The organism is Ruminococcus sp. 5_1_39BFAA (genome assembly GCF_964240875.1).
Classification (GTDB): Bacteria; Bacillota; Clostridia; order Lachnospirales; family Lachnospiraceae; genus Blautia_A.
Map to the genome: position 1 here is coordinate 57,672 of NZ_CAXSVO010000006.1, position 115,343 is coordinate 173,014.

Sequence of the window (115,343 nt, forward strand, 5' to 3'; positions counted from 1 at the left end):
GTCATGATCGCCAGGGTGTCATCCCTCCACCATGGCGCCCCAAGTCCGGAAAAGGCAGGTACGATATACGTCTTATCATTTTTGTCTGCAGCCTTTGCCAGCTCTTCCGTCTCTCCGGCGGACTGAATCAGCCCCAACTGATCTTTCAGCCAGGAAATAACGGCTCCGGTATAGTTGATATTTCCTTCCAGCACATAGGATGCCTTTCCCTGAATCCTCCATGCCAGGGAAGTGGAAAGTCCATGGCTGCTGAAGAATGGGCTTTCTCCCGTATTCATCATCACAGAGGAGCCTGTTCCGTAGGTTGCTTTGATCCCTCCTGCCGTGCGGCAGTTATGACCGTACAGTGCGCCGTGGGAATCTCCCAGGTTGCCGCAGATCGGGATTTCCCTGTCCAGATATCCTTCCAGATCAGTATGTCCGAAAACGGAATCCGAATCGCAGATTTCCGGCAGTGCCTCCATGGGAATGTCGAATATGCTGCAAACCTCGGGATCCCATTTCAGCTCTTTAATATTCATAAGCTGTGTTCTGCTGGCGTTTGAGTAGTCTGTTTTAAAGGATTTTTCTTTTGTCAGCTTATAAACCAGCCAACTGTCAATTGTCCCCAATGCCAGAGTTCCTTTCTCTGCTTCCCCGCGGGCACCCGGTATGTTTTCCAGCATCCATGCCATTTTTCCCGCAGGATAATAGGGTGAAAGCTTAAGGCCTGTTGTTCGATATATCTTTTCGCCGATGCCTGTTTCCCGGGCAATCCGGTCGCATATTTCCTTCGCACGGTTACACTGCCATACGATCGCATTTCCTATGGGTTTTCCCGTTTCCCTGCTCCATCCCACAGTCGTCTCTCTCTGATTGTCGATTCCGATGCAGGCAATCTGGTTTTTATCGATCCCAGCCTTCTCCACTGCCTGTCTGGAAACCTGGAGCACATTTCTGTATATTTCTTCCGGGTCATGGGAAACCCAGTTCTGGTCACTGATGATCTGTCTGTGAGGTGCATCGCATCTGGCAATGATCTTACCTGTCCTGTTAAACAGCACTGCCTTTGTTCCCTGTGTACTCTGGTCTATTCCCAGAATATAGAATGCTTCCATTTTTTCATCCTTCCGATCCGGTTTTTGTCCGCATACCTTTTTGTTCTATTTTTGTTCTATTTCGAAACTCTTTTTGTTGTTTAATGAGATTCTAACGCACATTTTCAAAAATGTCAATAGTTTTTTATCCAAAAAGAACATTTTAATGTTCGTATTCAAACATTTTGTGTTGTATGAAATATTTTATTATTGCAACAGAACATATTATTTGCTATAGTTATATAAAATATAACGATTCCTTCATGACTGTCCGGTCTGGCTTCGGAATCGTTGCGATAAAGTCACTGTAAGGCAGGGAAACCATATGAAAAAAGAACGCCATGCAAAAATAATCGAAATTATGCAGAGGCAAAATGTAATAACCATCAAAGAGCTCTCGGAGCTTTTGAATTGTACTGAGATGACTGTCAGAAGAAATCTTGATGAGCTTCAGGAAATGAATTTTGTAAAACGTGAACGGGGCTATGCTGTACTGCTTCAGTCTGCCAAGGATACCGATTATTATATTGAGATTGGGGAGCATCAGCAGGAAAAACATGCAATCGCCACTGTAGCCATGCAGTATATTCATCCATTGCAGAATATCTGTATGGATTCCGGCACCACGATCCAGCAGCTTATTATGATGCTGCCAAAGAATATGTCACTGTCTGTCATAACCCCCAGCCTGATGGCCGCCCTTACGCTTTCCAATCACACGGACATCCAGATACTGATCCCCGGTGGGCTTATGCACCACTCAAACCGCTCCATTTTGATTTCTGACCCGGAATGGATTTCACAGTATCAGGCGGACATTGCTTTTTTGTCATGCCGTTCCTTCCGCGTACCCGGAGGAGCGTTTGAGCATTCCCAGACACTGACTACTACGAAGCGTGCGTTGGCATCCATTGCGAAAAAGAAGATTCTGCTTTTGGATTATTCCAAATGGAATGTAAATTCGCTCTGCAATTCTTTGAAGCTGTCTGATCTGGATATTATCATTACAGATAATAAAGCTCCCCTGGAGCTGGTCACTAAGGCGGCGCAGTGCGGGATCGAGATATTGCTTGTAAATCCGGCGGATAATTCTGTGCAAGAGCATTTTAATGAACAACAGATATAAAAAAGGTGCGTATCAGTCACTGGGATGTGATTGGTACGCACGCTTTTTGTGCTATGTCTCTATAAACTGGCTTTTTCTTTTTTCAGGATTTTTTCAATCTCCTCTACAGGCTTTTCCACTTTCTGTGCAATCTGCTCAGGAGTCAGACCTGCATCAGAATAAGCTGTTATACGACCTCTCAGGAGCCCTGCCGCCATTCCTGCATTATAAATCCTGTCTGATTCTAATTCCAATACCTTTCCCCGCATAATTCCATTTACTCCTTTCTTTGTCTTTTCCCCATCACGGAATATGTAGTCTGCAATTCGCGCGATGAGTTCCTTTAAATCTTTCAGTTCTTTTGCCTGATTTCTGTTTCCCATAGAAATTTCCAGCCGTTTTCTGATATCCGCATATTCGGCAAGAAGGCTGTCCAGTCTAAACTCATCGTTTCGATGCAGTGAGCCTCCTTTTCATAGCGCATAATATAGAACGGAAGCAAAAACAGCAGCTTCTTCTGGAAGATCGTATCTTTCGTATATTCCTGCACCTTTATCACCGGAACCTTGTAGATGAAATGCTTACCTTCCGGAAGATGTATCTCCACCTCTTCCATATCCTTTGTGTTTTTCGTATGGCGGAGATATAAGATACAGGACCTCGGAAACTCCATGACATATTTCCCGCCCGCTTTTCTCACATTTCCAAGCGCAATGGAAAAATCGTATTCTATCATCCGGATTATGATAGTAGAATCCGGCGTACTTTGGCACTCGATATGGTACCACTTATCTCTGATACGCAAAGCGGAATCCGTGGTGCGCCGTCCATCCTCGGTCTGGTGAGCATCCTTAAGCTGGATCACTTCATCTTCCTCCGTATAATTGGTTTCAAATACTTCGTTTATAAGCGGTATGATCAACCGCGGAAGCTTTTCCAGCAATGTGAGAAAGACATCATCAAATATTGTATTGTTGCTGCCCATTTATTCTCTCCTTTTATTATAATTTTATTTTCTTTCTGTTGCAATAGACATCAGTCTCTTTTACGGATTCATAAGCAGCACCTCCTGTATTTTGATGATTAAAAAATGGAAATTTTCCGGCGAAATGCCGTAAAGAATAATTAGAATGTATAAAAAGTATAGCCCATTTTTCATATATAATCCAGAAAAATCTTTCGACAAAAACCGACAGTTCTACAAGAGCACTGCATTCTTACGGCAAAAGCCCTGACTCCGAAGAATCAGGGCTTTTGAGCGGTCATGCCTTTTATTAATTCTGCCAGCCAGAATGAGGTTTTGATTTTGACCCCTTCCTCTTCCGGCTTTTCTGCGAAGCAGAATTCTGGGTACATGCTTCCCCACCAGGCAAGCGCCGGAGTTCCGGCATGCGGTTCCGACAGACGTTCCGCTGGTAATGCCGCTGCCAGAAGAGCTGTCAACATTGCGGCTACCAGCGCTATATAGAAACGATGCTTTTTGCTTTTCAGATAATTCATGGCAATACCTCCTGATATATCAGGATTATTGCCCTCTGCCTGTCTCTTATACATGATCAGGCAAAATTTCGCAGACCAATTAGCGTTAAGCCGTTATTTTCTCCCCGATATTCACCTGGATTTCATCGTTTACAAACACAATCTCCGGAAGATCAGGCAGGATACCGCTCTGGTAGCGGGCATGGTATAGCTCGCGCAGGGTTGTTCCGTCCTTTTCCTGGGGCGGGGTGCGGTTTTCTAAAAGTCCCTGAAGGTACTCACCAATGGATGTCCCGCCTGCGCCCTGCCAGTTTAAGGCTTTCTTCGCGTCGCTGGTGCGGAACACGTAAACATTTTCTCCCACGTAAGGCTCCTCTTCCAGATAATCCAGGACAGTTTCCCAGAGGTTATTTTTCAGGACTCCATCGCCCAGGATCAACACCTGCAAATGCCCCATATCCAGATACTTTTCCTGGGTGCGGTTGTACTCGGCCTCGATATCTGCGAAGCTTTGACCACTGATAGTCAAAGCGGTGTTTCCTTCCTCCTCGCCGGATTTATCCTGTCCAGTGGCTTTCGGCAGATCAGGCATACCGTAGGTGAGCTGGAACAGGCTGGCAGCCTTGCTCCCCTCCGCAGCCGCTTCGCCATTTTGGGCTGCCGCGTCTGCAGCTCCGGCGTTCGTTGTTAAGTCTACCCCCAAAGCCAGGGGATACATCCTTTTTTCCGGCTCCACGGCACCGCAGCCCCCGAGGATCAGCGAAAAGCACAGTACCATGGATACCGTCCCGGCCACAGCCGCTGTTTTTTTCTTCCACTTACCTCTCCCCAGCATGAAAAGCACCACCTGTAGAAGCAACAATCCCGGAACAAAAATATATCCAAGATAGGGTAAAAAATAATCCTCAATTCCCATCCCGCCAATTTCCAGAATAGACAGAGCATAAACTGCTGCCGCCATCCACAGCCTTCCTGTTCCAAGATGTGCCTTTCTTATGATCTGATGCCCATAGTGCAGCAGACTTCCTATGGAAAACAGCAAGCTGTATAAAAGAAATCCCATCCAGATCACATCGAATCTCGCCAGCACATTTCCCGGCAGATCCGCCCCCGCCATTAGGGGTAAGATGGGAAACTCCTCTGTTTTCAGCCTCTCCCACCCAAACACTGCCGGTAGAATCAACTGCACGGCGATCAAAATACCGCCCAGGGTCAGCACGGCAAAGGCAGCAGAACGCCCTGCACTGCCCTGTTTTTCCACATGCTCCATCACAAAGGGAAGCAATCCCAACCCGGCAAATCCGCACAGGATTCCATAGGTGCTCTCCAGAAAATTTCTCCCTGTAAGCCGCGACCCCTCCAGCATCTCTTCCAGATATGTCCACTCTCCTTGCTTCACGCACAGTATCATCATCACCACAATGCCAAGGAGGACAATTCCCCCCGACACCTCCGCAATCCTGCCCCGCCTCTGCATTCCCCGATGCGTTCCCATGCTGCACACCAGGATAGCAAAAAAGGAAATCCACCTACCCGATACGCCCGTCACCAGGCTTTTCGGTACGATCTCCTCAAGAAGAGAGAGCAGATAAGCCGCTGTCAATATTACATAAACCACAAAAAATGCTCCCATGAGCCGTCCCCAAAAGCCCCCTGCTGCTTTTTTCAGATCCTCGCAATACCGGGCAAGACGGATCAGAAAAATCACATAAAACATCAGAAGCACCAATGCTGCCGCCGTTCCCGCAATTCCTCCAAGCCCCAGGATCCGTCCTCTCCCGAACAGGCACAAAAGAAAGGGCGCCAGAAATGCCATCACCACCTGCCTGTAAAGCTGCCTGTGGGAAATCCTGTTATTTTCCGCAAACTCCATCACTTTTCCCTCCTTTTCAGCCGCACGCTCTCATCCTGCTTTGCATACAGCGGTCTCTGCCACCTCTTTCGGAAGGGAATTCTCAAGATTCTGTCTCCCACACCCTTTCTCGGCCTGTTTTCCACAAAAGGTACCAGATACGGCACTCCAAAGCTCAGCAATCCCGCCAAATGGGAGACGGTAAGGTAAATCCCCAGAATGATCCCATAAATCCCCAGATATCCGCCCAAAAACAAAAAGAAATATTTCAAAAGGCGAAAGGCTGATGCAAATTCCTCGTTTGGAATCGCCATGGAACCAAGCGCAGTCAGTGCCACGATCATCACCACGATAGGGCTTACCAGATTCGCCTCCACCGCCGCTGAACCGACGATCAGTCCACCCACGATCCCGATGGCATTTCCCAGGGCACCGGGAATCCGCACGCCCGCTTCCCTGATCAACTCAAACGCCAGTTCCAGAAACAAAAGCTCCGCCACGCTGGAAAAAGGCACGCCCTCTCTTGCCTGAGCAAAGGAAAGGATAAGATTGGTTGGAAGGATCTGGGTATGAAACCGGATCACTGCCAGATAAAGTCCCGGAAGCAGTGTTGCCGCGGCCAGTGCCAGATAGCGCAGCGCCCGCAAAAAGGATGCCATCTCAAACCGATTATACCAGTCCTCACTGCTTTCCATAAAGCTGCTGAACGCTCCCGGCAGCACCAGCGCTTCCGGGGAGTTATCGCACATCAGAACGATCTTGCCGTTTAAAAGCTCCTGCGCCGCACGGTCAGGCCGCTCTGTTGTCTGGTATTGGGGAAACGGGGAATACCAGGTGTCCTCCGTCAACTGTTCCAGCATTCCGCTGTCCAGGATCCCATCAATCTCAAAGGCATCCAGCCTTTCCTTTACATCCTCCAGAAATTCCTCCCTCACCAGATCCTCCATGTAAAGCAAATGTACCAGGGTGTGGGAACGTGTTCCGATGTATCGCTCCTCCACCTTCATTCTGGTGTCCCGCAGCCTTTTTCTCACGAGAGCCGAATTGGTTTTTACAGAATCGGAAAAACCTTCCTTGGAGCCTCGCAGCACCTTTTCCGTCTCCACCTCGGAGACACCCATATTGGGATAGCCCTCGCTGGATATTTTCAATGCCTGATCAAAGCCGTCCATAAAAAAGACCGCATTTCCCGCCAGCAGTGCGGAAAATACTTCTTCCATGGTGGACAGCTTTTTCACATCCGCAATACCCAGACTGTTATGCCGGATAAATTCCTCCATCCGCTCCGGAGGAATTTCCCAGAAATGGTTGATCATTTTTCCAAGGGCAGAGTCCTCCAGCATCATATTGGAGGTTGCCACTTCAATATATACCATGAGGCAGTCCACCTTGCGCTCACTGCCCAGTCTCATGGGACGTATCTGGATGTCCGCACAGTTTGTAAGTCTTTCACGGACATACTCCTCATTTCTTCTGAGGATTGCCGATACCTTTATCTCTTCCTGGACCGCCTGATTTTTTTCCAAATTCCACACCTTCCTTTCCCATAAAAAAAGAGAGACGCTCTCACATCTCTCTTAGAATACCCAATTCCTATATAATTATGTAAAGCAGCGCCCGCAGCTATTTTTTGCTTCCGCCTTTTACGCTTGTCTCACTGTTGCTGTCTGTATGAATAGACCGGATAATTCCCATTCTCTGATTTTCAACATGTTCATAGGCAATCTCCTGAGCCTTTTTCACATCCCGCTCGCGAATCGCCTTTGTCATCTCCTCATGCTCCCGCACCAAAAGGTTTCTGGTTTCCTCTTCTTTCAGATATTCCACACGGTAGCGATAAATCTGCTCCCGCAGGTTATTCAAAACCTGGATCAGCCTCCTGTTGCCTGAAGCCTGGTAAATGATCTCATGAAACGCAACATCTGCCTCTGCCATCTTGACAAGATTTCCCTCTGCCGTAGTGCGCTCAAACTCCTTCGCAGCCACCCACAGCTTGCTCATGGAATCCTCTGTCATATTCTCACATGCCTTCTCAATCGCCATGTTTTCCAGTGCGATCCGCACCTCCAGAACATCATTCAGATCCTTTTCCGTAATATTTGCCACCTGTGCACCCCGGCGCGGAATCATCACCACCAGACCCTCCAACTCCAGCTTGCGCATAGCCTCCCGGATCGGCGTCCTGCTCACTCCCAGCCGCTCCGCAAGAGCAATCTCCATCAACCTTTCCCCAGGCTTCAGCTCACCCTTCAGGATCGCCTGCCGGAGGGTATTAAATACCACGTCTCTCAACGGCAGATATTCATCCATATGTACTGAAAAATCACTTGTCATTGGTAGTTCCTCCATTTCGGTTATATACTTCCGTGGCAAACACAGTTTTCGCAAGCTTGCTTTCCCGAAGGGCCGCTGCCGCTGCCGCTATCTTTTCCTCGTCATCAAAGATTCCGAATACCGTAGGCCCGCTTCCGCTCATCATTGCCTTAAGAGCGCCTTTTGCCTCCATCAAGTCCCTGATTTCCTGAATAACCGGATATTTCCCGATGATTCCCGGCTCAAACACATTCTCCATTTTGGAAGCCATTGCATACAAATCTCCCCGGCTAATGTCCTCTATCATCCCGTCAATATCCGGATGGCGGGAAATTCCAGCCAGGTTCAGGTTTTCATATGCAAGCCTGGTGGATACATTCACTCCCGGTTTGCCCACAAGCACATAGCAATGGGGAAGCTGTGGAAGTCTGGTGAGTTTTTCTCCGATTCCCTCTGCCAGCGCCGTTCCGCGCATGATACAGTAAGGTACGTCCGCCCCAACCTTCACGGCATGCTTCATCAGCTCCTCTTCAGAAAGTCCCAGGTTAAAAAGCCGGTTCACGCCCACAAAAGCAGCCGCGGCATCGGAGCTTCCACCCGCCATGCCCGCTGCCACCGGAATGAATTTTTCCAGATTCATGGAAATCCCTTCCTGAATATGAAACTCATCCATCAAAAGTTTCACAGCCTGATAAACCAGGTTCTTTTCATCTGTGGGAATATAGGGCAGATTCGTGGTGAGGGTAATCCCCGGTGTATCGCTTTTTTGGATTTCCAGCACATCATACATCTGGATGGTCTGCATGATCATCCGCACCTCGTGGTAACCATCCTCTCTTTTCCGCAAAACATCCAATCCCAGATTTATTTTCGCCAGTGCACGTAAACGCATAAGTTCCTCCGCTGTATTCCGACAGCCTCCAAAGCCCTTCTTTCTCTGCTCTGTACGGCTGTGCCTTTTGTACTTTGTATACAATTTTTATATGCTTGTATTTTAAAGGATTTTTGTACAAATTTCAATACAAAAATAAGAACAGCTTCTGCCAAATGATGGGGGCTGAAATAATTTCTTAAAGAGTCACAAAAGCCCTTGCAAAAAAATCGTCTTTCCTGCAAGGGCTTCTGACTTCCGTGTTTTTATTGGACACGGATTATTTCATTTTTAAGCACCACAGTCGGAACACCTGCTCCACTGTGTTTGCCATATTATTCTGTGCGTTCTCGGGCTTCATGGCCTCTTTAAGCGTAACCACACCTCTGAGAATGGGGAAAAAGGCATCGATGCCGCTTTCATTGCAGGCCCGGGCATTTTCCGTTACGCTTCCGGAGAATGCAAACACCGGAAGCCCATATTTCTTTGCCAAACCTGCCACACCCACAGGTGCCTTGCCCATGGCTGTTTGTCCATCCAGGCGTCCCTCGCCTGTAACCACCACGTCCGCATCCTTCATATCCTCCTCCAGCTTCAGCTCATCCAGAACGATGCTGATACCAGATTCCAGGACCGCATGGGTAAAAGAAAGAAAGGCAAATCCCAATCCGCCTGCTGCCCCGGTTCCAGGGAAGCACGCATTTGCTTTTGGGTATTTCTCATGGGTCAGCTTTGCATAATGAGACAGCCATTCGTCCATATCCCGGATCATGTCAGGCGTTGCGCCCTTCTGCGGTCCATATACCGCGCTGCATCCGTTATCTCCACAGAGCACATTTGTCACGTCACATGCAATACGGAACTGGCACTGTGAAAGCTCAGGGATTACCTGATCGTCCGTGATTCGGATCAGATCCTTCAACCCCACAGCACCCTGAGAAACCTGCTGCCCATCCTTGTCCAGAAAACCAAAGCCCAATGCCTGCAGCATTCCCACGCCGCCGTCATTGGTGGCGCTGCCGCCGAGACCTACAAGGAATCTCCGGCAGCCCCGGGAAACAGCGTCCCGAATCATTTCTCCTACGCCGTATGTAGTTGTGTACAGTGGATTTCTCTCCTCGTCGGAAACCATGGTGATCCCCGCAGCGGCAGACATTTCCATCACAGCAGTTCCGGATTCCCTGATAATCCCATATTCGCAGACAACCGGCTTTCCCAGTGGGCCTGTAACCGTCATCCGCTGCATTTCCCCGTTCATTCCGCAGACAAGCGCCTCCACTGTTCCCTCGCCGCCGTCCGCCAGCGGGCGCACAACCACTTCTGCCTGTGCATCTGCCCGCCGGATCCCCTCTGCTACGGCATTTCCCGCCTCTATTGATGTCATGCTCCCCTTAAAGGAGTCCACCGCAACCACAACTTTCATAGTCTCCCCTTCCTGCCCGTGTTTTTGGGCATATTAGTATGCCTTATGCATTTAGCACTTTGTAAAGTACATGGAAATACCCTGTCCGCCGCCGATACACATGCTGATCATAGCGTCTTTCTTATCTGTGCGCATTAACTCATACAGAACCTTTACCGTCAGAACCGTTCCGGTTGCTCCGATGGGATGTCCGATGGAGATACCGCCGCCGTAGATATTTACCTTCTCCGGGTCCAGGCCAAGATCTCTTCTAACTGCATATGCCTGACTTGCAAAAGCCTCGTTGATCTCAAACATATCAATATCCTGCAGGTTCAATCCAAGCTTCTTTGCAAGCTTTTCGCTGGAGAATTTCGGGGAGTATCCCATCAGCTCTGCATCGTATCCAGCCACTGCAAAGCCCTCGATCTTCAGCTTTGGAACAACACCCAGCTCCTCAGCCTTTTCTCTTGCCATAACCACTACGGCTGCCGCACCGTCGTTTAAGCTGGAGGAGTTACCTGCTGTAACAGTGCCTCCCTTTACAAAGCAGGGACGAAGTTTCGCAAGCTTTTCAATTGTCTGTCCATCTCTCGGTCCCTCATCAGTATCAAAAATTGTAACATTTCCTTTTCTGTCTTTCAACTCTACCGGAAGGATTTCATCCTTAAATTTCCCGGATTTGATGGCAGCGCACGCTTTCTGATGGCTCTCCAGTGCAAACTGGTCCTGCTCCTCACGGGTTACGTTGAATTTATTTGCAACATTTTCAGCCGTTACACCGTTGTGATTGCCGTCCAGCGGCCAGGTCAGAATGTCGATCACGCCGTCCTCAAAGGTCTTGTGGCCCATTCTCGCTCCCCAGCGTGCATCCTTTACATAGTAAGGAAGCTGGGAAATATTCTCTGCACCGCCTGCAACAACAACATCCGCCTGACCTGTCTGGATCTCCATAACTGCGTCTGCGATGGACTGCAGAGAGGAACCGCACTGTCTGTTTACGGAATAAGCCGTTGTCTCCTTTGGCATACCAGCCTTTAAGCTGATGGCTCTTGCCACGAAGCCGTTTTCTGCAACCTCTCCAACCTGTCCGATGATAACCTCATCCACAACAGCAGGATCGATCCCTGCACGGTTTACTGCTTCTTTTACTACCATTGCACCCATATCAATTGCGGAAACATCCTTTAAGCTTCCGCCAAAGCTTCCAACAGGAAGTCTTACACCGCTTACGATCACTACATCTCTCATGATTCTTTTCTCCTATACTTGTATCTGTTTTCTGTGATAGTTTTAAAATTCTCTATGTTACGTTTCCCCAGGGTATTCTCCTGATCCCCAACTTACTGGATCTTATTTCCATTCTCATCATATTTATAAAAGCCCTGACCGCTCTTCTTTCCCAGATGTCCTGCTTTTACCATAGTTTCCAGAAGCGGGCATGGTCTGTATTTGCTGTCATGGAAGCCATTGTAAAGACCCGTCATGGTTGCCAGCATCACGTCGATACCAACAAAATCTGTCAGCTCGCATGGTCCCATAGGATGATTGCAGCCAAGCTTCATGGCATTGTCAACATCCTCCGGCTTGCAGCCTTCCATTACCATAAATGCACCCTCGTTCTGCATGGGAACCAGAATACGGTTTACCAAAAATCCCGGATACTCCGGAGCGTCTACGGTTGTTTTGCCGATCTTTGCAGCAAATTCTTTTACAACTGCGTATGTGGCATCAGAGGTCACCAGTCCGCGAACCAGCTCCAGAAGCTTCATAACAGGTGCCGGATAGAAGAAATGTGCGCCCATTACCTTGTCCGGTCTGTTTGTTACAGAAGCAATCTCAGAGATGCTTAAGCCTGATGTGTTTGAAACAAGGATGGTTTCCGGGTCTGCTGCCGCGTCAAGCTTTTTGAAGGTATCTTTCTTGATCTCAATCTTCTCCGGTACGGCTTCCACTACCAGGAAAGCGCCCTTCACATCGTCAAAATTTCCGCTGTAGGTAAGACGTCCCAGAATCTCTGCTTTCTTCTCCTCAGTCATGGAGCCTTTTGCAACCTTTTTATTGAAAAGCTTCTCAATATTTGCCTTTGCCTTTTCAATTGCGGACTCAAATGTATCAATGTTTACCACTTCATATCCTGCCTGCGCACAAGCCTGTGCGATTCCGCTTCCCATTAATCCTGCGCCGATAACTGCTACCTTATTGTGTTCCATTTTCATATACCTCTTTTCTTATATTAAAAGTATGCGCCAGCAACCATATTCCTCTTGCGCGCAGTGCGCATCCCTGCAGCGTTCCTTTCGAAAAACCTACCTCTCAGGTTTTTCTTTCAATTCCAAACCGAATGGTCCGTCCTGGATGAAAAGCCTCTCATCCATAGTCTTAAGCTCAGGGCTTACGATCGGTTTAAAATCCATCATATCCAAAACCTGTGTCTGCAGGTCGATTCCAGGTGCGATCTCAATCAGCTCCACACCTTCTTTTACCAGGCGGAATACGGCACGTTCCGTAATGATCATAACCTCCTGGCCTTTTTCTCTCGCCATGGGACCGTTAAAGGAAAGCTGTGCCACATTTTTTACCATCTTGCGGATCTTGCCCTCCTGAAGAATGGTAAGCCTGCCGTCCTTAAACTCATATTTTGCTCCGCTGGCTGTAAAAGTTCCCAAAAATACTACTTTTTTCGCATTCTGGGTAATATCGATAAAGCCTCCGGCTCCTGTACATCTTGGCCCCATCTTTGTGGAGTTGACGCTTCCATCCTCCCCCAGTTCTCCAAGGCCCATATAAGTGATGTCAACACCGGCGCCATTGTAATAATCCATCTGTTCGTGATGTCCGATCATGGCGTACAGGTTCTGGCCGATGCCGAAATCAATGCCTCCTGCCTGAACTCCGCCGTAAATACCGGACTCCACAGTGATCATAATATCGTCTGAAACGCCCTCCTCGTTGCATACCTTGCCTACCATATCATTGGGGATTCCGGTTCCAAGGTTTACAACAGCCCCGTGGTACAGCTCCTGGGTACCGCGGCGGGCAATGAATTTTCTCTCGTTAAATGGTGCAGGCGGGATGTTTCCCTGTGGAACTCTCACCTGTCCGCAGTAGGATGGGTCAAAATACCAGGAAGAGGTCTGCCTGTGGTCCTCCATCGGGTTCTCGCAAACCACAATGTCATCAATAAAGACACCCGGTACGGTAACATCCTTGGGATTAATGGTGCCTGTCTGAACCACCTGCTTTACCTGTGCGATGACTCTTCCGCCGTAGCGCTTTGCTGCCAGTACGGCAGGCAGAACTTCCAGCTTCATTGCTTCCTCTGTGGTGGTCAGATTTCCCATCTCGTCGCATACAGTTCCGCGGATGACACATACGTCAATGGGAACCTGTTTGTAAAACATATATTCCTGATCATCGTATTTGATAATGTCCACAATATCCGGAAGAGGTTTTGTTCGGTCGTTCATCTTTCCACCTTCCACACGGGGATCGATGAAGGTTCCAAGTCCAACCTTGGACATTTTTCCCGGAAGTCCGCATGCCATGCTGCGGTAAAGCTGTGCGATCTGGCCCTGGGGCAGGCAGTACGCCTCCACCTGGCTGTTTGCGATCATTTCCATCCAGCGGGGCTGCAGTCCCCAGTGAGAGCCGATGATCCTGGTCACCATACCCTCATGTGCAAGATGCTGGATCCCGTCTTTTCTGTCACTCTGCCCGCAGGAATGGAGCAGGGTAAGATCCTTTGGATGTCCTGTCTCAAGGAAGCTTTTTTCCAGCTCCTTTAAGATGGACTCGCTGGCACTGACAAGTGTCATGGCAATGGTGCAGATGGTGCTTCCGTCTTTTACACGGGATGCCGCCTCTTTTGCACTTACGAAATTCGCTTTTAACATAATTTATTTTCTCTCCTCAAACAGCGTTTTGATATACTTTTTATCCGTTTTTAAGCCCGGTGTCTTTGGAACCGCATCCACAAAAAGGATCCGTTCCGGTATCTTAAATTTTGCCAGCCGGCTCTTTAAGCTTTCCTTCAGTTCCTCCTCCGTCATGCGGATACCTTCCTCCAAAACAACCACTGCCGCCGCAGCCTCCCCGTACTTTTCACTGGGAATTCCCACAACTGCCGCATCCTTGATTCCCTTCCGGGAAACAAGCTCATCCTCCACGTCCGTACACCAGATTTTCTCGCCGCCTCTGTTGATCATGTCTTTTTTACGGTCTACGATAAACACGTAGGAATCCTCATTGATATATCCCATGTCTCCAGTGTTCAGCCAGCCGTCCTCTGTGATCAGGGGTGTTTTCAGATTGTAGTAATATTCACAGATATTAGCGCCCCTTACAAAGACCACCCCAACCTCTCCGTTCGGCAGCTCCTGCCCGTTGTCATCCAGAATTTTGATCTGAAGCCCGGGAATGGGCTTTCCTTCGGAGCCGGGATAAATACTTGTGGCCGCATCATAGGGGAAAACCGTTCCCGGCGATGAGGTTTCCGTCATGCCGTAAACATTACGGAATTCCATCTGCGGCATCCAGTTATGAAGCTTCTTCATGGTCTCTACCGGCATATAGCTGCTTCCGCAGGCTAGAGTACGGATCGTAGGAAGCTCCGGAAACTCCTTCTGGAAATCAAGCAAAAGCCCAAATACGGTGGGTGAACCGTGCATGAAGGTGATCCCATGCTTTACGACACCCTCCAGTATCCTTTTTGCATCGTATCTTTTATACAGATAAACCGTACCGCCGATATAGACGAACAATCCGAGCAGCGCCACCAGTCCGGTAATATGGTAGATCGGTACCGGGATAATGGTTTTGTCCTCATGTCCCAGCTCCAATAGCCGCTGATAGATCATAACCGCATGGTTAATATTGTAATTTTTCAGGATCACGCCTTTGCTTGCAGAGGTAGTGCCGGAAGTAAACATGAGGATCATCTCATCATTTAATTCACCAACACCAGGCTCATTTACAACATCCCCGGGACAATTTTTCCAGTCTTCTCCTTCAAACAGCCAGGCAAATCCGTACTGCTCCTGTTCACCCCCTGTAAGAAGTACAAAGCGATCCTGGTTTTCACAGGAAGCTGCCCAGGCATAATCCTCACTTGCAAGAATTCCGGAAAGATCTGCCTTTTGGATCAAAGACCGCACCTCCGGCTCCCTGTATTTGGTAGGAAACGGGGCAGCTACGGCGCCAAGTTTGCAAAGCGCGTAAAAAGCTGTGGCAAATTCTATTCCGTTATTCAGGAGCAATCCCACACGGTCGCCCTTTTTTACCTGCTTTACATATTTCAGATAGGCAGCCAGCTCATTTACCTGCCGGAGAAACTGTGGAAAGGTATAAGTTCTGTCCCAGTTGTCGCAGATCCCCGTTTTATCCGGATATTTCGCTGCTGTGTCCTGGAGCATCTCGTAAAAGCTCTTTCGCATTTTGGGAAACGAATAAACGGTTCTGTCTCCCACCGTGAGCTCGCCCATATCTTTCTGAAACCAAATATTCCACACATCTTTTCCATCTAACATGTTTACACCTTCTCAGTTACATATTCTTTTCTGCTTCAATGGACTCGTCTGCAAGTCTGTGGTAGATTTCATCTATCTTTGCCTCTGTAAGCCTGCCTTGATTTGCCTCAAAATCCTTTTTGATCCATCCGAACATCTGCTTTCTTTGGAGAACCGGAATCTCCCCGGCATTTCCCTTTTCCCAGATAATCTCACTGTTTTCCGGGAAAACCACCAGCGATTTCACCGGAATGCCTGTCTCTCCCAGCTTTGCGGTAAGCTTTTTCTCAAAATAGCGGCTCTCATCCATAGGATTTTTCAGCAGATACTGATGCTCCTTCGGTGCTTCGCCACGTTTTCTCTTTTCCGTATATATCTGTTTGAAATCCCCGGTCTGCTTTGCAAAAATCTTTCCGGCCTGGTTTTTCACGTTCAGGACATAAATTCCGCTGGAAAGCGTAAGGATCACATAAGCCTGGGGAACCTTTTCGTTTTTCGCCTGAGCAAGCTGGTAAAAGATCCTGTGCTTTCCGAACTCAGACCTGAAATAATAGCTTTCGGATAATCTGCTGATGTTTTTCTTTCTCATGGAATATTCTATAAAACTAGAATATATTTCTATATGAATGCTTCTTCTGAAGCGGCTCCAGTAATAAATCGTCTTTACCAGCCAATACGTGCCTGCTACAAGAGCAAACCCTATGATAACTTCACTCCAAACTGACATAACTCGCGTTCCTCCTGTAGCTGTTCACGCTGTCATTTTTTTACTATCGTATCAGTCAAGCTCCGGTCCGTTGTCTTTTTCGAAGGTATAACGTCCGCTGGAACCAATCAGTCTCATGTATGCTTTGATGAAATCTTTCATTGCATTCTGGGCTGCGATACACAGGTCCATATAATCGATGTTGGGGTTTTCCTCCAGCGCTTTTGCTGTTGCAAGTCTTGCGTGCTTGAACAGGTCTGTGCAAACATTGATCTTATTGATTCCGCAGGCAACCACTTTTTTGATATTCTCCTCACCTGCACCGCTTCCGCCGTGAAGTACCAACGGCATATCCAGTCTTGCCTTCAGCTCTTTCAGACGTTCAAAATCAAGCTTCGGAACAAAGCCTTCCGGATAGCTTCCATGGGCAGTTCCAATGGCAACTGCAAGGCAGTCGCAGCCAGTCCGGTCCACAAATTCCTTTGCCTGCTCCACGTTTGTATATAAATCCAGCTTGCTGTTATCAGCCTGGCTTGCCAGTCCCACATGTCCGAGCTCTGCTTCACAGGAAAGTCCTTTTCCATGTGCCAGGCTTGCGATCATCTGAGTCCTTCTCACATTCTCCTCAAACTCGCAGCTTGAAGAATCGATCATAACACTGGAAAAACCATACTCTATTGCTTTTGTGATATCCTCGTAGGTTGCGCCATGATCCAGGTTGAATGCAACCGGAACATTTACTTTTTCCGCCATGTTTTTGATCATGGGCGCCAGGATATCTCCGTGTCCATGGGCTTTCATCTGTCTCGGAGAAATGTTGATGATAACTGCGGAATGCTCCTCCGCTGCTGACTGGATGATTGCCTTTGCCTGCTCCATATTCACACAGTTGATAGCCATCACTGCGTAATTATTTTTATGTGCATGAAGAAGCATTTCCTTCATTGAAACGTACATATTTTTTCCTCCTCTGTTTTTAAAAGGGCCGCTGCAGGAGTTTTTTCTGCAGCAGCCCCTGTAGTCCAATAATTATCCCAGGAGTGGGTTGTCCATATCGTCGTCTACATAGTCTTCCGGAAGCGGTTTCTTCACGATTGCATACAGAACACCTGTGATGCAGCCGCCCAGCAGCCACAGACCGATAAACAGCAGCGGATTGGAGGTCATGGCAACGGAGAACAGACCACCGTGTACAGCCGGGGATTCAAGTCCAAGTGCCATACATAAACCACCTGTTACAGCACCGCCGATACAGATACATGCTGTCAGTCTTACTGGGTCTTTTAACTGGAATGGAATTACACCTTCCTGAACGTAGCAGCAGGACAGAATAACAAGGGATTTTGCCTGCTCTCTCTCACTGTCAGTGAATTTCTTTTTGCCGCCAAGGAATGTTGCGATTGCAATACCCAGCGGAGAAGTCATACCTGCACACATTTTAGCAGAAGTCGGGATAAAGAATCCGTCTGCATTCAGACCGTTTACGAACAGAGCTGCGGTCTTATTGATCGGACCACCGTTATCGAATGCGATCATAGCACCGATCACTGCACCAAGAAGGAATCTGGAACCGCTGTTCAGTGCGGTCAGCCATCCGGTGATAATACCCATCAAAGCTGCGATCGGAACACCGATGATATACCACATTACAAGACCAACAACCAGTGTTGTGATCACAGGGATGAACATGATGGGCATGATACCCTGTAAAGCCTTGGGTACCTTGATCTTTTTCATCTGAAGAACAAACCAGCCTGCAAGCAATGCACCTACAAGACCGCCGACGAAACCGGTTTTCATGGTTCCAGCCAGAACACCCATCGCATAACCTGGTGCAATACCCGGTTTATCAGCAATCGCATATGCGATAAATGCTGCAAGACACGGAACTGCAAAGTTAAACAAGTTGTTACCGATCGTGAAAATAACCTGTGCGAGAGTTTCCATATTGGCTGCATCAGCACCAATATTGTAGCCTCCCATCATTTTTGCAATAGCAGTGATAACACCGCCGCCTACGATTACAGGAATCATGTAAGAGATACCTGTCATGATTGCGTCTTTAACAATAACGCCTGTACTTTTTTGTTTTTTTCTCTTAATCTCAGCCATTATCCTAATGCCTCCACAAGTTCTTCTATTACTGCATCTGCGTCTTTAATAGGTTCATTTACCTTAAAGCTCATAGTAGGAACATCTTCGAACCGTTCCATTCCTTTAATTTTCACATCGCTTGCGATGATGGCACCATCCGCTCTTTTCAGATCCTCTTTGGTGATCTCGTCCTCCACGCCTGTGGCTCCCTGTGTCTCCACCTTGATCTCGATGCCTTTTTTCTTTGCTGCTTTCTTTAAATTGGCGGCTGCCATATATGTATGGGCAATGCCTACCGGGCAACTGCATACTGCTACTAAGAACATTACTCTTCCTCCTTCCTGTTATTAAATATATCGATGATCTGACCCACGTCAGTTGCATCCTTAAGACCTTCCCTGAAATCATCATCCATCAGGTTTGCTGCTACCTGGGAAAGCATCTTCAGATGTATATTGTCTGAAGAATTGGGTGCTGCCAGCATAATTACGTAATCAACCGGCTGGTCATCCAGTGACCCCCATTCTACTGGTTTTTTCAGCTTCACCAGAGTAAATGCCGCATCCTTCACACAATCTGATTTACAGTGGGGAATAGCAACGCCGTTTCCCATTCCTGTGGCAAACTCTTCTTCCCGCTGATAGAGTCCGTCAATGTATTTCTGCAGGTCTGTTACTTTTCCTGCGTCGTACATCATCTTGCCTACGCCCTTCAGCACTTCGTCTTTGTTGGCAGCCTCGAAGCCAAAGCTTACCAGCTTCTCGTCAATCATGTCCGCAATATTCATACGCTTTGTTCCTTTCTTTCGCTTAATATGTATTTCTTTATTTCAAATTTTCTATCTCAGAATACTTTCTCGCTTTCAAAATCTGCTCGATTGCCTTCATGTCCTTTGTCATATCCAGGATATCTTCGAAGATTCCCCGGAAATTATTTTCAGATTTTGACTCCAGCGCCAGCAGGAAAACAATCTGTACCTTCTCATTTCCCCAGGTTATGGGCTTTTGCAGGGTGAGCAGCCCGATACACTGTTTGCGGATGTGTCCTTCAAAAGCATGCGGGATAGCTACCAGCTTTCCTACTGCTGTTTCCGAAAGCTTTTCCCTTTCAAATACAGAAGGTACATAATTTTCATCCACATAATTTTCCCGGAGCATCCTGCCTCCCAGCAGCTCAATGACCTCTTCCTTTGATTTCAGGTCACAATTCAGGATGGTCGTTTCCTCATGAAGGAAACCTTTCACATTGCTGTATGCCTTTTTCTCTGTATCCGTATTGTTTTTTCTGTTAAGGTGACGCTCAATCCTGCGTACATCCTCATCAGACAACACCGGGGAAACATGAACGATGTCCAATGTGTCGCTGTACAGAGGAACCGTGGAAACCACAATATCCTGATCCTCCGGCTTCAGTTCATCGACCTTGTTTCCGGAAATAGTCCTTTCAATGACAATATCCGGAAAGAGCCGCTTCAGCTTTACGGAAATAAACTGCGAAGTACCGATTCCTGTCATGCACACGATCGTAACTCTGGGCTGCTTCTTCTGTTTCTCCTTCTGCCTTTCAATGGAAGCACCAATGTGAAAGGTAATGTAACCAATCTCATCCTCTGTTGCCTCAATCTCGTACCGTGTGCTGAATCTTGAGATCAGATAGGAAGCGATTTCATATTCATAGAACATTTCCTTTTTCACGGAATCCAGAATGGGATTTTGCAGATACATTTTGCTCTGTATTCTGTGAACCATGCATTCCAGATGGTCAAACAGTGCAACGGCTAAGTCCTCATCCGCTTCCAACTGCAAATGGTATTTCACATCAATATCCCGGATAAGCTCCATCATGAAATCAAACATCTCAGGTTCTCTTGCCCGTGCCTGTTTCTGCTCTTTGACCTTGACCATAGGTACCTGAAATCTTAATCCCTGCAGGCAGGCAACTAAATAGGAAAGCTCTGCATCCGGTATTTCCAGCTCAATCTTTTCGGAAATCCGCTCTCTCAGGAAATGGCTCACAAACCATTCGCGCCTTTCCTGTTCCGACACAGTCTCCATATCTGTGAAGCATTCGTTCTCCACCCGCGCCACCAATACTGCAAGCTGTATCAAAAATTCATTAAAGGAAACATCCGTCAATACAAAATGAAATCGGTTCTCGGTTTCCTCGATCACTTCCTTCAAATCATTGATATCCACCATCTCCAGTTGTGACTGGAGTTTTTCCAACGACAGCTTTCCCACTGTACCTGTGGATCTTTTCAGCGCGTGGGTTAAAGCGCGCCTGATCTGTGTTTCCGTCCCTTCCGTTTTAATTCCGTATTTCACTTTTTTAATAAAAGTGATCCCGAATTTTTCCCAAAAGCGTTCCAGCTCATTGAGATCATTTACAACGGTTCCCTTGCTGACGTACAATCTGTTTGCGATGGCTTCCATGGAAGTGTATTCATTATATAGAAGCAATTCCGCCGCGATATAATACTTCCTGATGTCCTGGGAAATGTAAGCATCCTTGTCTTCATATAAGGCAAGCTTTAAATACTTTTCTCCCTCTTCATCGCAATTCAGCCACAAGCCAACTCCCTGTTTCGTCTGAATCACACAGGAATGTTTCTCCAGCACCTGGTTGATCTTCTTGATGTCCGCCTTGATTGTCCTGGGACTTACTTTAAGTTCCGCAGCAATTTGGGATGTGGTGTATTTCTTATCATTTTTTAAGAGCATATTTAGAATTTTCTTTTCTCTTGTTAAAAACATTTGACCACCTTTCCTTGCTGTTTGAGCCAATTATATCTGCTCATACCTGCCTTTTTCAAATCAGTTAATTTCACCTTAACGGAATTACTTGGTGCAATTTAGTAAAATATATCATAGTATCCCAATTCTTAACATCCGGTTTTGTGCAATTTTACATGTATATTTCGCCAAAATTGCATCATTTTCCCATTTTCCAGAATGAATTTGCCATTTTAGACCGATTTTTTGCACTTTTTAGGATTTGGTTGCACTAACTTGGTGCAATTTTACGATTATTCATTTCGAAAAAAAGCCCCTATAATAAGTGCCAGAAAACAAACAGTTGCCGCTTACCATAATCACAGCAGGCGGTAAATCAAATAATCCATATTCTATAAGGAGGTATTTTGTAATGATTAATTTTGATTATCAATCTCCCACTAAAGTTATCTTTGGAAAAGGTGCTGAAATGAAGGCTGGAGAAGAGGTAAAGGCCTGGGGCGGTCATAAGGTTATGATTCCTTACGGCGGAGATTATCTGAAAAAGAACGGACTTCTGGACAGAGTACATCAGAGTCTGACAGAAGCAGGCATTGAATATGTAGATCTGGAAGGCGTTGTTCCAAATCCTCATCTCGGACTTGTAAAAGAAGGTATTCGTATTTGTAAAGAGGAAGGTGTTGATTTCCTTCTTCCAATCGGAGGCGGCAGCGCTATTGATACCGCAAAGGGTATCGCCTATGGTCTGGTAAATGATTTTGAATTGGAAGATCTTCTTCTCGGAAAGGTTACTACTGATAAGATTGCTCCTCTTGGCTGTATTTCTACCATTGCAGCTACCGGCTCTGAGACAAGCAACTCCATGGTCATTACCATTGAGGACGGCTGGCTGAAACGCTCCTATAACCATGACTGCGCACGTCCTAAATTTGCCATCATGAATCCGGAGCTTACCTATACCCTTCCGGTTTACCAGACTGCCAGCGGCGCTTCTGATATTATGATGCACACAATGGAGCGTTATTTCACCAATACCAAGGATGTGGACCTTATTGACCGTATGGCAGAGGGCCTTCTGGTTGCGGTCCGCGAGGCTGCAAAGGTTGCAGTTAAGACTCCGGATGATTATGAAGCGCGCGCTACTCTGATGTGGGCTGGAAGCCTTTCCCACAACGGTCTGACAGGTACTGGACGTGTTGCTGACTTTGCCTCCCACAAGATTGAGCATGAGCTTGGCGGTATGTTCGACGTAGCTCACGGCGCCGGTCTCTGCGCGATCTGGGGAAGCTGGGCAAGATATGTATACAAGACAAACCCTGCAAGATTTGCACAGTTTGCAGTTCGTGTATTCGATGTTCCGGAAAACTTCCAGGATGTGGAGGCTACTGCACTCCGCGGTATCGAAGCATGGGAAGACTGGTGCAGTGTGATCGGAATGCCTACCAACCTCCGTGAGCTTGGTGTTGAGCCTACTGACGAACAGATTGACGAGATGGCTGAGAAATGTGTCGCTACTGGCGGCGGACATGTTGGTTTCTTCCAGACATTATATAAAGACGATGTAGTACAGATTTACAAAAACGCCAGATAACAAAATTGCCAATTACTCACTTTTGAATCCCTCTTTTGAATCAAAAAACCTCCGCGGCTCCTACACAGGCCCGGAGGTTTTTTGATGGTCAAAATTTCGCGGTTATTTTTGATTTTTGGCTGAATTTAAAGGTTTTCCTTAAAGAATGCCTCCAGCTCAACAGCAGCAATATCCTCATCCTCGCCTTCAATGGAAAGGGTGACTTCCTCTCCGTTCTTTACGCCCATTCCCATCACTCCGAAGATTTTTTTCGCGTCAGCCGTCTTTGCTCCCTTGGTGATCTTTACTGTGGATTTGTAGCCTCCGCATTTTTTTACCAGGATTCCTGCAGGTCTTGCATGAAGTCCTTCCGGGTCTGTTACAACATAACTAAATTCTTTCATATTTTGTGTTCCTCCTTGTGTACGCTTATTATTTACAAAAAGTATATAACAATATGAACATTTCTTCAATCTTCCCGGAATTATTCATTTTCACCTGCTGGCGCAAAGATTTGGAAAAAAATTGTTCTATCCTTTTCTTAACTTTCCACTTTTTTCACAAGCAGAAGCGGCTGTCCCGGCACAACCTCCTCATCCTGCAACTCATTCAGCGCACAGACCTCCTCCACAGTCGTATAAAAGCGTTTCGCAATATCCCACATGGTATCCCTGGGCTTTACCATATATACGGTAATCCCCGGCATAGCCTGGATCTTCTTCATATCCAGAGGCTGCTCATCCACTTTGCTGATGATCATTTCCCTATGACACTTCAATACCAGTGCATTCAGGCTCACCGCAGCCTTCACCTCGATCTGGTTACTGTCCACCATGGTGGTAGAAAGCTGCTCCAGATCCGTCTGGAGGAAAAAGGTACTCTCAGGGGTAATGCCTCTCGCCTCCACTACATGGGTAAAGGGTACCATGGCCTCCATGGAATAAAACGGCATATCATCATTTCCAATAATATACAAAACCTTCATATGGACAATTCCGTCCACCTGGATCCCATTGTCCACGATCTGGGTTTTATCAACCTTTACACGCCCCTGGCTGTGACAGATCTGCAGGATTTTTCCCTGTGTCTCCTTTACCTCAATCCGGTCCGAAACACGACATTTAGAAAAATTCCGCACCAGAAGGCTTTCCAGTGCTTCCTCTTTTCCCTGAGGAATACACTCCTTAAGCGGTGTGTAAACATCCAGGATCAGATCATGCTCTTCCTCCCTGTAAAGCTTCATATCCAGCTCCAATACCACATCCGCCACCAGCATACGCTCTTCCCCATCTGCATCCGGCTTCACCTCAATGCCCTGGTGCATAATGGAAGCCTCAATATTGGGGATCATTTCCTCCGTACAACCTGTGCACTCCACCTCTCCGTTAAAGGGCAGAGAATACTCCAGCCACTGAAGCGGATTGCCCTCATCATCCCCCACATACAGCGCAAACACAAACAGCTCGCCCTTTGCCTTCACCACATTATCCTCCGGGCGCAAATCAAGTCCCCTTACTTCAATCGTATACCATAGCAGTTCGGAAATATTCGGCTTGTTAGACGCCAGCGTGATCTCATCCTTTACCCGGAGCGTATCTTTTTTATGTACCATCAGGCTCATAAGCCGGACTTTCTTCTTTTGAACGGAAATGTTCTCCTCATTGATTTCCACTGGAAGGGGAATTACCGCCATCTCATCCACTACGGCAAAAAAAGTGACAATGGCCTTTATGCTTAATTTCCGGGAGTGGATGATGTGAACGCTCAGATCCTCGATCTCCCACTTTAAGCACATTTTGTCCCCGCTTACGATGCCTTCCAGGTTCAAAGTCTCATCAAAAGGCAGTTTTGCAGATAAACTGTAGACTTTTCCTTCCTCTTCCCCCACATAAAGCAGATCTACATTCAGACTTCCCTTAATAAAGGCCTTGCCTTCGCTTAAGTGTACCTCATCCATGGAGACATCGCCCTTGTTCTGGATCATCCTTCCAATGTCCGGTTTTGCATCCGGCACATTATAATCCACATCAAAGGTCACCTGGCTGGTAGCCCGGCTTTTTACACGAAGCATCTGAACACTTTCTTTTCTTAATTCCACGGCTGCATTCTCCTTTTCTGAAATTCCTATTCAAATTGCACGGTTTCTTTTCTGTATGCGGTTTTTATGACAATATACGGATAAGACGGCTCACCTCCGGCTTCGCCCAGATCCGTGGGGCCTATCAGCTTTGTCCTGAAAAACACAGCATTGGACGTCAGCCCCAGTTCCTCCACCTGAATGCTGTAGCCTCCGCTCATTTGCCGCCCATAGCCCTTTATCAGATAAAGCTCTTCCCCGCTTTGGTAGGTAAGCTGGAATTCCTTTGCCTTCTTTTCCCCGATGAGGGCGTAAAGCTCCCTTGGAATATCGTCCTGTTTCACCAGCTCGTATTCCAACGGCTGCCTCGGTTCCTCCTCAATCCGGATGATCTGGCATCCGCAGAGGAAAATTACCGCCAGAGCAGCCATACAGAACAGGGATATTGCCTTTTTCATCGTGCACCCCTATCCGCTGTTACCGTTCGCATAAACAGTAACCATCCGTTACTTAGTATTTATTCTATGTGACAGGAAAAAGATTTATTGCAACTATTTATAAAATTCCGTATAATGTTTTTAACAGACATTTTCTCTGGCTGTCAGCCGTGAATTTGTCGGAAGACGAGAGGATATATGTATGATTCGGTTTTTATTATGTGTGATCGTCGTGGTGGGCTTCTTAATTCTGTCCATCCCCATTCTTCTTATAGAATGGATCATTGGAAAGTTCTCCCCCATGGCAAAAGAAATCAGTTCCCTGCGGATCGTCCAGGCAGTATTCCGCGCAGTCGTGTGGGTGTCCGGCGTAAAAGTAACGGTGATCGGTGAAGAAAACGTCCCCAAGGACACACCTGTGCTGTATATTGGCAACCATCGGAGCTTTTTTGACATTCCCCTGACCTATCCACGCTGCCCCATCCGCACCGGCTATGTGTCAAAAAAGGAGCTGGAAAAGGTTCCGCTGCTTTCCACCTGGATGAAACGGCTCCATTGCCTGTTTCTTGACCGGAAGGATATCAAGCAGGGCTTAAAGACCATTCTGGAGGCTATTGAAAAAGTAAAATCCGGCATTTCCATCTGCATTTTCCCGGAGGGAACGCGGAATGAAAACCCGGATGAAACGGAGCTGCTGCCCTTCCACGAAGGCAGCTTCAAGATCGCATCCAGGGCAAAATGCCCCATTATTCCCATGGCCATCAGTAATTCTGCAAACATCTGGGAAGCACATTTTCCGAAGGTGAAGGCCTGCCATGTGGTGATCGAATACGGCAAGCCCATTTATGTGGATGAATTGGATAAAGAAGATAAGAAGCATGTGGGGGCTTATACACAGAATGTGATTCGGGAAATGCTTGTAAAAAATCAGAGCTTGATTTAAGCCCAAAGCTAACAAAAGAATGTTTTTAGTCCGCCGGATTGGATTTATCCGGCGGACTTTGTACTTTTTCGTATGTATCTGTATCGGCTGTTTATCAGTCAATCTTTAAGAGCAACTCCAGCACCCGTCTTGCGCAGCGCTCCAAATCAGCTCTGTCCAATTCACCAAGCTCCATGGCCTTTTTGACCCTTTCCGGGAAGCCTGTCGCCATTTTCACATCGTTTCCTGCCTTGATTTCCTTATAGTGCTCCCCTCTGGTCCACCAGTCGCTTGTGACCATGCCGCGGAAATTCCATTCCCCACGGAGAACGTCCTCCAAAAGCTCACGATTTTCGGAAGCACGGTGACCGTTTATCACATTGTAGGATGACATGATCGCCCATGGGTCTGCCTCTTTTACAATAATCTCAAATGCCTTCAGGTAGATCTCGCGAAGAGCGCGCTCGGAGACTCTGGAATCGCTGTGCTTTCTGTTTGTCTCTTTGTTATTTGCAGCGAAATGCTTCACCGTTGCGCCAATGTGCTGGGACTGGATGCCGCGCACCATAGCAGCTCCCATTTTTCCTGAGATCAGCGGGTCCTCGGAATAATACTCAAAGTTTCTTCCGCACAGCGGATTTCTGTGGATATTCACAGCAGGAGTCAGCCATACGGCAATGTTATTCTCCTTAACTTCCTCTGCGCCTGCCTGTCCCACCAGCTCTACAAGCTCTGTATTCCAGGTACATGCCAGCAATGTTGCACAGGGCCATGCTGTAGTGCATACGCCGCATTCCGGCGCGATACGAAGCCCTGCAGGACCGTCCGCAGTCATTGCATTGGGAACTCCGTAATCCGGCAGGTTTCCAAAGCCATAAGTATTTGCCACTCCCGTATTCGGCTGCCCGCCCAAAAGATGGAGCAGTTCCTCATCGCTCAACTGGCTCATAAACTCATCCAGAGTGATTTTTCCCTCTGCCACCTGGATAAAAGGTTTTACACCTTCCTTGTACGAATTCATGCAAAGCTTCCGCCCCCGCATAGGTACTTCCGGCTCCAGCGCCTCCTCCGTACCAGGAATCATTTTCTCAAGCACACAGGCATTCGGGTCGTTTCCCTCACACTGCGGCAGCTCCTCAAAGCTTCCATCGGAAAGCATACGTTTTTTCAGACTGGATGGAACCAACTTTGCACTTAACTGGCGGGTTACGGTATCTTTCTCAACATTCAATGCAAAATCAGCCTTTTCCACGTCACGAATGGAGGTTCCTATGTAAAATTCATAGACTCCCTTTTCCAGAATGTAAGCGGATTTTGTAATTTTTCCAAGGTCATCATAGGAAGCCATATCTGTTTTTGCAAAGGAAAGCGTCAGCATCTGGCTTTCACCTGCTTCCAGAAGCCTTGTCTTTGCAAAAGCAGCAAGCTCACGGGCCGGCTTTTTCAGGATACCCTGCGGCGCGCTGTAGTAAAGCTGGATTACCTCTTTTCCCGGAACGTCTCCTGTATTGGTTACTTCAACCCGGGCTTTGATCTGCCCATTTTCTTCCCAGACTTTTTTGATATTCACATCAAAATCCGTGTATGACAGACCATAGCCAAAAGGATAGACTACCTTGTCTGCTGCCCCTGGAATGGTTTCAAAATAACGGTAGCCCACATAAATATCATCCGTATAATCCACATAATGAACGGATTCATGGAAATTTTCCGCAGACGGATAATCCTCCACCTTTGCTGCAAAGGTATCTGCAAGCTTTCCTGACGGATTCACTTTTCCGCAGAGGATTTCTGCTGCAGCGAGGCCGCCTTCCATACCACCCTGCCATGCTACAAGGACTGAGGAAATCCTGTCATCATTTTTGATCCAGCAAGTGTCCACCATTCCACCGATATTTAAAACAACTGCAATCTTTTCAAATTTTTCTTCAACCCGGGCAATCATTTTCTTCTCTTCTGCAGTCAGGTAGAAATCACCGTCCGGAAAAATTTTTCCGGCAACCCGGGGCATGCTCACTTCGTTTTCCCAGGGATTGTATTCCCCGTTATATTCTATGCTGGAGCGGTCCCAGCCCTCCCCGGAAAAGCGGCTGATCACAACAATCGCCGTATCGGTAAAGGCATGTGCTCCCTCTATGATTTCCTGTGGCAGCTCAGGCTCCTCCGTCATGCCTGGTACAGCGCCGTTTTTGTACTGAAGGCTTACATTTTCCCGGTAAAAATCTGCCGTAGGCTCATATATGTCTACATGTTCTCCCTGCATCTTCAGGCCATCGTACAGGTTATGTACATAGGAAACAGTCACATCGCCGCTTCCTCCGCCGCCTTTTACATAATCAAAGCTTCCTTTTCCGAAAAGGGCGATTTTCGCACCTTTTTTCAGCGGCAGTAAATGATCATTATTTTTCAGTAAAACCATACCCTCTCCGGCAGCTTCTTTGGAAAGGGCGATGTGTTCTTTGCTGGCAGTTACGTAGCCGTCCTCCTTTAAGGGACGATTCGGCTGATATAAAACTCTTGTCCACTTATTCATAAATTTCCTCCTTATTGCCCATGTTTTTGGGCATTGTGGTATGCCTTGGCATTTCCTCCTTATTGCCCGTGTTTTTGGGCATCCTGGTATGCCTTCGGCATTTCCTCCTTATTGCCCATGTTTTTGGGCATCCTGGTATGCTTATCTGTATCATTATTGTACGCAGATACGCTTTGTTCCGCTAGATATAATATTGCTATATTTATAGGTTAATCTTGATATTTTTTGAAAAATAAAGTATATTTCTACTATAATTTATTGTTTATCTTGATATATTTGGAGGCTGCGAATGAAAATATCCCATGAAACGATTTTTGATGATGATCTCATCCAGCTTTATTTTTGTTATGTGAACACATCGGACGAGCTGCTCCCTGCACACTGGCACGAGCATCTTGAAATACTTTTTATTGCGAAAGGAATCATGACCGCTTACATTAATGATTCCTCCTATAGTCTGCAGCCAGGCGATATTTTGCTGGTGAATCCCCGGGATATTCATTACACCCACTCCCATCACGACGGTGAATACTGTCTCCTTCAGATCCCTCCGGCACATCTGGAACGTTTGAGTCAGGAGTGGGAAGGCCTGCGTTTTACCGAATACCTTCCCCATTCCTCACAGAAGGAAAGCCTGAGCCACCGGCTGGCGGAGATTTTCCGGGAAATGTACCGGCTTCATGAGGAAGCAGCAAGGGGCAGCCACCTTCTGTTTCTGGCTCAGCTCTATCGCCTTTTATATCTTTTATATACGGAAAATTCAATGACTGTAAGCCCGCAGTTCTTAAGCCGGAACAGACGTGACCTGGAACGGATTGAAAAAGTCATGAACTATGCAAAAGCCCATTACCGCGAGAACATTTCCATTTCGGCCGCCGCAGAATTGCTTTCCGTCACCCCGGAACACTTCTGCAGACTTTTTAAAAAATATACCGGTCATACCTTTTTTACCTATGTAAATCAGATCCGGCTGATGCACTTTTACCAGGATCTGGTGAACTCTGAAGAAAGCATTACCTTTCTCATGGACAAGCATGGAATTACAAATTACAAAGTATTTTTAAAGACCTTTAAGGAAGCCTATGGTACAACGCCTCAGCGTCTGCGGAAGGACAGACGTTTGTCTTAAGGGCTGCCTCCCCTACACCATCACCCCCACGATCCACACGGCAGCCGCCACTCCCGCTGCCGTGGCAAGCAGCGCCCCCGCCAGAGTATACCTTGTTTTTTCCACCTTTACTGACCCGAAATAAACGCTCATACAATAAAACACACTTTCCGTGGAACTAAGCACGATCGCCGCCATAAGACCCGTTGCGGATTCCGTCCCGAATTCCTTAAAAATATCGATCAAAAGCCCTGTTGCTGCGCTGGAGGAAAACATACGCACCACTGTCAGCGGCACCAGCTCCGGCGGCAGTCCCACGGCCCCTGTCACTTTCCCCAGCACCTCTCCCAAAAAATCCAGAAAACCCGACTCCCGCAGAACGCCAACCGCTGTCATCAGGCCGATTAGTGTCGGGCAGATTCCCGCCACCGTTTTCAGCCCATCCTTGGCTCCGTCCAGAAAATCCCCGTAAATATCCCGCTTCTCCAGCAGCCCATACCCAATCACATAAAACAACAGAAAAGGTATCATAAGATCCGACAAATATGAGATTACCTTCATGAAACCTCCTGTCCCAAACCTTATGATACCTTATGTGTGATTTTATTTAATTATAACGTGCATCCCCGTAATTCTTACTTCTTTTTCACCGGGATCCAGATCTCGCAGTAGTAGTTTTCATCCCGGGTTCCGTTCTGGTATTTGCTGGCATCGTCGTACATCTCAATGCAGTAGCCTGCCGCAAATTCATAGCCGTTCAGTGCCGGAAGCCACTCGGAAAAAATCTTTGTGTTCACATCCTGAAGTGCCTCGGGCATGGCGCCTCTGCACGGGAATACCGCCCAGGTAAATGCGGGAATCTTCTTTGTGACAAAGCCTTCCGGGATGTCAGGGATGGGATTATAAATGTCCGCAATGAGATATTCAAAGGTATCTCCTCCCATCTTTTCATCAATGTTTACGCCAAACATTCCGCACACATACTGCCCTTTTCCCGTCTCGTAGTGCTCCCTCCAGAAGTTGGGAACCGTTTCCTTTGCGCTCTCATAGCGAAAGGTTTTTTCCACTCCAAGTACAGTAAACTCCTCTTTCTTTACGATCCTGTAATCCATAATATAACCGCCTTCCATTGATATTTTAAGCTTCAGCGGCGCAAAGGTTTTCAGCATTCCTTCCCCCTTTTGCGCCATGGACGGTGTAACACCATGGAATCTGGTAAAGGCTTTTGCAAAGCTGTCCGGTGAATCATAGCCATACTTCAGCGCAACATCGATCACCCTTTTCCCCGACGTGGCGAGCTCATTTCCAGCCAGAGAAAGTCTCCTGTATCGGATATACTCTGCTATGGTGACCCCACACAGAAGGCTGAATCCCCTCTGAAAATAAAAAGGTGAAATGCACACCTCTTTTGCAATATCCTCCGTTGAGATCTCCTCTGTGATATGGTCTTCTATATATCTGGTCGCCCTGCTGATCACTTTTGCCCATTCCATTTGTCTCACCTCCTGCTGTAATCACAGTATATCAATAGAGTCTGACGAAATCCCGACATTCCCTGCCTGAAAATGTCCGGTCATCTGCCTGATCGGCAGCGTCACATCTGGACGGACTCCCGGCACGTAGGCACCATACAGCTAAACCGGAATGCAGCTCCCTGAACCTTTTTTCCATCTCTGATAAAAGAGGCATAGACTAGTCCACCTCATGTGGTGGATATTGCTTTCCACAGGAAAGGATAACCGCTCACGCAGAACATATTTGATATAAAGCGACAGACTTTTCTGCAGTTTTTCATCCGGATATTTTTGTAAATAATGCGCCATCAGCACGCCCATTCCCACGCGCTCCCTGCCTCCGTTATGGTCATTCCGGTGGGAATAATACTGTCGGTTCGTCTCATTATCATAGTTCAGATACGCCCCATAAAGATGCCCGGGGCTTTTTTTAATCCTTCAGGTATTCCATTTCAGTTTTTAATTTCACGTTTTGATTTTTTCCTGCAGCATGTATTTTTTCATTACTTACTCCGTGTTGTTTTGGCAAGCCTCAACCTATTTTCTTTGCAATGACAAGCAGCGCTTTTTCCTAAATATACGCATTCATTTTCCTTGCTATTTGATGTTCTGCCCATATCTGTTTTAGGAAACCTAAATCGTTCTTAAAATAAATAAGATTATCCACGCTCCCGCGAGGGGAGCGACTCCTACCAGCATTTGATGTTTCCTGTGTCTTTTCAATTTCAATCCACGCTCCCGCGAGGGGAGCGACAGTTTGCCGGTTATATAGTCGTTAATCATTTTGTATTTCAATCCACGCTCCCGCGAGGGGAGCGACCGCATCAGCTTGCGCCACTGCTTCCTTTTGCGTATTTCAATCCACGCTCCCGCGAGGGGAGCGACCATGGCAAAATGCTGTTTTTGCCTGTTTGCATACGATTTCAATCCACGCTCCCGCGAGGGGAGCGACGATCCAGCTCCCAGGTATCCGGGACCGAGTTTTTATTTCAATCCACGCTCCCGCGAGGGGAGCGACCGTGGCTCCCAGCGCATCCCAAATCAACCTTCCGATTTCAATCCACGCTCCCGCGAGGGGAGCGACTATGGCGGCCCGGAGCGCAGTAACCTATAATAATATTTCAATCCACGCTCCCGCGAGGGGAGCGACCGAAAATGAGGTAGATACTTTGGAGGAGTATAAAATTTCAATCCACGCTCCCGCGAGGGGAGCGACTTTATGCTCTCATAGGTTTCGGAGCTGACTGACATTTCAATCCACGCTCCCGCGAGGGGAGCGACCGGATATCTTCACGGCAATAAAAGCTTTTGCAAGATTTCAATCCACGCTCCCGCGAGGGGAGCGACATGGATAATCCCCTCTCGAAGCTGTCAATCAGGGCATTTCAATCCACGCTCCCGCGAGGGGAGCGACGGTAGGGATATACACTGATTTAAATCCATTTGCATTTCAATCCACGCTCCCGCGAGGGGAGCGACTTTGTCTCCAGTGTGCAGTAAGTGCTTGATACAATTTCAATCCACGCTCCCGCGAGGGGAGCGACGTAACGGTGCCGTTTGAGGAATTGTTATAGACCATTTCAATCCACGCTCCCGCGAGGGGAGCGACTAGTACCGTTCCATTTGCTGGGTCATAGGCCCCTATTTCAATCCACGCTCCCGCGAGGGGAGCGACGATCTGGCCGAAGTCAATTCCGCCATTCCCGATCAATTTCAATCCACGCTCCCGCGAGGGGAGCGACCTTCCGCCACATCATTTTGGACTCCGCCCATTGAAATTTCAATCCACGCTCCCGCGAGGGGAGCGACCGCAAAATCATACAATTAGTATTTAACAATCCCATACCATTTTGATGATTTTGACAAATATCTTTGATAACTACTCTGTAATGTCAAAGATTTCAATAACTATTTACATCTTTTTTCGCAAATTTCAGGTGCGAATGCCCCGGTGAATTCTTGTGTGCTTGCTGTTCGCACCGAGCAATTATAGTATCAACACATCATCCACTGCTTTTCCTCGTTCAACACCTATGCTTTCCACTTTTGTTTTATACTTATTTCCTAAGTAATAAAACCTTAAACTGTCCGTTTCTTTGTCGATAAGATCTGATAACGCTGACTTCAACAATATACACTGTGCATTATCAAGAATACACTCAAACACTGAGTTTTGCACACGCCTTCCATAATTCACACATTGCTTGGCCACTTTTCTTAGACGTGCTTTTCCCGCTGCCGTCTCCGTATTTACATCATATGTAATTAATACCAACATTGGCATCTCCCTCACTTCCACAAAAATGGCGGATACTCATCCAAGTCTCCTCGCAGATATCTTGCCAGCAGCATTGCCTGAACGTAAGGAACCATCCCCCACTCAACTTTTTCTTTCAGGAACGGGTGCGTAAGGGTTTCCTTTTTCTTGTTTTGCCATTCGACTAATACCGTCTTTCTGGTTTCATCATCCATCAAAACCGCACCGTTTTCTTTCTTCTTAAAACCTTTTTTAGAAACCATTTTCTTATTTATCAAAGATAAGACAAACCGGTCAGCCAACACAGGCCGCAATTCCTCAATCAAATCTAACGATAAGGATACCCGCCCCGGACGCTCAGTGTGAAGACATCCTATATAAGGATCCAATCCTACGGTTTCCAATGCAGAAGTAATTGTATTTGTCAGTAACGTATATACAAATGAGAGTAACGCATTTACATTATCTAACGGCGGACGTTTGCTTCTCCCGTGGAATGCAAAATCCTTCTTTTGCTGGAGAATCAACTCATCAAAAACTCCAAAATATATTTGGGCTGCTTCTCCTTCAAAACCTCGCAGTTGCTCCTTCGATTGGCAGGTACGCACATAATTCAAAGAATTTTTCAAATTCTCTGAGGATGCTTTCAGCTTCTCGATATCCACCTGAAGACTGTGGTCTCTTGTTGCTCTTTCTAAGACCCACCTGGCATTATAAATCTTACCAATAATACAATTTTTTGCAACGGCCAGGCTCTCTTCCTCAACCAGGAAACTCTTATACTGCTGTTGTCTCAGTATCACATTTCCCTTAACCTTTCCAATCACTCTTGCCAAAAATTTTCCTTGTGGTGATAAGTAGCATAAGGAAATATTGCGATCTGCACATGCTCCCATCAGCGCCGGGCTTGTCCCCCGATAACCAAACGAGACAATCCCTTCCAGATTATGCAATGGAAGCCTCCCTATTTCACAGCCCTTATCTGATATAACTACGTTTTCTCCATCAAGTGATAAATAACTGTCCTCCGATGTTACATATAATGTATTCAACAATTTTTTCACTATATATCCTCCAAAGCCTGGTTTATATAACATTTCACAGAAGACATTTTCCCTATTTTCGGCATACAGATTTCCTTTAATGAACAGGCATTACAATGCTTACCGTACTTTACCCGCGGCGTATATCTTCTCTCATAATACTGGTGCATTTCCTTCACCATGTCTTCCACCTGATGCTTTAATTCTTCCGTAATTTTAACAGTTTCGCGTCTCCTTGTTTCACCATAAAAAAGTGCTCCTTCTGAAATAGTAGCAGAAAACATTTCCTCCAAACACATAGACTGTGCAACCAACTGCAAAATATCTTCCTCTGACTCTTTTGGTTTTCCTTTTTTATATTCTATTGGATAAATTTCATAAAACCCTCTGTGCCCATGTAGTTTCACACCCTCATCCTTTTTATGAAATTCTACTACATCACATTCTCCGCTAATTCCAAGCATTCGCGAAGAAACCGGAAGTGCTCTCGTAATCAACACATCTTTTCTTTTTTCTGTTAAATCCGGATCGTGCGCTTTCTTGTGCATTAATTCCCCTACAACTGTATGTACATTTTCTGCCCACTGCTGCTCGATATGGATCAATGCCCATTGACGCCTGCAAAACTTAAAATGCTGAATCCCTGAAATCATCAGATATTCTTCTTCTCTGTATTCCATTATATTTTCCTTATCATTTCCACCGTATCCGGTATCATTTCCTTATGGATATTTACCATGTAATCCTGATATTTTCTTGGATATACAACTTCTTCTTTCCTATTTATTTCTATAGCATCAAATAATTTATAGGCAGGACAATCTCCCAATTCTTTACTATGTTTAAATACAATCAGCTCCCGCACAGCCATTTTTCCTCGTGCAGCTGAATGGTCATTCTCAAACATATTAATGATCGCTTCCCATAAAAGTTCCAGATCATCCTCAGAAAACCCAGTGACTCTTCTCGCCAGATTTGCCGAAATATATCCTTCTGCCCGATACAATGCGTAAGGAACAATGTTCTTTCGCCCCATTTCTGTACTCTTACTTTCTGCATCTTTTTCTGTAGTAATTGCTACTCTGGTTATTGTTACTTCCTGACTGACAATTGGGTCTAAACTCCTGGCAAATCCCAACTGTACAGGTCCTCTAACTTGTCCGCAATTTAAAGAAGCTTTTACAAATGTGGTCATAACTGCACCAAATGTCCGAATATCATAAAAGTTCTGGCACATAAAATCCCTGATCTTCGTATCTGCCTCAGGGTCTTTCTTTTTAAGCTCCTTTACCGTCTTATCGTTTACACCAAGATATTCATATGCTTTATTGTCGCTTCTGTTGAGCGGAACATCTTCTTTAATATAAATGTCATAACCTGCCTCGCCTTCTTTTACAGTCTCTACATAATTTCTGATCTTACGCTTCAAACAAACGTCTGTAACCAGACCATATCCGGTCTCAGGATCAATCCTTGGCATGTTGCCTGCATCGGGATCTCCATTTGGATTTCCATTCTCAACATCAAATAAAACCACAAATTCATATCGATTTTTAATTACTTCACTCATTTACGCTTCCTCCTTTTTTTCGTACCTTTTTTGAGTCTGATGATAATATCCTAAAATAAAAAGCCCTTGTTCTTCCAATGTGAGCGTTTTGGGAAACTCTGTGATTTTTCCTATCAACTCCGTCAACAATTTTTCAAAATATATTTTTTTACCCTCTTTCTGCCTCTCAATCTTTCTAATATGACTGTTTTTTAACTTCATTAAAATAGGAAATACAGAAGCCGGATTCGCGCAGGCTGAATTAAAATATTTGTCTTTTATAGTTGCATTAATCCCTGGGTTAGCCTCCTCCTGTACACTTTCAAGCACTGCAAAAATCCTTCCCAATATATATGCTGTATCGTTTGTCTCCTGATTTAATCCCACAAATTCTTCCTCCTTCTCTAATTGGTGATTCTGAACCAAATACCCCTTTATGATCGCAGCCCTTCCCCATGTGATCCTTCCCTGTTCCGCGCGTATTCGCATCATAACATTACTGTACAAATTTTCCGGATATTTCGTATTTGCCAAAATCGCCTTCAAAACTGCTCCCGGAAGATTCGGTACAGGTTTTTTATCCCTCGATTTCTGATTGACAGTCTCATACAACATCCCGCCAACCCCTAAATACTCTCGTACTTCCCAGGAGGGTTTTACCACCTTCATTCTAGTATAGTGCATCTGAATATTTTTCAAAACATTTCCAAAACTATTTTCATAAAAAAACCGAACCGACAATCTTGCAGCATTCGGAGCCAGACCTAATATGTAGAATTTCTGATCCTCATCCAATTCTTCTCCGTTAATCTTAATAGCTCTCTGCATTTTTAAATTCTGAAATACATTTTTTACTGTTTCCTGATTGTCCTTCTGTGGTTCGATCGACATTTCAAAAACGTCCTGGTAAATTTCTTCTCCATCTTCTGCCCAGAACACAATCGTGGTATCACCAAATTGAAAGACATAATCTTTTTGTGTTAAGAGATAATTTAACGCAGTAGTATAAGCAAAAGCAGCATATTTTCCTACGGGTGCATTATAACTTTGTTCTTTTCCATAAGATTCGAAAGCCGACGCATTAAAAGATACCAGCGCCGCTCCGCTGGATTGCGCTCCCTGTACTCCTCTGATCACTGGGTGAATTCTTGCAATCTCGTCATTTTTTCCTGTCACAAGGCAAATTCCATTTTTTTCTTCCTCTCCTTGTTCCAGGTATTTTTTCCAAGCCTTAACAATCTCTTTATCATCTTGGGCAAAGCTTCCATTTATTATGAAAATCAAATTACTTCCGTCCGTAATTTCTTCCCATATTTCCTGCAATTTTTCATTTTCTTTGGCTTTATCGGGATTCCATGTCTGAAAAAAGGCTTTCACAGCCCTTGCTGCCTCACTATCTGAAGATGCCAGAATTTTTAAGTGCTTTTCCCTGGCCGCTTCAAAGCACTCCTTAATTCTTTTCCCCGTTCCCTTTCCGTCAACGCCAAGAATATATTTTGAATTATCACATAGAAAGTTTGCTGAGACTCCCGAGGAGCGGGCCACCATCTGAGGAACCATTATATAGCTTGACTCCCATACTTTCTTTTTCCCTCTCTCTTTCTCCTGTTTTAAGAAAATAACCCCTTTTAGTCTGCCATCTACCTCTAAGTTTAATGCAAAGGAGACTTTCGCCTTACACCAACCTTGTTTTGCAACCTTTCCATTTTTCAACAGTGTCTCATAATATTCTGTTAAAGCCTGTAAAATCATCGAACCACCTCACAATTCTGTAAGTCGATGATTCCCTTTTTCATGATTGCCCTGAAAAACATCGGCTGAATATTTTGAGGATCTGAATAATCCATGTCAAATAACATATAGCCTAAATCTTTCTCTTCTTCGTTCTCATACGCTGTAAGTATCTGATCATCCTCACACAAACAAAATTTTACCGGGAATTCTCTGCATCCAAAATAAGGTGTATGAAAACACTCTCCCCGCTTGATCCTCCGCATGATAATATCCTTAAATTTCCCCGGATTGTCGCTTTCGTTTGCCTTGTCCGTCATCTCAAAATGTGCTTCGACCACATACTCTACATCCCTAAGCAATAAAGATGCTCTTTGCACGATTTCTGCCTTACTGCTTATGTAAAGTCTTTTCTGGTTTCCATTATACACTGGCAGCACATTATTGGCAGAGACCTTGCTCTTGACTTCGTTTCTTCGGACACTGGTAAACTGTATTGGCTTATTTACATAAATCCGATCTATCACCCACCTCATTCCGGGGTGCCAGTAAATAGCCTCCAGTATTCCTCTTGCAGCAGAAGGTGTCATAACATCATAGGAACATCTTTCCACCTTCATCTCCGGTCTGGAAAACAGCGCGTAATCGCCCCAGATCTTCACCTTCACTCCTTTTGACATCGTTTCACCACCTTATCCTATAAAATAGTTCCTTTTATATAGCATGACGCTATATAATCACGAGGTTGAAAATAGAAATCCGTGTTATAGTCAGATATACTTTCATCTATCCACGAATGATATACCTTCCAGATTCCTTCCACTATATCGTCATCTGAATAGCAGTCCTCTATCAATCTTTCATAGACTTCCCCAATCGTCCAATAGTCCGGCACCCGGTATCTGCATTCTCCCTCATTGTCAAATGATCCATCTTTTATCTGACATTCTTCAATGAATTCTGCCGCAACCTTTTCTATTGGCTCGCAATGAAAAACATCTGCATATTCATAGATTCTTTCCACAGAACCCTTTCCCAGACAATCAACGATTTCCTGTCTGCTTCTTTTCTTTTTTCTTCCTATAAATTCAATTAAGCTGCAGGTATAAAATAATCTGCTGTTATTTTTTGTTCCCATATACTACCTCGCTTTCTTTAAATGACAACGTATTTAAAGCGGAAATCGTATGAAAACTAATTTGATGGGTTGGATGATTAAATTTCGCCAGTTCCCAGAAAGCCGCTCTTGATATCTTTTTATCAATGAAGTTCTGCACGTAGTTGAATATTGCATCATCTGCCATAGGGCCTTCTACAATATCAAATGTATGTGGCGTTCCTAATCTGCACGCCACAATAAAATCAAGCCATTCTTCTGTCATATTGTCGAATCTCAAATATCTCAATTTGCTATCTGGAGTATACTCGTATTTATTGATATACCCTTTTTTTTCGTACCTGATTGCCCATCGTTCCGCCTGATTTCTATATGCCGTACAATAGAATCCGAAATAAAAATCCTTATTAAACATAGCCTTCCGTACCTCCGGATACTCAACGATATCCCTGCTTCCATGATATAAAATCATATTCTCTCCTTTTATTTAATATTTTATATTTCATTTGTTGTTATTATTTATAATTATAATACAGCATATATCATTGTCAATAATTCTTTTACTTTTTTTTATATTATGATATATTAATATTGTCTTTTGGAAGTTCCAATTGTGGATTGAAATATTTGCTGTTATTATTTTGTCCTTTGGGAAAAGGGAAGTACGCATTGTACCTCCCCTTTTCCGTTAAAAAATCACAGCCCTTCCATATTCCACATTCAAATCCAGCCCCATTTCCTCTGTATACTTTTCCGGGATTTTCAGCACAAAATAGTCCTTCAAATCCTCCGATAGCTCTCCTAGCATTCCTGCCGAAAACATTTTTTGAAAATCCTCTTCATAAACATTTACACAAAATGGACCTATTTTTCTTATTAATTCTTTTGTGAATCCTTTTGTCTTTAACTGTTCTAAAATCTTTTGTGCCTCTTCCTCTTTTGGTATCACAATTGTTTTCGTGTTTTCCTCAATCAGACGAAACTCCTTCCCAACTCTGGCAAATTGAAAATTTCTTTTTTTAAATTTTTCCAAAATTTCTTTTTTATCCAGACTTTCTCCCCGAAGATGATACAACATCTCAAAATACAATCTGATCGTATCCAGATTCTCCAGGTTTTTGTTATCCTCAAGCAAGCTCTCTGTAATGTCCGTTTGCAGCCGCTGTCCCGGCACATATTCCTTTTGATCCAATTTAAAAATATATGTGAAGCACTCAGAATACGGTCTTTTCCCTTCCCGATTGCATCTTCCTGCTGCCTGAATAACGGAGTCCGCTCCTGCCAATTGTCTGTATACCGTCTGAAAATCCAGGTCAACTCCCGCCTCAACAAGGCTTGTTGATATGACCACACATCGTTCCTGCTTTTGCAGCCGTTCCCGGATTTTGTTCAACACTGTCTTTCTATGAGCAGGATACATAGACGTTGATAAATGATAAACACCTTCACCTTCTATACTCTGATAAATTTTCTGCGCACGCTTTTTCGTATTCAATATGCAAAGTGCCTGATCTTCTGTCCCCAATCTCTCAATCAGATTTTCTTCTGATATCTTATTCAGATTAATTATCGATACCCGTTTGAAAAAAGAAAATTGTTCCTCCATCCTGGGGCATAATTCCGTAATCTTTATTTCCTGCGACAATAAGTTTTTCAAAGCAGGCTGTGTTGCCGTACATAAAACAATGCTGCTGCGATAATGACGTAACAACTGTTCCATGGCACTGATACACGGTTTCAGATAATCATTTGGAAGCATCTGTGCCTCATCAAAAACAATCACGCTATTTGCTATATTGTGCAATTTTCTGCATTTCGATGATTTGTTGGAAAACAGGGATTCAAAAAACTGCACATTGGTAGTAACAATAACCGGCTTGTCCCAATTTTCTGCTGCGAGTTGCATGGGCTTTAACTCTTCGCTTGACCCATAATCTATATTACAATGATTTTCCAGTACATTATCTTTTCCCAATATATCGGCAAATATCTTTGCATTTTGCTCTATTATACTTGTATATGGAATCACATAAATGACACGCTCCATATCATGTTCTTTCGCATGCCTTAACGCAAAAGCCAACGATGCAATGGTTTTCCCGCCTCCCGTGGGAACTGTCAGCCTGAACAGTCCTCTTTCAGCCTTTCCCATTTCTATACAATGCTTCAGAATTTCTGTTCTTCTTCCATTGATCGTGCCTAAATCCTGATTGTTAAGCCATCCGGATATGTGCGCTGTAAGCTTTTCGTATAAAATGCCTATACCTTCTCCGCCATTTCTGATACTTTTTCCTTTCATAAATAACTCTGTATCCAAATAGTCCGCATCAACAAGGCAGGAATATAACATCCTTATCAGCATACTTAAAAAGAAGTCCTGATTTTCTTCCTTTACCGGCCGAAATGGAGGATTTTTTAGTACAGGTATTTCAATTTCTTTCTCATAATCCTGATAGTTTTCCAGATTCTTTTTCATCCTTGCTGCCATTGTACCGCTTGTATCACTGGAGCCTCCCGTATCAGGCAGACCTGTGTGATGCCCCGCAATACAGTAACTTAAAAATTGATACATTCCCTTTTTATCCCAGCATAATCTCGCACCTGCAGTAGCATGATCAACCTGTTCTTCACTACCGCGTATCCTTTTCTGGAATTTTAAGGAATATTTTCCCAGATCATGTAAAAGGCCGCAGCAATATCCCCACTCGTATGCCCCAAAACCATCTGCAAACTTCCCACAAAGTACGGCTGAATTCTTTAAATGATCCTTCAGCGGCTGTTCCTCACCTTCGTCATTTATATGTGCTAAATATTCCATATCTATTTCCTCTGATTTAAAATATCATTATTATATATCATACCATACCGCCCCAACCATGGCGAGATACAAATATTGCAATTTCCTCTCAAAAATTTAGCTCTTGATTTTTTAAATATACCGGATTATATTGTTATTGAACTCAAAGATCATGATTAATGAAAACGGGGGATATTATATGGTTGGAAGAGAAGATTACATCAAAGCCTACAAAGCAGGAAAAAAAGAATACCAGGCTTGCCTGATGAAGGGAAAATCACCTACTCTTAAGGTCCTGGATGAAATTCTTCCCTCACGCGGAAATTATTCGGAGGTTCCCCTTGGGCTTGTCCAGATTCCTATAGACCAGATCGTAGGAACTAAGACCGGCGGCAGGAGCAATGCTTTTGCGGCCAACTTTATGCCGATTTTAAGAGAAGATACGGAATTTGCCATGAAATGGGCAAGCCTTTGCCACAGCCATGAGGTTGAAGGTATCCGGGATCCGATCAAAGCTTATGAATATATGAACCAGTTTTATGTGGAAGAAGGAAACAAACGTGTCAGTGTACTGAAATACTTTGAAGCTGTTTCCATCCCCGGAAACGTAACCCGGATTCTTCCTCCAAAAACAGAGGAAAAGGAAAATAAAATCTACTATGAATTTGTAGATTTTTATGAGCTTTCCGGTGTGAATTACATCTGGTTTTCCAAACTTGGAAGCTTTGCCAGGCTGCAAGCCGCTGTGGGAAAAGGTCCAAGCGAGAAATGGACAGAGGAAGACAAGTTAGATTTCAGTTCTGTCTATAATCGTTTTTCTGTGGAATTTGAAGCACGGGGCGGTAAAAAACTCAAAATAACTCCTGGAGATGCTTTTCTGGCTTTTGTGGACATTTATGGTTTTGATTCCCTTGTGAAAAAGACTACCAATGAATTAAAAGAATTGATCGTAAAGAGCTGGGAGGAATTCTGCCTGTGCGAAGAAGAGGAAGAAATTGATCTGAAGCTGGATCCTACGCAGGAAAAAGCGCCGCTTCTCAACCGGCTTCTTCCTTTAAGCTCTCCGAGACTTAAGATTGCATTCATATATGAAAAAACTACTACTTCCTCAGCATGGACCTATGCCCACGAGCTTGGTCGTCTCCATCTGGACCAGGCATTTTCGGACGAGGTGACTACGGTTTATTATGAAAATGTGAACCAGGAAAATGTAGAAGCTACCATAGAGAGCGCTATTGAAGGCGGATGCAACATTATTTTTACGACTACACCGGCATTTGTACAGGCCAGCGTAAAGGCGGCAATTGCCCACCCGAATGTAAAGATCCTCAATTGCTCCCTGAATACCTCTCACAGATATATACGTACTTACTACTCCCGTATGCACGAAGCCAAATTCCTTATGGGCGCTATCGCAGGAGCTATGACGGAAAATGACCGTCTTGGGTACCTGGCTGACTATCCCATTCGTGGTTCCATTGCCGATATCAATGCCTTTGCCCTGGGCGCCAAGATCATCAACCCAAGGGCCACCGTTTATCTGGAATGGACTTCAAAGAAAGACGTGGACTATATGGAGAACTTCCATAAGAATCAAGTGTCCATCATCTCCGGCAAAGATATGGTAATTCCGGAGGAGGCATCCAGATATTTCGGATTGTACGATATCAGCCACAATTATCCAAGAAGTCTTGCCATGCCGCTGTGGCACTGGGGCATATTTTATGAACGTCTGATCCGTACCATCATGGACGGGACATGGAAATACGATGACAACACGGCTGCAAAGAAGGCTATCAATTACTGGTGGGGAATGTCTGCAGGCGTTATTGATGTCATTTGTTCCCAAAACCTTCCAATCGGAACAAAACGTCTGATAGAACTATTAAAGAGTACTATACTTTCCGGCGAATTTAACCCGTTTTCCGGCATTCTATATTCACAGAACAAGGTTGTTCAGGACGATCCAAACCGCAGCCTGACACCGGAAGAAATCGTGACTATGGACTGGCTTGCAGAAAATGTCATCGGAGATATCCCTCAAATGGAAGAACTCCAGGACAAAGCAAAGCCCGTTACCTCACAGCAGGGTGTAAATAATACTCCGGTTTTATAATTGGTCGGCTGAAGCATACAGGGCAGTGATCTCGCGCCTTATTTGCGCGGAATCATTGCCCATAGGAAGGATTTTGAATAAATGAAGATACTTGCAATTGCTGACGAGGAATCCAAATATCTCTGGGATTTCTTTGAGAAGAGCAAATTGGAGGGAATTGACCTGGTTATTTCATGTGGGGATTTAGATCCCCATTATCTGTCATTTCTGGCCACTTTTTGTAATGTTCCCGTGCTTTATGTACATGGAAACCACGATGCCAAGTACCAGCATACTCCCCCGGAAGGGTGCATTGATATCGAAGATAAAATATACGTCCATGAAGGCATACGCATTCTGGGACTGGGCGGCTCCATGCTTTATTCCGGCGGTCCTCACCAGTACACGGAACGTGATATGCGCCTGAGAGTAGGGAAGCTTTGGTTTCAGCTTCTCCGCCATAAAGGGTTTGATATTCTGGTGACTCATGCCCCGGCATATCAGCTCAATGATGCCCGTGACCTGCCTCACCAGGGCTTTAAAGTCTTTTTAAAGCTGATGGAAAAATACAAACCAAGATTTTTTCTTCATGGTCATGTTCATATGTCATACAACCGAAACCAGAAACGCTATGACAAATATATGGATACCCACGTGATCAATTCCTATGAACGCTGTATTTTTGACTACGAGGATGAAAATCTCCAGGAGCATCTGACCTAGCGATTTTACTGTTTAAGCAAGGAGTTGCAATGCGATAGATTTCTCTCAATGCAAACAGCCGCTCTCAACAGAGAGCGACTGTATTTCTTAACAGACCGCGATTTCATCGACCCATTATTCTTATGTATTATTCCTTCAAAAGCCCGAAATACCGATCATGTGCCTCCTGGTACTCACGGTTAAACGCTTCATCCCTGCCGGAATGCAGCATGGAGACATATTCGTGTATCTGATGCCTCATTTCAGGCTGCACTCTCGCAACGGTTGCCACGCCCACGTTAGAGCAAATATCCGAAATACGTTCTATCTCGGAAAGCAGATTCAAAAACTCCGTACCTGCATACACACCGCACACACCTTCCCGAAGCCGCTCTAAATGATTGTCATTCAAAACTCCTACCATATCATCTACCACCTCTTCCAGAGGTTCTATATGGCGGGCGGAAGACAAATCCCTCTTTTCAAAAGCATCGTGCGTATAATCCAGGATCGTACCGATCAGATCATGTAGCACATCCAACTCTGCCAAAGCAGTCTCTGAAAAAGCAGCCTCATTTTTATACATGGCTTCCGCAATCTCTTTGATGTTCATCGCATGATCGCCCAGCCGCTCAAATTCCGTAATTCCTGAATAATAATGGTTCATGATCTCCACATGCTCCGGCGCAGTGATCTTGGTGGAAATCTGAATCAGATAATTGCTGACCCGGTCCGCCATCATGTCAATATAATTTTCATCTTCTGCAATCTGTGCCGCTGTTTTTTCATCATATTTTGTAATGATCTCAAATGCACGGTCGATATTCGTGCGTGCCATCCTGTACATCACCAGAAGCACATCGTAACAGCGGGCAAATGCAAGGGCCGGTGTTCCGGCAAATACAGGATTCAGAGCGTCCAGCATCTCATCAACCTTGCCGACAGAAACCGCCTCATCCTTCACGATTCTATGGCTAAGCCGCTCATAAGACTTTAATGCCGGGAACAACAGGATCGCACATGCCAAATTGAAAATCGTGTTCGTATTGGCAATACCGCCGGAATGAATAGTGCTGTTCCATATAGCATCCAGCAGTCCAAGCTTATGGATCACCGTAACTACTGTCAAAACAACCACCGACTCGCTCAGGTTAAACAGTATGTTGACAACCCCTACCCTTTTTGCATCCGGCTTCGCTCCGATATTACAGACTATCGCCGTTGTCACACAGTCGCCCAGATAAATACCCACCAAAACCGCATAAATGGAACCAAAGGTAAGCTGTCCCGAAGTGGAAAACGCCTGTAAAATACCGATGGTTGCAGAAGAGCTCTGCAAAACAAAAGCCACTCCAGCTCCAACCACATAACCAATCAAAGGATTCTGTCCCAGATTTGAAAACAGCTTTTCAATGATACCGCTTTCTGTCAGACCGCTTACTGCGTCTGTCATGTTCAAAAGTCCGGAAAACAAAATACCAAAGCCGATCACGATCCTTCCTGCTTTTTCAGAGCCTCTGAATTTCTTGCCCATGATCAGAATAATACCAACGATCATTGCAAGCGGCGCCAGCGTAGATGGCTTCAAAAACTGCAAAAAAGAAGCACCTGACGAATTCAGATCCAAAAGCCTGATAATCTGCCCGGTAACTGTTGTACCAACGTTTGCTCCGATAATAATTCCCAATGACTGACTAAGGGGTATGATTCCCGCCCCCACAAGTCCGGACGTAATGACGATCGTTGCGGTTGAGGACTGAATGAGTGCAGTCATTAACAAGCCCATAAAAAAGCCTTAACAGGGGTACTGGTAAGCTTTTCCATTGCCTTCTTCAATGTGCCTGAAGAACTTTCCTTTAATCCATCGCCCATCATGCGCATTCCAAAAAGGAACATAGACAGGCCGCCCAAAATAGAAATCACATTAAAAATATTCATATCTGCTCGATTCTACCATTTATCAGTTGTATTTTTTATTTCGCTCGTTCCTCGCTCCATAAAAACGGCGGGTATCGCTGCTATTTTTCATTATCAATCTGCTTAACGTAGACTTAACATAGATTTTACCATATTTTAATACGAGATACCAGATTTTTTTATAAATTGATAATTAAAAAGAGGAGTCTGCACTCCTCTTTCACGCCTTTTCCCTATGCCTGATCATACTTCATATTACATTCATCCTCACAAATTCCGGTGATTTTTCCGTCCGCAATCTGATATGCTTCTCCCCATACAGTTTCCACTCCGTCCTGTATCAGCAGATAGCTCCCATCCGGCAGAACAAGAAAATGCCTTCCATAGCTGTCGCCGTAGGTGATATCCTCATACAGCCGCTTTCCGTCCAGTTCATAGTCCTTCACCATCTGGTAATGTGGAAGAATCATGGTTTTTGTCAGACCAAGCCCTGTCAGAAAGCGGACATAGGCAGGATCTGCAGCTTCCCCGGGAAGCTCCGGCTGAGCATATACCACATCTGCACTGTTCATGGTCCCCGCACTGATACCTATAACAATTCCCTTAAAATCCCTGATATTTTCCCGCAGACCAATCTCACGGAAAAACCTGTTCTGTGTAGGGACATGCCCGCCTCCCAGGAATATCGCGTCATACGAATGCAATGCAGCCTTCGATACATTCCCGGTTCTTGCATCCCACAGATCAAATGCTGCCACGGTAAGCCCTGCTTTTTTTACGGCTTCCTCAAAATCGGCTGTCATATTGTCATTTCTATCGTATTCTTCCGGTGCCGCTGTGATCATAAGGCAGCGCGCATCCTTTTTCCAGTATTTTCTGAGGTTTTCCACAAAGCTGTTCTTTTCATCCAGCCCGTTCACCTCACGGCTTCCGTCCAGCGCTCCTGCCGGACTGCTTGTCAAAAATGCAATCATATCTTTTCTCCCCTCTGTACCTTTAATCCCGCTCCATCTTAAGTACTTCTCCGCTGTAGGCATCAATTGTGTATTCAAACTCGTCTCTGTCCTGGTAAAACTCTACTTCGTAAACTACCTCATGGTTGCCTTTTTCAAATTTGATTTTCGAGAAGCTTACCTTTGCAGCATCAAGGCCCGCATCCGAGAGCGCAATTTCTTTGGCTTTTTCCAGACCGATCAGCGTATCCTTACTTGCCGCTGACTCCTTATTAGAATCTGCTGCTTCCTTTAAACTGTCTTTCAGGCTCTCTTCTGCTACTGCATCCCCGATATCTCTGCCATCCATTTCCCATTCCAGAATCGTTCCGTCATCTTCTCTGATCATGTACTCGTATTCAATCCCATCCACAGTAAAGGATACCTCATAAACCGATTCCCCATTTTCCCGTTCCGCCTTTGTACGCAGGCGCTCTGCTTTGTCGGCAGTAACTCCGGCATCCGCGAAAGCAATTTCTTCTGCTCCCTCTGCATCCACTGCAGCGCCTCCTGCATTCTGAACAACTGCCTTTTCCTCTGCTGCCAGCGCCGTATTCGCACCAAATACGATCATCACACCCAGGATACCTGCTGCCAGCACATTTTTCCCATTAAATAAATTTGTTTTTCTCATTTTATTTTTCCTCCTGTTTTTTATACCCATACCGATTCCATCATCCTCCACCGATAATTGGATAAAATTCTCAGCTAATAGAAGTCTCATATTTTTCTTGCCTCAACCATCTTGCCTTCTTTTTAATCCATTATAACACATTCTTATCCTATTAAGTCAATTTAATCCGAAGGACATAATCATAGAGCAGAAATACCGCAATAAAAAAGGCGTCCAGTTCCTCTGGACACCCCATTGCCAGGATCGCCGGGCCTACAGTCGCCGCTGGCTGGTGGCTGCCGTACTGACCGCGGTAAGCTTTAGCTGATCCAGCAGATACTCCAGCTCTTTATCCAGCGCCCCAAGCACCTCCTGGATTTCCTCCCTCGTGATATTATCATAGTGAATACCGGCTTCCACCACCACAGGGTCACAGACGGACCGGCTGACTGTCTCGGCCCATTTTTTACATACGATTCCATCTTTGTGAGATGGAAAAGAGACTTCTGCCACTACTTTTCCTGACTCAGCCACAGTGACTGCTCCAATATGCCCCTTTTCGCCGCCTTCGATCAAAATATTGATGCCTGCCCCGGTATCGTATACGTCAATCGTAATCCCATGCCCCAGCACAGAGATTGTTTTGCTACATTCCTTCCCACTCATAACAATCCTCATTCAGATCAAACTGCCGCAGTATCCTCTGCACCGTATGCCTGGTACAGTCCTCAATCGTCTTTGGATGATTGTAGTAAGTCATCATGGGCGGCATGATGATTCCTCCGATTTGGCTCATTTCATAAAGATTCCTTAAATGTATGGTGCTGAGGGGTGATTCTCTCGCCACCAGTACCAGCTTCCGGTGTTCTTTGAGCATGACGTCAGCCGCGCGCAGCAAAAGATTTTCACTGTACCCGGATACGATTCCCGCAACTGTCTTCATGGAGCAAGGAACAATAATCATCCCTTCCATCCGAAAGCTTCCTGACGCCGGTCTCGCCCCAATCTTGTCATTTTCATAATACACATCCGCCAGGTGCTTTACCTCATCTAATGACAGCTCTGTCTCCTGACACAATGTCAGTTCCGCTCCTCTGGTAATGATCAAATGGGTCTCCACGGATTCCTGCTTTTGTAATTGCCGCAGCAATTCCACTGCTATCGGCGCACCGGACGCACCGCTCATGCCGATCAACAAACGTTTTTTCATATTCATCATCCCTCAAAATCCGGCAGCCAATGCTTCGGATCCACCTCCATAAATTTTGCCCGTTCAAAACGAGCTTTCTGGTCAAATGGAACGGTACAGTCGAAGATTACCTTGCAGGCAACGCCTGTTCCTCTGATATGGCTGGAATATTTAGGGTTATTGGATGGATCAAGAGGGTGACACTGCACGCCAGGAATCGGGATCATGTCGATATCTGCCTGGAAGCGGGTAGTCATTGCCCACATGACATCCTTTATATCAAAGCAGTCCACATCCTCATCTACGAGAAATACGTGCTTCAGCTCAGCAAACGCACTGAATGCCAGAAGCGCCGCCTGTCTCTGCCGTCCCTCATCGGAAGGTACGGATTTCTTAAACTGCATGACCGCAATATATTTTCCTCCGCCGCTGGATGCACAGTATACGTTCTGAAGCTTGCCCGGCATGGCCTTTTCCACCATAGAGAGGATACTTGCCTCTGTAGGAATGCCAGCCATGGATACATGCTCCTCGCTTGGCCCGATACAGGTCTGCATGATGGGGTTTCTGCGTGTTGTCACCGCTTTTACCTTGATGATCGGAAGCTCCGGATTTGCCGGGCCGCAGTATCCCGGAAATTCCGGCATAGCTTTTCCTGTATCGGTATTCTGGTCTTCCCGCACACGGACATTTGGAAGTATCTCGCCTTCAATAACGTACTCCGCATTCGCGATTGCCTTTTCCTTGATAGTCAGGCACTGTACCATTTCTACCGGGGCCTTGCGGATAGCTCCGGCAGCCTGCAGCTCATCGTAGCCAAGAGGCGTTGTGGGCGGTTCAAAACAAGATGCAATCTCAATGGCCGGATCCACGCCAATGCTGATGGAGATCGGCAGGGGCTTTCCTGCTGCTTCCGCAAGCTCGCGGAAATAGCCAATATGCCTTGCTCCGGGCTGCAGGAAAATGGAAATTTCATCCTTAGACTGCAGGCACATTCTGTGGATCGTTACATCGGAGTCCCCTGTTTCGGGATTTGACGCATAGCACATTCCCAGAGTGATATACGGGCCTGCGTCCTCCAGAGTATTGGTAGGTGCAGGAACAAGCTTGCGCACATCAAAGCCTTCCTCTGTCGCATAATGGACGATCTCCTGGCATTTTGCCTGTTCATTGGGGATCACCACAGGTTTAACCGGATTTGTAACACTGTCCTTTAACAAAAATCCCAGCTTCTTCGGATCACAGTCCAGAAGATACCCTACTCTTTTCCTGCTCGCCAGAAGACCCGTGACAACTCTTGCGCCTTCGTGACCTTTGATATTATTGAAGATCATCGCCGGGCCTTCTTTGGTGGGACGCTCAACGGTCCCACCTGCGCCTACATGGCGGTACACTCCCGACAATTCTCCTTTCGGATCTACTTCTACATCTGTCTGCACCAACTGTCCCGGAATACTTTCCAGCAATTCCAGTGCAGAACGCAAATCATATACTTTTGACATGCTAATACCTCCCGTATTTGTAACCAGTCATCTGCCTTTGTAAGATCCGGCGATTCGCCGCTCCTTCCCGGCTCTTATTGCAAAAGATCCAAAAGATTGCCAAATCCCGTCAGATCATAGTCCTCCAGGCCACATTCCTTCGCATCTCCAAACAACGCCAGTGCCGTCATTCCAGCCGCTTTTGCCGCCTCAATTCCAGCCCTTGCATCCTCCACCACAGCGCAATCTTCCGGCTTTTCCCCAAGCTTCTCAGCAGCCACCAGAAAGACCTCCGGAGACGGTTTTGAATGGGTAATATCTGTTCCGTCAGCAACCGCGTCGAAAAAGCCATCCAATCCGATCCGTTCCAGTATGAATTTTGTATTTTTACTGGATGAACCGATCGCCAACCTATATCCCCGTTTTCTCAGCTCCTGCAAAGTGTCCCGCACCTCTTCGCTTAGATCTGCAGGACTCATATTCTTCAGCAGGTCTCTGTAGAGATCGTTCTTCTTCTCTGCAAAAAGTTTTTTCTCCTCCTGCGTGTATTCTTTCTTTGCTTTTTCCAGAATGATCTCCAGACTTGCCATACGGCTGACACCCCGGAGCCGGTTGTTGATCTTCTCATCAAAATAAATATCCAGACTGTCCGCCAATGTCTTCCATGCCTGATAATGGAACCGGTCTGTAAAACAGATCACTCCGTCCAGGTCAAAAATCACTGCTTTTTTCTGCAATCTCATAACTTGCTCCTCCTAAAATCTTGTATCTATCAGACCGCAGAACGGGTCCACCGGGCTGACGCCCGTAAAACCGCTCTGTCCCATAAGCTTTTCCAGTACCACTTCAATCACTGTCTCCGTTGCCGTATATGCATTGATATAGGTCTTCACCCGCGGTACATCCTGAAGATTATATGGATTAGAGAAAGAAACAAAAACACTTGGCTCCTCATTCACATATCTTGGCATATCCAGCGCATGTTTCATACACCATTGGATACGCACGGTCGTCTGGTTGCTGGCTTGTTCATAATTGGCGAGATACAGCGTCAGTCTCTTTCCAGAAAGCCCCGCGGTTCCGTGAAGGTCATCTTCAAACGGCTGATATAGTTCCACATCAAAGCCTCTGTCTTCCAGGTATTTCTTTGCAACGGCTGTCATACTTCCCCCGGGAATCTCGTCCTTTCCCAATGTGATCAGACGGATACTGTCATACTTTTCCTTTGAGACAGGCAGCACCTCCGGCTGGAGCTGTTTTACCAGCGTCACCGATTTTTCCGCGCACTCCCTGTGCCATGCGGCAGCATGGATCACATCCGGCTGGATGGGCGCTTCCCCTATCCTGCAAGCCTTCACTTTCAGCGCCAGAACTCTGGTCACCGCCTCATCCAAACGCTCCTGTGTCAAAAGGCCGTCCCGCAGCCCGTCCATCAAATACCTGTAATCCTCATGAAAATCCGTGTTAAAAACAAGCATGTCACAGCCTGCCATAATGGAAAGCGGAATTGCTTTTCTTCTCTCCATTGCCATGCAGTATCCGCCCATGATCGTGGCATCTGTGGTAATAAGCCCGTTAAATCCAAACTTTTTACGAAGCACTCCGGTCAGCAGTTCTTTGCTCATAGATGCCGGAAGGCATTCTTCCAGTGTAAGCTGCGGATTGATCTCCTGCGCCACATAAGGCTGCACAATATGTCCCACCATGATGCTCAAAAGATCATGGTCGATCATATTTTGATAAATTTCCCCGTAAGACTCATACCATTCCTTTGCCGGAAGGCTGTTATAAGTGGGATGAAGGTGCTGGTCCCTGTAATCCACGCCATCACCCGGATAATGCTTTGCGCAGGCAGCAACCCCATGCTCCTGCACAGTCTTCACAAAAATCTGCGTATTCCTTTTTACCCGCTCCTTGTCGCTGCCGTATGTCCTGACATTGGTAATAGGATTCAGGTAATTCAGATCCAGGTCGCTGACAGGAGAAAACGTCCAGTTGACCCCAACACTCTGCCCTTCTGCAGCACATACTCTGGCAAACTTCTCTACCATTTCGTCATCCTCTGCAGCAGCCACAAGCATTGGCCATCCGAACAGCGTGCCGTCACTGATGGCTCCCGCGCCGCCCTCTTCCAGATTGGCGGCTTTTAAAAGCGGCACCCGAGCGACTTCATCCAACGGACGGTACCATGCGCGGATATCCCCGGAAGGAGCCGGGCGGAATAAAATTCCGCCGACTCTGCTTTCTTTTACAAGTTCTTTTAACTCTTCTGGTGAATAATCACCGCCCATAACACAGAATAGCTGTCCCACCTTCTGCTCGGTTGTCAGACTGTCCCTTGTATCCCTCACCCACCGGATCTGCTCCTCATTGAGATAAAAAGGCTGTTTTTTTAAATCAATCACTGTTTTTTCCTCCTGCGGTCAGTTCCTGCAGATTTTTTCGATCCACTCTATTACTTCGCCCGGATAATCCGCTTCACAATGCGGCTGATCCCAAACCATCTGATAATCTACCTTTTTTCCTGCAGCGGCAATCTTCAATGCCAGCGTCATGCTTACGGATAAGGAAGTATCCGCATCACTGGCGCCTACCCGGATACGGTAAAACTCCGGTGCATCACTCTTCTCTTCTGTTGCAATATAATTTAACGGATTGATCAGATAGACCTTTCTCGCTAGCTCCTCATCGCCTCTTACGGCTTCATAGGAAGCATGATATCTCTCATATTCCTCCGGGAACCGTTCCTTCAGCGCCTCGATCGCATCTGTGATCCGGCTGTTAAAATGCAGTGCCGGAATAGTCTTTGTACCGAATACTTTATTCTCACCGCTGTCCCCTTTCAGAATGTCAAAGGAGGTACATGGTTTCATTCTTCTGCGGTGGTTCAGCACATAAGTATCCAGGTCTGAAATCTCAGCCTTTTTGCCGTCCCAGGACAGCCAGGATGCTTTATCTTTTCCCGGAACCTCCATCATCGGCGGTACAAACGGATGATAAGGCGCTCCTTTTGGCGGTCTGGAAACCATATCTCCCAGTGTCGGCGGCTCCATCGGCTTCTGATCCATCTTCTGAAGTGCAACTCCCGGACCGGCATGTCCCCGCATCAGCTCCGCATCGTCCGGACCATCAGGTCCCGGCCCCGGTGCAGGAGCAGGTACTTCATATGTGTAATTCCCTTTCAGATAATCCTCCACCGAATAGGTTTCCGGCAGCTCACCATTTCCTAGTTTTGTCAGAAAAATGGTCGCGGACTCATTCAGTTTTTTCATAAGATATTCATATCCGCTTCCGCTCCTTCCGTCCTCACCGATGTTTAAATCGCTTCCGTCTTCAGGATTTTTCAGCTTCAGGCTGTTGAAATATGCAATGTAATCCTTTTTTAACAGCTCTGACAGAGCCTCCTCAAATGGTGTCATGACACCTGCCGGCCCGGCCGGAGAGGCCTCATTTTCATGATCCGCGCAAAACATCCACTCATAGGCGAGGTCCGCATGCTCCAGATCCACGATAGGGCAGTAGATCTGGGACGCATAAACCGCATCGCTCTCGTCCATGAAAGCGCCGTTTTCTTCCAGATATGAGTCAAAATTCTTATTATTTCCTGTCACTGCCAGCAGGGTTGACATAGCGCCGCCCGCAGACCAGCCAACGGAAATCAGACGGCTAAAATCCCCCGGCAGATACTTTGCATTGTGCCGGAGAAAACGGATGCCGGTCTTTAGATCCACCAGATTAATGGGCGATCTGCCGCAGAACTCTCCTTTTTCATTTTTGGACTCGTGTCCGCGGTTTCCGCAGGATACATAAACATAGCCTTTTTCCAGGTACGGATGCGCATAACAGCGCGGTCCATCCAGCCATACGTGAGGCATCTGCATATATCCGGCAGAATTATTTTCAAAAATGACCGGAACAGTCTTTGCCGTATAGCCGTTCTTTTCACCATTCGGATCAATCTCTCCGTTTTCTTTCATATACGGCGCCGGCACAAAGATACTCAAACGCTGGAATTTGGGCGTTGTTGCCTTATCCGTATAGAGAATGTCCTCCAGGCACCAACACTGGTATTTTTCGTCGAAAAACCATGCGTCCCTGCAGTCACACAGTTCCAATGTCTTATTTGTGATCACAATATTTTCCATTTTTTTCTCCCTGAAATACTATGAAACCCCTGTCATACAGATTTGTCAGTTCATAAATATCTTTTTACAAAATCCCAGACCAGATTCAGGTTTTCCTCTGTTCCATACTGTTTATCCTCATGATCCGCTGTGGGAAGTGTGGTAAATTCCACTCTGTCTTCTCCCACCTTCTCACGGATCGCCTCTACCAGAATAACGGACTGGCGGTAAGGAACCAACTTATCTACACATCCGTGCTGAACCAGCATGGGCGCCATTTTATCACTGATATATGTGATAGGATTTGCCTGTGCAAGATAGGATGGGTCCAGAGACTGAAGCGGTCCGCCCATATAGCTGCTTTCCGCAGAGGAGGGCTGGTCGTGGTCCACAAAGCTGATCCCGTTTTCTCTTGCCATATCATCCATAACGGCAAAATCGATGGGTCCGAACTGGTCAACTGCTACATTTACATAACAATCCCGTGCAAATGTTTTTCCTTCCTCCCCCGGAAACTCTCCGTTTGGGATATTCATGCCAAGCATCGCGCTTAAATTTCCTCCCGCAGAACCGCCGATCGCTCCAATATGGGCAGGATCCAACTGATATTCCGGTCCATGTTCCTTGATAAACCGAATGGCCTCCCGGCAATCCAGCACTGCCGCCGGGAATTTCGCTTCGCCGCTGAGACGGTATTCAATAGAACCAATGGCTATTCCTTTTTTCAGGAGCTTCAGATAGGTATCCATGTGGTCATCCCGCTTGTCCCCCAGTCCGAATCCGCCCCCATGGATATGAAACAGCACCGGGAACGGGCCTTCTCCTTCTTCGGGCAGATAGATATCCAGCGTCTGGTTCGGCGACTCCGAAGCATAAGGAATATCCAGATACTTTCTTTTTACCCAACTGATGTCCGCCATAGGAGGCTTAAAGTCAACCGGAGGCCCTCCTGCCCCTGGTCCGCCCTTGCCTTCGGAACCTTCCGGAGCAGGACCGCCGAACTGTAAAGAGCCTTTTAATTCGCTATAATCATCAATTACCTTTTTTTCCATATCAAACACCTCGTTCTAAAATTCCTGTCATCTCATTTTCGGTTTCTTGGTTTCACCCAGCGCTGCACGGATCTCCGGCAGATACTTCTCAACATCCATCAGAAGAACACCAATCAGGAGAACCACGCTGATAATAACACCGAGCCATCCATAGTCAAAGCGGATCGCAGAAACAACCTTATCTGACTGGGTCATAGCGGTGGGGTCATAGGCAACTGCAGCCAGGATCCATGCGGTGCAGGCGGAACCGAAACCGATACCGATCTTGGAACCGATAGACTGTGAGGAAGCCATCAGACCCTCAGAACGTACTCCATATTTCCACTCGCCATAATCAGCCGCATCGGCACAGAACGCATAAAGTCCTGCAAACATCGGTCCGATACCGACAGAACGAAGAATGGTTCCTGCCAGAAGCATTGTTGTATTGGATCCTGCCAGACCAATGATTCCGAAGCCAAGGATCATCAGGATCGCGCCGCCTGCCATAAACATTCTCTTGGAAAACTTGTTTGAAAAATATGGCATAAAGAACAGGATCACAATACCAGGCGCCTGGCCAAAGCTCATTAATACGGTCATAAACATCGGGTTTCCTAAAACAACGTTGCAGTAGTAGATCTGTGCGGCAATCGCATTTGCGTTCGCAAACAGAGTCAACGCTCCAAGGATCAATGCGATCCAGAAGTATTTGTTCTTTAAAACAGCCGGAAGCTGCTCTTTCATAGGAATGGAGCTCTGCGGCTTTCCTTTCCCATCATCCATACCAACGGTTTCTTCAATAGTAAGTCCTGGGATCAGGATCAAAACACCTGCTATAACTCCGAGGATTACGCCAGTCACTGTCCAGCCAAATTTAATCTGCAGACCGGTGATCATAGATCCAACTACCAGACCTGCCAGGTTGTTGCAGATAGAAGATACGGTAGAGGTTGTGTTACGGTCCTTAAAGTCACGGGTCATACGTGCCAGCAAAGCAGTATGGGCAATACCAAAAATAGTGTAGACAATACAGTTCAGGAAAATGTATGTAACGTAAGCATACACAAGCTTCATTGCCTCGCTCCAGCCCTGGGGTACGCTCAGGATCAAAATAATACCGATGCACATCAGGGGCGCACAGATGATCAGCCAGGGACGCGCTTTACCCAGCTTTGTGTTTGTTTTATCCACGATTCCGCCCATGGCAAAGTCTGTAACTCCATCCAGTAATCGGCAGATAACGAACATTGTGCCGATCGCTGCCGCCGCAATGCCTGCAGTATCCGTGTAATAGCTCAGCAGGAAGGATGCCAGCAGTGTGCTCATGACATTTCCGCCGCCTGCGCCGCAGCCGTAGCAAATCTTTTTCCACATGGGAATTCTCTGGTTCTCTTTTTGGTTCATTTTTGTAACCTCCCTTTTGTATTTTGTGTGCTTCGTCCGCACATTCTGCACATTGTTATTCTGCGGTCTTCAGAAATTCAAAGATTGCCGCCAGATTTTCTTCCGTATAAAATGCCGCATCCTCGTGACCTGCGCCTTCCAGGATTCCAAAATTCACATTCTCTGCTCCGAGAACCTCCCCTAATCTTTCCGCAAAATTCTCTGACTGCGTATAGGGTACACTGGCATCCGCATTGCCAACCTGGATCCAGGCTTTCAGGGTAAAGTCCTCCGGCAGTTTATCTTTATAGGTTTCCCAGTATGTCTGATAGGTTGTCTCTTCATCCTCACCGATGGCCTGTCCAAGAAACTTGCTTTCAAAGGAGCTGTCCTCCGAATAGGTGGTGTCCTCTGTTCCGAGGGCTGCATATTCGTCATCCATTGTATAAAATTCTACCGGACCATAGAAATCTACCAGTGCCTTTACCGCTGACGATTCCTCCCTGTTCTCTTCCACATCTCCGTTCAGCTCTTCCGCATCAGGTGTCAATGCAGTCATCAGAGCCAGATATGCTCCCGCCGATTCTCCCCAGATGGTGATATTATCCGTATCAAATCCGTATTCCTCTGCATTGGCACGAACAAAACGCACGGCAGCCTTTACATCTGACAGCGCAGCCGGAAATACTGCCTCTGCGGATTTCCGGTAATCTACGCTGACTACCGCGTATCCGTTTTCAACACCCGTCTCGATCACCGGCTGAATGAGTTCCATTCTCTGATCCCCAAACATGAAGCCTCCGCCATGTACCAGCACGATTACAGGATGTGCACCATCGCCCTCAGGCAGATAAATGTCGCAGATCTGTGATTCCGAATTTGACGCGTATGCTGCTGTGGCATCCGCATTGCTTTCAGCAGCCGCCCCATTCATTTTCATCATTCCGTCTCTGGCCGGAAGACCTCCCTCAGGCAGACTGCCGTCCGGTAAGCCGCCGCCCGGTAAGCTACCGCCCGGTAAGTCACCGTCTGGCTTCCCGTCGTCTCCTTGTCCGTTTTCCGGTGCAGAGCTGTCTTCGTTATAGTTCACGGGAGTACAGGTATCGCCATCTAAAGTCCACTTACAGGACTTGTCGCTCTCGAAAAACGCAGCCTGCGGCGGGTCGTTTTCAAACGGTCCGGTGGTGATCACTCCGTCTTCACAGGTATAGGTGCCTTCATATACCTGCTGCCCCATAAACGCGTTATCCTCTGTGAGAGTGTACGTATCATCCTCCCGCAGCTCCAGCGTCCATGGTACTGTAAACTGTCCGCCCATGGCAGATTCCTCAAATGTATAAGTTCCTGCCACACTCTCATCGGCAAAAACAGTACATTCGGTGCCAAAAAGCAATCCCGCTGCCAATGTACAGATCAATGCCCTTTTCATTATCATCCTTCCTTTCCTGATACTTTTTATCTGTAGCTTCACTTTAGCATTCTCAATATGAAATAGTAAGTCCGGTCGGCACTTCTGTTATTCCATATTTTTGTTGACTTTGGACAGGATTCCTTCTATAATTTTATTATTCGTAACGGCTCTGGACTGCCAAAGCCGTTCCTATTCACAGTTACTTCCACTGGGTAATTTGGTTTGATACGCAGAAATGTTCTGTTACATAAAAAAAGAAATGCGATAAGATATTGTAAAAAGGAGGAGCGTGATGGATTTTAACCGCCTGCAGGAATTTGTCATGATCGTAGATAATAAGAGCATCGCTAAAGCGGCAAAAGAGCTGCATATTTCTCCGGCAACCTTAAGCGCCCGTTTCCGTACTTTTGAACAAGCCCTGGGGATCACTCTGTTTGAACCTGGCGGTTCGAAGATGAGCTTAACAAGAGCCGGCTCTCTTTTTTATAAGGATGCGGTCAAGATCGTTCGGGAATACCAGATTTAAAAAAAGGAACTGGCTTCCGCCAACGACAAAGCTTTTTCCAGTTTACGCATTGCCATTTCCGGCTCCGGACTGCCGTTCTTTCTCGGACCCTTTCTGGATATCATCAATGCCAGATATCCCCAGAGCCAGTTGGATCTCATAGATGATACGTTCTATTCAATTACGGAGGGCCTGTTATCCGGACATGTGGATTTTTATTTTGCCTCTGTTTTGAATCAGTTTAAGCCTGCAGGAATTTCCAGGTTCCTCGTCTCCCACACACAGCCCCATGTGCTTTTGCCTTCCGCCCACAGACTTGCTTCCGGTATTTCCGTATCCATGAAGGATCTGGATAATGAACGTTTTATTTTATATCCCAGGACAAAGGAACACTGCATCCGTGATTTTCAGCTTGCAAACCTTCAGGCTGCTGAGATCCGTTATTCGCAATATGAGCATAACACATCGACCCCGTTTTATGAATTGCTTGTACCTATCCAAAAAGGGATCATCCTGTCACCTACTCCCTTTTTGAATGTCCCTCCCAATTCTGTGGCGCTCCCGGTAAGCGACATAAAATATGAGGCACCCTCTTGTCTGTTCTATTATCCCGGTAATGCCAAACCAGAAATTAAGCTGTTTGTATCCGCCTTCACCAACTTTATCAAAGAGGAGACCCGCCATGAACACACAAAAACTTTATGAATTTCTGATCCTGGCCAAAACGCTCAGCTACAGCAAGGCAGCAGCAGCCCTTTACATTTCCCAGTCCGCCCTTTCCAAGCATATCAAGGAAATGGAATCGGAATTGAACACAAAGCTGTTTTTCCGGACAACTCATGGCGTTACTTTGACCGATGCGGGATTTCTGCTTTCCAAGAAGGCCGCAGGACTGATCGACAAATGCAACGAGGCCGCCAACCTGGTCCATCTCACAGATATCCCTCTTACGGGCAGGATTCATATAGCCTGCGTACTGGAACTGTCCTACGCGGCTCATATCCGTATTTTTATCAGCCGGTTTATGGAGAAATACCCGGATATCCATATCGATGTAGCCGTTTTGTCAGAAGGCACATCTGAAGACATGATGAATAACCTGGAATACGATTTTCTTTTTACTCCATGCGAGTTTCTCCACCTGCCCCAGGGAATCCAGGCACATTTGATCCAGAGCCATGGAGTTTATGCGGCTTTATACCCCGGTCATCCTCTGCTCTCCAAATCCACACTCCAACTGCGGGAGCTGGAAGGCGAAACCATCGTTGTCCCCTTTTCCCATCAGCTTTTCGGCCCATATGCCCAAAACTGGCTGCTTGTGCAAAAATACACGCACAACCAGGTAAACTGTATAAAAGCCCCCAATCTCCCAACTGCATTATATGAAGTGCAGCTTGGCCGCGGCATTGCCCTGGTACCCAGATATATCAAAAGCTTTGTGTCAAATAATATCTTTTTTACCGGCATCTCCACGGATGCCTGCCATTTTAATGAGTATCTCTATTATAAAGAATCCAAAGAAAACAAGGCCGTACAATTATTTTTTGAAGAATTCCGCAAGTCCTTTCTTCAATCCCTTTGATCGCCCCGCAGATACCGCGCAAAACACCACCGCCACCGCTGTGCTCACCCCTGTAGCCAGGATCGCCGGGCCTACGATCACTGCGGGCTGGGGGCTGCCGTACTGGGCGCGGTAGCTGGTATCAAGATAGGACTAAAAATTTTTTTCCGTCGTATTACAGCATATAGAATCATAACAGCAATCCATATATAAGGCGCTACATCTGGAACTGCAAATGTTAATATTCCGCACACTATTCCTAAAATCATACTCGTTTTATGAACACATTTTCTTTATGGACTGAAAAATAAGTTCCTTTTTAACATCATATTGCAAGTCACAGAATTTTAGGTTGATGAATAATAATATGTACTTTCTTTCCTTTTATTTTTTCCTCATAGTTTTTCTTGAAAACCATAGGATTTTCTATAATCTTTTCCTTGTCATATAAAAAGAAATAAATATTTTCTGCACCGTAATGTACCATATCTGCTTCTATTTCTTCAGTTAATTTCTTTAGTTTCATATTTTTTCTGGTGCATTTTATTTCAATCACGTGTTCAGAATCCAGAAAAATATCTGTTCTAACCGTGCCATATCCCGTATCCTCATTAACCTCGGCCCTTGCCATAGGATAAAACAGTTTTATACAAGCATACAACAGATGCTGCACATCATATTCATTTTTTATTTTCAAAGCATCCAGTTGTTCCTGCTGAATTCCTCCACTCTTATGTGGTTTACGCTCTGTTAAATTTTCCAGAAACAGATAAAAATTGTTTAGAATTTCAAGAAGCTGTCCGTCTTTTCCATCATCGCGCAATATATCTTCAATATATGAAATTACTCTATACTTCGCGGTCTCCATATTTTCTTTAGTCTCTTTATCAGAATATACATTTTGAGGATAATACGCAATTCTTTCCAATCCAAGAAGTTCCTGCGGCCCTATCCCAAGCCCTTTCATGTATTCCCGCAAAGACGCTACCGCACTTTGAAACATCTGACGATCCCTGGCATTCCGAATACACTCTACAGCCTCTCCCATACTTCTTATATTATTAAGCATACTATTTACTGCCACCTCCCCACCGCAGATAAAATAAAAACAGCGGATCTAAAATATATAAAACGCCTTCCTTCCAGTCAAGAACCTTAAAAATATCTTCTCTTCCGTGTAACAGTTCCTGCAATTTGGTCAGACTTTCTTTGATCGCCTGCGGGGTTGGTTTTTTACAATCATCTGAAATCATACCGTATATTCGGTTTTTCACATCCTCAAACTCCAATTTCATAATTGGCGGATTTTCCGCAATCGATTTTACAATCAATTCATAAAGATCACAGGGATATCCACCTTTTACCTGAAAGGTATTTCTGCTTTTCCCCCGTGTATTTGGTCCTTTCTTCATCAACGATACAACATCCCCATATTCAAAATTTGCTGTTGTATAACGATATGCCGTCTCCAAAATCTCCTTACCGATCCGTAACTGCTGTTTGCCCGACATTTCCAGTATTGTACAAATATTGAGGCAAATATACTGCATTAACTGCGGCGATGACAAACTTTCTACTGCAATCTGTTCTGCAATCGCATCTTCAATTTCAATGTCCAATTTGGAGAATCCCAGCTTTGCAATTTCCTTTAAGTCTGCCACGTCCCATGGTTCCATGTTAATAAGGCTTAACCTACCGGACAAATCTGCATTCTGACGTATGGCTTCATCTGCCCGGTGTGGAAGCGATACAACAATCGCCTTAAATCCTCTGCGTATTGCATCCTTTAACTGCTGCGCAACCTGCATCCGTTTCCCTTCCGGGGCATAGTGAAAATCATCTATCACTAACACAAGATTTTCCTTTTTATAATATTCAATAATTTTATCTTTCGTCAAAGAAAACGTTTCTTTCTTCGTATACCTATCACTGGTTTCTGCGATTCTCTTTTCTGATGCAAACTGACCCTCATAAGCAAGTCCAGCCTTTGCTGCAACCAACTTCCAAAAGTCCGTATCTTCCTCAAAATCAGCCCCTGAAATTTCCACTATATTTTCAAAACCAATTACCTTCTCGCAAAGGATTGTTTTCCCCATTTTAGAAGGTCCAACTAACGAAGTTAAAAACCCCGAAACTTTAATTGCCTGCATCAAGCGAAATTCATATGATAAATCAGAGACTGCTGATTTCCGCGATATATAAGTATATTCCGGGAATGCTCCCGGGCGAAATACATCTTCTGCACGCAGCTTCATATGCTCTTCCTCCTATCTCATTTTATACATTGTAACACATTTTAAATAAAATTAAACCGTTTTTATTCATTTTAATTAGATTTATTACTTTTTAACAATGATAAAAACGGCGAGACTCACGCCCACCGTTTTTTTCCATTCATCACCTTACAAAACACCACCGCCACCACAGTGCTCACCCCCGTAGCCAGGATCGCCGGGCCTACGATCGCCGCGGGCTGGGGGCTGCCGTACTGGGCGCGGTAGGCGATCATATTCACAGGGATCAACTGCAGGGACGATACATTGATGATCAGAAAGGTACACATTGCCCGGCTCGCCGTCTTGCCGTCCCCTGCCTCCCGGTTGATGCGATCCAACTCCTGAAACGCTGTCAGGCCCGATGATGTGCTCGCCCAGGAAAGGCCCAGGAAATTGGACAAAAAATTGAGGGAGATATAGTGCTTTGCCTTTGTCTCTCCCTCAAGCTCCGGGAAGAGGAACTTCAGCACAGGCTGAAATCCCCGCGCCAGTTTCTCCACCAGTCCCGCTCTCTCTGCAATTTTCATCACTCCGGTCCACAGCGCTGTGATCCCTACCATGGAAAAACAAAGAGTCACCGCTTCCCTGGCGGAGTTCACCACTCCTTCTGTCACACCGTCTAAATTCCCTGTCAGAGTGCCGTAGAGCACCCCCAATAAGATCATTCCTCCCCACAGATAATTCATCATACCGGATCCCTCCGCACAAACACTCTTTTTACAGATTATGCGCATTCTTCCGCACTATTCCTGCCATAGCACCTCGCACGGGAGTGTCCCCGGCATTCTTCCCTTCCTGTAAGGCAGACTTTTCCTGTTCCACTCATTCCGAATCTACGTTTCTTACATACTCCCTTGGACTCATTCCTGTAATCCTTTTAAAAACTTTGGAAAAATATAGGGAATCCTCATACCCCAGAAATTCTGCCACATCCTTGATCTTCATATGATTTTCCCTTAAAAGCCGCTTTCCCTCCTCCATACGTTTCTGCACAATATAATAAGTCGGCGAAACACCGTAATGCGCTTTAAAAATACTGCTCAGATAGGAAGGCGCAAATCCGAAACACCGTGCAAGCATCTGATTCGTGATATTAACCCGGAAATTTGCATCAAGATACTCCTTCATTTTTTTAACAAGAACCGATTTTTCATTCGCTTCCACAGACGCCGTTCCAAAAGCGCTCTGGAACAAAGTGTGAAATTCCTGCTTCAGTTCATCTATGGTGTAATAATTCTCAAGTATAAACTGTACCTCATTCTCCAGCTCAAAATATTCTATATGTCCGGGCAGCCTTGCGCACATCCTGGAAATATAATATTTAATATCGTGCATAGCCTCTCTGTAGGGTATGGGACGTTCCGTGAGCAGCTCCAGCACCTTAACAAAGCCCTCATATACTCCTTGCGGCCCATTTTTTCCGTACAGCAGGATCAGGTTGTCTATCTCTGCCTTATGCCGCGAACCTTCTGTTTCCGTCTCCTCCGCACAGTGCATAAAAAGTGCATCCTTCAGGAAGATCATATGATTCCGGGTGTATTTCTGCATTAAGCGGTACATGGGAAAAACATTTGACAATTCCACTGCATCCCTGTGGTATACCGTGGTCAGGAAAAACGGTCTGCATTCCAACTGCTCCAGTACCCGCTGAAGCCGGAAGCTCTCCAATTCGCTGTCCTTGCGGATAAAGATCAGTTTTTCGTTCATATTCTTTCCGTCTACTATCCAGAACTTTTCGTGAGGCAAGATCTCCGCCAGCTTTTCCTCTAACCTCAGGCCGCGGTAGATTGCCTCGTAATTCCACTCATTTTCACCCCAGTATCCATAGTTGCTTCCAAATGTAAGCAGCACCATACAATACTGCTGCTGAATATCGGCTCCCCCCGCAGGCAGGGCCGGCACGTTGACACCGGTCATGGCTTTTTCCAGCTTCAGCGCCTTTTCCTCAAACTGCTGTTTGCGGTAATACTCTTCTATTTTGTCAAGCAGCAGCTTCAGCTCCCGATCCTTTAACGGCTTTAGAAGATAATCCAGCGCCTTATTGGAAATCGCACTTTTCATATATTCATAATCCGTATGCCCACTGATGACAACCGGGACCAGCCTCATTTTTCTAGTTGTCACATATTCTAGCAATCCACATCCGCTGACGATCGGCAGATCCATATCCAGAAAAAGCACATCCACCTCTTTACCATTCTTTTCCAGATATTGTATTGCCGTTTCGCCGTTTTCAGCGGCAAAAATAACCTGAAAGCACTCATTCAACTGCTCTATTTTTTTGCATATGCTCCTCTGAATGGGCGGCTCATCCTCCACCACCATCACCCGTATTTTCATATTTCCCTCCTACGGTTATACATGTACCATTTTCATTGCTTTTCATGTCAAAAATCATGTCCTCTCCATAGGCAATATACAGTCTGGCATATACATTCCGGATCGACAATCCTCCGATCTTTAACTCCTGCACCAATTCATTCATATCCCGCAGACGCATCTGCTCCAATTCCCTTTTCAACTGTTCCAGCTTTTCCTCCTGGAGCCCGCCTCCGTTGTCCCTGATCTCTATCTCCCAGCACTTCTCCGACACAAAGATCTGAACAAATATTTCCCATGGGAAGGCTTTCGTGTTAAAGGCATGGGCAAAACAATTCTCTAACAATGGCTGTACAATAAACTTTGGCAGAAGACATTCCTGCCTTTCTCCCACATATACCATCGTATACCGGAATTTATCCTCATAGCGCACCTTCATCAATTCCAGATAATTTTCCGCATGCCGTATCTCATCCTTCAGCTCTCCGTAGCTTGCCGTATAATTTGTGGTATAACGGATCATATCCGACAGTTTCTCGCAGATTTCCGGTATCTTCTCCTCCTCATCCGTTCCCGCCATTCCGGAGATAATGGTCAGAATATTATGGATAAAATGGGGATTCATCTGCGACTGCATGGCAAACATCTGGCTTTGTATCTCATTCACCTTGCTTATCATGACTTTTTCCATAGATAGCTTCAGGTTCTTTACCAGACCATCAAAAGCCAGATTCAATTGTCTCAGCTCATCTACGTCCTGTGTTGCCACTATGGGAATTTCCTGGAAATTCTCGTCAACCTGAAGCCCCTCCAGCATATCACACATCTGGGCAATGGGCTGTGTTGTCCTCTTAATGATCTGAATCTGCCCAATGAGGATGATCAGAATAACAGCTCCCAGTATCAGAAGTGTCCACATAAAAGTATATACCATACTGACGATCAGACTGGTATTTTTAGAAACGATAAACACACAGATTCCATATTCCGGAAGCTCCTCCAGCTCACAGTACAGGCCTTTATGGACTGACCCCACAGGATAATCCAGCAGCCCTTTTACAGAGTCCGCATTCCGCTCACTTTGAAAGGAATACAAGAGTTCTCTCTTATCCTGCGACAAAATAAAGCACTCCGTATCCTTTCCCAAAAGCTTTTCATAATGTGAAAAACTATCAAAATCTATCTGCACCATCACATACCCCAGACATTCGGATGGAATCAACTGATAATTTTTTATTTCCCGCAAAACGGAAACCGTAGGCACTTCCGCTTTCACAAAAGGATCCGCACGGTCTGCCCGGAACAGTCTGGCCTTTCCGCTTTGCTGAAAATACGCCGCCGTATCCTCAAACACAGACTGATCCGGGCAATCCTTCTTTAAAAATCCATAATCCACCAGATTTCCTACATATGCCAGATTCTGCTTTTTATCAAACAGACTGATACGCCTGTAAAAGTTTTGTTTCAGCATATAAGGAATCATATTCTCGGTCAGTTCATAATTAACCGATGAATTATCAACAAAATAATTATTATTTCCCTCATATGACCGCAGGCCGTCAAAGACCTGAATAACCTGACGGCTGGCAGCCAACTGCAGTGCAACTCCGTCTGCCATCTGCAGCGTATTATCAAGCTGTGAAGTGATTCCGCGAAGCTGGACATCCACCTGTTCTTCAAATGCCTGCTCGTTGGTGCGAATAAGGTAGAGCAGAATCACAAATATCATCAAAACCGTTACAATAGTGACCATTATGATATTCTTCAGCATAATTTGTCTCTGAAACTGGTATTTCCGCAAAAAATCACCTCATCACATGCTTTACTTTGCCCAGCTTTGTGTTTCTGTACGCACAGTTTCTCCGGATTCAATGGCTCTTTCCATTTCAAAGGATAAATAGGTATCCTGAAGTGCTTCCTTTAACGGATAAAAATCTTTTCCCGTCATTACATATTCCTGCATTCCGCAGAGACAGGATGCCACGGCAATTTCATCGTCATTAAGCCTTGCCGGATAAAATGGATTTGCGTATACCTCTTCGTCCAGGAACATGATTCCTTTATGCGCCCACTCACTGTTGTTATTGATTCCAATATCCATACGCCTGAAATCCTGCTGAACCGGCATGTTTTCCCGATTCAGGAACCGCACAGTGGAGTCGTTGATCTCTCCGCGCACACCTCGGATATTCCATCTCCGCGTACGGATGGTGGAAAAATACTGCTCACCGCCAAAATCCAGAAAAGCAGTCTTTCCGTTTTCAAAGCTCATTGCTGCCCAGTCACGATCCATCTTTACAACTTTTCCTGAATAATCGAAGCCTTTCCTTCCGTTTGTCGCTGTCACATCAGAAATAAACTTCTGTCCCTGTATCGTACAGTTTTCATATCCAATGTTCAGGAACTTGCGGTACATACTTACCGCATGATACCCGTGAAGGGCAGAGAGCATTACCTCCGATACCTCCCCAAGGAATCCCTTTTTTATGACTTCCAGAGCACCAGCGTAATAAGGCTGAAGGAAATACTGTTCAACCACCTGGACCCTTCCGTTCAGGCGCTGTGCCTCCGCCCACAGCTCATTAAGCTCCGCACTGTCTTTTCCCGGAGGGGTTTCGCACAATACCGGAACCTGAAGCTCCATCAGGCGCACCAGATACTCTTTTACGATTGTCCTCGGAACGCAAAGCACTGCAAAATCCGGTTTCTTTGCCAGCGCTTCTTCCAGGTCACAGGTGGCAAACAGTCCTTCCTTTTCCGATACTTCCTCTGCACGTTCCGCTGTTCTGAGAACGCCTGCACAGATTTCAAACTGTTCCGGCAGCATCCTGGCAATCCTGTAATAAAAATCAGCCCGCCAGCCATATCCGATCACAATAAATTTTGCCTTCATCTTCTATTCCTCCTTTATCCCTTTACTGCACCGGAAGTCATACCTGCAATAATGTGCTTCTGCAGGATGATAAACAGGATCAGCATAGGCAGGACCGCCAGCATCAGCGCTGCAAATACATACTGCCAATCCCTGTTATATCTTCCGAAAAAGCTGTAAATTGCCATTGATACGGTTGCTTTTTTTGCGGAACCAAGATAAAACAACGGTATCATAAAATTATTCCATACATCAATGGATGTTATAACAATATTGGTAACCATAATGGGCTTCAGCACAGGCAGAAGGATCTTGCTGAACATCTGCCAGAAGTTACATCCGTCTATAGCTGCCGCCTCATCCAGCTCCCGGGGCACTCCTTTTACAAAGCTGCAGAAAGTCATGACGGTAAAAGGTATCCTTAAAGAAACAAAAATGCAGATAACAGCGAAAAACGTACCGTATATATTCAATGCTTTCAGCAGGAAAAAAATCGATGCAATCTGCAAAGTCAAAGTCAGACCGAAAATAAAGTAATAGTATATGCCTTTTGTCAGTCTGTCATTTCTCCTGGATATCACAATGCCCGCAACAGCTCCCAGCAGCACAGAGATCACCGTTACCGGAATCGTGATGATCGCGCTGTTGATATACCCCAATAAGATCTTCCCTGATTCCATAACGTGGGTATAATTGGAAACCAGCCATTCCGACGGCAGCGCCAGATTAAACATGGAGGCTTCCGACTGTGTTTTAAACGAACCAAATACCATCATCAAAAATGGTATCACATATATCAGAGCAAATGCAATCATAATTACAGAAAGTATGATCTGTCCTGTCATTTTTTTGTTCTTCATCACATCTCAACCTCCCTCTTCGTAAAATACCGGTTCATAGTAAAGGATATTATGACCACGATCACGGCCAGGATCACAGAACCTGCCGTAGATTCTCCCAAAAATCCAAGGCTGAAGGACTGGTAGGTGTATGTAGCCAGCACCTGCGTGTCAAAGCCCGGACCGCCGTTGGTAATGACATAAATTATGTCAAAGACCTTCAGACCGCCCGCTATGCTTAAGGTTACCACAACCGTCATGGACGGCACAATGAGAGGCAGCGTAATGTGGCGGAACTTGTCAAAGGCAGTGGCGCCATCCAGCGTTGCGCTCTCATAATAGTCCGCGGAAATAGCCTGCAGTCCTGATATAAATATAAACATATTGAATCCTGCCCACATCCAGGTTTCCACAAAAATGACGCTTCCCATTGCGGTACCGTAGCTTCCCAGCCAGTCTCTTGCCACACCGCCCAGACCGATCATTTGCAGAACATTGTTCAGAAGACCTCTGTTTGCAAGAATAGACTTAAACAGAACACCGACTACCGTAATACTGATAACGCAGGGAGCATAATAGATTGTCCGCAAAACGCCTCTTGCCGCTACTTTTTTTGTAAGTGCAAGAGCCAGCAGAAAACCGATCCCTGTTTTTAATATTGTGGTAGCAAATGCAAAAATAAACGTATTTGCAATGGACCGCAAAAAAACCGGATCCTGTAAAAGGGCAATATAATTTACCAGTCCGGCAAATTTCGGTTCAAACATCCTGTTCATATTCCAGTCTGTAAAAGAAAGGACCAGGCTTATGGCAATGGGGACCACGGAAAAAACGGTATACACGATCAGCGCGGGGGCCAGCGTCCATAAGGGGTAAAGGGATTTTTTCTGTTTTTCCATACTCTTCCTCCTGATAAAATGCAATTCACATAGATGACTTTGCGGTAAGAAAAACGAAGGGGATCAAAAGCATCCGCTTCTGATCCCCTTTACTTTCAGCATTTACTGCCAGCCTTCTGCTCCTTTTTCTTTCATGAACTTATCAACATCTTCCTGGAAACGATCCAGAACTGCTGCTCCGTCCATATTTCCCTTTGACGGTGCTTCCAGGAAATAAACCCAAAGTGTATTTCCAAACAACGGCTGAAGTGTATCAATATACTGGTTCATCTGGGCTACGACTCTTCCATCCTCCATATATTCATTGTAAATTCTGGTGATGTCCGGATTCATTGCCTCTGCATTTCCATCCACGCCTTCGATATTCGGGAATCCAGGTCTTGATTCAAAATAAAGGTTTCCGTATTCCGGTGTGCTCCATATTTCAAATGCTTCTTTGATCGCATCCAGATTTTCCGTATCCTTATTTACTGCAACTCCCATTGCTGTAGGAAGGTAAGCCAGTACGTCCTTGTCATCGTATCCAACAGGAGGATTGAAGATACTTAAATTTGCATCCGGATAGGATTCCTCTATGGAGGTCAGGATTTCTGTTGCACCATAGATCATTGCGATCTCTCCGCTTGCCAGTCTTCCCAGGATTTCATCATAGCTTACGGTCATGAAATCTTCGTTTACATATCCTCTGGTGAACAGCTCCAGATATTCGTCGATCACTGCTGCCATTTCCGGATAATCGTTAAATTTCGCCTGATTGGTAAGGATCTTGTCCGCAAAATCCTCACACGCTTCAACCGTTCCAAGCGCTCTGGACATACCGGAGGTCATCCAGATCTGGGGAACCCATGTATCAGAAGGCATGGCAATCGGCACAATGCCTGCTTCCTTCAGCTTGTCGCATACTTCATAAAACTCATCCAGCGTAGACGGCAGCTCCGTAATCCCGTTTGCCTCAAACACGTCCTTATTATAGATCAGACTCTGGAATCCATTGGAAGCTTCAAAGCAGTATCCGTAATGCTTTCCGTTGTATTCCGTAAGCTCCGGTGCGACCACTTCAGCCATCCACGGCTCATCATCCAGTGCTACGAAAAATTCTTCCGGATCTACTGCTGCAAATAAATCTGCAAACTGATATACGATCAGATCTGGAGCCTCATGGGAATTGAGACGCATCTTCATCAGGTTATCGTACTGGTCATCCGGTATTACCTCAAAGTCGATAGAGATATTCTTTTCCTCTTTCAGTTTTTCCACAACAGCCTGGAAACCGGAATACCATCTCGACTGCTGTACCATTCCTGTCAGCTCTACTTCCTCAGCCGCTACAGTAAGGGCACCCATACCAGTTGTCATGGACATTGCCATTGCTGCTGTAAGAATTAACGAACTGAGTTTCTTTGCTTGCTTTTTCATTGCTATCCCTCCATTTCTTTTTTCAGCGTCTCTGCCAGGCCGGCCTGTTTTGGCTAAAGCCGCTGCTTTTTCTTTTTACTAAGGATAGCTTCAGTATAGACAAATAAACCTCAATATGAAATGGCAATAATTCAAAAAAAATATGGAAATTTGTAAAACTGTCTTATTTCATTCTCATCGCCTTTTTGCGCACCTTCCGCTGCCTGAAAAAGCCTCTCACAATGATCCTTATCCCGCTGAGCAAATGACCGTTCACAGCCCTCATGATGCCGTCCACCATCTCGCTGCTGCACATGCCGCCTGTCATTTTTGCGATCCCGCGGAAGGGCATGTTGTAGATAAACATGGTGTTCAGATCCGGTACGCCCTTTTTCATGCTCTTGTTCAGTCTGCCTGTCATGATCCGGTACACCAGACGGGCGATCAGGCTTTTCGCATAATACATCTGACAGATCGCATCATTCTCATCCAGCACGCCGCTCCAGTGTCCATCGGGTATCTCGTGTCCCAAAAGCACCTGGAATTCCTCGTCGGAAATCCCACCGATATTTCCCAGTGCATAGGACGGCAGCTTGTCTGCATTTGCCGGGAGAGGTGCTCCGGTTCCCTGTACGCTTACGGAACCGAAAAGACGGATATCCGCACAGCTTGAACCGATCAGGATCTGATATACACCAGTCTCCACCTCATATTTTCCCGTATCCACATTAAAATAACGGAAAGCCTTGTCGTCTAAAGGAATTGTCACCGTCTTTGATTCCCCTGCCTTCAGGAATACCTTGGCAAATCCCTTCAGCTCCTTTGCCGGACGGTAAACACCCCGGCATTCTGCGCTCACATAAAGCTGTGCCACCTCTGCGCCGTCCGCCTTTCCGGAATTTGTCAGGGTAAAGACCGCTTCCTTTTCCGAAACCTTCAGGTCACTGTAGGTAAATTCCGTATAGCTCATTCCAAAACCAAACGGGAACCGCACCGGCTTCTTCGCAGTTTCGAAAAAGCGGTAACCCACATACAAGCCCTCGCGGTACTCCGCATTGCGTTCCTTTGCAGGAAAATAAGGCGCGGAAGGGGTGTCTCTGTATTTCAGCGGATAGGTCTCATTCAGCTTGCCGGAGGGATTCACTTCTCCTGTGATGACCCGAAGCATAGCAGAAGCGCCTGCCTGTCCTCCCAAATAACCGTGAAGGATTGCCTCGCACTGGCCGATCCAGTTCATCTCAATGGAGGAACCGCCGGAAAGCACTGCAATCACATGCTTATTTACCGTAGAGATTTTTTTCAGAAGTGAGAGCTGGTTTTTCGGTATGGACATATGGGAACGGTCCAGTCCCTCGGATTCGGAAATCTCATCCAACCCGATGTACAAAAGCACCGCATCTGCCTTTCTTGCCAGCGCGATCGCCTCACGCTCCAGCTCCGAATCATTTTTTCCGCTTCTCTGATAACCCTGGGCGAATCCAACCTGCTCCAGCGGGAACTGTCCTATCACATCTAATGTGGATTCCAGCTTCGTAGGATTCACCACAGAGGAGCCAGCGCCCTGATAGCGGGGAGTCTGAGCAAAATCACCGATAACAGCCACCTTAGTGCCATGTTTCAGCGGAAGTACATTGTGATCGTTTTTCAGAAGCACAATGCTCTCCTCTGCTGCCCTTCTCGCTACTTCATGATGCGCGTTTACGTCAAATGTTTTTCCTTCCGTCTGGGAAATCGCCTCTTGCAGAGGGAATACCACAGACAAAAGCTCCTCCACACGGCGGTCGATCAGCTCCTCTTTGATCTTTCCTTCCTTTACCGCCCGGATCAGTTCCTCATCCGAATCTCCGCAGGTGCTGGGCATTTCCAAATGAGATCCTGCCGCAACGCCCCTGGTATGGTCATTGGAAGCGCCCCAGTCGGAAACTACAAAGCCGTCAAAGCCCCATTCATCTCTGAGGATTTCCTGCAGAAGATGCTCATTTTCATTGGCATAGACACCATTTACACGATTATAGGAAGACATGATGGATTTTGCATGGCCTTCCTTTACTGCTATCTCAAATCCTGTCAGGTAAATCTCCCGCAGCGTCCGCTCGTCCACCACAGAATCGCTTGCCATGCGGCGAAGCTCCTGGGAGTTTACCGCAAAATGCTTCGGGCAGGCAGCCACGCCCTTTGACTGGATTCCTCTCACATAAGCTGCTGCCATTTTGCCTGCCAGATACGGGTCCTCACTGTAGTACTCAAAATTACGGCCGCACAGAGGACTTCTTTTAATATTCAGACCCGGTCCCAGCAGTACCCCCACTCCCTGGACTGCAGCCTCTTCACCAAGGCATTCACCGACTTGCTCTCCAAGGGAAGTATCCCAGCTATTTGCAATAGTTGCCGCTGTTGGAAAGCAGGTAGCCGGATGGCTGGGATTCAGTCCAAGCTGATCCCCTGCACCGATCTGCTTGCGCACACCGTGAGGTCCATCGGAAAGGGTGACCTTAGGAACTCCCAGCCTCTCCACAGTACGGGTGTCCCAGAAGTCCTTTCCTGACAAAAGATAGCATTTTTCCGCAAGGCTCATCTTTTTCACAATCTCTTTAATTTCCATACTTTTACGCTCCTTGATTATTCTTACTTTTATTATATCGGCAATAAAAAGGCTTTTCAACAGAGTGCCATGACCGATTACGTTCAAAAAGCGACGGGTTGCTAAAACCCGCCGCTTTTTAAGCGCAAAGCCGAAAATTCTAATTTTTTTACGCGAAAAGCTCCCAGCAATTAACCTCTCCCGCCTGCAGCGAAAACTCCCGTCCATCCGTCAGATACAGCATGCCGCCTGTGAGATCCGTCCTCACTTCCAGCCTCGTTCCGTCCCATTTTATTTCTACTGTCCCGTCGGCAACCGGGAAACGGCAATCCAGCTTTTCAAAAAACTCCAGTTGAGGCTCCACTGCAAATTGATTCCCTCCCGGACAAAGTGGACGGATACCCATAAAATACCGTCCCAGGAGATAGATCGGACTGGCACCCCAGGCATGGCAAAGGCTCTTTCCAAAACGGTCGCCGTACATGTCATACTGCTCTTCCACAGGCGCCTTTGGATCAAACTCTTCCCAGAAGGTCACAGCGCCCCGCTCCAGCATACCGCCCCAGTAGCTTTTGATCCTTTCCAGCACCTCACTGAGATGCCCTGCACGGCAAAGCGCCTCCAACTCATAAAACTGAAAATACGGTGTAGTGATCTGCGGAATTTCCGGATTTTCCAGAACATGCTTCATAATAGAGCTTCGTTTTTCCTCATCCGCAATCTCAAACAGCAGCGCAAAAATATTGGCGTGGCGGGTCACATGCCGCTTTCCTGAAGTAAAGGAATCTATGTACGCACCTTTTTCCTCATCCCAGTAATATTTCTGTATCTGCTCTGTGAGAGCCAGATATTTCTCCTGATAATCCTCACCGGAAACGCCCAGTACCCGGCTCATATCCGCCATGACCTTCCAGCATTTTGCCAGAAGCATCTGCTCCGCACACAGGGGACCGTCCTTGTCCAGATCCGCCCAGTCAATATAGATCCAGTCCTTTTCACGGCCCACGATAAAGCCGTGCTCCTCCAACTGCGCCTCACAGAATTCCATTGTGCTGCACATTTTCGGATAAATCTGCTCCAGGAACTCTTTGTCTGCATATGCTTCATAGTGCACCTGCACACCCAGGATCCAGTACAGCGTATAGTCCAGAATGGTATTCACATGGGTCGTCATAGGGTCATTGCCCCTGAGAGCCAGCCAGGTACGGCGGTTGATATCCCTGTCCGCCATCAGATACTGGTTCACGAAAAAGCTCTGGTAAGCATCGCCGCCCCAGATCCATTTGTCACGCTTTACTCCGTCAATAAAAAAGATCCCGCTGCACAGACGGAAGGTGTGCTCCGCCACCTGCCATATGGAATTCAGCACCTCATCGGAACAGGAAAAGTCCGCCTTCACAGGAATATCCACATACTGGTGCAAAGCCTTTACCTGTACTTCCTCCGCCTTCACGCCGTCCAGAAAAGCAAAGCGGACCGCGCATCTTGGGCAGCGTCCTGTGTCAGGCTCCGGCAGCCAGCTATAGTAGCAGTGCTCCCGGTCAAGAGCCTCCTCCCGGGACTCTCCGCAGTACACGCGGACAGCCTTTTTCTCCCGCAGAAAGCTCACCTCGATCTGAGCGGTAAGCTCTGTCTCAAACTCACAGAGCAGTCCGCCCTCACATTCCTCACTGCGGATGGGCAGATAAACCTGCTGGCTATATTCCCACCGTGACGGTCGCTGCTGCGGCAAAGTGAAATATTTGCTGTATCCCACCGGAACAAGAGGCTTATCATAGTCCTCCACCATCCAGTCGCTATCCGAGCATATCGCCTCTCCGCTTATATAAATGCTGGGAAATTCCTGAATACAGCCCGCATGTACGGCGATCACCGCCTCCCCTGCCGGACAGATGATCTCTTCCTGAAAAGGATATTTCCGGTCATTCACCAGCACGAATCCTACGGAGTCCGAAATCACGGAAAATCTGGTTTCCTGCTCCAACCGGTAGGTCCTGCGGAATGCCACGCGGTGACGGAAGCCCTCGCTTTTCCAGAATGCCGGCCATCCGAAGCCCCGCTCCACACGGCTGAAATTCTGCTGCATGGCATAATATAATTCCATATCCCCCGGATACCATATCCAATAACTCTGTCCCATAAATAACTCCTTTATCTTACAATTTCTCCCCTCTCACTGATACTTACCGGTATCAGAATACGCAGCTCGAACCAGCCGTCCTTAGCCTCAACTCTCACGGAACCATTATATTTCTGCACGGTGCTGCGAATGCTCTTTAATCCGTAGCCGTGATAATTCCGGTCCCTTTTGGTGGTCTGGGGCAGACCGTTTTCAAAATCCAACTCTCCGCCGTAGCAGTTTTCCATTCGGATCCGGATAAATCCCTTATCCTTGGAAATGGTCAGATGGATCAACCGTTTTTCCTTATCGGGAATGGCGCCTACGCTCTCAATGGCATTGTCCAAAGCGTTTCCGAACAAAGAGCTGATATCCATGATATCCATGAAATTCAGAAGGCTTCCGTCCGCCACCACAGTCAGCTTGATATCATTCTGCTGGCAATACAGGCTTTTTCCCGTGAGGATCGTATCTAAGATCTTGTTTCCTGTTTTATTCTGAGCTTCATAGGATTCAATCTCACTCTCCATTTTATCCAGATATTCCAGGGCATCCTTGGAACCAAATTCCGCCCGCAGCAGATTGATCTGGTGCTTCAGATCATGATACTTCTGATTCACCATGTCCACGCTTTTTTTCGAAATCTGGTAATTCGCATACTGCATATCCAAGATGTTCTGCATGTTATCGAAATCCACCTTCATCTGCAGCTCAATTAACTGCGCATGGTAGGCAAATAAAATCGCCAGACCTCCCAGATCCACCCAGGTATGGATATTAAAGATTTCCCTGGGCAGTTGCGCGGAAAAAGGGGTATTTACCGGCACATAACTGAGATTGCTCATACAAAAAACGGTGAAGCAGATCACTGCTACCATGGCCAGCTCCCGGCCATTGATGTTCACATCTATCTGCGTACGATACAACTTCCGCCCGATCAGATAAATGGCCCCATACACCAGAACATATACCACAAACAGGTTAAAAGCCTGAAAAGCGGACAGCTTCACCGGCTCTCCTCCGACAATAAAAAAACAGATAAGCCACTCCAGGGAAGCTGTAAATTCCCCGATAATAAACATATGAAGAGTATAATACATGGTATTGATCTGGTTCATGTCATTGGCACAATACATCAGCCCATATAACGCTGCAAATTCCAGCACCAGACAGGGCCAGAACCAGATCTGCGGCACATCGTCCGTGAAAAACATGAACAGGATCAGAAAAGCTGCAAAAAGAAAACACTTTATAGTTTTTTTGCAGTTCCAGGATGGCCTGCGGATAAAAGCCGTAAAACACGCTGCCGCAAGAACATACGAAATTGCATAGAGCACGCCGGGAGGATCGACCCACATTTCACTCATCATTTACTTACCTCGTTCATATAATCATTGAGCCGATTCAAAAGCTCTTTTTTTCTGGATCGGCTTACCTGGATCATATCGCCTCCCACCAGCAGGTCACTGCCGCTGATTCCCTCCACATGCTCCAGATTTACCAGATAACATTTATTGCAGCGGAAAAAATTCTCCTCCTCCAGGCTTGCCTCCACGTCCTTCATGGAGCCCTTCGTCTCAAAATCCCCGCCATTGGTATGGAAGATCAGGTCATGATCCCGGACCTCCACATAATAGATTCCCGTAACCTCCAGCTTCTTCATTCCGCCTTTTATGGAAATGGAAAAGAATTTCTTTTTTCTGCGCTCCAAACGGGTCAGCGCACGCTCGATCTTCTGTGAAAAAGCAAAATATGCCAGCGGCTTCAGAACATAATCCAGCGCATCCACTGTGTATCCCTTCATGGCATACTGAGGCGTATTCGTAATAAAAATGATCACCACTTCATCATCCAGCTCACGGATCTTTTCCGCAGCTGTCATGCCATTCATAAACTGCATTTCAATATCCATGAGGATAATATCAAAATTGCATTTATAATCTATCGCAATGTCTTCTCCATCCTCAAAATACTCGATCTTTAATTTTTTACCGCTTTCCTTCTGGTATCTGTCCAGATATTTCCGCAATTTTTCTGCATAGCCCTTATCGTCTTCCACTACTGCAATCCGTATCATTGTGACCCCTCCACAGTTCCGGCCGCCGGAATATCCGCCTGACCCACGCCATTTTCAACAATGTTAAAATAAGCACCTGCCAAATAGGCAGATGCTTATTTATCATGCTGTTTTTCCATCATCCTATTGGTTTTATCTTAGCATTTTTCCTATAAAATTGCAATGCTTCCAGAGGTCTGACGATGTATTTTGGCTGCAGTTTAACCCAGGACTTTGCACTTGCTGCAAAGTCCGTGCAAACAATTAAAATCAGCCGACAGGGAATCCGCTCCTCGCCGCAGGCGACTTTAAATGGGCAGCGAAAGATCAAGCAGTTATTTTTTGCGCGCCTTGAGCACCTTTTGTTCCTCCGGCAGATCCTTTTCTATGGTAAACATAAAGATCAGGAATGCACAGAGTGCATAGGCTGCTGTCTCTACCCAGATATAGCTTGCGCCGATGGCAACCTGTGTTCCCACAGCCTGTCCTGCTTTGCCCATAGCCACGCTTGCCATCTGGTCATAGCCGCTGGCATTGAGCACTGCGCTGAAAACTGCATTCATGATAGGAGTTCCGGCTACCATGATGGAGCTGTAGATAGACATGGTAAGACCGTCTGTACGAAGTCCGCGCTTAAACTCAATATGGTCTATCACGTCTGCCAAAATAGCAAGGATCAGATATGCCGCAGGTGACGAACCAAAGCACTTGATCGCAACGCCGATTGCCGTAGGCACGATATGTCCGCCCCCAAGTCCGGCGATCACACCGCCGATCACTCCGATGACCATGCCCCAGAAGGTTACCATTCTCTTGCCGAATTTATTTGCCAGCGGAACCACAAACACAGCCGCTACCGCCATAGGGATCGCGCCCATGATCGCCAGCAGGGACTGGGAAGCCCCCCAGGCATCTGCTGAGCCGAAGAAGGTATTATCCAGAACCCACTTGCAGAAATAGGCCATGGAACCGTTTTTCAGCGCGCCGCTCCACTGGAAGGACATGTAGAAAAGAATGGCGACCCACCACATTTTCTCGCTTGTGACAGCCTTGAACTGCTCGCCTATGGACGCCACTTTTTGCTCTTCTCCTGCTGCCGCTGCACCGTCTGCGCTCATAAGCTCCTCAGTGACGCGCTCACGGGTGAACATGAACTGGAGATAGATAGTCAGTGCACTGAAAATAGCGATTGCCAGCATGGCAACAAACCACAGTCTCTGATCCTCCTTCAGCGCAAAGGATACCAGGATAGGGAATACCATGGAGCCTGCACCCATAACGCCCAGACCCGCCACATTTGTAAAGGAGGCCAGCGCACCGCGCTTCTGGCTGTCTCGTGTGGAAACAGGAACCAGCGTGGAGTTCGCAGTGTTATAAATGGGGTATGCTACAGAATAGAACAGGTTATAGGCGATTGCCACCCATACCATCTTTGCAACACCCTCAAAAGGAACGATAAACATCAGTACGCTTGCCACAGACAGCGTGAGTGCGGAGAGCAGGATCCACGGCCTTGCTTTTCCGGCCTTTGTTTTGGTACGCTCGATCAACTGTCCCACGATCAGATTTGCTGCAACGATCAAAATCGTGGAAAACAACTGCAGCGTCGTGAGGAATGAAAGATTTAATTTAAGTACATCTGTGAAATAGCTCTGCAGGATACTGGTAAAAATACCGGAAGAAAGCAGTGCGCCAAATGGTCCGATAAAGTATCCGATCAGCATTTCCGGCATCTTTACTTCACTGGTTTTGATCTTTGAGTTTGTCAGAGGACTGTCCCAGATGCTTTTTTTCTGATTGCTCATCTTTTTCTCTTTTCCTTTCCTGTAGGTTTGTTTTACTTAAGGTCAAAGGAAATGAAGTCAAAGCTTCCTTTTCCCTGGAATTTAAAGAACAGTGCCTGTTTTTCTCCTGGCGCGTGAAGTTCTGCAACAAAACCGTGTACGTTTTTGGCTGGTTTGATTTCTACCGATGCCGCAGGAGCGCCCTTTTCTTCCGTACAGATATACAGGGTTCCTGTCGCCTTTCCTTTCACATTGACGCGGATCTTCTTTGTGCTGGTAAGGTCAAAATATTTAAAACCTGCTACCGCTCCGTCACACATATTGGCAATATACTGCTCCGGTCCTTCTTCGCGGTCGCCGCCCTCCTGGGTCAGGAATGGGGTGTTCTTCTTTGGATGCTTGAGCATACTCAGGAAACGGGTTCCATCCTTGCCGTAAAGGTTGCACGCAATACTTGTGGGATAATTGCCACTTCCGCTCAGCGGACCTCCGTTCAGTCCACAGGAGGTCATTTCCGCCTGATAAAATTTACCGTCCTCAAAGCGGATCTCCTCAGCCATTGCCTGTCTGGAGGACTGCTTCCGGTTGCTGTGGCGGTGGTAGAATATGTAATATTTTCCGTTGATCTCAATAAGGCTGCCGTGGGTGTTTCCGGTGCTCATATGAGCATGCTTCACATCCGGCACGCCAGGAAGACCGATGTCGCCGCAGCTTACCAGGATACCGCCGTACTGAAAATCAGCGTTGGGTTTGTCGCTGACTGCATAGCAGAGGTTATGGCTGTTCAGCGAAGAATAGATAAAATAATATTTGCCGTTAAATTTGCGCATAGAGCTCGCCTCTCCGAAAGGCTGCTCCTCATAGGGAGTTCCTTTTGCCTCTTTTCCGGTCAGGACGCCCATATATTGGATTTCATCGCCTGAAATGACCGTGAGCATGTCACTGGTATCAAGCTCAAACCACATCGGGCCATGCTCCGTGGGCTTGGAGCCGTCAAGCAGGATCGGGTTTCCGCCGAATGCAAAGCCAGTGTACAGGTATAAGCGGCCATCCTCATCCATCAGACAGCCGGGATCGAACTGGAACGGCTCGTTTCGCTTGCCGATAGGGGTACCGTCGCTGTATTTTACATAGCCGTAAAACTCATATTTTCCGGCAGGTTCGTCACAGACTGCCACGGAGATCATTTTGGTTCCGCCCATGAAATAATACAGATAAAACCTTCCGTCCGGGCCCTGTACCATATCCGGCGCAGCCAGTCCGTTTGTCAGACGGATACGGGGAGCAGCGGGATCCTGCTCTCTTTTAAAAATCTCACCCTCGTATCTCCAGTTTCCAAGATCATCCACTGGTGCGGACCAGCACACATAATCTCCCAGGCAAAAATTCAATCCGTTGAAAATGTCGTGTGAACCGTACACGTATACGCGGTCACCCACCACATGCGGTTCAGCATCCGGAACATACTCCCAGCTCGGCATATAAGGGTTAAATGCCTGTTTTGTCTTCATTTGCCTTCCTCCTTTAACAAAAAAATATCTTTTCGTCCTATATTCTTTGTGCAATATTATATCATTCAAATTTATTCCAAACTAATTTCTACGCAAAGTGTTGTATTTTCAGCGTGATTTGCGCAGGCTTTCTGTATACAAAGGAAGACGTATTGGAAAAGAAGATTTCAAAAGCTCCGCAGGCTGGAAATGAGCATCGACCCGCGGAGCTTTCATTTTTACTTTTCGTTCTCTTCTTTTAGTCTTTTTACCGTTTCCAGGGATAAGCCGATCCGTTCGGCAATGGTTGCTTCATCCAGTAAGTCCAGAAGGTTTCTGGCACTTTCCAGTTTAGTCTTTTCAGTTCCCTTTTCGATTCCATCATTTACCAGGATCTGTCCCAGCTTTGTCACACTGACCGCCTCCTTTTTAACTATAGCAAAAACAATATGGACAGACAATGGCTTTCCACTAAATTTTTATAAAACAACAGGTTGGAATCATCCTGGAATTATTGCGCCGTCTGATCTGTAAAAATTTTCTGAAGGCAGTTATACAGGGAAATATGCCAGTTTCCTGCCGAATGATACCGCATTGGGTATGTGTCAAAAGATATGTTCACGCCCTCCTGCATTCTCGGCTCCACTGCCAGGAGTCCTTTATAATCCTCTACCTGACCGGGCAGCGCAAAATCAAAGTTTCCGGTGCTCACATACCAGTAATGGATGGGCAAATCTTTAAATTCTTCCGTCTGCAGCTTCTCCCGGAAGTAATCTGCACTGGTACGGCTTCCGCTGAAGGTACCGAACCAGGAAAAGTAATCCAGGCTTCCGCAGATCACAGAGTGGATGGTCGTCACCGCACCTCTGGAAAGTCCGGCAAACGCCCGATGGTCCCTGCTCGCCGAAAAGTCCTCTTCACTGGCACTGTCCGCATAGGTGGAATAACGGGTCTCCACAGCAGGCATCAGCTCATTTCTCAGCTCCTCCCGGAAAGAATAGGTCAGCGCATCCAGCCCGTCCATGCAGTCATCCTCCACATAAAAGGTCGGTGTCACCACGATCAGCGGTTCGATAACTTCCTGTTCGATCAGCAGATCCAGCATGACCTTATTTTCCGGGTGCGTAACAAGCCAATATTCCTCATCGTCCCCTGTTCCGTGCATCAGGTAAAGGATATTATATTTTTTGCTTTCATCATATCCGGCTGGAAGATATACCATGGCACGCTTCTGTACATCCCTCTGATCAGTTGCATAAGCCTTCGTGTCGTATGTAAGCTCCTCCACAGTTCCCTGAGCCGTAGCGGGTACACTGTCGAATTTTTTAGGAACACCCCAGACTTCATCTTTCACGGCCTCCGTGCTGCGCACACGGAAAAACTGAACGCCCCACACTGCCAGAAATGCCAGAACCATCACAAGCACTGCCGCCACAGGTGAGATCCATTTTTTGTCCGGCCGCTCTTTTTTCCGCAGCATGACGGCTGTTCCCAGGATTCCTCCAAGGAGTGCGGCGGCGGCCTGAAATATATAAATCACATTAAACAACGTAGTTTCCGCATGATTCGTAAAAACATAGCATACCGCCGCTCCGATTCCAACCATTATCAGCAATGCCGGAAATTTTCCTCTGTATGCCGCATATGAAGTCATCCCGAACCACACTTCCAGAAGTACCACTGTAAGCAACGCCGCCATGTTTCCAAGCATGATATAGCGGATAATTTGGATCATCCCCAGAACCCATACGATCACCGGAGCAATAAGCTGGTATTTTCTCGAAATCTGCATAACCTTACCTCTTTCCCGATCAATTTTTTTCCATTCTAACATAAACATACTATACTGACGATTTTCTACGCAAAATGTTGTATTTTCGCCGCAACTTAATAAACAAGGGCCACTGCCCTTTGGCAATGACCCCTGTATAAAAACATGTCAGCTTTTCCCAATATAAAGTTACTTTTCCAGTGTTACCTTTACTGAATTCTTTTTACATCTGCGTACTACCAGAAGCACTCCTCCCAGGATAATCACAGCCATCGCAATATCAAAGGCGATAAGCCATTTCTGCCACAGCGGAAGCACCTTCTGTACCACAACATTTTCATCAATTCCGTTCATGGCAGAGCTGTTTACCACTGTGTAAAGAATGTCGTGAGCTGCATTTCTCAAAGCGTTTACGATAGTAGGATTGCTTGCGGCGTCATCCATTTTATATACCTCAGAGTCCGTATTCAGCCACAGGTCGGCGCCTGCCTGAAGACCTGCATCGATCAGCATATATCCTGTATTTGCAGAAGCATAATCTGTTACTACAATGCCGTGGAAGCCCCACTCATTTGTAAGAACATCCGTCAGCAGAGATTTATTGGAACCGCACCACACACCGCCGATACCGTTAAACGCTGCCATCATACCGCGGCAGTCAGAATCTTTGACAGCCATCTCAAATGGTGTCAGATAAAGCTCACGAAGCGCCTGCTCGGTTACAAATGTGGATACACCATAGCGGCGCACCTCCTGGTCATTCAAAACCAGATGCTTCAGATAGCAGTACATACCTTTATTCTGTGCTCCTGCAACCTCGGCTGCGCACATTGCACCTGAGAGGTAGGCATCCTCAGAATAATACTCAAAGTTACGTCCCCCAAGAGGCGTTCTGTGTGTACCTGCACCCGGTGCGTACCAACCCTGCACATCTACTGCAAGGCCATCCTCACCGATGCAGTTGCCGAACTCCTGAGAAATCTCCGTATTCCATGTTGCCGCCAGAACCTCCTGGTTCGGATATCCCATGCAGTCCACATCACTCATGATCAGCTCGCCGGAAATACCTGCAGGACCATCCTGGTCGCTGGACATCGGCTTGGAGATACTGTCGATCGCCATGGTCTGCCAGCCTCCCAGACGGACCATCTCAACCATTTCGTCAACTGTCAGACAATCCAGGATAGCATCCCAGCCCTCATCGTCATAATCCTTGCCGCGCATGGTGATCAGGTTAATGTTTTCGCCGGAACCCGTCACAGGCATTTCTGCATTCGGATCGTCCTGGTATGTGCTGTACTGGCTGTCTGCAATGATCTCATCGGTTGCAGTTGCCGTATAGTTGCCCTTTTCATCCGCCTCGCCGTAGAATACAGGCCAGGTTCCTTCCCAGTCATTTCTGGAAAGATATACATAAGAGTCATCGTAATAAGTAAAGGAACCTTTGTCAAAACGGTTGGTGATCTCAACACCTGTATCACCATCTGCTGCGTAAGTAGTGGTATCCATCTCCTTCTGTTCGTAGGTTCCCACCAGGGAGTCATCACCCTCTGCATCCATACCATCTGCAGAAGTATAGCCTTTTGCTGAAAGAATATTATTCAGAGCCGCATGACTGTCGGTTCCCACTGCGAAATAGTAAGTACCCGCATCCACAATATAGGTTTTTGCATTCATATAGTCATATGCGCGAAGAGTTTCCTTGCCGATTTCCACAGAAACCGTCTCGCTTTCGCCGGGTGCAATTTCCCCTGTTTTTGCAAATCCGCAAAGCTCTACTGCCGATTTCTCCACCAGGTTTTCCCGGTCATACTCTGTATACGGAGACTGGAAATATACCTCCACAACATCCTTGCCAGCCGCATCCCCTTCATTGGTGACATTCACCTGTGCAGTGAAGGTATCCTCATTCTCCGTCAGGGAGAAGTCACTGTAACTAAATTCCGTATAGCTCAGGCCATATCCAAATGGATACTGTACCTGTTTGGTGTAGTCGTATTCGTTTTCCTCAGTGGAGGCATTTCCCTGCCCCAGAACCGTGTCCTCATATCTTGTTTCGTAGTAACGGTATCCTACATAAATACTTTCGCCGTAAATCGTATAGTAGTTTTTACAGCTATTCTCGTGCTCCGTATTGTTCCACTGTCCTGCACCGAAGATCTGGGAGGCCGGTGCGCTCATGGAATCAAACGCATAGGTATCTACCAGACGTCCCGACGGATTTACTTCTCCGGTAATCGCCTTCGCAATGGAGGAAATACCCTCCTGTCCCGGATAGCCTGTCCACATGATTCCCTTGATGTTCGGGAAAAATTTGGAATCTGCCCAGCCCATCTCAATGGGGTTCGCCGTGTTCAGAAGCACCACAATGTTGTCAAAGTTATCGTTTGCGTATTTGACCATCTGCATTTCCTCATCGGAAAGCTGAAGCTGCTCTTCCTCCAGATCCTGCGCTTCCTGGGCAGACCGGGAAATTACGATGATAGCCGCATCATTGTAGTCTTTGATGGAATTCTGTACTGTGCTGGAGTATTCCTCTACCGGGATTTCTTTTCCCACACGGTTTTCGGATTTCTCATACATGGTCCACATTTCCGGGTTTACTTCAAAACCTTCTGCCTCTAATGCTTCCTTAATGCTCAATACATTTGTAGTGTCAATGGCTCCGGAGCCTGCGCCTCCATACAGGAACTTAGCGGTTCCGATCCCGAAAAGGGTAATCTTCTGGCTGCTGTCCATGGGAAGAATATTGTCACTGTTTTTCATAAGGACAACACCCTCTGCCACCAGTTGTTTGCTGAACTCTGTCTGATGTGCCACCAGATCCTCATGGGAATCAAAATCGCTGGTAAAGTAATCGCTGTTTGACTCGCCATCACCTGTGGAAACCACCTTGGTTGTCGTGTGCCCCAGGGATCTGGTGATGATCGTGGTATATTTCATTGCGAAATAATTTGCCACCAGAACTGCCACAAGCAAAATCGCAAGTACAGTTCCCCAGATTCCTGCAAAAGCTTTGTTGCTCATGCGCTTTTTGGCATTTGTTTCATTTGCCATTTTTCTTTCCTCCGTTTCTTTTTCATATCGTTTTTTCATTACGCCCGTCCCTCGCTCCATAAAAACTTCGGGCATCGCTGCAATTTGCTCCGCAAATCGCACCGCGGCAAATAGCTTCGCGCTGCGGCTCAGCTTTTTTCATGCAGACATTTTAATAAAAATAAGAGGGCCAGACAAGAAGTCCAGCCCAGTCGGTTGATTTTGCAGCATAATCGGTTATAATAAAGTTATTTATAGTCGGTTTAAATTTTTAATGGAGGTTCCGGATATGCAGCCAGTATATGAAAACCTGAAAAATAAAACAGAAACAGGCATCCAGTATGTTTTTTGTACTTTCTCTGATTCCTATGAACCTTTGCACTGGCATGATGAATTGGAAATTCTGTACTACTTAAATGGTTCTCCTGATATTACAATTGACGGGACTACTTTTCCCCTTCCTTCCCGGCGCACTGTGGTCATCAATTCCGGGCAGGTTCACAATACCCACCATCACGACACTGCATCCATGTTTTTGTGTATTCATATTAATCTTAACGAGATGGAAAAATATATCCCTGATATCCGTCTGTACCATATTGATTGCCGCCCGGACTGTATTCCGGAGGATAAGGCGGATGAATATCTGGAGCTTGGCCTGCTTCTGGAAAAAATCACCCGTCTGTATATGCAGGAGGCCCCTGCACTTCCGCTGGAGTCTTCCGGCCTGATCCTTCAGGTCTATGCAAAGCTGATCCGGCATTTTTCCAGAAAGATCGCTTCGGAGGATGTTTACGGAGATGAACGGTCACGGCAGCGTATCCGCGACATCATTTCCTATGTGGAAGCCCACTACCAGGAGCCCATATCCCTGGATGACATTTCCGGTCATATGGGACTGAACAAAGAATACTTCTGCCGTTTTTTTAAAAAGAATATGGGAATCTCATTCCTGCAGTTTCTAACAGAAGTGCGCATTACAAATATTTATCATGACCTTCTTCACACGGATATCCCGATTTCTGAACTGATGGAAAAACACGGCTTCCAGAATCAAAAATTGTTTAATCGCGCATTTAAGGAAATCTATGGCTGCCCGCCCTCCCATATCCGCAAATACGGTCCCAAACAGGCTGTCAATTTCACATGATTTGCACAGAAAAGTCAATATCGTCCTTATTTTAGTCAAGTAATCTCCTTATTTTATCTGTTGTTCTAGCTTATGATAGTTATTATAGAAGTCAACAAGAACATAGCAAAAGATTTTATCGAACCAATATAAACAGATTAAAAGAAAGAGGTTTTGATTATGAGAAAAAATATTATAAAGGCTTTATTTACAATTTCCGCAATGACACTTCTTGTATTTGGAGGCTACAGCGCTCAAAGCGTTACTGCATCCTCTGACACCGCCGCATCCACTCAGGAATACGTCAAATCCCAGAGCATTCTTTTCACAGATGCTGCCGGAAATACAATTCCTGTCCTTGTCCGCACAAACGAAGAAGAAACCGTATTTAATCTTCAATTTGACTATTACGGGCTTGACGCAAACCTAAATGGCGTCAAAACTGACGACGGTCAGTACCATATTACGGACGGTGAATTTTTCCAGACAAACGGTCAGACAATATTAAAGGAAGCTGCTGCACTGGGCAACTGGACTGAACTCAGCTGAAAGTATCACGGCAGCGGAATCAATATGGTCAGTGTAAAAATTCCATCCTCTGCTTTAATATGAATACTCCCTCCGTATTTTTCCGCCATGGCTTTGATACTCCGCACTCCAAAGCCATGGCTTCCTTTATCTTCCTTGCTGGTTTTGGGAAGCCCATTCACGAATTCAATCTGCTCCGCATAGGTATTTTCCACCTGAATCACGGCAAACAAGCCGCGCTGCCAGATACGGACTCCTATTGTCTTCCATTCTCCGTGGACGCACTTTTCCACACCCTCCACGGCATTGTCCAGCACATTTCCCATGATCGTATATAAATCCACAACATCCATAAAGGATAACAGCTTTCCATCCGCCACACAGGTCCATTCAATGTCATGAAGCCTGCAGTACAGCCCCTTTTCCATAAGGATCGTATCCAGTGCTTCATTCCCTGTACTGGCGTCACTGTCATAAACCTCGATCATATTCTGCACATCCCTGACGAAAGTCTGCCTGGAAGAAGAGGTCTTCTCCGCCTGTGCCAGAGCCGCGATCTGGTGCTTCATATCATGGCATTTCCGGTTTATCAGGTCTATATTCTCTTTCGACAGCTCATATTGGAGCTGCCTCTGCTCCCACATACTCTGATTCTGGTTCAAACGCCGCACCGCCCGCAGCTCATTTCTCTGCAAAAGCTGCACGACCAGGAAAATGGTACAGATCGATATAGCATAAAGCTGTGTGAGACAAAAAAGCTTTTCATATTTCTCCGTAGCGCTTTCCGCTCCTGTCACCTCCATAGTGGTACCCTTTACCAACACACTAAGGCACAGCACAATCCCCAGAACCAGGGTGCCTGTTACCATTGCGTTTGCCCCGGAAACGTCATAATGACCGTTCTCCTGAAGCTTTTTTGCAAAAATGAAAAATACCGCTGTATATACCACTGCATATGACATATAGTACAAAACTCCGCTCCACGCCGGCATACTGCCCTGAAAGGTAAGCAAAATATAAAGACTGGAAGCAATATGCTGCAGCAGATACCCAAGACTGGCACAGTATATGGCATCGTAAAAGCTTATATTACAGCACAAATAGCAAAGCAATATCACCACCGCATAGACGATGAAAAACCATAACCAATTGTACCATCTGGTAATTTCCTGAAAAAAGGGATTCACAAATACCGCACACAAAAATAAAACAACGATGCTGCACAGCATCCGCAGCCAAAATCCCTTCCTTTTTTCCAGATATACCATAAAAATCAACGCTGATATCATCATTTCCATACAATAGGAAAAACTGCTCAGACCCGTCATCCACTCCATACTCTTTCCCCCATCCGAATGTTTCTCGTTCCGTATATACGCCTACAGGCTGCCTATGTAGTCCGTCACAGCCTGCATGAAGCCTTTCTTTCTCGCCCGGCTGATCTGAAGCTGTTCCTTTCCCACCAGTACATAATTATCACGAATCCCTTTTACATGACGCAGGTTTACAAGATAACAGCTATTACATTTTTCAAAACCATTTTCCAAAAGCAATGCCTCCGCTTCCTTTAGGGAACCGCTGACACTGATCTCCTGCTCTGTGGTATGATAAAGAACCTGGTGCCCCACCACCTCCACATATATCAGCTGCGATACAGGAATCCGGTACATGCCGTTTCTGGATGAAATTACAATGCTTTTTTCAGAGGGTCGGTCCGCCATCCGCACAATACGGTTCATTTTCAGGGAAAATGCCTCGTATTTTAACGGCTTGAGAATAAAATCCAGTGCCCCTACCTCGTAGCCTTTGACTGCATAGCGGACTACATTTGTAATAAACACGATCACCACCTGAGCATCCTTCTGCCGGATCATCCGGGCAGCCTTCATTCCGTCCAGCACAGGCATCTCAATGTCCAGAAAGATCACATGATAGCAGGGAAGATAGTTTTCTATAATCTCCTTGCCATCCGCATATTCCGTAACCTCGATCTCAATTTTTTTCGACTCACCGTATTTATTCAGGAAACTGAGAATCTGTTCTCTGCATTTCTGGTCGTCCTCTACAACAGCCACCTTTATCATCCGCAAGCCCTCCGTTTTTTTATCATTTTTTTATAGCGCAGGGCTTATTTCTTTCTAAAAAAATGGCCGCCCTACTCTTAGAAGTCGAATTTTGTCGAAATGTTTTACTTTACAATGTCTCAAACATCATATATGATTAATGCTATCTCTATTTCTTATTACTCTATACTTTATCTGTTTTCTATCCATTCTTCCTCGATTTCCTTTAGCAAATTCTTTAAAAGGAGGTGTTTATCCTATCACGCACAAACTGCAAAAAAGACAGTTTCTATCAACGTCCAAACTTAGGACTTTTAAAACACAGTAAAAAAGATTATAATAGGAGTGTGTAAACATGAAAAACAATCCGACAGCGAATAATACTTCTGTCCATGTGACACAGGAATCTCAGATTCCTAACACTCCCGATGAAGGCACATATGTGCAAAGAACACATAAGGATAAATTATTCCGATTCATTTTCCGGGATAAAAAGAAGCTTTTACAATTATATAACGCCATCAACCAGACGTCATATGAGGATGTCAGCCAGCTTACTGTCACAACGCTTGAAAATGTGATCTATCTGGGATATAAAAATGATATTTCATTTCTCCTGGACTGGGCGCTTTGTCTTATAGAACACCAGTCTACCTGGAATCCCAATATACCACTTCGCGGATTTTTGTACTTTGCCAGGCTATACCGCGCTTACATAGAAAAAACAGATGCAAACATATATGGCAGTAAACAGATTCTTCTTCCCTTTCCTCAGTTTCTGGTATTTTATAATGGGGTGGAGGAAAAACCAGAGCAATCAATCATGCGGTTATCCGATGCTTTTCCCACACCTCCGAATCCAAACGGTACCCACCTTACTCCTGCCCTGGAGTGTCAGGCATTGGTGCTTAATATCAATTATGGCAAAAACCGGGAGCTGATGGAAAAATGCAAGCCTCTTCTTGATTATTCACGCTTTATTTCCTATATCCGTGATAATATCAAACACGGCTACACTCCTCAGACATCCGTAAACCTTGCTGTGGATCGCTGCATTCAGGAGGATGTCCTGACCGATGTGTTGAAGGAGCACCGTCAGGAGGTCGTTGCTATGTTTTTGGACGAATACGATGATGAGATTTTCACAAAAAGGATGTACAAATCCATTGCTGAAGAAGCAATGGAAACAGGCTGGAACAAAGGAAATGAAGCCGGATTAAAGGCTGGACGTGAAGCCGGATTAAAGGCCGGACGTGAAGCCGGATTAGAAGCCGGGACAGAAAAGATCAATCGTCTTAACCAATTCCTGCTTCGCGATAACCGTCAGGATGATTTGATTAAATCTATATCCAATCCTGATTTCCAAAAGCAGTTACTGGAAGAGTATGAACTTTCCACACAAGACGCTTCCCATTCCACCTGAATATCGCATTCTTTTAAAAGGGGCTGCCACGCCGCAGCCCTTATGTTTTTTATCTCCTGCGGTCCGTTACCATGGACACCAAAAGTCATTTCCATTTCCCAGCCCAGGAAATCGTCAATTTGTCATTCTTAAATTCCACCGGAAGCCAGACGTATCTGGAATCTGCCAGATCTGTCTGATCCCATCGGTCGCCGTAATAGATCCACTGCCCTTCCTCTGAGCGGAAAATACTGGTGCTCTGCGTATCAAAGGTAACGGAAGCGCCCTTACCTTCACAGGGATTTCCGTCGTTTTTCCATTCTCCGAAAATCTCGTCCGCGGACCACACCCGAGCCTGATTCGACATCCATCCGGTGGTACTGGAAGACATGAGATAATACCGTCCGTTCTCTCCTTTTGTGAGAACCGGAGCCTCCCGCATGGTTCCCGGAAACAGCCGGATGAAATCCTCTTGATAGACCGCCGTCTCCGGCTCTGACGAAAGTCCCGTATAATCCTCATTCAGCTTTGAAATATACAGGGTTTTGTTATTCTCACTGGTATAAACAACGTAAGCTGTCCCATCATCATCCTGGAACAGGTTCATATCACGCGCCTCTCCCTTTGAAGCCGGGAAACAATCGATCTGTCCTTCCGGGCACTGGCTGAGACGATATCTTCCAAGGAACCGAAATGGTCCGAAGGGCGAATCACTGACTGCAACGCCTGCCATTCCCACATCGTATTTATAACTGTTTTTCTCTGTGCTGTCATCGCTGTGAAACCAGAGCACATAGCTGTCGGTCTTTTTATTGTACAGCATTTTCGGACGCTCCATCACCGTATTTTTATTGATGCAGAGAAGCACATCCCCAAGCTGTTCTTCTGTGTAATCCCCGTAAAGCTCTGCAAAATACGGATCTGTCGCAAGCTCCTCCATAGATTCCACAGATCTTAACACATCCCCTTCGCAGGTCCAACTGTGCAGATCCTCCGATGAATAGACGGCAAAACAATTCCCAAAATGACCGCTGCTTTTATTTTCACCGATCCATACATATTTTTCCTTCTTTCCGCCGTTTCCGTTGGGAACCGGCATCCGCTGGATCTGCCCGCCGTGTGCCTGGATAACATTTCCTTCCGTATCCAACCATCTGGCCCCGGGAAGAAATTCCTCAGTATCTCCACTCATCTCCTTTTCACTGTTATCATAAAGAAAATCAGGCCCTTTCCCAAGCACGTAAAACACACGGGCTACACGGTACGGATTCCCCATAAGGACTGCCAGAATGATCAGAACCAACACCGCCGCTGCCCGGCTTCCCCACTTCCTAATCGGATTTACGATGGGGACTTTCTCATCCTCACCGCTTTGAAGCTCCGGCTTCTCCACACCAAATGCTGCTCCTTTTTCCCGTGCTCTCAGCGCAGCCAGAAGCAAAAGCATTGCCCCGTAGGGAATGAGCATAGGACTTGATATCCCGCAAAACAGCCCAAAACACGCTCCCATAAAGGAAATCCACAGGGCAGATTCCCGGAGCATCCCCCGCCTTTTTCCTTGTCTTTTTGCCAGACAGAATGATACAAGCTCCAGCGCCGTACCTGCCAGAAACGTAAGCTTCACCCAGAGATCAAGCCAGTCGTCCCCAACCGCATAAATATAAACTGCCGGAAAAGAAAACGCCATTCCTGCCAGAAAGAGAATATCCTCGATCCGCTGAAAAAACATGCCCCTCCCTGTCTTCCAACGCACAATATATCCAATCCCCCTGCCAAGTCCGCATAAACCAAAATTTGCCGCCATAAACATCATGGTAAAAGACGGGCTGATATTTGTTTCATACAAAGCTATGGCAAACAAGATAGCCTCCAAAACCAAAATAACCATCTTAATTCTCCCCGAACCGAGCCTCATACACCTGGTGTACCAATGTCGTCCTTGCATTCTCTGTTGCCGTATTTTCATACGCCTGTTTTATTTCTTCGAAGGATGCTGTGGACAGATCCACCGGCTCCGCATCCAGCTCATAAAGCCCCCAGTTCGTATGGGCGCCTGTAACTCCCCTGTAGGAATAAGCATTTGTCTTATAAGCCCACGAAGCATAAGACCAGCCCAGTGAATCAAAATAATCCATGCTCTCGTTCCAGTCCACTTCACTGTCCCAGGCATTCCATTCTCCCACAAATACAGGCATGTTGCTTCCCATAAAATTGTGGAGCGCATTGTAAAACATCAGACACGTTTTCTGGGAGAAAGAAGTATTGTTATAAATATGGTATTCCAGGCAGACGTTTTCCCAGTTATAATTTTTCACACGGCTTCCGTGGATCGGGAAGGTAAAATACTCAATGAAGATCATATGGTTCGGATCCACCTCACGCACGGCCTGATACAGCTCATCATAAAAATCCGTTGTGACCTTTCCGCCGTATTTTCCGGCCTCACGCCTTGCTTCATTGAGTAGGTCATAGCCTGCAACCACCTTTCTGTCCCTGTAACGCTCTGCAATGGTCTTCCAAAGCTGAACCGTCATGCGGCGGTTCTCCTCATTGCCGAACAGGTCAAACTGTGCGTCATCCCCGGAATGGAAATCCTGGTTCTGGGAGCCAATTGCACCGTGCAGGTCCAAAACGGCGTACAATCCGTATTTTTCGCACATCTCCAACGCAAAGTCCAGATACCGGAAGGCATCCTCCCTCAATGTCTCCCCGTCCGTAGTGAGATTCATCCAGGTAAAATTGATCCGCACCGTATTAAGACCCACAGACGCGATCTCAGCGAAATCCTCCTCTGTGATATATGTGCTCATATAGAGATCATACAGCTCCTGAATCTGCTCCTCTGTAAGATTCGGGTTTGCTCTCATGGCATCCTCAGCCCGCTTCTGCGTGTAGATGCCAGTGTCAAAATCCCCCACATTCACCACGCTCATATAGCATTCCTGGACAAACCAGTTCCCCAGATTCACACCCTTAAGAGTGAGAATATTTCCATCCCCGTCATACAGGTTGCTTCCCACAGCCTGCACGAAGCCTGTTGGATTTTCTGTTTTTTCCGGTCTGTCAGGATCAGGATTTTTCATGCACAGGTAAAAAAATGCCCCGAAACATATGAGCAGTATCCCGACCACTATACACAGAGCCGTCAGGATGTGCCTTACGGTAGTTTTTTTCATAAATCGCTCCTCTTTTAATTTTTAAAAGGGCGCTCCGTTCCCGGAACGCCCCCTAAAGATACTCTCTGATAAAATTGCTCTTATTTCTCGATCGGAAGCCAGATGTTCTGCTCCTGAGCCTTCTCAATAATGATAGGTGTATCTGTTTCCATGAAGCCTGTCTTGTCCTCTACGATCTTCCATCCATCGCCGTCTTTTTCTGCTACTGCCTTCTGGTCGTCGCCAAAGAAGTTGCAGAGGATTTCCATTTTAGACTCATCCTCCAGAGAAGAAATGGTAACTACCATCTCTGCGCCGATGTCTTCGATCGTGTAATCGATGGCTGTATATTTGTCATACTCCTTGTTTGGCTCAAATTCCGGCTCTACTGGAAGCTCGCCGTCTGCGGCTGCCTCTCCCTCTGCTGCATCGTCTGCGGCTGCAGCTTCTGCCGTCTCATCTGTAGGCAGCCAGATGTTCTGCTCCTGAGCTTTTGCGATGATAAGCGGTGTGTCTGTTTCCATGAATCCAGTCTTGTCCTCAATTACCTTCCATTCATCGCCGTCTTTTTCTGCTACTGCCTTCTGGTCGTCGCCAAAGAAGTTGCAAAGGATTTCCATTTTGGACTCATCCTCCAGAGAAGAAATTGTTACAACCATCTCTGCTCCAATGTCCTCGATCGTATAATCGATTGCTGTATACTTGTCATAGTCATCTCTGTTTGGCTCAAATTCTGGCTCTACCGGAAGCTTAACCTTTTCCTTTTCATCTGCTGCTTTGTCGTCTGCTGCAGGAGCTTCCTCGCCCATCTTTGCCCACTCGCCCTCTTTCAGAGCTTTCTCGATGATAATAGGTGTATCTGTCTCCATGAATCCGGTCTTATCCTCTACAACCTTCCAGCCGTCGCCGTCTTTTTCTGCCACTGCGTGCTGGTCATCACCATAGAAGTTGCACTGGATATCCATCTTGGAATCATCCTCCATAGCGGATACGGTTACTACCATTTCTGCTCCGATATCCTCGATCGTGTAGTCGATCGCACACCATTTTTCATAATCTGCATTCGGCTCGAACTCTGGTTCCGGAGCTGCGAATGCAGTTGTGCCCATAGCACATGTCATTGCTGCTGCTAAAAGAATCGCTGCTGTTGATTTTTTCATGGTTTTTTCTCCTTTTCCTTATACTTTTGAACTGCCCCCGGCAGTTGTATACTTATTATGGTTTCGTCTTACGCTTCTTTTGCCATCGGCATAAAAGAGGCAATGATATTCAGGAGCATCGCAACTACTGCGATCACACAGAATACGATGAATCCCTGAATGGTGTCCATTCCGTCTAGACCTGCGATCACATAACCGATCTGGTTTACCATCAGATTTGCACTCCAGACAGCCGCACTTGCCATCAATGCTGCATTTACTACCGGAACGAGGTTTACCAGTGCGGTTTTTCCGGCCAGTACAAATGCCAGTACTCCAAGTACGATAGCCGCTGCCAAAAGAATGTACACTTCGTTCATTTTATACATCACGGAGCCGTAAAGAACTGCTCCCACGATTGCGAGAACTGCTGCTGCAATTGTCAGGTAAAACCCGCCAGCTTTTTTCTTATTCATTCTTCAACACCTCCTATGATTACGCCCGTGCGCTCTTTGCTTTTTTTGCCTTGAGAAGACCGATCACTGCAAAGAGTACCGTCAGTGCGCCAAATGCGATTTCTGCGCCAAGGATCGCGTTCTGCCACCAGGTAGATATATACTGGATCTCTGTTGTAGAGCTGATACCGTTCATCGCGTTGCACTGTGCCAACTGATATACCCAGAATTTCAAGTTATACTTCATCATTTCCTGGAAGCTTTGATCCTTCTCGATCGCGCTCTTGGAAGCTGCCATGGTGCCGATCTCGGCTGTATCGTATGCGGAAGAGGTCAGACAGTTTCCACCTCCTCCTGCGGTGATGTCTCTCCAGTTCATGTAGTCCGCACCGTTGATCATATCGGTGTTGAACCATCCCAGGTAACCCCACTCATCTCTGGCGATACCCACCAGCATTGGCTTGTAAGCTCCTGCGTAGGAAGTACCGGCACGGTTAAATGCGGTCATAACACCTGCTGCATTGTTCAGGGACATTTCCATCTGGAAGCTTCTCAGCTCGTTCTCACGTGCTGCCTGCTCTGTCATAAATGTAGAAATACCGGAGCGGTTGGATTCCTGATGGTTAAATGCAAAGTGTTTCGGCTCTGCCTGGGTTCCCTTTGTTTTCAGTCCGGCGCAGGCTGCGTTTCCGCAAAGTGCAGAGAGCATGGAATCTTCGGAATAATACTCGTGGTTACGTGCACAGTAAACAGTTCTGTGAAGGTTGGAGCCTGGTGCGAACAGAGAGCTTTCATTTGCCCAAAGTCCGTCTTCTCCAAGAAGCTCGCCCTCTCTCTCGATCAGATCAAGGTTAAAGGTTGCAGCTACCATCGGCTCTGTCGGCATAAGTGCCATACGCCAGGTTGCTCTCTCATCGCTCTCTTCGGTGTAGTAGTCTTCACCGGAAAGGTCCTCAGACCATCTTACAAAGTAACCGCCAACCTGGTCGCCTGTATATCCCAGAGGACCATCGTTTGCATATGTTCTCGGAAGCTGAATGGAATCAACGTTCTCTACGTCATCTCCACCTTTTTCGATAAACTGGATTGCTTCGTCAAGTGTGAACTGGTCAAGAAGCTGATCCCACATCGGATCATCGAAGTCCAGAACACCCGTGAAATTGCCTTCCTCGTCAAAGGTCATCATATCTACGATCTTCAAGCCGCTGTCAACGCCCCATGTCACACCGCCGCTTTCGCCGGAGTTCTCTGTAAGCTCGTACAGATTATCTGTCAGACCAACCATCATGGCTTCTGTAGGTGTGATAGCCTCTACAGGCTCCCAGCCCTTTGTCCAGTCGCTTCTTGTGGTGTACTCTACTGTGTTCTCGATCAGCTTATTGATATCCATATCCTGCAGTCTATTCTCAACATTTACAGAATAGGTTTCAATATCTGTGGCTTCGTTCTTCCATACAATAGCATTATCCGGGTTGATCACCTCATCCTCTGTTGTGGAGACAAGGTTCTCATCGCTGCCGTTCTTGTTTGCAAGCACGTTATTTAGTGCCTCGTGAGCGCCGTTGCCGATTGCAAAGTAGTAATCGCCCTCATCCAGAACCCATGCACCTGCTGTGCCGTTTTCTTTTTCTGCGTTCTCATCGTAGCTTGCGATATAAGCCGGATCAAACTCAATCGTTACTTCCTCGGATGCGCCTGGCTCCAGAATGCTTGTCTTTGCAAAGCCAACTAACTGGATCGCGGATTTCTCAACGCCGCCCTCTGTATACGGGGACTGCACATAAAGCTGTACCACGTCTTTACCGGCAACATCACCTGTATTGGTAACGGTTGCTTTTGCTACGCCTGTTCCGCCAATCTCTACCTCTACAGAATCCAGTTTCTGCTCGAAGGTTGTATAGGAAATACCGTAGCCGAACGGATAAGATACCTCGTTTTCATATACCCATTCTTTTCCATCGGTAGCACCTTCTGCTGCGTCAGCATTGCCCTGCCCCAAAACGGAATCTTCATAACGGGTCTCATAGTATTTATAGCCTGTGTAGATGCCCTCAGACTCTACTACATACCAGTCGCCCTTGTTTGTCTCAGTAAGCTTTTCCACACCGTCGGATGCAGAGCCGTCCTGGGAATTGTTGGTGTACATATATACACCAAAGTTCACCATAGCCGGTGCAGATGCGGAATTTACTGCATATGTATCAGAGATATGACCGGATGGGTTCACATCACCAGCCAGCACATCAGCCACGCCAAGGAAGCCGTTTGCGCCAGGCTCTCCTGCCCATACGATCGCGCCGATCTCATCATCCTTTTTCAGCTCATCGATCTCAACCGGGTTGTTGGCATTGATCATGACAATGACCTTTGTGCTGTGCTCCTTTGCCAGCTCGATCATGTCTTTTTCATTATCTGAGAGAGCCAGCGGACGTTCATAGCTATCATTCTCTCCTGCGCTCATATCCGGATTGTAATCTGCCGCCTCGGAGCTGTCACGTGAGATCACAACTACTGCTACTGTATCATCCGCAGATTTCAGAATATTCTCAGAATACTGATCTGCCGGAAGCTCGCCTACATTGTACGCTGCCGGATTCTCATACATAGTACCGAAGGATGGCTGCAGAGAATGTCCGTTCTTTCTGCCATAATCCTCGGTTTTTGCCATGTACAGCTTGATCATTTCCTTATTGAGCTCAAAGCCTTTTTCCTGGAATGCAGTTTCAATATCATACTGAACCTGTCCATTCTCCGAATCAACAGATACGGAGGATCCGATCATACCGCCCAGTGTAGGATTATGTGAATTCAGACCCCATAAGGTAACCTTATCGGAGCTGGAATCCAGCGGAAGTGTATTGTCCAGGTTCTTAAAAAGAACAGTACCCTCTTCTGCGATTTCCTCTGCCAGTGCATTCTTTGCATCGATCAGCTCAGTCAGGCTGGAAAATTCAGATTTAAAATATGTGGAATCTGTATCTTCCTCTCCTGTATCAACTGCCTTGTAGTTGGATGTTCCCAGACGGGTATTGATAAATGCTGCATTTGCGTTCGCGATAGATGACGCGCCGAACATGATGGCAAAAAGGCTGGCTGAAACAGATGTCAGACCACGCCACACGCCTGAGGACCTCTTCTTGTCACTCATAAAATCCCTCCCTTGTTTTCTTCCCTGCGTAATCATTGTTCACAAACTTACGCCTGATTTCATGGTCAAATCATATCACATTTTTTCTTCCAAACAATTTGACCTACGCAAACTGTAAATTTTTCAACGCAAGATGCAGTGATTTTTTGTGCATTTTACTGTGGTTTGAAATAATAGACAAATTTTCATTGTATAATTTGTGCAAAAATCCCAGTTTTTTATCTTCCGAAGATCTTATCCAGATATTCTTTAATCTCAAACAGGCTTTCGTCACTGTAAAACATGTCCGCCGCATGCCCCAGATTGCGGAAAAGCTTAAACTGGACTTTATCCTCTCCAACCGTTTCTGCCATCGTCTCCTGCAAATCACGGGACTGGTACCATGGTACGGTAATGTCGGCATCTCCGTGCCAGATCACCATATGCTTATCGCTGTTCTGATCCAGATTCTTTTCAATAAAATAGAAGGGGGATGTCTGATCTAATTCTTCCGGTGTACACTGGTCCAGTTCCTTGCGCAGCCAAAATCCTTCCATAGAAGTGTATTCCTCTGCATCATATTCCTTCAGTCCCTGTTCCAGCCACATATTCGCCACAGATCTTATAAGCTTCGGGATACCCAACTGGCCAAACTGCTCTTCCATGGTTCCAAACTGTTCACAACCATAAAAATTTACGATCACATCCACATCCGCGGACACTGGCTCCGCCAGCTCATCCTCGCCGATGAATTTCACTCCGTGGAAATCCTCGTCTGTAGTTACACCTGCCATGGTGCAGAGATAGCCTCCCGCGGATTCGCCCCACACGGCTACCCGGTCCGCATCATATCTGTATTTGTCTGCATTTGCTTTCAAAAAGCGGATGGCTGCCTTTACATCCTCCACTGCTCCCGGGAACGGCTCCTCCTGCGCCAGACGGTAGTTGACCGATGCACAGGCGTATCCCTGATTCCGGAAATAGCGGTACATGAACTGTGCCTGGCGGGTCTGGGAATCACCGAACATAAATCCACCGCCGTGGATCAGCACAAACAGCGGCATTTTTTCCCCGCTGTCCGGCACGTAAAGATCCAGATAGTCACTTTCCGAAACATCACTGTACTGCAGCTTTTCATAGGACATTCCTCCGCTCCAGTCCTGAGAATCATCCAGCTTTATCTTTTTCGCCGTTAGGTTATGCCATACAACTCTGGTAAGCTCATGATTCACACCCAGAAACAAGGCGATTGCCGCTATAAGTACCCCTGCAATGACCAGCGCTTTTTTCTTTCTTGTCATTTTTTATCCTCCTGCGGCTCAGTCTTCTACCTTTACCGTCACATCTGCGCTGCCAAAGGGACTCTCTCCGTGGAGGATCACATCACCGGAGCCATCCGGCTTCACCACTGCCAATGCCTCCCCGAAATAAGTGTCTGTACTGTCCGTCAGATAGCTGTCCTCGTAATACGGGCAGGCGCTGCCAAGCCCCAGAAGTGTGCCGCCCTGCACAGAAACCTTTATATTTCCTCTGGCAAGAGGCTTCACCTCGCCTTTTTCGTCCGTATATTTCAAGCGCACAAATACCAGATCCCCGTCTTTTTTTACCACAGTCTGTTCAGGCTCTGCTGTCAAAACCGTTTCCTCTCCTGCTGTCACGAAAACCTTCTCCGCGATTTCCTGACCCTGCTCGTCATATGCCACTGCCTTCAGCTCCCCGTCATGGTATACGGTGCGGAAGCTTGTCCTGCAGTCTCCGTTCAGCTTCTTTGTGCCCACACACTCTCCGTTTACAAACAGCTTCACACTGGCAGCTCTGGCATAGACCTCCACTCTTGCCTCCTTGCCCTCACAGCCGTTCCAGGACCAGGTTTCCATGGCATTGGACATCTTCCAGGACGAAGGGGAATGGCTGTCCTTCGTATGATTTACCGGGACCACGCCCATGCCGATCTGATCAATGCCGAACGCCACACGGGTGTAAGCCATTTCCGCCAGCTCTTTTCCTGTCAGATCGATTCTTCCTGATCCTGCAGCCACCCAGCCGCAGCCGCCGTCAAAGCGGGGCGCATAGTCCTTATATTCCCAGGAACCGATCCCCACCTCGCCCAGATAGTCCATACCTGCCCAGACAAAGTCGCCGATAATGCGCGGCTCATCCTTTGCAAGCTCTGTAAATTTATAAGCATCCGCGCAGAAGGTCTCGCTGCCCAGAATAATACGCTTCGGATATTTCTTCAGGTCATGGCGGTAACGTCTGATACCGTAGTTATAGCCTGCCACATCCATCTTTGCGTAGGCATCCCTCGTTTTTACATCACAGGGGTAGAGGGTGGCTCCCATCTTCATGAACTCAGCGCCGAAGATACCGGCCACTGTGTTGTAGAATTCACTTCCCACAGCCTTTTTCTTTGTTGCATCCTCTGCCGCCTGGTCTGCCTTTTTGTCACTGTACACGCCAAAGCCCATGGAACTGAGGAAGTTAAAGAAAATGTTCACGCCGCAGCTCACAGGTCTGGTGGAATCCAGCTCATGAAGGCGTTTTGTAAGCGCCTCCGTAAAAGCGATTCCCTTTTTCTGAGCAGTCTCGGAAACCTCATTTCCGGTGGAATACATAATAACAGAAGGATGGTTGTAATCCTTGTCCACCAGGTCCCTCAGATCCTTCTTGTAATTTGTCAGGATCTCATCTGCATAGTCATATTTTGTCTTGTGGATATACCAGCCGTCAATGTACTCGTCCATCACCAGCATACCCAGGCGGTCGCAGGCATCCAGCAAAGCCTTGGAGCATGGATTGTGTGCGGAACGGATGGCATTGTAGCCGGCTTTTTTCAGAATGCGGATCTTGCGCTCTTCCGCAAAATCGTAAGCACAAGCCCCCAGGATTCCATTGTCATGATGGATGCAGGCGCCGTTTAAGATGACGCGGCTGCCGTTTATGCAGAAGCCTTTTTTCGGTGTGCACTCCACCATACGGATGCCGAAGATCACCTCCTGCACATCCTCGCCGAAGGTCACCTTGCAGGTGTACAGCTTTGGATTCTCCGTGCTCCACAGTTCTGCATTGGGAAGGGAGATTTCTGTCACGTATTTTTTATTTTCATCGGTCTGTCCCTCTGCGCATGCCAGAACAGCTCCCTGATCCAGAATTTCCACCAGAATCTTGTCCTGGTCCGTAGCTTCCATTTCCACTCGGATCTTCGGATTTTTATAATCCACTGTTGTGACCCTGATCCGGTCTACCTTGATGTGCTTTTTCGGTGCAAGGTACATCCATACAGGACGGTATATCCCTGTTCCGGAATACCAGCGGCTGTTTGGCTGGTCGTGGTTGATCACTTCCACACGGATCGTATTTTCCCCATCCATATTCAGACGGGAAGTTGCATCCACATAAAATCCTGTATAACCGTAGGAATGATAGGCTGCCTTCTCACCGTTCAGGTAGACCGTAGCCTTCCTGTAAACGCCTTCAAATTCCAGGAATATCTTCTGACCCTTTGCCTCTGCCGGAACCGTAAAGGTCTTTTCATAGGTATAATCCTTTGCGTCATACCAGCCGTTTGTCACACCGGAAGGACAGTTTTCCTTCCGCTCATCTAAAAGCATAGCATCGTGGGGCAGGGTGACGGGAAACATATTCTCCCTCTCACCCGTCCGATAACAAAACCATCCGTCATTAAACTGTAATTTCTCCATGATTCGCCCTCCAATTTTTTAAAAACAGGCAGCCGCCACACTGTCCGAAGAAGCATGACCGCTGCCTTACAGCCCGGCTGTATTGAAAGCCGGACTTTCCCTGCAATTACGCGGTTGTTACGGTAATGGCTCCATCAGCCACCTCAAAGTGATAAGTTCCTGCCAAAAGCTCTATCTGCTGAGTCTGAATACCGTTATGCTCTGCAGCGCCAGTTACCGTTACGCCGTCACAAGCCGTCACGTCGCCCTCTGCAGGCAGATATAATGTAGCACTGGTATTTGCCGGAACCGTCACATCATAGGAAGTCATAACTCCGTCAGCCGCTGTCCAGCCGCTTGCGATGGTTCCGTACACGCTGTCATAGGTTCCCTTCGCTTCTGTAAAGGTTCCTCCCACGGTAGGCTGCAGGATAAAGTGCTGGTAGCCCGGCTGCTCCTTGTCTGCCATGATCCCCAACTGGTATCCCATCATCCACTCTCCAACTGCACCGAAGGAATAGTGGTTAAAGGAATTCATGGAATTATTTCCGCCAAAGGCCTTGTCCTCTGTGTAGGAATTCCAGCGCTCCCAGATGCTGGTGGCCCCCTGTGTTACCGGGTACAGCCAGGAAGCGTAATCGGTAGCTTCAAACAATTTGTAAGCCGTGTCGTTCATGCCGTTATCAGAAAGTGCATTCAGAAGATTTCCGGTAGCATTAAAGCCTGTGGTAAGGGTATACGGGACAATGGCATTGCCTTCCGTATCCTCTCCCGTAGCCTCTGCTATGGAAGCCTCATAGTTTGCCAGCGCCTTTTCCATGTTCTCCTCGCTGATCACGCCGAAACGCAGCGGTGTCGCATAGGATGCCTGTGTATCCTGAATCTCACCTTTGGCATTTCTTGTCTTGCCAGTCTCCGGATCGATAAACATTTCGTTCCATGCCTCTTTTGCGATGGCTGATGTCTCACGATAGCCCTCTGCCCTGTCCGTATCGCCCATGATATCTGCAATCTCTGCTGCCTGGTTCAAACAATTGATATAAAGAGCATTTCCAAGTAGTGTGCTGTCTGTCACTTTTCTTGCAAGATGATCTGCCAGCATTCCCACTTCCCCGGTCAGTCTCGGCTCCTCAAGCTTTTCATCATCCGCATTTTTATAGCTCAGCGGTGTGGATACCAGAGTATCTACATACGCATAAATATTGTCTTTGTTTTCTTCCAGTATCTCTTTTCTTCCTGTCTGCATATACAAGTTATAAGGAATGGTCACAACAAGAGAATTCCAGGTAATTCCAAAGCTCTGCCCCTTGTGCTCGATCGTCTCATCCTCCGGCGCGTACTGGATAAATGCCGGAGTAAACTGTGCGGACATTCCGGTTTCGCCACAATCTGCACGTACACTGTCCATCCAAACATCCAGGAAATTATAGGTATCCGCCACATAAGATCCGGTCAATGCAAAAATCTGCGCATCTCCAGTCCAACCCATACGCTCATTTCTCTGCGGACAGTCCGTAGGAATGGAGATATAATTGCTGGTAGTGGAATTTACAATATTCCTGTAAAGCTGGTTGGTAAGCTCATTGGAGGATTCATAGGTTCCGGCTGCATCCAGAGAAGAAAGCACCTGCATCCGGATACATTCTGCCGGAAGCTCTGCTCCCAGTCCGCTGATCTCAATATAACGGTAACCGTGGAAGGTAAGATCCGGGGCAAAAACATTCTCGCCCTCCTTCATGGTATAAAAATCCGTCACCAAAGCTGCACGGTAATTTTCCACCATAAGGGTTCCATCGATTCCTTTGGATGTATATTCCTCCATCTCCGGATAAAGAATTTCTGCAAAGCGCACGGTCATGGTTTCACCCGGTTTTGCATATTCCTCCGGAATGGTGATCACCGGAACACCGGACACGTTCTCTCCCATATCATAAATATAGGCATCAGAGCCTTCCTTTGTCTCACCCAGCGCTTCCACCACCTCGTTGGTGCGGATCACATGTACCGGGGTATCGGTTCTTGTCACAAGCTCTGCATTTGTAAACTGCTTTCTTGTCTCCACCACAGAGGCTTCGCTCCATGCGGAAGCATCGAAGCCAGCGTTCGTCCAGCCCTCTACCGCTGCTTCCTTTGTGGCATCGTATTTTTCACCCTGGAAGAAGGAGGCCAGGCGCACCGGACCGTCATTGTAATAGCTCCAGGATTCATCTGTGATCACCGTATCGCTGGTTCCGTCCTCATAATCGATCACCAGCTTTGCCATAACCGCTGGCTGGTCACCAAAGTAATTATAGTTTGCCACCTCAAAGGTCATCTGGCCTGTCCACCAGCCTTCACCCAGGACTGCGCCCATTGCGTTGCCGCCCTCCTGGATCATGTCGGTCACATCATAAGTGTTATAAGCCAGGTAAGCATCGTACTCCTCGCAGCCCGGATTAAACCACTCCTCCGGTGCCACCTCCTGACCGTTCATATAGAAATTATAAATACCCTCTGCCGTGAGATACAGTCTGGCGGATTCCACTCCCGCCTTTGCCTCAAACTCTTTGCGGACCATCGGCGCCGCACTGTAGGTAGGATCTGCATATCCCAGCACGCCAGTCTCGCCGCCGTCCACTGTGATCACATTTCCTTCCACTGTCACGCCGTCCATGCCCTCAAAGATCCCATATGTCGCTCCGGTGCTCTCACCGAAAAGCTCGCCCTGGGCAAATCTTCCCGTATTCGTAACCTTATAATCCATAAAGGAAGCCGTTTCCCCTGCTTTTGCGGCAAAGCCGATGGAATTCAGATTCGGGAAAGAATTATAGCTGCTGCTGTCACCCAGCGTATTTACTGCAAATTTATCACCCACAGACTCGCCGTCCACGCTGATGACAATCGTGCTGCCACTCACGTTTATGTCAATCTGATGAGCCTCATTTTTGTTTGCGGAGGTGATCAGCTCATTCAGTCCCTCATTTTCCTCAATGGTAAATACAGGTGTGTCTGCGGAATCCTCTGCCGTATATCCCATACGGTAAGCGTTGATTTTTGCACCGCTTCCCTCCACATCAGAGATATCCAGCTCAATCCTCACATAGTTTTCACCTGCCATGGCTTCTGTATTAAATACTGCATTTTTTAGTCTGAAATCGTCAGCTCCCAGAACAAAGGATGCGCTGCTGCTTCCCTCCGGAATCTGCACGGATGCAGAAATATTAAAAGCACACTGGGAGGCCGCATCTAGCTGAAGGTCCGGCGCACCGATCATCTGTGCTCCGTCCCAGGACTCCTTTGTGGTGTCCATAAAAGCAGTCTCGAAGGTGGCAGGCTCAGATTCCATGGTATTGCCCTCGTTATCTGTGACCGTCACTTTCCAGGAATAAGCAGTTGCCGGCTTTAATTCCTCACCCTCATATTTGATCTCATTGGAAACGCTGCTCTCCACCACACCGGAATCCCATACCGTGGCACCTGTCTCATCCGTCACCACGATCTGATAGGATTTCTGTGCAGCTCCAATGGCTGCTGACTGCATCTGCCAGGAAAAAGCAGGCTCCGCCTCATCCATACCCAGCGGGTTTACCATTCCCTCTGTTTTCAGATTCACGACAGCAGGTCCCGCTGCCTCCTCTGCAAATACACCGGCTGGAACTGAGGTCACCGCCACTGCCAGTCCCAAAAGCATGGCCAGAACTTTTTTCTTATTCATAAATAGCTTCTCCTTTCATTCCTTCACCGGAATCTCTGCAATATGTTCTCCGCTCTCATCTTTTACCGTAACCTTTACGGTTCCGGTTTTTCCTGCACGTACAATTGCCATTGCTTCTCCGTAATAGGTGACCGTATGGTCGTCCGTATAATTGCCCTCCACATAAGCATTGGCGCTTCCCATTCCTGCCAGGGTTCCGTTTTCCACCTTTACGGACAGTCTGTGCTTTTCCATCGGCTTCCAGATACCGTCCTCGTCCGTATACTGCAGCGGAATAAATACCAGGCCCTCCGGCTTCGCAAAATCCGTCTCCGGTTTTACCTGAAGAACCGTCTCGGTTCCCGCGGTGCGCATGGTCTGCCGTCCTATGGCCTTTCCCTGGGCATCGTAGGATACCGCGGTGATCTCACCGTCCTCATAAGTAACCTGGAAAACAATACGGCAGTTCTTTTTCGGCATTGCCTTTTTGCCCACGCTCTTTCCGTTCACGAACAATTCCACAAAAGCAGCTCTCGCATATACCTCCACTGTTGCGGGCATTCCTGTACATCCTCTCCAGGACCAGCTCTCCAGGGCCTTGGTAAGCTGCCAGCCTGTGATGCGCAGCTTTTCCTTCTGGTACACAGGCATCACGGCCATAAACGGTCCTTTTTCCCGGTCAAATGCCACCCGGGTATAGGCGGCCTCCGCGCGGGGCTTGCCCAGAAGGTCGATCCTGCCGTTTCCGCCTGTCATACGGGTGGCTGGCTTTTCTCCTTTAAAATTATAATCACTGAATTCCGCGCAGCCCTCGCCTACCTCTCCGATATAGTCCATGCCAGCCCAGACAAAATCTCCGATGATCCGCGGATGTTTTTTCGCGATCTCATAGAAAGCGTAAGCATCCTTGCAGAAAGTCTCGCTTCCCAGGATCAGACGGTTAGGATATTTTTTCAGATCGTGCCTGTAACGGTAAATGCCGTAGTTGTAGCCTGCCACATCCATGTTGGCAAAGGCATCCCTGGTCTTTACATCACAGGGATAAAGCGTAGCGCCGCACTTCATAAAGCGGTCGCCCATCATACAGGCAAGGGTATTGTAAAATTCACTTCCAACAGGCTTTTTCTTCTTTCCTTCTTTTTCCTTTGCAGCCTTTTTTGCAGCCGCCTCCGCTGCCTTCTTCGCCGCATCTGCATTTTTCTTGGCTTTGTCGTCGCTGTAAACGCCAAGTCCCACAGAGCTTAAGAAGTTAAAGAAGATATTGATGCCGCAGGTTACCGGTCGTGTTCCGTCCAGCTCATTGATGTAATCGGTCATCTTTCCTGTCAGCTCAATTCCCTTTTTCTGGGCAGTCTCCGATACTTCGTTTCCGGTGGAATACATGATCACGCAGGGATGGTTGTAGTCCTTTTCCACCATGTCCTTTAAATCCTGCTGCCACCACTCTGTCATATAATTGGCGTAATCGTGTTCTGTTTTATGTATGTACCACACATCCACGTATTCATCCATCATCAGCATACCCAGACGGTCACAGGCATCCAGGATTGCCTTGGAGCAGGGATAGTGGGAGGAACGAAGTGCGTTATAACCGTTTTCCTTCAGGATCCGCACCTTGCGCTCCTCAGCCTCAGGGAAAGCGCAGGCTCCCAAAAGGCCGTTGTCATGGTGGATGCAGGCGCCGCGCAAAATTACATGTTTTCCGTTGATCGCCATGCCCACCTTTGGGTTATATTCCAGAAGCCGGATTCCGAAGGTTTCTTCACTTACGTCCTCTCCGTATACTGCTCTGCAAGTGTACAGATTCGGATGTGCGCAGCTCCAGAGCTTTGCATCCGGCACTTCCAGCTTGAATACAGCCGTATTTTCTTTTGTCTGTGCCTCTCCGGAAACAACCACCTGTTCTCCATCGCAGATTTCTATCTTTACCGGACCTTCCCCTGTGGTCTTTACTGTTACTTCGATCACTGCAGGCTTAAAGCTCAGTGTACGGATCCGCACGCCATTGACGGGAATATGTTTTTCATCCCCCACCCAGAGAAATACCGGGCGGTAAATTCCGGTTCCCGGATACCAGCGGCTGTTGGGCTGGTCTGTATTTTTTGCAATGACCCGAACCTCGTTTTCTTCTCCAATCTTTGCAAATCCTTCAAGGTCTACATAGAAATTGGTGTAACCATAGGGACGGAAGGCTGCTTTTTTGTCATTAATATAAACCTCCGCATCGTGATACACGCTTTCAAATTCCAGAATGGCATTCTTTCCCTCATATTCTTTGGGCAGTACAAATTTCTTTTTGTACTCATAATCTCCACCGATATACCAGCCGATGTTTCCCTCACCCTGGCTCTCCTCGTTACGCGGCTCTGAGATCATAGCGTCATGTGGCAGTGTCACCGCATATTCACCCTCATCCCTGGTGAGACATCTGCACGTCCAGTCCCGGTTAAAATCCACTTTTTTCATAATCCGCCTCCTTGCTTTCTACCGGATATTCACACCTGTAAAAATGTATGAAAGCATCCTCTTTTTCCAGATTTTTGTTACAAACTCCCATACTTGCTAACGCCAGTCTAACTCATTCTGGTTATTTTGTGTAGAAGTCAGCGCAAAACGGCGGTTTTTCTACGTAAATTGTACAAAGGGCTGACAGTTTACTATTTCTCTGTAATATAAAATTTTCTCAGAAAATAGGTCGGCGTGCAGCTCCATGCGTGACAAAAGCTGTTGATTGCCACGGAACCGTATGGGGATTCATATTTATTATAGGGATTGTATAACTCCCAGAAGGTGTCCGCGCCATCGCGGATCATCTCGCCCCAGTAGCGCTTCATCTCGTCCAGCGCACGTTCCTTTTCATCGGAACGGATCAGCGCATCAATGTAGTGGTGGTACATATATGGAGTGACCATTCGGATTCTGGGGTTCACCTCAATAGTGTGAAGGATCAGTTCACGGTTCTTTTCTTTATCAAATACTCTTGCAAGGATCATCCAAACCTGGGTCGCCCAGGATACCTGATGGTTTTCGCCGCTGACAAACAAATGCTGGTCCTCATCCCAGAAATGCTCTACTGCGGAGCGTTTCAGCACTGTCATTTTTTCAGCCAGCCATTCGATCGTCTTTTTATCCTCCATATATTCCGCAAGGCGGATTCCGTATCTCATGGAATAGATCAGGATCGCAAGAGATGCAGCCTGGGTGTTCAGTCCCTCGCCCCAGTCCACAAAGCACCAGAACTGGCCGCTTCTGTCCGGTATGATCCCCTCATCATTGAGATATGTCAGCCCGATCTCAATCTGGCGAATTGCCACCGGATATAAATCCTCCAGCGTTTTCCGGTCCTTTGTCGCCCTGTAATAGTCCAAAAGCACGGAGCCGTACAGCAGAGCATAGTCAAATAAATAGGTATCGTCCGGCTCGATCTCCGGCTCCAGGAACAGGCAGGCAGGGATTTTTCCTTCATTAAACGTCAGGCCGCCGAATAAATAGAGGCAGCGCTTTACCATATCCACATTGTGAAAGGTCTTGTAATTTGCTCTTGCCTGCAAACGGAAATCCCCAAGCCACATTCTCCGGTCACGCTTTGGCCCGTCCTCAAACACAAGCTGCATACAGTTTTTCAGGGTGCGGATGCTGACCTGGTCGATCTGGTTCAGGATTTCATCCTCTGTGGAAATTGCCTGGACATGCTCATCGCTGACAGCCGAAACGGCTTTTCCCGTAACGCTGTTGATCACCAGGGAAAATTTCAGAGAAACGTCCAGCACCTTGATCTCCATGTAGCGGAACGCATACCGTCTCGGCAGCTCAAGCTTTGCCGGAAGCACATCCACATGAATATATTCCTCCTGGATCCACCCCTTACTGATCCAGCCGTTATATGCCGCGATATCGGTGGTCAGCTCATCCAGTCTCTCCGCGAATTTCAGATAAATATATGCCGGAGCATCCTGGTGGCTGCCCGCAGATGCAAGGTCAAGAGTAACGTACCCCACATGGTGGCTTCCAAAATCCAGGATCACCTTGTCATCCTTTTTTAAGCGCTTGTCCTTCAGCGCTTCCGGCACCTCCTCAGCTACCACCTCCGGTTCCGGGTGTTCCCCCTGCTCCAATGTCAAAAGCCGAACCGGGGCGATGCGAGTTTCGTGCAGCTCCGGCTTCAATTCCTCTGCAATGCGCAGAAATTCTTCGTTCTTATGTACCTCAAATTCATCAAGAATGCAAACAGATGCCATGATTTTTACCTCCCAATATAACAGTGATTCGTTGCTGCCCACTCCGTGACCGGCAACACATGTAATGATTCTTATGCTTTAACTATATTATAGCCCCCTGCCACTGTCAAACACCGTTGGCGGTCAAAAAACAGCGGTTTACGATGAGTAACCCTGTGACGTAAAAAGCGGAGAGCCTGATGCTCTCCGCCCCTGCATAAATGCAACGTATATTTTCGGCTAATATGTATTATGATTACATAATAGCCGAAATATACATTTGGATTACTATAAACTCCAACCTCTATCCCTTATAAAACTTCTTCAGAAAATATATGGGTGTACAGCTCCACGCATGGCAGTAGCTGTTTATACAGTCCGAACCATAGGGACTTTCCTTCTCATTCTCCGGATTATACAATTCCCAGAATGTATCTGCTCCGGCCCGGATCATTCCTCCCCAATAGTCTTTCACATGCTGCAGCGCTTTTTCTGTCTCCCCCGAAAGGATCAGGCTCATAACATAGAAATGGTGCATATACGGAGTAACCATTGCAGCCTGACCGTTCTCTGCTCTTTCCAGAAGCTCCGCTGCCCCTTTGCCGCCTACAACGCCTGCCAGGATCATCCAGACCTGGCTTGCCATGGATACCTGCCTTTGAGGACCGCTTACAAATGCCCGCAATTCCTCATCCCAAAACTTCTCCATTGCTGCTTTCTTTAAGCGTGCTTCCATTTCTCCATATTGTTTCTCCGCTGTTTTATCCTGAAGCATCCGACAGATCTGCTGCGCATACTGCAGGGCATAGATCAGAATTCCCTGCATGGAGCACTGCTTATCCAAGCCTGCGCTCCAGTCTACAAAGCAGTAGTATTTTCCCCGGGAACCATCCACACCTTCCTCGCAGATAACGCCCTTTTCATCTACATATTTCATCGCAAGGGAAATCTGGGCAAGCGCAGCAGGAGCAAGCTCCTCCAATGTTTCCCTGTCATCGGTCTGGCGATAATACTCTGCGAGAATGGGCAGGAAAAACAAGGCATAATCCAGGAGAAACGCATCATCCCTGTGAGGCTGCGGCTTTTCAAAAACGCATGCAGGCAGCATCCCGTCATCTCCAGCCATTCCTGCAAATAAATACAGGCACCGCTTCACAAGCTTATGATTCCCAAAGGTCTCATAGTTAGCCAATGCCTGGAGCATCAGATCTCCCATCCATAAACGCCTGTCCCGTTTCGGTCCATCCTCGAAAACAGTCTGCATACAGTTCATAAGTGTCCTGACCGATACCTCTCCAATCTGATCCAGCAGCGGATCTCCAGTCTCTAAATGTCCTGCCGTCTCCTCTTTTACGGATGATACGGTGCGCCTCTGCACATCCTCCAAAGCGATCCTAAATTTCTGCGAAGTATCCAGAACCGTTATCACTGCATAGCGGAAGGAATATCTTCTTTCCAATTCTATCACTTTCGGCGTATCGTCTATATGAATCCATTCCTCCTGCAGCCATCCTTTGCTGATCCAGCCATTATAACCGGAGGTGTCCTCCTGAATCTCTTTTTCAATCTCACAGAATTTTATGTGAAGAAATACCGGCGCATCCTGCGGGCTTCCCACGCTTCGGATACGGAACCGGAAATATGCCGGATGGTTATGTCCGAAATCAAAAATTATCTTGTCGCCCTTTCCATAGGTATCCCGGCAGCTTCGGCACGCTGCCGGATTTTCCTCTGTATAAAAAAGCTTCGGGATAAGCTGATCTGCTTTTTGGAGCCGGTTAATTTCCAGCAGTATTTTGTCAATATCCTCATTTCTCAGCGTTTTATCTGTGCGCTTCAAAGTTTCAAATGTCATAAGAGAGCCCATGGAAATAGCTTTCAGGGGATCATCATCCTTTGTCATTTGCAGGAATCCAAGGGAAACCGGATGATCTGCAAATGCTTTCTCCAGCTTTTCATACATTCCCTTTATTTGAATCATATCTCCAATGGTGCTATCCTCACTTATTTTGCAAAAGCATTCCTCCATCTCCACCTTTTCCCGCAGGCGGATATCCTGAACGGAGCTTCCGATATGCAGCTCATAGCTGCCGTTCTCGTTTTCCCACCTTTCGTTTTCCACGCTATAATGCTGAAATGCCTTCTCATCCAGGCGAATGCAGACTTCCTTTTCTTCTCCGGCTGCCAGACTAACCTTCTCAAATCCTACAAGCTTTTTGGGGCTTGGACTCTCCTTTCCGGATCTTTTCTGTACATAAACCTGAACGGTTTCTTTTCCGTCTCTGCCTCCGGTGTTTTTTACCGTCAGCCTGACAAGACGCGACTGTACATCAATCATTCCGCCATGCAAAGGCTTTCTGTATTCATATTGCGTATAGGAGAGGCCATGACCAAAGGGAAACGCCACATCTCTGCCCACCGCATCATAATATTTATAGCCCACAAAACGTCCTTCCCCATACACCACACGCTTTTTATCTCCCGGAAAATACAGGTAGGACGGGTTATCTTCCAGCCGAAGCGGAAAGGTTTCCGCAAGCTTCCCTGATGGATTTACTTCCCCGAAGAGAATCCTTGCTGCTGCCGAAGCGCCCGCTTCCCCGCCAAGATAACATTCCAGGATTGCCGGAATCTGATCTCTCCATGGCATTTCGATCACAGAACCATTTGCCAGAGCTGCTGCCACTGTCACTTTTTGCTCCGCCAGCTCCAAAAGGAGCTGATTCTGTTCCTCCGGAATCTTAAGAGAATCCCGGTCGTACCCTTCCGATTCAATCAGATCAGGAATCCCGGCAAATACCACCACCTTGTCAAAATCCCCGGCTTTTCTTAATACCTCACGCCTTAATGCCTCGTTTTCCTCTTTGTTTCCTCCCTGACGGTAACCCGGCAGAAATTCCACATACTTCCCAAGCTTTTTCATTTCCTCTAACGGTATTTCCAGCTTCCATGGATTGACATGGGAGCTTCCGCCGCCCTGGAATCTTGGATGGACGGCAAGCTCTCCCACCACCAGGATCCGTTCCTCCGTCTTCAGCGGCAAAACCTCTCCCTCATTTTTCAGAAGGATCATACTTTCCTCTGCCAACTCCCGTGCGAATTTATGGTGTTCTTCCCGGTCGTACTGAAAATCCTTTTTTCTGCAGCGTGCCGCATCCAATGCAAAAGCAATATTGCGGATCACTGCTGCATCCAACTCTTCTTCCGTAAGTCTGCCATTTCCAATCAGCTCCTCGATACGATCCGCGATGCGTTCACCGTCCTCTCCCGGCATCTGTAGAGTCAGCCCGTGACGGATTCCCTTTTCCAGATCATGAGCTGCATAACAATCCGTCACCACTACGCCCTGATAGCCCCATTCTTTTCGCAGAATATCCAAAAGCTCTCCATTGCTGGCGCAATGCTCCCCATTGACCTGATTATAGGCAGCCATCACCATTTTAGGCTTTCCCTCTTTCACAGGCTTTTCAAAAGCTGTCAAATACACCTCGTGAAGCGTTTCCTGGTCAATTTCCGCGCAGATGTTCATCCTGCGTGTCTCCTGATTGTTCGCTGCAAAATGCTTTAGGCAGGCTCCCACGCCTTCCTTCTGGATCCCCTTAATAAATTCCGATGCCAATTCTCCTGTCAGGCAGGGATCTTCCGAATAATATTCAAAATTTCTGCCCCCTAATGGACTTCTCTTGATATTCACTGCTGGCGCCAGCATAGTATCCACGCCCTCCTGCTGCGCCTCTTTTCCCATATGCTCACCCAGCTTGAAAAGAAGCTGACGGTTCCAGGAGCTGGCATAGGTACTTGGAGACGGATAACAGGTGCTTGGTCTTGTATTATAAATATCCTCGTCAAAATAATCCTTCAGCCGCCGGATCCCGGCAGGCCCGTCAGCCAGAAGAAATTTTTCCAGTTTCTCATGGTTTTTATGGATATCCGTTGTCTCCCACACAATCTGCGACAACAGCTTCGCCTTATCTCTCAGGGATAAAGTACCTGCAATCTCTCTGGCAGTCTCATAAATCTCATCCTTAAACATATTTCTTATTTCTCCTAAAAGTCTACTCATCCCAGTTTATATCCCGGTTTAACACCACCCGGATCACCTGTCCCGGATGAACGTAAAGCTGATAGTTTGCCTCGTCGCCATTTCTCTTATACTCACAGACCCATTTGTCCCCTTCAAAATGCCCTTCCTCTATGGAAAGAAAATTGAGCTGGCTTGCCAGCGCGGAGGTGAGATGTGCATACGGAATCCCGTCCGTGATCTCCGGTCTGCGGATAAAAGAAAGACATACCCCAACACCTGACACATAAAACTCACCGGATCCGCAGTCCACGATCAGACACCGCCCTCTCGCTGTGAGCAGATCTGCATTTTCCGGCGCGGACACATTTACACGGGAGCCGAAATAGTGCTGAGGCTTGGGATCAACGCTTAAAAACCGGGCTGTGATATGATAATCCGGCGTTTTTACATACTGCCAGGAAGAAAATTCCGCCTGTGTCACAGCGTGAACCCTTCCTGTCCCCCTGTACTTTACC

91 protein-coding genes, 1 pseudogene and 1 CRISPR repeat array (2 of these 93 cut by a window edge) are annotated in these 115,343 nt (G+C 46.7%); of the genes and pseudogenes, 12 read left to right on the forward strand and 80 right to left on the reverse strand.

Going from position 1 to position 115,343, the window contains the following annotated elements; genetic code table 11:
• Positions 1-1,097, reverse strand: partial view of a glycerol kinase gene (locus tag ACESZH_RS09180; protein ID WP_373214679.1) — the 5' portion only. The gene continues 391 nt to the left of window position 1, outside the view; only the first 1,097 of its 1,488 coding nucleotides appear in the window; the start codon lies at positions 1,095-1,097; its stop codon lies beyond the left edge, outside the window.
• A gap of 304 nt (positions 1,098-1,401) precedes the next feature.
• Between ACESZH_RS09180 and ACESZH_RS09185 the strand changes: the two genes are divergently transcribed.
• A complete protein-coding gene (locus tag ACESZH_RS09185; protein WP_373214677.1) occupies positions 1,402-2,202 on the forward strand; it encodes a DeoR/GlpR family DNA-binding transcription regulator in 801 nt (266 codons plus the stop codon).
• Positions 2,203-2,261: 59 nt separating this feature from the next.
• On the opposite strand, the gene ACESZH_RS09190 is transcribed toward ACESZH_RS09185, so the two are convergent.
• The 18 genes from ACESZH_RS09190 to ACESZH_RS09275 all read right to left on the reverse strand — a co-directional run bounded on the left by ACESZH_RS09190 (position 2,262) and on the right by ACESZH_RS09275 (position 21,158).
• Complete coding sequence (locus ACESZH_RS09190) at positions 2,262-2,564, reverse strand: hypothetical protein (protein ID WP_373214675.1); 303 nt, start codon at positions 2,562-2,564, stop codon at positions 2,262-2,264.
• Complete coding sequence (locus tag ACESZH_RS09195) at positions 2,534-3,166, reverse strand: hypothetical protein (RefSeq protein WP_373214673.1); 633 nt, start codon at positions 3,164-3,166, stop codon at positions 2,534-2,536. Before ACESZH_RS09195 ends, ACESZH_RS09190 begins: the two co-directional genes overlap by 31 nt.
• A 260-nt stretch (positions 3,167-3,426) precedes the next feature.
• Positions 3,427-3,681, reverse strand: a complete 255-nt coding sequence (locus ACESZH_RS09200) for a hypothetical protein (RefSeq protein ID WP_373214671.1) — start codon at positions 3,679-3,681, stop codon at positions 3,427-3,429.
• Positions 3,682-3,766: 85 nt separating this feature from the next.
• The gene (locus tag ACESZH_RS09205; protein ID WP_373214669.1) at positions 3,767-5,533 is read right to left on the reverse strand and encodes a GerAB/ArcD/ProY family transporter; all 1,767 of its coding nucleotides are present in this window, start codon (positions 5,531-5,533) and stop codon (positions 3,767-3,769) included.
• On the reverse strand, positions 5,533-7,047 hold the full coding sequence (locus ACESZH_RS09210; protein WP_373214667.1) for a spore germination protein: 1,515 nt from the start codon (positions 7,045-7,047) through the stop codon (positions 5,533-5,535). The genes ACESZH_RS09205 and ACESZH_RS09210 overlap by 1 nt, the downstream gene beginning before the upstream one ends.
• A gap of 88 nt (positions 7,048-7,135) precedes the next feature.
• On the reverse strand, positions 7,136-7,846 hold the full coding sequence (locus ACESZH_RS09215; RefSeq protein ID WP_373214665.1) for a GntR family transcriptional regulator: 711 nt from the start codon (positions 7,844-7,846) through the stop codon (positions 7,136-7,138).
• Positions 7,836-8,717 (reverse strand): 4-(cytidine 5'-diphospho)-2-C-methyl-D-erythritol kinase, encoded by an 882-nt coding sequence (gene ispE, locus ACESZH_RS09220; protein ID WP_373214662.1) that lies wholly within the window; start codon positions 8,715-8,717, stop codon positions 7,836-7,838. The genes ACESZH_RS09215 and ispE overlap by 11 nt, the downstream gene beginning before the upstream one ends.
• Positions 8,718-8,976: 259 nt before the next feature.
• Positions 8,977-10,119, reverse strand: coding sequence for a glycerate kinase (locus ACESZH_RS09225; RefSeq protein WP_373214660.1), 1,143 nt, complete (start codon positions 10,117-10,119; stop codon positions 8,977-8,979).
• A gap of 51 nt (positions 10,120-10,170) precedes the next feature.
• Positions 10,171-11,349 (reverse strand): acetyl-CoA C-acyltransferase, encoded by a 1,179-nt coding sequence (locus ACESZH_RS09230; RefSeq protein ID WP_373214658.1) that lies wholly within the window; start codon positions 11,347-11,349, stop codon positions 10,171-10,173.
• Between the two features lie 92 nt (positions 11,350-11,441).
• Positions 11,442-12,311: a 3-hydroxyacyl-CoA dehydrogenase family protein gene (locus ACESZH_RS09235; RefSeq protein ID WP_373214657.1), complete on the reverse strand. Its 870-nt coding sequence runs from the start codon at positions 12,309-12,311 to the stop codon at positions 11,442-11,444.
• A gap of 96 nt (positions 12,312-12,407) precedes the next feature.
• The gene (locus ACESZH_RS09240) at positions 12,408-13,994 is read right to left on the reverse strand and encodes an acyl CoA:acetate/3-ketoacid CoA transferase (RefSeq protein WP_373214654.1); all 1,587 of its coding nucleotides are present in this window, start codon (positions 13,992-13,994) and stop codon (positions 12,408-12,410) included.
• Between the two features lie 3 nt (positions 13,995-13,997).
• Positions 13,998-15,626 carry a class I adenylate-forming enzyme family protein gene (locus ACESZH_RS09245; RefSeq protein ID WP_373214653.1) on the reverse strand — a complete coding sequence of 543 codons (1,629 nt, stop codon included), beginning with the start codon at positions 15,624-15,626 and terminating at the stop codon, positions 13,998-14,000.
• A gap of 16 nt (positions 15,627-15,642) precedes the next feature.
• Positions 15,643-16,332, reverse strand: coding sequence for a nuclease-related domain-containing protein (locus ACESZH_RS09250; RefSeq protein ID WP_373214650.1), 690 nt, complete (start codon positions 16,330-16,332; stop codon positions 15,643-15,645).
• Positions 16,333-16,383: 51 nt separating this feature from the next.
• The gene (locus ACESZH_RS09255) at positions 16,384-17,268 is read right to left on the reverse strand and encodes a ketose-bisphosphate aldolase (protein WP_373214648.1); all 885 of its coding nucleotides are present in this window, start codon (positions 17,266-17,268) and stop codon (positions 16,384-16,386) included.
• Positions 17,269-17,340: 72 nt separating this feature from the next.
• Positions 17,341-18,423 (reverse strand): PTS fructose transporter subunit IIC, encoded by a 1,083-nt coding sequence (locus ACESZH_RS09260; RefSeq protein ID WP_373214647.1) that lies wholly within the window; start codon positions 18,421-18,423, stop codon positions 17,341-17,343.
• Positions 18,423-18,731, reverse strand: a complete 309-nt coding sequence (locus ACESZH_RS09265) for a PTS fructose transporter subunit IIB (RefSeq protein ID WP_373214645.1) — start codon at positions 18,729-18,731, stop codon at positions 18,423-18,425. The genes ACESZH_RS09260 and ACESZH_RS09265 overlap by 1 nt, the downstream gene beginning before the upstream one ends.
• Complete coding sequence (locus tag ACESZH_RS09270) at positions 18,731-19,192, reverse strand: PTS sugar transporter subunit IIA (RefSeq protein WP_373214644.1); 462 nt, start codon at positions 19,190-19,192, stop codon at positions 18,731-18,733. Before ACESZH_RS09270 ends, ACESZH_RS09265 begins: the two co-directional genes overlap by 1 nt.
• Positions 19,193-19,229: 37 nt before the next feature.
• A complete protein-coding gene (locus ACESZH_RS09275; RefSeq protein ID WP_373214641.1) occupies positions 19,230-21,158 on the reverse strand; it encodes a transcription antiterminator in 1,929 nt (642 codons plus the stop codon).
• Between the two features lie 391 nt (positions 21,159-21,549).
• Here ACESZH_RS09275 and ACESZH_RS09280 point away from each other — a divergent pair, with 391 nt between their 5' ends.
• Positions 21,550-22,728: an iron-containing alcohol dehydrogenase gene (locus tag ACESZH_RS09280; protein WP_373214638.1), complete on the forward strand. Its 1,179-nt coding sequence runs from the start codon at positions 21,550-21,552 to the stop codon at positions 22,726-22,728.
• A gap of 125 nt (positions 22,729-22,853) precedes the next feature.
• Here the strand turns inward: ACESZH_RS09280 and ACESZH_RS09285 are convergent, their stop codons facing one another.
• The 3 genes from ACESZH_RS09285 to ACESZH_RS09295 form a co-directional block, all read right to left on the reverse strand.
• Positions 22,854-23,111 (reverse strand): HPr family phosphocarrier protein, encoded by a 258-nt coding sequence (locus ACESZH_RS09285; protein WP_373214636.1) that lies wholly within the window; start codon positions 23,109-23,111, stop codon positions 22,854-22,856.
• Positions 23,112-23,248: 137 nt separating this feature from the next.
• On the reverse strand, positions 23,249-24,805 hold the full coding sequence (locus ACESZH_RS09290) for an SPOCS domain-containing protein (RefSeq protein ID WP_373214634.1): 1,557 nt from the start codon (positions 24,803-24,805) through the stop codon (positions 23,249-23,251).
• Between the two features lie 26 nt (positions 24,806-24,831).
• The gene (locus tag ACESZH_RS09295; protein ID WP_373214632.1) at positions 24,832-25,242 is read right to left on the reverse strand and encodes a protease complex subunit PrcB family protein; all 411 of its coding nucleotides are present in this window, start codon (positions 25,240-25,242) and stop codon (positions 24,832-24,834) included.
• Positions 25,243-25,423: 181 nt separating this feature from the next.
• Here ACESZH_RS09295 and ACESZH_RS09300 point away from each other — a divergent pair, with 181 nt between their 5' ends.
• Complete coding sequence (locus tag ACESZH_RS09300; protein ID WP_373214630.1) at positions 25,424-26,164, forward strand: lysophospholipid acyltransferase family protein; 741 nt, start codon at positions 25,424-25,426, stop codon at positions 26,162-26,164.
• Positions 26,165-26,258: 94 nt separating this feature from the next.
• On the opposite strand, the gene ACESZH_RS09305 is transcribed toward ACESZH_RS09300, so the two are convergent.
• Entirely contained in the window at positions 26,259-28,676 is a 2,418-nt protein-coding gene (locus ACESZH_RS09305; protein WP_373214629.1) for a glycoside hydrolase family 3 C-terminal domain-containing protein, read from the reverse strand.
• Positions 28,677-28,965: 289 nt separating this feature from the next.
• Between ACESZH_RS09305 and ACESZH_RS09310 the strand changes: the two genes are divergently transcribed.
• Complete coding sequence (locus tag ACESZH_RS09310; RefSeq protein WP_373214627.1) at positions 28,966-29,805, forward strand: AraC family ligand binding domain-containing protein; 840 nt, start codon at positions 28,966-28,968, stop codon at positions 29,803-29,805.
• Positions 29,806-29,817: 12 nt separating this feature from the next.
• Here the strand turns inward: ACESZH_RS09310 and ACESZH_RS09315 are convergent, their stop codons facing one another.
• The 11 genes from ACESZH_RS09315 to cas3 form a co-directional block, all read right to left on the reverse strand.
• On the reverse strand, positions 29,818-30,345 hold the full coding sequence (locus ACESZH_RS09315) for a nucleoside recognition domain-containing protein (RefSeq protein ID WP_373214625.1): 528 nt from the start codon (positions 30,343-30,345) through the stop codon (positions 29,818-29,820).
• A 74-nt stretch (positions 30,346-30,419) separates the two neighbouring features.
• Positions 30,420-31,277 carry a GyrI-like domain-containing protein gene (locus ACESZH_RS09320; RefSeq protein ID WP_373214624.1) on the reverse strand — a complete coding sequence of 286 codons (858 nt, stop codon included), beginning with the start codon at positions 31,275-31,277 and terminating at the stop codon, positions 30,420-30,422.
• A 676-nt stretch (positions 31,278-31,953) separates the two neighbouring features.
• Positions 31,954-33,107: a CRISPR direct-repeat array (repeat unit 32 nt; unit sequence ATTTCAATCCACGCTCCCGCGAGGGGAGCGAC).
• 178 nt (positions 33,108-33,285) lie between these two features.
• Positions 33,286-33,576: a CRISPR-associated endonuclease Cas2 gene (cas2, locus tag ACESZH_RS09325; RefSeq protein ID WP_373214622.1), complete on the reverse strand. Its 291-nt coding sequence runs from the start codon at positions 33,574-33,576 to the stop codon at positions 33,286-33,288.
• 11 nt (positions 33,577-33,587) lie between these two features.
• On the reverse strand, positions 33,588-34,619 hold the full coding sequence (gene cas1c, locus ACESZH_RS09330) for a type I-C CRISPR-associated endonuclease Cas1c (protein WP_373214620.1): 1,032 nt from the start codon (positions 34,617-34,619) through the stop codon (positions 33,588-33,590).
• A complete protein-coding gene (cas4, locus tag ACESZH_RS09335; protein WP_373214619.1) occupies positions 34,619-35,278 on the reverse strand; it encodes a CRISPR-associated protein Cas4 in 660 nt (219 codons plus the stop codon). The genes cas1c and cas4 overlap by 1 nt, the downstream gene beginning before the upstream one ends.
• A complete protein-coding gene (gene cas7c, locus ACESZH_RS09340; protein ID WP_373214617.1) occupies positions 35,278-36,168 on the reverse strand; it encodes a type I-C CRISPR-associated protein Cas7/Csd2 in 891 nt (296 codons plus the stop codon). Before cas7c ends, cas4 begins: the two co-directional genes overlap by 1 nt.
• Positions 36,169-37,899 carry a type I-C CRISPR-associated protein Cas8c/Csd1 gene (gene cas8c, locus ACESZH_RS09345; RefSeq protein ID WP_373214616.1) on the reverse strand — a complete coding sequence of 577 codons (1,731 nt, stop codon included), beginning with the start codon at positions 37,897-37,899 and terminating at the stop codon, positions 36,169-36,171.
• On the reverse strand, positions 37,896-38,558 hold the full coding sequence (gene cas5c, locus ACESZH_RS09350; RefSeq protein WP_373214614.1) for a type I-C CRISPR-associated protein Cas5c: 663 nt from the start codon (positions 38,556-38,558) through the stop codon (positions 37,896-37,898). The genes cas8c and cas5c overlap by 4 nt, the downstream gene beginning before the upstream one ends.
• Before the next feature lie 17 nt (positions 38,559-38,575).
• Positions 38,576-39,016, reverse strand: coding sequence for a hypothetical protein (locus ACESZH_RS09355; protein ID WP_373214612.1), 441 nt, complete (start codon positions 39,014-39,016; stop codon positions 38,576-38,578).
• Positions 39,000-39,467 carry a DUF3990 domain-containing protein gene (locus tag ACESZH_RS09360; protein WP_373214609.1) on the reverse strand — a complete coding sequence of 156 codons (468 nt, stop codon included), beginning with the start codon at positions 39,465-39,467 and terminating at the stop codon, positions 39,000-39,002. The genes ACESZH_RS09355 and ACESZH_RS09360 overlap by 17 nt, the downstream gene beginning before the upstream one ends.
• A gap of 216 nt (positions 39,468-39,683) precedes the next feature.
• Positions 39,684-41,813 (reverse strand): CRISPR-associated helicase Cas3', encoded by a 2,130-nt coding sequence (gene cas3 / locus ACESZH_RS09365; protein WP_373214606.1) that lies wholly within the window; start codon positions 41,811-41,813, stop codon positions 39,684-39,686.
• Between the two features lie 178 nt (positions 41,814-41,991).
• Between cas3 and ACESZH_RS09370 the strand changes: the two genes are divergently transcribed.
• Positions 41,992-43,908, forward strand: coding sequence for a BMP family ABC transporter substrate-binding protein (locus ACESZH_RS09370; protein WP_373214604.1), 1,917 nt, complete (start codon positions 41,992-41,994; stop codon positions 43,906-43,908).
• A gap of 81 nt (positions 43,909-43,989) precedes the next feature.
• Positions 43,990-44,610, forward strand: coding sequence for a metallophosphoesterase (locus tag ACESZH_RS09375; RefSeq protein WP_373214602.1), 621 nt, complete (start codon positions 43,990-43,992; stop codon positions 44,608-44,610).
• Positions 44,611-44,737: 127 nt separating this feature from the next.
• Here the strand turns inward: ACESZH_RS09375 and ACESZH_RS09380 are convergent, their stop codons facing one another.
• From ACESZH_RS09380 to ACESZH_RS09440, 13 genes and pseudogenes are all read right to left on the reverse strand, one after another.
• The gene (locus tag ACESZH_RS09380) at positions 44,738-45,514 is read right to left on the reverse strand and encodes a PhoU domain-containing protein (RefSeq protein ID WP_373219890.1); all 777 of its coding nucleotides are present in this window, start codon (positions 45,512-45,514) and stop codon (positions 44,738-44,740) included.
• A gap of 111 nt (positions 45,515-45,625) precedes the next feature.
• Positions 45,626-46,527: pseudogene (locus ACESZH_RS09385) on the reverse strand (Na/Pi cotransporter family protein); the annotation flags it as partial.
• Positions 46,528-46,739: 212 nt separating this feature from the next.
• A complete protein-coding gene (locus tag ACESZH_RS09390) occupies positions 46,740-47,480 on the reverse strand; it encodes a Type 1 glutamine amidotransferase-like domain-containing protein (RefSeq protein WP_373214599.1) in 741 nt (246 codons plus the stop codon).
• 22 nt (positions 47,481-47,502) lie between these two features.
• Positions 47,503-48,132 (reverse strand): PepSY domain-containing protein, encoded by a 630-nt coding sequence (locus tag ACESZH_RS09395; RefSeq protein ID WP_373214597.1) that lies wholly within the window; start codon positions 48,130-48,132, stop codon positions 47,503-47,505.
• A 252-nt stretch (positions 48,133-48,384) separates the two neighbouring features.
• Entirely contained in the window at positions 48,385-48,777 is a 393-nt protein-coding gene (locus tag ACESZH_RS09400) for a hypothetical protein (protein ID WP_373214595.1), read from the reverse strand.
• Positions 48,758-49,321: a UbiX family flavin prenyltransferase gene (locus ACESZH_RS09405; protein WP_373214592.1), complete on the reverse strand. Its 564-nt coding sequence runs from the start codon at positions 49,319-49,321 to the stop codon at positions 48,758-48,760. Before ACESZH_RS09405 ends, ACESZH_RS09400 begins: the two co-directional genes overlap by 20 nt.
• A gap of 5 nt (positions 49,322-49,326) precedes the next feature.
• The gene (locus ACESZH_RS09410) at positions 49,327-50,802 is read right to left on the reverse strand and encodes a UbiD family decarboxylase (protein ID WP_373214589.1); all 1,476 of its coding nucleotides are present in this window, start codon (positions 50,800-50,802) and stop codon (positions 49,327-49,329) included.
• Between the two features lie 74 nt (positions 50,803-50,876).
• Positions 50,877-51,524 carry a beta-phosphoglucomutase gene (gene pgmB / locus ACESZH_RS09415; RefSeq protein ID WP_373214587.1) on the reverse strand — a complete coding sequence of 216 codons (648 nt, stop codon included), beginning with the start codon at positions 51,522-51,524 and terminating at the stop codon, positions 50,877-50,879.
• A 12-nt stretch (positions 51,525-51,536) separates the two neighbouring features.
• A complete protein-coding gene (locus ACESZH_RS09420; protein ID WP_373214584.1) occupies positions 51,537-53,186 on the reverse strand; it encodes a glycoside hydrolase family 3 protein in 1,650 nt (549 codons plus the stop codon).
• Between the two features lie 18 nt (positions 53,187-53,204).
• A complete protein-coding gene (locus tag ACESZH_RS09425; protein WP_373214583.1) occupies positions 53,205-54,926 on the reverse strand; it encodes a hypothetical protein in 1,722 nt (573 codons plus the stop codon).
• A 50-nt stretch (positions 54,927-54,976) separates the two neighbouring features.
• The gene (locus tag ACESZH_RS09430) at positions 54,977-55,957 is read right to left on the reverse strand and encodes an alpha/beta hydrolase fold domain-containing protein (protein ID WP_373214581.1); all 981 of its coding nucleotides are present in this window, start codon (positions 55,955-55,957) and stop codon (positions 54,977-54,979) included.
• 27 nt (positions 55,958-55,984) lie between these two features.
• Entirely contained in the window at positions 55,985-57,343 is a 1,359-nt protein-coding gene (locus tag ACESZH_RS09435; RefSeq protein ID WP_373214580.1) for an MFS transporter, read from the reverse strand.
• Between the two features lie 55 nt (positions 57,344-57,398).
• Positions 57,399-58,751 carry an alpha/beta hydrolase fold domain-containing protein gene (locus ACESZH_RS09440; RefSeq protein ID WP_373214578.1) on the reverse strand — a complete coding sequence of 451 codons (1,353 nt, stop codon included), beginning with the start codon at positions 58,749-58,751 and terminating at the stop codon, positions 57,399-57,401.
• Positions 58,752-59,025: 274 nt separating this feature from the next.
• Here ACESZH_RS09440 and ACESZH_RS09445 point away from each other — a divergent pair, with 274 nt between their 5' ends.
• Positions 59,026-59,259 carry a LysR family transcriptional regulator gene (locus tag ACESZH_RS09445; protein WP_373214577.1) on the forward strand — a complete coding sequence of 78 codons (234 nt, stop codon included), beginning with the start codon at positions 59,026-59,028 and terminating at the stop codon, positions 59,257-59,259.
• On the opposite strand, the gene ACESZH_RS09450 is transcribed toward ACESZH_RS09445, so the two are convergent.
• Positions 59,256-59,399, reverse strand: a complete 144-nt coding sequence (locus ACESZH_RS09450) for a hypothetical protein (protein ID WP_373214575.1) — start codon at positions 59,397-59,399, stop codon at positions 59,256-59,258. The two genes, ACESZH_RS09445 and ACESZH_RS09450, sit on opposite strands and share 4 nt — an antisense overlap.
• Between ACESZH_RS09450 and ACESZH_RS09455 the strand changes: the two genes are divergently transcribed.
• Together ACESZH_RS09455 and ACESZH_RS09460 are read left to right on the forward strand one after the other, a co-directional pair.
• Complete coding sequence (locus tag ACESZH_RS09455) at positions 59,359-59,943, forward strand: substrate-binding domain-containing protein (RefSeq protein WP_373219892.1); 585 nt, start codon at positions 59,359-59,361, stop codon at positions 59,941-59,943. The two genes, ACESZH_RS09450 and ACESZH_RS09455, sit on opposite strands and share 41 nt — an antisense overlap.
• On the forward strand, positions 59,921-60,820 hold the full coding sequence (locus ACESZH_RS09460) for a LysR family transcriptional regulator (protein WP_373214574.1): 900 nt from the start codon (positions 59,921-59,923) through the stop codon (positions 60,818-60,820). The genes ACESZH_RS09455 and ACESZH_RS09460 overlap by 23 nt, the downstream gene beginning before the upstream one ends.
• Positions 60,821-61,136: 316 nt before the next feature.
• Here the strand turns inward: ACESZH_RS09460 and ACESZH_RS09465 are convergent, their stop codons facing one another.
• The 18 genes from ACESZH_RS09465 to ACESZH_RS09550 all read right to left on the reverse strand — a co-directional run bounded on the left by ACESZH_RS09465 (position 61,137) and on the right by ACESZH_RS09550 (position 86,257).
• Positions 61,137-61,868, reverse strand: a complete 732-nt coding sequence (locus ACESZH_RS09465; RefSeq protein WP_373214571.1) for a hypothetical protein — start codon at positions 61,866-61,868, stop codon at positions 61,137-61,139.
• A gap of 1 nt (position 61,869) precedes the next feature.
• Positions 61,870-63,054, reverse strand: a complete 1,185-nt coding sequence (locus ACESZH_RS09470; RefSeq protein ID WP_373214569.1) for an ATP-binding protein — start codon at positions 63,052-63,054, stop codon at positions 61,870-61,872.
• A 116-nt stretch (positions 63,055-63,170) separates the two neighbouring features.
• Complete coding sequence (locus tag ACESZH_RS09475) at positions 63,171-63,764, reverse strand: nucleoside recognition protein (RefSeq protein WP_373214568.1); 594 nt, start codon at positions 63,762-63,764, stop codon at positions 63,171-63,173.
• Positions 63,765-63,897: 133 nt separating this feature from the next.
• Positions 63,898-65,415, reverse strand: coding sequence for a helix-turn-helix domain-containing protein (locus ACESZH_RS09480; protein WP_373214565.1), 1,518 nt, complete (start codon positions 65,413-65,415; stop codon positions 63,898-63,900).
• Positions 65,384-67,165 carry a sensor histidine kinase gene (locus tag ACESZH_RS09485; protein ID WP_373214564.1) on the reverse strand — a complete coding sequence of 594 codons (1,782 nt, stop codon included), beginning with the start codon at positions 67,163-67,165 and terminating at the stop codon, positions 65,384-65,386. The genes ACESZH_RS09480 and ACESZH_RS09485 overlap by 32 nt, the downstream gene beginning before the upstream one ends.
• Positions 67,166-67,216: 51 nt before the next feature.
• Entirely contained in the window at positions 67,217-68,287 is a 1,071-nt protein-coding gene (locus ACESZH_RS09490; protein ID WP_373214562.1) for a Gfo/Idh/MocA family protein, read from the reverse strand.
• Positions 68,288-68,301: 14 nt separating this feature from the next.
• Positions 68,302-69,126, reverse strand: a complete 825-nt coding sequence (locus tag ACESZH_RS09495) for a carbohydrate ABC transporter permease (protein WP_373214560.1) — start codon at positions 69,124-69,126, stop codon at positions 68,302-68,304.
• Positions 69,126-70,004: a carbohydrate ABC transporter permease gene (locus ACESZH_RS09500; RefSeq protein WP_373214559.1), complete on the reverse strand. Its 879-nt coding sequence runs from the start codon at positions 70,002-70,004 to the stop codon at positions 69,126-69,128. The genes ACESZH_RS09495 and ACESZH_RS09500 overlap by 1 nt, the downstream gene beginning before the upstream one ends.
• A gap of 102 nt (positions 70,005-70,106) precedes the next feature.
• On the reverse strand, positions 70,107-71,420 hold the full coding sequence (locus ACESZH_RS09505; protein WP_373214558.1) for an ABC transporter substrate-binding protein: 1,314 nt from the start codon (positions 71,418-71,420) through the stop codon (positions 70,107-70,109).
• 163 nt (positions 71,421-71,583) lie between these two features.
• Positions 71,584-74,001 carry a glycoside hydrolase family 3 C-terminal domain-containing protein gene (locus tag ACESZH_RS09510; RefSeq protein WP_373214557.1) on the reverse strand — a complete coding sequence of 806 codons (2,418 nt, stop codon included), beginning with the start codon at positions 73,999-74,001 and terminating at the stop codon, positions 71,584-71,586.
• Between the two features lie 148 nt (positions 74,002-74,149).
• Entirely contained in the window at positions 74,150-76,120 is a 1,971-nt protein-coding gene (locus ACESZH_RS09515) for a trehalase family glycosidase (RefSeq protein WP_373214555.1), read from the reverse strand.
• Positions 76,121-76,131: 11 nt separating this feature from the next.
• A complete protein-coding gene (locus tag ACESZH_RS09520; protein ID WP_373214553.1) occupies positions 76,132-77,469 on the reverse strand; it encodes an ATP-binding protein in 1,338 nt (445 codons plus the stop codon).
• Positions 77,466-78,176: a LytR/AlgR family response regulator transcription factor gene (locus ACESZH_RS09525; protein ID WP_373214551.1), complete on the reverse strand. Its 711-nt coding sequence runs from the start codon at positions 78,174-78,176 to the stop codon at positions 77,466-77,468. The genes ACESZH_RS09520 and ACESZH_RS09525 overlap by 4 nt, the downstream gene beginning before the upstream one ends.
• Before the next feature lie 314 nt (positions 78,177-78,490).
• Complete coding sequence (locus ACESZH_RS09530) at positions 78,491-79,960, reverse strand: MFS transporter (RefSeq protein WP_373214549.1); 1,470 nt, start codon at positions 79,958-79,960, stop codon at positions 78,491-78,493.
• Positions 79,961-79,992: 32 nt separating this feature from the next.
• Positions 79,993-81,450: a family 43 glycosylhydrolase gene (locus tag ACESZH_RS09535; RefSeq protein ID WP_373214546.1), complete on the reverse strand. Its 1,458-nt coding sequence runs from the start codon at positions 81,448-81,450 to the stop codon at positions 79,993-79,995.
• Between the two features lie 218 nt (positions 81,451-81,668).
• Positions 81,669-81,842, reverse strand: coding sequence for a hypothetical protein (locus tag ACESZH_RS09540; RefSeq protein WP_373214544.1), 174 nt, complete (start codon positions 81,840-81,842; stop codon positions 81,669-81,671).
• A 98-nt stretch (positions 81,843-81,940) separates the two neighbouring features.
• Positions 81,941-83,221 carry an alpha/beta hydrolase gene (locus ACESZH_RS09545; RefSeq protein WP_373214542.1) on the reverse strand — a complete coding sequence of 427 codons (1,281 nt, stop codon included), beginning with the start codon at positions 83,219-83,221 and terminating at the stop codon, positions 81,941-81,943.
• A gap of 168 nt (positions 83,222-83,389) precedes the next feature.
• Positions 83,390-86,257 carry a glycoside hydrolase family 3 C-terminal domain-containing protein gene (locus ACESZH_RS09550; protein WP_373214540.1) on the reverse strand — a complete coding sequence of 956 codons (2,868 nt, stop codon included), beginning with the start codon at positions 86,255-86,257 and terminating at the stop codon, positions 83,390-83,392.
• A 268-nt stretch (positions 86,258-86,525) separates the two neighbouring features.
• Here ACESZH_RS09550 and ACESZH_RS09555 point away from each other — a divergent pair, with 268 nt between their 5' ends.
• Complete coding sequence (locus ACESZH_RS09555) at positions 86,526-87,386, forward strand: helix-turn-helix domain-containing protein (RefSeq protein WP_373214539.1); 861 nt, start codon at positions 86,526-86,528, stop codon at positions 87,384-87,386.
• Between the two features lie 159 nt (positions 87,387-87,545).
• Positions 87,546-87,914, forward strand: a complete 369-nt coding sequence (locus tag ACESZH_RS09560; RefSeq protein ID WP_373214537.1) for a hypothetical protein — start codon at positions 87,546-87,548, stop codon at positions 87,912-87,914.
• 5 nt (positions 87,915-87,919) lie between these two features.
• On the opposite strand, the gene ACESZH_RS09565 is transcribed toward ACESZH_RS09560, so the two are convergent.
• Both ACESZH_RS09565 and ACESZH_RS09570 read right to left on the reverse strand, forming a co-directional pair.
• Positions 87,920-89,230, reverse strand: coding sequence for an ATP-binding protein (locus ACESZH_RS09565; RefSeq protein WP_373214534.1), 1,311 nt, complete (start codon positions 89,228-89,230; stop codon positions 87,920-87,922).
• Positions 89,231-89,272: 42 nt separating this feature from the next.
• Positions 89,273-89,977 (reverse strand): LytR/AlgR family response regulator transcription factor, encoded by a 705-nt coding sequence (locus ACESZH_RS09570; protein ID WP_373214532.1) that lies wholly within the window; start codon positions 89,975-89,977, stop codon positions 89,273-89,275.
• A gap of 334 nt (positions 89,978-90,311) precedes the next feature.
• Between ACESZH_RS09570 and ACESZH_RS09575 the strand changes: the two genes are divergently transcribed.
• Positions 90,312-91,379: a hypothetical protein gene (locus ACESZH_RS09575; RefSeq protein ID WP_373214530.1), complete on the forward strand. Its 1,068-nt coding sequence runs from the start codon at positions 90,312-90,314 to the stop codon at positions 91,377-91,379.
• 85 nt (positions 91,380-91,464) lie between these two features.
• Here the strand turns inward: ACESZH_RS09575 and ACESZH_RS09580 are convergent, their stop codons facing one another.
• From ACESZH_RS09580 to ACESZH_RS09635, 12 genes are all read right to left on the reverse strand, one after another.
• Positions 91,465-93,246 carry a glycoside hydrolase family 43 protein gene (locus tag ACESZH_RS09580; RefSeq protein ID WP_373214528.1) on the reverse strand — a complete coding sequence of 594 codons (1,782 nt, stop codon included), beginning with the start codon at positions 93,244-93,246 and terminating at the stop codon, positions 91,465-91,467.
• A 1-nt stretch (position 93,247) separates the two neighbouring features.
• A complete protein-coding gene (locus ACESZH_RS09585) occupies positions 93,248-94,534 on the reverse strand; it encodes a glycoside hydrolase family 5 protein (RefSeq protein ID WP_373214527.1) in 1,287 nt (428 codons plus the stop codon).
• A gap of 80 nt (positions 94,535-94,614) precedes the next feature.
• Positions 94,615-95,673, reverse strand: coding sequence for a hypothetical protein (locus tag ACESZH_RS09590; protein WP_373214525.1), 1,059 nt, complete (start codon positions 95,671-95,673; stop codon positions 94,615-94,617).
• A gap of 68 nt (positions 95,674-95,741) precedes the next feature.
• Positions 95,742-96,128 carry a hypothetical protein gene (locus ACESZH_RS09595; protein ID WP_373214523.1) on the reverse strand — a complete coding sequence of 129 codons (387 nt, stop codon included), beginning with the start codon at positions 96,126-96,128 and terminating at the stop codon, positions 95,742-95,744.
• Between the two features lie 19 nt (positions 96,129-96,147).
• The gene (locus ACESZH_RS09600) at positions 96,148-99,255 is read right to left on the reverse strand and encodes a glycoside hydrolase family 3 C-terminal domain-containing protein (protein WP_373214520.1); all 3,108 of its coding nucleotides are present in this window, start codon (positions 99,253-99,255) and stop codon (positions 96,148-96,150) included.
• Between the two features lie 218 nt (positions 99,256-99,473).
• The gene (locus ACESZH_RS09605) at positions 99,474-100,535 is read right to left on the reverse strand and encodes an alpha/beta hydrolase fold domain-containing protein (protein ID WP_373214518.1); all 1,062 of its coding nucleotides are present in this window, start codon (positions 100,533-100,535) and stop codon (positions 99,474-99,476) included.
• Positions 100,536-100,553: 18 nt separating this feature from the next.
• Positions 100,554-102,935: a glycoside hydrolase family 2 TIM barrel-domain containing protein gene (locus tag ACESZH_RS09610; RefSeq protein WP_373214516.1), complete on the reverse strand. Its 2,382-nt coding sequence runs from the start codon at positions 102,933-102,935 to the stop codon at positions 100,554-100,556.
• A gap of 106 nt (positions 102,936-103,041) precedes the next feature.
• The gene (locus tag ACESZH_RS09615) at positions 103,042-106,608 is read right to left on the reverse strand and encodes a family 78 glycoside hydrolase catalytic domain (protein WP_373214514.1); all 3,567 of its coding nucleotides are present in this window, start codon (positions 106,606-106,608) and stop codon (positions 103,042-103,044) included.
• A 15-nt stretch (positions 106,609-106,623) separates the two neighbouring features.
• Positions 106,624-109,053 carry a glycoside hydrolase family 2 TIM barrel-domain containing protein gene (locus tag ACESZH_RS09620; protein WP_373214511.1) on the reverse strand — a complete coding sequence of 810 codons (2,430 nt, stop codon included), beginning with the start codon at positions 109,051-109,053 and terminating at the stop codon, positions 106,624-106,626.
• A 191-nt stretch (positions 109,054-109,244) separates the two neighbouring features.
• Complete coding sequence (locus ACESZH_RS09625) at positions 109,245-110,825, reverse strand: sugar hydrolase (protein ID WP_373214509.1); 1,581 nt, start codon at positions 110,823-110,825, stop codon at positions 109,245-109,247.
• Positions 110,826-111,108: 283 nt separating this feature from the next.
• Positions 111,109-114,837 (reverse strand): glycoside hydrolase family 3 C-terminal domain-containing protein, encoded by a 3,729-nt coding sequence (locus ACESZH_RS09630; RefSeq protein ID WP_373214507.1) that lies wholly within the window; start codon positions 114,835-114,837, stop codon positions 111,109-111,111.
• Between the two features lie 22 nt (positions 114,838-114,859).
• On the reverse strand, positions 114,860-115,343 hold the 3' end of the coding sequence (locus ACESZH_RS09635) for a DUF5597 domain-containing protein (protein ID WP_373214505.1). The gene runs 539 nt beyond the window's last position; the window shows 484 of its 1,023 coding nt (coding positions 540-1,023); its start codon lies beyond the right edge, outside the window; it ends in the stop codon at positions 114,860-114,862.

What these genes read in the sequence shown, in the direction of transcription:
- ACESZH_RS09185 (WP_373214677.1), top strand. Translation starts at nt 1,402, where the DNA reads ATGAAAAAAGAACGCCATGCAAAAATAATCGAAATTATGCAGAGGCAA.
- ACESZH_RS09190 (WP_373214675.1), bottom strand. Translation starts at nt 2,564, where the DNA reads ATGGGAAACAGAAATCAGGCAAAAGAACTGAAAGATTTAAAGGAACTC.
- ACESZH_RS09195 (WP_373214673.1), bottom strand. Translation starts at nt 3,166, where the DNA reads ATGGGCAGCAACAATACAATATTTGATGATGTCTTTCTCACATTGCTG.
- ACESZH_RS09200 (WP_373214671.1), bottom strand. Translation starts at nt 3,681, where the DNA reads ATGAATTATCTGAAAAGCAAAAAGCATCGTTTCTATATAGCGCTGGTA.
- ACESZH_RS09205 (WP_373214669.1), bottom strand. Translation starts at nt 5,533, where the DNA reads ATGGAGTTTGCGGAAAATAACAGGATTTCCCACAGGCAGCTTTACAGG.
- ACESZH_RS09215 (WP_373214665.1), bottom strand. Translation starts at nt 7,846, where the DNA reads ATGACAAGTGATTTTTCAGTACATATGGATGAATATCTGCCGTTGAGA.
- ispE (WP_373214662.1), bottom strand. Translation starts at nt 8,717, where the DNA reads ATGCGTTTACGTGCACTGGCGAAAATAAATCTGGGATTGGATGTTTTG.
- ACESZH_RS09225 (WP_373214660.1), bottom strand. Translation starts at nt 10,119, where the DNA reads ATGAAAGTTGTGGTTGCGGTGGACTCCTTTAAGGGGAGCATGACATCA.
- ACESZH_RS09230 (WP_373214658.1), bottom strand. Translation starts at nt 11,349, where the DNA reads ATGAGAGATGTAGTGATCGTAAGCGGTGTAAGACTTCCTGTTGGAAGC.
- ACESZH_RS09235 (WP_373214657.1), bottom strand. Translation starts at nt 12,311, where the DNA reads ATGGAACACAATAAGGTAGCAGTTATCGGCGCAGGATTAATGGGAAGC.
- ACESZH_RS09240 (WP_373214654.1), bottom strand. Translation starts at nt 13,994, where the DNA reads ATGTTAAAAGCGAATTTCGTAAGTGCAAAAGAGGCGGCATCCCGTGTA.
- ACESZH_RS09245 (WP_373214653.1), bottom strand. Translation starts at nt 15,626, where the DNA reads ATGTTAGATGGAAAAGATGTGTGGAATATTTGGTTTCAGAAAGATATG.
- ACESZH_RS09250 (WP_373214650.1), bottom strand. Translation starts at nt 16,332, where the DNA reads ATGTCAGTTTGGAGTGAAGTTATCATAGGGTTTGCTCTTGTAGCAGGC.
- ACESZH_RS09255 (WP_373214648.1), bottom strand. Translation starts at nt 17,268, where the DNA reads ATGTACGTTTCAATGAAGGAAATGCTTCTTCATGCACATAAAAATAAT.
- ACESZH_RS09260 (WP_373214647.1), bottom strand. Translation starts at nt 18,423, where the DNA reads ATGGCTGAGATTAAGAGAAAAAAACAAAAAAGTACAGGCGTTATTGTT.
- ACESZH_RS09265 (WP_373214645.1), bottom strand. Translation starts at nt 18,731, where the DNA reads ATGTTCTTAGTAGCAGTATGCAGTTGCCCGGTAGGCATTGCCCATACA.
- ACESZH_RS09270 (WP_373214644.1), bottom strand. Translation starts at nt 19,192, where the DNA reads ATGAATATTGCGGACATGATTGACGAGAAGCTGGTAAGCTTTGGCTTC.
- ACESZH_RS09275 (WP_373214641.1), bottom strand. Translation starts at nt 21,158, where the DNA reads ATGTTTTTAACAAGAGAAAAGAAAATTCTAAATATGCTCTTAAAAAAT.
- ACESZH_RS09280 (WP_373214638.1), top strand. Translation starts at nt 21,550, where the DNA reads ATGATTAATTTTGATTATCAATCTCCCACTAAAGTTATCTTTGGAAAA.
- ACESZH_RS09285 (WP_373214636.1), bottom strand. Translation starts at nt 23,111, where the DNA reads ATGAAAGAATTTAGTTATGTTGTAACAGACCCGGAAGGACTTCATGCA.
- ACESZH_RS09295 (WP_373214632.1), bottom strand. Translation starts at nt 25,242, where the DNA reads ATGAAAAAGGCAATATCCCTGTTCTGTATGGCTGCTCTGGCGGTAATT.
- ACESZH_RS09300 (WP_373214630.1), top strand. Translation starts at nt 25,424, where the DNA reads ATGATTCGGTTTTTATTATGTGTGATCGTCGTGGTGGGCTTCTTAATT.
- ACESZH_RS09305 (WP_373214629.1), bottom strand. Translation starts at nt 28,676, where the DNA reads ATGAATAAGTGGACAAGAGTTTTATATCAGCCGAATCGTCCCTTAAAG.
- ACESZH_RS09310 (WP_373214627.1), top strand. Translation starts at nt 28,966, where the DNA reads ATGAAAATATCCCATGAAACGATTTTTGATGATGATCTCATCCAGCTT.
- ACESZH_RS09315 (WP_373214625.1), bottom strand. Translation starts at nt 30,345, where the DNA reads ATGAAGGTAATCTCATATTTGTCGGATCTTATGATACCTTTTCTGTTG.
- ACESZH_RS09320 (WP_373214624.1), bottom strand. Translation starts at nt 31,277, where the DNA reads ATGGAATGGGCAAAAGTGATCAGCAGGGCGACCAGATATATAGAAGAC.
- cas2 (WP_373214622.1), bottom strand. Translation starts at nt 33,576, where the DNA reads ATGTTGGTATTAATTACATATGATGTAAATACGGAGACGGCAGCGGGA.
- cas4 (WP_373214619.1), bottom strand. Translation starts at nt 35,278, where the DNA reads ATGGAATACAGAGAAGAAGAATATCTGATGATTTCAGGGATTCAGCAT.
- cas7c (WP_373214617.1), bottom strand. Translation starts at nt 36,168, where the DNA reads ATGAGTGAAGTAATTAAAAATCGATATGAATTTGTGGTTTTATTTGAT.
- cas8c (WP_373214616.1), bottom strand. Translation starts at nt 37,899, where the DNA reads ATGATTTTACAGGCTTTAACAGAATATTATGAGACACTGTTGAAAAAT.
- cas5c (WP_373214614.1), bottom strand. Translation starts at nt 38,558, where the DNA reads ATGTCAAAAGGAGTGAAGGTGAAGATCTGGGGCGATTACGCGCTGTTT.
- ACESZH_RS09355 (WP_373214612.1), bottom strand. Translation starts at nt 39,016, where the DNA reads ATGGGAACAAAAAATAACAGCAGATTATTTTATACCTGCAGCTTAATT.
- ACESZH_RS09360 (WP_373214609.1), bottom strand. Translation starts at nt 39,467, where the DNA reads ATGATTTTATATCATGGAAGCAGGGATATCGTTGAGTATCCGGAGGTA.
- cas3 (WP_373214606.1), bottom strand. Translation starts at nt 41,813, where the DNA reads ATGGAATATTTAGCACATATAAATGACGAAGGTGAGGAACAGCCGCTG.
- ACESZH_RS09370 (WP_373214604.1), top strand. Translation starts at nt 41,992, where the DNA reads ATGGTTGGAAGAGAAGATTACATCAAAGCCTACAAAGCAGGAAAAAAA.
- ACESZH_RS09375 (WP_373214602.1), top strand. Translation starts at nt 43,990, where the DNA reads ATGAAGATACTTGCAATTGCTGACGAGGAATCCAAATATCTCTGGGAT.
- ACESZH_RS09380 (WP_373219890.1), bottom strand. Translation starts at nt 45,514, where the DNA reads ATGCTGGACGCTCTGAATCCTGTATTTGCCGGAACACCGGCCCTTGCA.
- ACESZH_RS09390 (WP_373214599.1), bottom strand. Translation starts at nt 47,480, where the DNA reads ATGATTGCATTTTTGACAAGCAGTCCGGCAGGAGCGCTGGACGGAAGC.
- ACESZH_RS09395 (WP_373214597.1), bottom strand. Translation starts at nt 48,132, where the DNA reads ATGAGAAAAACAAATTTATTTAATGGGAAAAATGTGCTGGCAGCAGGT.
- ACESZH_RS09400 (WP_373214595.1), bottom strand. Translation starts at nt 48,777, where the DNA reads ATGAGTGGGAAGGAATGTAGCAAAACAATCTCTGTGCTGGGGCATGGG.
- ACESZH_RS09405 (WP_373214592.1), bottom strand. Translation starts at nt 49,321, where the DNA reads ATGAAAAAACGTTTGTTGATCGGCATGAGCGGTGCGTCCGGTGCGCCG.
- ACESZH_RS09410 (WP_373214589.1), bottom strand. Translation starts at nt 50,802, where the DNA reads ATGTCAAAAGTATATGATTTGCGTTCTGCACTGGAATTGCTGGAAAGT.
- pgmB (WP_373214587.1), bottom strand. Translation starts at nt 51,524, where the DNA reads ATGAGATTGCAGAAAAAAGCAGTGATTTTTGACCTGGACGGAGTGATC.
- ACESZH_RS09425 (WP_373214583.1), bottom strand. Translation starts at nt 54,926, where the DNA reads ATGGAAAATATTGTGATCACAAATAAGACATTGGAACTGTGTGACTGC.
- ACESZH_RS09430 (WP_373214581.1), bottom strand. Translation starts at nt 55,957, where the DNA reads ATGGAAAAAAAGGTAATTGATGATTATAGCGAATTAAAAGGCTCTTTA.
- ACESZH_RS09435 (WP_373214580.1), bottom strand. Translation starts at nt 57,343, where the DNA reads ATGAACCAAAAAGAGAACCAGAGAATTCCCATGTGGAAAAAGATTTGC.
- ACESZH_RS09440 (WP_373214578.1), bottom strand. Translation starts at nt 58,751, where the DNA reads ATGAAAAGGGCATTGATCTGTACATTGGCAGCGGGATTGCTTTTTGGC.
- ACESZH_RS09445 (WP_373214577.1), top strand. Translation starts at nt 59,026, where the DNA reads ATGGATTTTAACCGCCTGCAGGAATTTGTCATGATCGTAGATAATAAG.
- ACESZH_RS09450 (WP_373214575.1), bottom strand. Translation starts at nt 59,399, where the DNA reads ATGAGATCCAACTGGCTCTGGGGATATCTGGCATTGATGATATCCAGA.
- ACESZH_RS09460 (WP_373214574.1), top strand. Translation starts at nt 59,921, where the DNA reads ATGAACACACAAAAACTTTATGAATTTCTGATCCTGGCCAAAACGCTC.
- ACESZH_RS09465 (WP_373214571.1), bottom strand. Translation starts at nt 61,868, where the DNA reads ATGCTTAATAATATAAGAAGTATGGGAGAGGCTGTAGAGTGTATTCGG.
- ACESZH_RS09470 (WP_373214569.1), bottom strand. Translation starts at nt 63,054, where the DNA reads ATGAAGCTGCGTGCAGAAGATGTATTTCGCCCGGGAGCATTCCCGGAA.
- ACESZH_RS09475 (WP_373214568.1), bottom strand. Translation starts at nt 63,764, where the DNA reads ATGATGAATTATCTGTGGGGAGGAATGATCTTATTGGGGGTGCTCTAC.
- ACESZH_RS09480 (WP_373214565.1), bottom strand. Translation starts at nt 65,415, where the DNA reads ATGAAAATACGGGTGATGGTGGTGGAGGATGAGCCGCCCATTCAGAGG.
- ACESZH_RS09485 (WP_373214564.1), bottom strand. Translation starts at nt 67,165, where the DNA reads ATGCTGAAGAATATCATAATGGTCACTATTGTAACGGTTTTGATGATA.
- ACESZH_RS09490 (WP_373214562.1), bottom strand. Translation starts at nt 68,287, where the DNA reads ATGAAGGCAAAATTTATTGTGATCGGATATGGCTGGCGGGCTGATTTT.
- ACESZH_RS09495 (WP_373214560.1), bottom strand. Translation starts at nt 69,126, where the DNA reads ATGAAGAACAAAAAAATGACAGGACAGATCATACTTTCTGTAATTATG.
- ACESZH_RS09500 (WP_373214559.1), bottom strand. Translation starts at nt 70,004, where the DNA reads ATGGAAAAACAGAAAAAATCCCTTTACCCCTTATGGACGCTGGCCCCC.
- ACESZH_RS09505 (WP_373214558.1), bottom strand. Translation starts at nt 71,420, where the DNA reads ATGAAAAAGCAAGCAAAGAAACTCAGTTCGTTAATTCTTACAGCAGCA.
- ACESZH_RS09510 (WP_373214557.1), bottom strand. Translation starts at nt 74,001, where the DNA reads ATGGAAATTAAAGAGATTGTGAAAAAGATGAGCCTTGCGGAAAAATGC.
- ACESZH_RS09515 (WP_373214555.1), bottom strand. Translation starts at nt 76,120, where the DNA reads ATGGGACAGAGTTATTGGATATGGTATCCGGGGGATATGGAATTATAT.
- ACESZH_RS09520 (WP_373214553.1), bottom strand. Translation starts at nt 77,469, where the DNA reads ATGATGAGTGAAATGTGGGTCGATCCTCCCGGCGTGCTCTATGCAATT.
- ACESZH_RS09525 (WP_373214551.1), bottom strand. Translation starts at nt 78,176, where the DNA reads ATGATACGGATTGCAGTAGTGGAAGACGATAAGGGCTATGCAGAAAAA.
- ACESZH_RS09530 (WP_373214549.1), bottom strand. Translation starts at nt 79,960, where the DNA reads ATGAGCAATCAGAAAAAAAGCATCTGGGACAGTCCTCTGACAAACTCA.
- ACESZH_RS09535 (WP_373214546.1), bottom strand. Translation starts at nt 81,450, where the DNA reads ATGAAGACAAAACAGGCATTTAACCCTTATATGCCGAGCTGGGAGTAT.
- ACESZH_RS09545 (WP_373214542.1), bottom strand. Translation starts at nt 83,221, where the DNA reads ATGCAGATTTCGAGAAAATACCAGCTTATTGCTCCGGTGATCGTATGG.
- ACESZH_RS09550 (WP_373214540.1), bottom strand. Translation starts at nt 86,257, where the DNA reads ATGGCAAATGAAACAAATGCCAAAAAGCGCATGAGCAACAAAGCTTTT.
- ACESZH_RS09555 (WP_373214539.1), top strand. Translation starts at nt 86,526, where the DNA reads ATGCAGCCAGTATATGAAAACCTGAAAAATAAAACAGAAACAGGCATC.
- ACESZH_RS09560 (WP_373214537.1), top strand. Translation starts at nt 87,546, where the DNA reads ATGAGAAAAAATATTATAAAGGCTTTATTTACAATTTCCGCAATGACA.
- ACESZH_RS09565 (WP_373214534.1), bottom strand. Translation starts at nt 89,230, where the DNA reads ATGGAGTGGATGACGGGTCTGAGCAGTTTTTCCTATTGTATGGAAATG.
- ACESZH_RS09570 (WP_373214532.1), bottom strand. Translation starts at nt 89,977, where the DNA reads ATGATAAAGGTGGCTGTTGTAGAGGACGACCAGAAATGCAGAGAACAG.
- ACESZH_RS09575 (WP_373214530.1), top strand. Translation starts at nt 90,312, where the DNA reads ATGAAAAACAATCCGACAGCGAATAATACTTCTGTCCATGTGACACAG.
- ACESZH_RS09580 (WP_373214528.1), bottom strand. Translation starts at nt 93,246, where the DNA reads ATGGTTATTTTGGTTTTGGAGGCTATCTTGTTTGCCATAGCTTTGTAT.
- ACESZH_RS09585 (WP_373214527.1), bottom strand. Translation starts at nt 94,534, where the DNA reads ATGAAAAAAACTACCGTAAGGCACATCCTGACGGCTCTGTGTATAGTG.
- ACESZH_RS09590 (WP_373214525.1), bottom strand. Translation starts at nt 95,673, where the DNA reads ATGAAAAAATCAACAGCAGCGATTCTTTTAGCAGCAGCAATGACATGT.
- ACESZH_RS09595 (WP_373214523.1), bottom strand. Translation starts at nt 96,128, where the DNA reads ATGAATAAGAAAAAAGCTGGCGGGTTTTACCTGACAATTGCAGCAGCA.
- ACESZH_RS09600 (WP_373214520.1), bottom strand. Translation starts at nt 99,255, where the DNA reads ATGAGTGACAAGAAGAGGTCCTCAGGCGTGTGGCGTGGTCTGACATCT.
- ACESZH_RS09605 (WP_373214518.1), bottom strand. Translation starts at nt 100,535, where the DNA reads ATGACAAGAAAGAAAAAAGCGCTGGTCATTGCAGGGGTACTTATAGCG.
- ACESZH_RS09610 (WP_373214516.1), bottom strand. Translation starts at nt 102,935, where the DNA reads ATGGAGAAATTACAGTTTAATGACGGATGGTTTTGTTATCGGACGGGT.
- ACESZH_RS09615 (WP_373214514.1), bottom strand. Translation starts at nt 106,608, where the DNA reads ATGAATAAGAAAAAAGTTCTGGCCATGCTTTTGGGACTGGCAGTGGCG.
- ACESZH_RS09620 (WP_373214511.1), bottom strand. Translation starts at nt 109,053, where the DNA reads ATGAAAAAAGTGGATTTTAACCGGGACTGGACGTGCAGATGTCTCACC.
- ACESZH_RS09625 (WP_373214509.1), bottom strand. Translation starts at nt 110,825, where the DNA reads ATGGCATCTGTTTGCATTCTTGATGAATTTGAGGTACATAAGAACGAA.
- ACESZH_RS09630 (WP_373214507.1), bottom strand. Translation starts at nt 114,837, where the DNA reads ATGTTTAAGGATGAGATTTATGAGACTGCCAGAGAGATTGCAGGTACT.